Source organism: Amycolatopsis sp. NPDC049691 (genome assembly GCF_040675005.1).
Lineage (GTDB): Bacteria > Actinomycetota > Actinomycetes > Mycobacteriales > Pseudonocardiaceae > Amycolatopsis.
Window position 1 is genome coordinate 110,201 of the sequence record NZ_JBFANX010000018.1, and the last position, 115,343, is coordinate 225,543.

General features: G+C 72.3%; 84 protein-coding genes (1 of these 84 cut by a window edge). 52 read left to right on the forward strand and 32 right to left on the reverse strand.

The window, feature by feature from the left end; all coding sequences use genetic code 11:
- Positions 1–217 precede the first annotated feature (217 nt).
- The 6 genes from AB0J40_RS34180 (at position 218) to AB0J40_RS34205 (ending at position 9,587) form a co-directional block, all read left to right on the forward strand.
- The gene (locus AB0J40_RS34180; protein WP_364461490.1) at positions 218–1,390 is read left to right on the forward strand and encodes a ThuA domain-containing protein; all 1,173 of its coding nucleotides are present in this window, start codon (positions 218–220) and stop codon (positions 1,388–1,390) included.
- Between the two features lie 35 nt (positions 1,391–1,425).
- Complete coding sequence (locus tag AB0J40_RS34185) at positions 1,426–4,293, forward strand: PQQ-dependent sugar dehydrogenase (RefSeq protein WP_364461493.1); 2,868 nt, start codon at positions 1,426–1,428, stop codon at positions 4,291–4,293.
- Positions 4,290–5,609 carry a PHB depolymerase family esterase gene (locus tag AB0J40_RS34190; protein ID WP_364461496.1) on the forward strand — a complete coding sequence of 440 codons (1,320 nt, stop codon included), beginning with the start codon at positions 4,290–4,292 and terminating at the stop codon, positions 5,607–5,609. Before AB0J40_RS34185 ends, AB0J40_RS34190 begins: the two co-directional genes overlap by 4 nt.
- Before the next feature lie 21 nt (positions 5,610–5,630).
- Positions 5,631–6,983 (forward strand): RICIN domain-containing protein, encoded by a 1,353-nt coding sequence (locus AB0J40_RS34195; RefSeq protein ID WP_364461499.1) that lies wholly within the window; start codon positions 5,631–5,633, stop codon positions 6,981–6,983.
- 56 nt (positions 6,984–7,039) lie between these two features.
- Positions 7,040–8,065: a LacI family DNA-binding transcriptional regulator gene (locus AB0J40_RS34200; protein WP_364461502.1), complete on the forward strand. Its 1,026-nt coding sequence runs from the start codon at positions 7,040–7,042 to the stop codon at positions 8,063–8,065.
- 85 nt (positions 8,066–8,150) lie between these two features.
- Entirely contained in the window at positions 8,151–9,587 is a 1,437-nt protein-coding gene (locus AB0J40_RS34205; protein WP_364461715.1) for an arabinofuranosidase catalytic domain-containing protein, read from the forward strand.
- Positions 9,588–9,860: 273 nt separating this feature from the next.
- Here the strand turns inward: AB0J40_RS34205 and AB0J40_RS34210 are convergent, their stop codons facing one another.
- Positions 9,861–11,486 (reverse strand): ricin-type beta-trefoil lectin domain protein, encoded by a 1,626-nt coding sequence (locus tag AB0J40_RS34210; protein ID WP_364461505.1) that lies wholly within the window; start codon positions 11,484–11,486, stop codon positions 9,861–9,863.
- 22 nt (positions 11,487–11,508) lie between these two features.
- Positions 11,509–12,897, reverse strand: coding sequence for a glycoside hydrolase family 43 protein (locus AB0J40_RS34215; RefSeq protein WP_364461508.1), 1,389 nt, complete (start codon positions 12,895–12,897; stop codon positions 11,509–11,511).
- A 254-nt stretch (positions 12,898–13,151) separates the two neighbouring features.
- On the opposite strand from AB0J40_RS34215, the gene AB0J40_RS34220 reads away from it, so the two are divergent.
- Genes AB0J40_RS34220 through AB0J40_RS34235 form a run of 4 tightly spaced genes read left to right on the forward strand, consistent with a single transcriptional unit; the run spans position 13,152 to position 20,457 of the window.
- Positions 13,152–15,122, forward strand: coding sequence for an alpha-L-fucosidase (locus AB0J40_RS34220; RefSeq protein ID WP_364461511.1), 1,971 nt, complete (start codon positions 13,152–13,154; stop codon positions 15,120–15,122).
- Between the two features lie 26 nt (positions 15,123–15,148).
- Complete coding sequence (locus AB0J40_RS34225) at positions 15,149–17,521, forward strand: ricin-type beta-trefoil lectin domain protein (RefSeq protein WP_364461514.1); 2,373 nt, start codon at positions 15,149–15,151, stop codon at positions 17,519–17,521.
- 28 nt (positions 17,522–17,549) lie between these two features.
- Positions 17,550–19,016 (forward strand): arabinofuranosidase catalytic domain-containing protein, encoded by a 1,467-nt coding sequence (locus AB0J40_RS34230; RefSeq protein ID WP_364461517.1) that lies wholly within the window; start codon positions 17,550–17,552, stop codon positions 19,014–19,016.
- Positions 19,017–19,044: 28 nt separating this feature from the next.
- Positions 19,045–20,457 (forward strand): endo-1,4-beta-xylanase, encoded by a 1,413-nt coding sequence (locus AB0J40_RS34235; RefSeq protein WP_364461520.1) that lies wholly within the window; start codon positions 19,045–19,047, stop codon positions 20,455–20,457.
- Positions 20,458–20,520: 63 nt separating this feature from the next.
- Here AB0J40_RS34235 and AB0J40_RS34240 read toward each other — a convergent pair whose 3' ends face one another.
- From AB0J40_RS34240 to AB0J40_RS34260, 5 genes are all read right to left on the reverse strand, one after another.
- Positions 20,521–20,853: a helix-turn-helix domain-containing protein gene (locus AB0J40_RS34240; protein ID WP_364461522.1), complete on the reverse strand. Its 333-nt coding sequence runs from the start codon at positions 20,851–20,853 to the stop codon at positions 20,521–20,523.
- Between the two features lie 730 nt (positions 20,854–21,583).
- On the reverse strand, positions 21,584–22,459 hold the full coding sequence (locus AB0J40_RS34245) for a fumarylacetoacetate hydrolase family protein (protein WP_364461524.1): 876 nt from the start codon (positions 22,457–22,459) through the stop codon (positions 21,584–21,586).
- Between the two features lie 46 nt (positions 22,460–22,505).
- Entirely contained in the window at positions 22,506–22,796 is a 291-nt protein-coding gene (locus tag AB0J40_RS34250; RefSeq protein WP_364461527.1) for a hypothetical protein, read from the reverse strand.
- Between the two features lie 278 nt (positions 22,797–23,074).
- Positions 23,075–23,377, reverse strand: coding sequence for a muconolactone Delta-isomerase family protein (locus tag AB0J40_RS34255; protein WP_364461530.1), 303 nt, complete (start codon positions 23,375–23,377; stop codon positions 23,075–23,077).
- Between the two features lie 153 nt (positions 23,378–23,530).
- Entirely contained in the window at positions 23,531–24,682 is a 1,152-nt protein-coding gene (locus AB0J40_RS34260) for a M48 family metalloprotease (protein ID WP_364461532.1), read from the reverse strand.
- Positions 24,683–24,929: 247 nt separating this feature from the next.
- Between AB0J40_RS34260 and AB0J40_RS34265 the strand changes: the two genes are divergently transcribed.
- The gene (locus tag AB0J40_RS34265) at positions 24,930–26,138 is read left to right on the forward strand and encodes an Ig-like domain-containing protein (RefSeq protein WP_364461718.1); all 1,209 of its coding nucleotides are present in this window, start codon (positions 24,930–24,932) and stop codon (positions 26,136–26,138) included.
- A gap of 33 nt (positions 26,139–26,171) precedes the next feature.
- Here the strand turns inward: AB0J40_RS34265 and AB0J40_RS34270 are convergent, their stop codons facing one another.
- The gene (locus AB0J40_RS34270) at positions 26,172–26,777 is read right to left on the reverse strand and encodes a TetR/AcrR family transcriptional regulator (RefSeq protein WP_364461535.1); all 606 of its coding nucleotides are present in this window, start codon (positions 26,775–26,777) and stop codon (positions 26,172–26,174) included.
- A gap of 80 nt (positions 26,778–26,857) precedes the next feature.
- On the opposite strand from AB0J40_RS34270, the gene AB0J40_RS34275 reads away from it, so the two are divergent.
- The 16 genes from AB0J40_RS34275 (at position 26,858) to AB0J40_RS34350 (ending at position 48,984) form a co-directional block, all read left to right on the forward strand.
- Positions 26,858–27,229, forward strand: coding sequence for a DUF1330 domain-containing protein (locus tag AB0J40_RS34275; protein WP_364461538.1), 372 nt, complete (start codon positions 26,858–26,860; stop codon positions 27,227–27,229).
- Entirely contained in the window at positions 27,226–27,978 is a 753-nt protein-coding gene (locus tag AB0J40_RS34280; RefSeq protein ID WP_364461541.1) for an alpha/beta fold hydrolase, read from the forward strand. Before AB0J40_RS34275 ends, AB0J40_RS34280 begins: the two co-directional genes overlap by 4 nt.
- Positions 27,979–28,106: 128 nt before the next feature.
- Positions 28,107–28,898 carry a DeoR/GlpR family DNA-binding transcription regulator gene (locus AB0J40_RS34285; protein WP_364461544.1) on the forward strand — a complete coding sequence of 264 codons (792 nt, stop codon included), beginning with the start codon at positions 28,107–28,109 and terminating at the stop codon, positions 28,896–28,898.
- A 178-nt stretch (positions 28,899–29,076) separates the two neighbouring features.
- Positions 29,077–30,648, forward strand: a complete 1,572-nt coding sequence (locus AB0J40_RS34290) for an alkaline phosphatase D family protein (protein ID WP_364461721.1) — start codon at positions 29,077–29,079, stop codon at positions 30,646–30,648.
- Positions 30,649–30,691: 43 nt separating this feature from the next.
- On the forward strand, positions 30,692–31,981 hold the full coding sequence (locus tag AB0J40_RS34295) for an MFS transporter (protein ID WP_364461547.1): 1,290 nt from the start codon (positions 30,692–30,694) through the stop codon (positions 31,979–31,981).
- Positions 31,978–35,529, forward strand: coding sequence for a hypothetical protein (locus AB0J40_RS34300; protein ID WP_364461550.1), 3,552 nt, complete (start codon positions 31,978–31,980; stop codon positions 35,527–35,529). The genes AB0J40_RS34295 and AB0J40_RS34300 overlap by 4 nt, the downstream gene beginning before the upstream one ends.
- Positions 35,526–38,237 (forward strand): glycoside hydrolase family 78 protein, encoded by a 2,712-nt coding sequence (locus AB0J40_RS34305; protein ID WP_364461552.1) that lies wholly within the window; start codon positions 35,526–35,528, stop codon positions 38,235–38,237. The genes AB0J40_RS34300 and AB0J40_RS34305 overlap by 4 nt, the downstream gene beginning before the upstream one ends.
- A gap of 26 nt (positions 38,238–38,263) precedes the next feature.
- Positions 38,264–39,049 (forward strand): DeoR/GlpR family DNA-binding transcription regulator, encoded by a 786-nt coding sequence (locus AB0J40_RS34310; RefSeq protein WP_364461555.1) that lies wholly within the window; start codon positions 38,264–38,266, stop codon positions 39,047–39,049.
- A gap of 116 nt (positions 39,050–39,165) precedes the next feature.
- A complete protein-coding gene (locus AB0J40_RS34315) occupies positions 39,166–40,611 on the forward strand; it encodes an FGGY family carbohydrate kinase (RefSeq protein ID WP_364461558.1) in 1,446 nt (481 codons plus the stop codon).
- Positions 40,608–42,047: an FGGY family carbohydrate kinase gene (locus AB0J40_RS34320; protein ID WP_364461560.1), complete on the forward strand. Its 1,440-nt coding sequence runs from the start codon at positions 40,608–40,610 to the stop codon at positions 42,045–42,047. The genes AB0J40_RS34315 and AB0J40_RS34320 overlap by 4 nt, the downstream gene beginning before the upstream one ends.
- Positions 42,048–42,049: 2 nt before the next feature.
- Positions 42,050–43,057, forward strand: coding sequence for a 2-hydroxyacid dehydrogenase (locus AB0J40_RS34325; RefSeq protein ID WP_364461563.1), 1,008 nt, complete (start codon positions 42,050–42,052; stop codon positions 43,055–43,057).
- A complete protein-coding gene (locus tag AB0J40_RS34330; RefSeq protein ID WP_364461566.1) occupies positions 43,054–43,656 on the forward strand; it encodes a histidine phosphatase family protein in 603 nt (200 codons plus the stop codon). Before AB0J40_RS34325 ends, AB0J40_RS34330 begins: the two co-directional genes overlap by 4 nt.
- Before the next feature lie 22 nt (positions 43,657–43,678).
- Positions 43,679–44,725, forward strand: a complete 1,047-nt coding sequence (locus AB0J40_RS34335; protein ID WP_364461568.1) for a sugar ABC transporter substrate-binding protein — start codon at positions 43,679–43,681, stop codon at positions 44,723–44,725.
- On the forward strand, positions 44,725–45,498 hold the full coding sequence (locus tag AB0J40_RS34340; protein WP_364461570.1) for an ATP-binding cassette domain-containing protein: 774 nt from the start codon (positions 44,725–44,727) through the stop codon (positions 45,496–45,498). The genes AB0J40_RS34335 and AB0J40_RS34340 overlap by 1 nt, the downstream gene beginning before the upstream one ends.
- Complete coding sequence (locus tag AB0J40_RS34345; protein WP_364461573.1) at positions 45,495–46,739, forward strand: hypothetical protein; 1,245 nt, start codon at positions 45,495–45,497, stop codon at positions 46,737–46,739. Before AB0J40_RS34340 ends, AB0J40_RS34345 begins: the two co-directional genes overlap by 4 nt.
- Before the next feature lie 97 nt (positions 46,740–46,836).
- Positions 46,837–48,984, forward strand: coding sequence for a DUF6351 family protein (locus tag AB0J40_RS34350; RefSeq protein ID WP_364461576.1), 2,148 nt, complete (start codon positions 46,837–46,839; stop codon positions 48,982–48,984).
- 23 nt (positions 48,985–49,007) lie between these two features.
- Here the strand turns inward: AB0J40_RS34350 and AB0J40_RS34355 are convergent, their stop codons facing one another.
- On the reverse strand, positions 49,008–49,859 hold the full coding sequence (locus AB0J40_RS34355; protein WP_364461579.1) for an SDR family NAD(P)-dependent oxidoreductase: 852 nt from the start codon (positions 49,857–49,859) through the stop codon (positions 49,008–49,010).
- A 56-nt stretch (positions 49,860–49,915) separates the two neighbouring features.
- Here AB0J40_RS34355 and AB0J40_RS34360 point away from each other — a divergent pair, with 56 nt between their 5' ends.
- A complete protein-coding gene (locus AB0J40_RS34360; protein WP_364461582.1) occupies positions 49,916–50,518 on the forward strand; it encodes a TetR/AcrR family transcriptional regulator in 603 nt (200 codons plus the stop codon).
- Here the strand turns inward: AB0J40_RS34360 and AB0J40_RS34365 are convergent.
- A complete protein-coding gene (locus AB0J40_RS34365) occupies positions 50,485–51,441 on the reverse strand; it encodes a DJ-1/PfpI family protein (RefSeq protein WP_364461585.1) in 957 nt (318 codons plus the stop codon). The genes AB0J40_RS34360 and AB0J40_RS34365 overlap by 34 nt on opposite strands.
- Before the next feature lie 94 nt (positions 51,442–51,535).
- On the opposite strand from AB0J40_RS34365, the gene AB0J40_RS34370 reads away from it, so the two are divergent.
- Positions 51,536–52,174, forward strand: a complete 639-nt coding sequence (locus tag AB0J40_RS34370; protein ID WP_364461588.1) for an HD domain-containing protein — start codon at positions 51,536–51,538, stop codon at positions 52,172–52,174.
- Positions 52,175–52,266: 92 nt separating this feature from the next.
- Here the strand turns inward: AB0J40_RS34370 and AB0J40_RS34375 are convergent, their stop codons facing one another.
- On the reverse strand, positions 52,267–53,202 hold the full coding sequence (locus tag AB0J40_RS34375) for a lysyl oxidase family protein (RefSeq protein ID WP_364461591.1): 936 nt from the start codon (positions 53,200–53,202) through the stop codon (positions 52,267–52,269).
- Between the two features lie 118 nt (positions 53,203–53,320).
- On the opposite strand from AB0J40_RS34375, the gene wecB reads away from it, so the two are divergent.
- The gene (gene wecB, locus AB0J40_RS34380) at positions 53,321–54,490 is read left to right on the forward strand and encodes a UDP-N-acetylglucosamine 2-epimerase (non-hydrolyzing) (RefSeq protein WP_364461594.1); all 1,170 of its coding nucleotides are present in this window, start codon (positions 53,321–53,323) and stop codon (positions 54,488–54,490) included.
- On the opposite strand, the gene AB0J40_RS34385 is transcribed toward wecB, so the two are convergent.
- A complete protein-coding gene (locus tag AB0J40_RS34385; RefSeq protein ID WP_364461597.1) occupies positions 54,460–55,788 on the reverse strand; it encodes an NAD(P)/FAD-dependent oxidoreductase in 1,329 nt (442 codons plus the stop codon). The genes wecB and AB0J40_RS34385 overlap by 31 nt on opposite strands.
- Before the next feature lie 8 nt (positions 55,789–55,796).
- Positions 55,797–56,582: a glycosyltransferase gene (locus AB0J40_RS34390; RefSeq protein ID WP_364461600.1), complete on the reverse strand. Its 786-nt coding sequence runs from the start codon at positions 56,580–56,582 to the stop codon at positions 55,797–55,799.
- A gap of 285 nt (positions 56,583–56,867) precedes the next feature.
- On the opposite strand from AB0J40_RS34390, the gene AB0J40_RS34395 reads away from it, so the two are divergent.
- Complete coding sequence (locus AB0J40_RS34395) at positions 56,868–58,313, forward strand: exopolysaccharide biosynthesis polyprenyl glycosylphosphotransferase (RefSeq protein ID WP_364461602.1); 1,446 nt, start codon at positions 56,868–56,870, stop codon at positions 58,311–58,313.
- On the forward strand, positions 58,313–59,611 hold the full coding sequence (locus AB0J40_RS34400) for a putative glycoside hydrolase family 15 protein (protein ID WP_364461605.1): 1,299 nt from the start codon (positions 58,313–58,315) through the stop codon (positions 59,609–59,611). The genes AB0J40_RS34395 and AB0J40_RS34400 overlap by 1 nt, the downstream gene beginning before the upstream one ends.
- A 79-nt stretch (positions 59,612–59,690) precedes the next feature.
- Here AB0J40_RS34400 and AB0J40_RS34405 read toward each other — a convergent pair whose 3' ends face one another.
- The 10 genes from AB0J40_RS34405 to AB0J40_RS34450 all read right to left on the reverse strand — a co-directional run bounded on the left by AB0J40_RS34405 (position 59,691) and on the right by AB0J40_RS34450 (position 70,246).
- Positions 59,691–60,803 carry a glycosyltransferase family 4 protein gene (locus AB0J40_RS34405; RefSeq protein ID WP_364461608.1) on the reverse strand — a complete coding sequence of 371 codons (1,113 nt, stop codon included), beginning with the start codon at positions 60,801–60,803 and terminating at the stop codon, positions 59,691–59,693.
- A complete protein-coding gene (locus AB0J40_RS34410) occupies positions 60,800–61,891 on the reverse strand; it encodes a glycosyltransferase (RefSeq protein ID WP_364461611.1) in 1,092 nt (363 codons plus the stop codon). Before AB0J40_RS34410 ends, AB0J40_RS34405 begins: the two co-directional genes overlap by 4 nt.
- A gap of 5 nt (positions 61,892–61,896) precedes the next feature.
- The gene (locus tag AB0J40_RS34415) at positions 61,897–63,291 is read right to left on the reverse strand and encodes an oligosaccharide flippase family protein (RefSeq protein WP_364461614.1); all 1,395 of its coding nucleotides are present in this window, start codon (positions 63,289–63,291) and stop codon (positions 61,897–61,899) included.
- Positions 63,288–64,508: a glycosyltransferase family 87 protein gene (locus AB0J40_RS34420; RefSeq protein ID WP_364461617.1), complete on the reverse strand. Its 1,221-nt coding sequence runs from the start codon at positions 64,506–64,508 to the stop codon at positions 63,288–63,290. The genes AB0J40_RS34415 and AB0J40_RS34420 overlap by 4 nt, the downstream gene beginning before the upstream one ends.
- The gene (locus AB0J40_RS34425) at positions 64,505–65,359 is read right to left on the reverse strand and encodes a hypothetical protein (RefSeq protein WP_364461619.1); all 855 of its coding nucleotides are present in this window, start codon (positions 65,357–65,359) and stop codon (positions 64,505–64,507) included. The genes AB0J40_RS34420 and AB0J40_RS34425 overlap by 4 nt, the downstream gene beginning before the upstream one ends.
- Positions 65,356–66,402: a glycosyltransferase gene (locus tag AB0J40_RS34430; RefSeq protein WP_364461622.1), complete on the reverse strand. Its 1,047-nt coding sequence runs from the start codon at positions 66,400–66,402 to the stop codon at positions 65,356–65,358. Before AB0J40_RS34430 ends, AB0J40_RS34425 begins: the two co-directional genes overlap by 4 nt.
- Positions 66,377–67,588: an O-antigen ligase family protein gene (locus AB0J40_RS34435; protein WP_364461625.1), complete on the reverse strand. Its 1,212-nt coding sequence runs from the start codon at positions 67,586–67,588 to the stop codon at positions 66,377–66,379. The genes AB0J40_RS34430 and AB0J40_RS34435 overlap by 26 nt, the downstream gene beginning before the upstream one ends.
- Positions 67,585–68,550, reverse strand: a complete 966-nt coding sequence (locus AB0J40_RS34440) for a polysaccharide deacetylase family protein (RefSeq protein WP_364461628.1) — start codon at positions 68,548–68,550, stop codon at positions 67,585–67,587. The genes AB0J40_RS34435 and AB0J40_RS34440 overlap by 4 nt, the downstream gene beginning before the upstream one ends.
- Positions 68,547–69,380 carry a hypothetical protein gene (locus tag AB0J40_RS34445; protein WP_364461630.1) on the reverse strand — a complete coding sequence of 278 codons (834 nt, stop codon included), beginning with the start codon at positions 69,378–69,380 and terminating at the stop codon, positions 68,547–68,549. The genes AB0J40_RS34440 and AB0J40_RS34445 overlap by 4 nt, the downstream gene beginning before the upstream one ends.
- 332 nt (positions 69,381–69,712) lie before the next feature.
- Positions 69,713–70,246 carry a YbhB/YbcL family Raf kinase inhibitor-like protein gene (locus AB0J40_RS34450; protein ID WP_364461633.1) on the reverse strand — a complete coding sequence of 178 codons (534 nt, stop codon included), beginning with the start codon at positions 70,244–70,246 and terminating at the stop codon, positions 69,713–69,715.
- Between the two features lie 89 nt (positions 70,247–70,335).
- Here AB0J40_RS34450 and AB0J40_RS34455 point away from each other — a divergent pair, with 89 nt between their 5' ends.
- From AB0J40_RS34455 to AB0J40_RS34470, 4 genes are all read left to right on the forward strand, one after another.
- Positions 70,336–70,968 (forward strand): GntR family transcriptional regulator, encoded by a 633-nt coding sequence (locus tag AB0J40_RS34455; RefSeq protein WP_364461724.1) that lies wholly within the window; start codon positions 70,336–70,338, stop codon positions 70,966–70,968.
- A 138-nt stretch (positions 70,969–71,106) separates the two neighbouring features.
- A complete protein-coding gene (locus AB0J40_RS34460; protein WP_364461636.1) occupies positions 71,107–74,562 on the forward strand; it encodes a TM0106 family RecB-like putative nuclease in 3,456 nt (1,151 codons plus the stop codon).
- Positions 74,563–74,737: 175 nt separating this feature from the next.
- Positions 74,738–76,063 carry a GH25 family lysozyme gene (locus AB0J40_RS34465; protein ID WP_364461639.1) on the forward strand — a complete coding sequence of 442 codons (1,326 nt, stop codon included), beginning with the start codon at positions 74,738–74,740 and terminating at the stop codon, positions 76,061–76,063.
- 23 nt (positions 76,064–76,086) lie between these two features.
- The gene (locus AB0J40_RS34470) at positions 76,087–76,827 is read left to right on the forward strand and encodes a D-Ala-D-Ala carboxypeptidase family metallohydrolase (RefSeq protein WP_364461642.1); all 741 of its coding nucleotides are present in this window, start codon (positions 76,087–76,089) and stop codon (positions 76,825–76,827) included.
- 142 nt (positions 76,828–76,969) lie between these two features.
- Here the strand turns inward: AB0J40_RS34470 and AB0J40_RS34475 are convergent, their stop codons facing one another.
- The 9 genes from AB0J40_RS34475 to AB0J40_RS34515 all read right to left on the reverse strand — a co-directional run bounded on the left by AB0J40_RS34475 (position 76,970) and on the right by AB0J40_RS34515 (position 87,769).
- Complete coding sequence (locus AB0J40_RS34475; protein WP_364461645.1) at positions 76,970–77,920, reverse strand: helix-turn-helix domain-containing protein; 951 nt, start codon at positions 77,918–77,920, stop codon at positions 76,970–76,972.
- Between the two features lie 114 nt (positions 77,921–78,034).
- Positions 78,035–79,750, reverse strand: coding sequence for a cobalamin-dependent protein (locus tag AB0J40_RS34480; protein ID WP_364461648.1), 1,716 nt, complete (start codon positions 79,748–79,750; stop codon positions 78,035–78,037).
- Positions 79,751–79,789: 39 nt separating this feature from the next.
- On the reverse strand, positions 79,790–80,803 hold the full coding sequence (locus AB0J40_RS34485) for a fatty acid desaturase (RefSeq protein WP_364461651.1): 1,014 nt from the start codon (positions 80,801–80,803) through the stop codon (positions 79,790–79,792).
- A gap of 21 nt (positions 80,804–80,824) precedes the next feature.
- Positions 80,825–82,222, reverse strand: coding sequence for a metallopeptidase TldD-related protein (locus AB0J40_RS34490; RefSeq protein WP_364461654.1), 1,398 nt, complete (start codon positions 82,220–82,222; stop codon positions 80,825–80,827).
- A 1-nt stretch (position 82,223) separates the two neighbouring features.
- The gene (locus AB0J40_RS34495; RefSeq protein ID WP_364461657.1) at positions 82,224–83,723 is read right to left on the reverse strand and encodes a TldD/PmbA family protein; all 1,500 of its coding nucleotides are present in this window, start codon (positions 83,721–83,723) and stop codon (positions 82,224–82,226) included.
- Positions 83,720–84,478: an alpha/beta fold hydrolase gene (locus AB0J40_RS34500; protein ID WP_364461659.1), complete on the reverse strand. Its 759-nt coding sequence runs from the start codon at positions 84,476–84,478 to the stop codon at positions 83,720–83,722. Before AB0J40_RS34500 ends, AB0J40_RS34495 begins: the two co-directional genes overlap by 4 nt.
- Positions 84,479–84,488: 10 nt before the next feature.
- Complete coding sequence (locus AB0J40_RS34505; RefSeq protein WP_364461662.1) at positions 84,489–85,622, reverse strand: aminotransferase class I/II-fold pyridoxal phosphate-dependent enzyme; 1,134 nt, start codon at positions 85,620–85,622, stop codon at positions 84,489–84,491.
- Positions 85,619–87,160, reverse strand: a complete 1,542-nt coding sequence (locus AB0J40_RS34510; protein ID WP_364461664.1) for an amino acid adenylation domain-containing protein — start codon at positions 87,158–87,160, stop codon at positions 85,619–85,621. The genes AB0J40_RS34505 and AB0J40_RS34510 overlap by 4 nt, the downstream gene beginning before the upstream one ends.
- Before the next feature lie 327 nt (positions 87,161–87,487).
- The gene (locus AB0J40_RS34515; protein ID WP_364461667.1) at positions 87,488–87,769 is read right to left on the reverse strand and encodes an acyl carrier protein; all 282 of its coding nucleotides are present in this window, start codon (positions 87,767–87,769) and stop codon (positions 87,488–87,490) included.
- Positions 87,770–88,024: 255 nt separating this feature from the next.
- Between AB0J40_RS34515 and AB0J40_RS34520 the strand changes: the two genes are divergently transcribed.
- The 16 genes from AB0J40_RS34520 to AB0J40_RS34595 all read left to right on the forward strand — a co-directional run.
- Positions 88,025–88,285 (forward strand): acyl carrier protein, encoded by a 261-nt coding sequence (locus tag AB0J40_RS34520; RefSeq protein ID WP_364461670.1) that lies wholly within the window; start codon positions 88,025–88,027, stop codon positions 88,283–88,285.
- Positions 88,282–89,664 (forward strand): TrpB-like pyridoxal phosphate-dependent enzyme, encoded by a 1,383-nt coding sequence (locus AB0J40_RS34525; protein WP_364461672.1) that lies wholly within the window; start codon positions 88,282–88,284, stop codon positions 89,662–89,664. Before AB0J40_RS34520 ends, AB0J40_RS34525 begins: the two co-directional genes overlap by 4 nt.
- On the forward strand, positions 89,661–91,478 hold the full coding sequence (locus AB0J40_RS34530) for a non-ribosomal peptide synthetase (RefSeq protein WP_364461675.1): 1,818 nt from the start codon (positions 89,661–89,663) through the stop codon (positions 91,476–91,478). Before AB0J40_RS34525 ends, AB0J40_RS34530 begins: the two co-directional genes overlap by 4 nt.
- A 59-nt stretch (positions 91,479–91,537) precedes the next feature.
- The gene (locus tag AB0J40_RS34535; RefSeq protein ID WP_364461678.1) at positions 91,538–92,605 is read left to right on the forward strand and encodes a ketoacyl-ACP synthase III family protein; all 1,068 of its coding nucleotides are present in this window, start codon (positions 91,538–91,540) and stop codon (positions 92,603–92,605) included.
- A gap of 12 nt (positions 92,606–92,617) precedes the next feature.
- The gene (locus tag AB0J40_RS34540) at positions 92,618–93,748 is read left to right on the forward strand and encodes an acyl-CoA dehydrogenase family protein (protein ID WP_364461681.1); all 1,131 of its coding nucleotides are present in this window, start codon (positions 92,618–92,620) and stop codon (positions 93,746–93,748) included.
- A gap of 1 nt (position 93,749) precedes the next feature.
- Positions 93,750–95,246, forward strand: coding sequence for an amino acid adenylation domain-containing protein (locus tag AB0J40_RS34545; protein ID WP_364461684.1), 1,497 nt, complete (start codon positions 93,750–93,752; stop codon positions 95,244–95,246).
- Positions 95,230–95,514, forward strand: coding sequence for an acyl carrier protein (locus AB0J40_RS34550; protein ID WP_364461686.1), 285 nt, complete (start codon positions 95,230–95,232; stop codon positions 95,512–95,514). The genes AB0J40_RS34545 and AB0J40_RS34550 overlap by 17 nt, the downstream gene beginning before the upstream one ends.
- Positions 95,515–95,528: 14 nt before the next feature.
- Positions 95,529–104,399, forward strand: a complete 8,871-nt coding sequence (locus AB0J40_RS34555; RefSeq protein WP_364461688.1) for a condensation domain-containing protein — start codon at positions 95,529–95,531, stop codon at positions 104,397–104,399.
- The gene (locus tag AB0J40_RS34560) at positions 104,396–106,102 is read left to right on the forward strand and encodes an ABC transporter ATP-binding protein (RefSeq protein ID WP_364461691.1); all 1,707 of its coding nucleotides are present in this window, start codon (positions 104,396–104,398) and stop codon (positions 106,100–106,102) included. The genes AB0J40_RS34555 and AB0J40_RS34560 overlap by 4 nt, the downstream gene beginning before the upstream one ends.
- A 6-nt stretch (positions 106,103–106,108) precedes the next feature.
- Positions 106,109–107,947: an ABC transporter ATP-binding protein gene (locus tag AB0J40_RS34565; protein WP_364461694.1), complete on the forward strand. Its 1,839-nt coding sequence runs from the start codon at positions 106,109–106,111 to the stop codon at positions 107,945–107,947.
- A 10-nt stretch (positions 107,948–107,957) separates the two neighbouring features.
- The gene (locus AB0J40_RS34570; protein ID WP_364461696.1) at positions 107,958–109,127 is read left to right on the forward strand and encodes an ATP-grasp domain-containing protein; all 1,170 of its coding nucleotides are present in this window, start codon (positions 107,958–107,960) and stop codon (positions 109,125–109,127) included.
- Between the two features lie 45 nt (positions 109,128–109,172).
- Positions 109,173–110,774 (forward strand): PhpK family radical SAM P-methyltransferase, encoded by a 1,602-nt coding sequence (locus AB0J40_RS34575; RefSeq protein ID WP_364461699.1) that lies wholly within the window; start codon positions 109,173–109,175, stop codon positions 110,772–110,774.
- Positions 110,775–110,836: 62 nt separating this feature from the next.
- Complete coding sequence (locus AB0J40_RS34580; RefSeq protein ID WP_364461701.1) at positions 110,837–111,037, forward strand: MbtH family NRPS accessory protein; 201 nt, start codon at positions 110,837–110,839, stop codon at positions 111,035–111,037.
- 41 nt (positions 111,038–111,078) lie between these two features.
- The gene (locus AB0J40_RS34585) at positions 111,079–112,167 is read left to right on the forward strand and encodes an amidinotransferase (protein WP_364461704.1); all 1,089 of its coding nucleotides are present in this window, start codon (positions 111,079–111,081) and stop codon (positions 112,165–112,167) included.
- A gap of 16 nt (positions 112,168–112,183) precedes the next feature.
- Entirely contained in the window at positions 112,184–113,137 is a 954-nt protein-coding gene (locus AB0J40_RS34590) for a fatty acid desaturase (protein ID WP_364461707.1), read from the forward strand.
- On the forward strand, positions 113,134–115,343 hold the 5' portion of the coding sequence (locus AB0J40_RS34595) for an amino acid adenylation domain-containing protein (RefSeq protein WP_364461710.1). 928 nt of this gene lie beyond the right edge of the window; only the first 2,210 of its 3,138 coding nucleotides appear in the window; it begins with the start codon at positions 113,134–113,136; its stop codon lies beyond the right edge, outside the window. Before AB0J40_RS34590 ends, AB0J40_RS34595 begins: the two co-directional genes overlap by 4 nt.

A 115,343-nucleotide genomic window follows, 5' to 3' on the forward strand; every position in this document is an offset into this window, starting at 1 on the left:
CCGGAAACGACCCGGGGGAGCACGCGGTGAGTTCAGTCCTTTGTGGACTCAGGGACGCCGTCGGCGGGCGAGATCCGGTGCGCGTGGGTAATTTTCACGATGGATTGACCTTTGCCGCCGGCGGCTCCTATCTTGGCTCTTGTCCGTTCGGTCGGTAACCGGGCGGTTTCGCAGCGCGCACCCCGCGCGCTCCTTGCGCTCCTGAAGAGGAGTACCTGTGACGACGCTGTCTCGTACTCTGCGCGCGGCCCTCCTGCTCGCCGTCCTGCTCGTGGGGATCGCGGCGCCGGTGTCGGCCGCGCCCACGGCGGCCTTCTCGATCCTGGTGTTCTCCAAGACCACCGGTTTCCGGCACGACTCCATCCCGGCCGGGATCGCCGCGATCCGGCAACTGGGGCAGCAGAACGGCTTCGCGGTCGAAGCCACCGAGGACGACTCGGTGTTCACCGACGCCGGCCTGGCCCCGTACGCCGCCGTCGTCTTCCTGTCCACGACCGGCGACCCGGTCGGCACGCAGGCCGGGAAGGACGCCTTCCGGCGCTACATCGAGCGCGGTGGCGGGTTCGCCGGCATCCACGCGGCTTCCGACAGCGGGTACGACTGGGCCTGGTACGGCCAGCTGGTCGGCGCCTACTTCAAGCAGCACCCGGCGCAGCAGAACGCGCTCGTGAAGGTCGAGGACGCGAACCACCCGTCGACGCAGGGGCTGCCGGCGCAGTACACCCGGTTCGACGAGTGGTACGACTTCCGGACGAACCCGCGCCCCGCCGTGCACGTGCTGACCACTGTGGACGAATCCAGCTACTCGGGCGCCACGATGGGCGCGGACCACCCCACGACGTGGTGCCACGACTTCGACGGCGGCCGCGCCTGGTACACCGGCATGGGCCACACCGTCGAGAGCTTCAGTGAACCGAACTTCCTGCACCTGCTGCTGGGCGGGATCCGCACGGCGGCCGGGGCGGTGCCCGCGAACTGCTCGGTCACCACGACACCGCCGCCGGCGGGCAAGCAGATCGTGGGCGCGCAGTCGGGCCGGTGCGTGGAGGTGCCGAACGCCTCGACGGCGAACGGGACCCAGGTGCAGCTGCGGGACTGCGTGGCGGGCCAGGCGAACCAGACGTGGACCTACACCGCGGCCAAGCAGCTGACGGTGTACGGGAGCAAGTGCCTGGACGCGTCCGGCCGCGGCACGGCCAACGGCACGCCGGTGATCATCTGGGACTGCACCGGGCAGCCCAATCAGCAGTGGAATGTTAGCGCGAACACGATCACCGGCGTCCAGTCGAACCTCTGCCTGGACGCTTCCGGCCGGGGTACGGCCAACGGCACGAAGATCATCCTGTGGTCGTGCGCCGGGCAGACCAACCAGCAGTGGTCCCTGCGCTGAACCGTCCCCGCCACCCCTTCGCCCCGAGGAGAGCCATGTCCGGATTTCCCGCGCTGCGCCGCGGCGCACTGGCGGTGGCCGCGGTACTGGCCGCCGCCCTGGCACCGGTGCTCACCACACCGGCGGGCCCGGCCGCCGCGGCGGCGCTGCCGCCGGACTCGAAGTTCCAGAAGGTCACGCTGCACACCGAGACCGGCAACCCGATGGCGCTGGACGTGGCCCCGGACGGGCGGGTCTTCTACATCGACCGGCTCGGTGACGTGAAAGTCGTCAAGCCCGACGGCACCACCGTTCTCTCGACGCACCTGAACGTCTTCACGGCCAACGAATCCGGCGGCCTCAACATCGCGCTCGACCCGGGCTTCGCCACCAACCAGTGGGTTTACGTCTACTACTCGCCGAACAACGCCGGCAACGTCGACCGGCTGAGCCGGTTCACCGTCGGCGGCGACACCATCGACCAGTCGACCGAGAAGGTCGTGCTCGACGTGCCGGTGCAGCGCGCGGAATGCTGCCACCACGGCGCGGGCCTGGTCATCGACAAGAAGAACGGGAACCTGTGGTTGTCGCTGGGGGACAACACGAACCCGTTCGCCTCGGACGGCTACAGCCCGCTCGACCGGCGGTCCGGCCGCGCGTACTGGGACGCCGAACGCACCGCGGGCAACACCAACAGCCTGTCCGGCAAGGTCCTGCGGATCCACCCGGAAGCCAACGGGACGTACACGATCCCTTCGGGCAACCTGTTCGCGCCCGGCACGGCCGGCACCCGCCCGGAGATCTACACGATGGGTGAGCGCAACCCGTTCCGGATGGGCCTCGACCCGAAGACCGGCTACCCCCTGGTCGCCAACTACGGCCCGGACGCGCCGAACGCCAGCTCGACCCGCGGCCCGCAGAACACCGTGGAATGGGACGTCCTCAGCAAGCCGGGCAACGCCGGGTGGCCGTTCTGCGTCGGCCCGAACCTGGCCTACAACCAGTACGACTTCGCCACCGGCACGTCCGGCGCGCCGTTCGACTGTGCCGGCGGCCCCACCAACAGCTCGCCCAACAACACCGGGCTGACGAAGCTGCCCCCGGCCGTCCCGGCCCAGGTGTACTACCACTACCAGGCCGACCCGGCGCACTTCCCGCAGCTGTCCGGCGGCGCGCCGATGGCAGGCCCCGTCTACCGGTTCGACCCGAACCTCGCCTCCACCCGCAAGTGGCCGGCGGACTTCGACGGCCGCGCGGTCTTCGCCGAGTGGAACACCAGCTCGATGTACACCTTCCAGCTCGACAGCGGCGGCACCACCGTCACCTCGATCGATCCGCTGCTGCCGTCGGTGAAGTTCAACCGGCCGATGGACTTCGAGTTCGGCCCGGACGGCGCGCTCTACGTCATCGAATGGGGCACCGGGTACGGCGGCGGCAACAGCGACGCGGCCATCGTCCGGGTCGACTACCTCGGTGGCGGCTCCGCCGCGCCGGTCGCGAAGGCCGCCGCGGACCGCACCAGCGGGCCCGCCCCGCTGACCGTGAACTTCTCCAGCGCCGGCTCGGCCGACCCGGGCGGCTCGACGTTGCGCTACAGCTGGAACTTCGGGGACGGCACCACGTCCACCGCGGCGAACCCGAGCCACACCTACGCCGCCGGGAACTACACGGCCGTGCTCACCGTGACCAACTCGGCCGGGGCCACCGGCACCGCGAGCGTCGCCGTCACCGCGGGCAACACGGCACCGGCGGTCACCATCACCACCCCGCCGGCGGGCGGGCTGTTCGAGTGGGGCGACAAGGTGCACTTCGCCGTCACGGTCACCGATCCCGAAGACGGCGCGATCGACTGCGCGCAGGTGACCATCCAGGCCTACCTCGGCCACGACGAGCACGGGCACCCGCTCGACCAGTACCACGGGTGCACCGCCGATGTGCAGACCACGCTTTCCTCGGGACACAGCGAAAACGACAACATCTTCTACGTCGTCGAAGCGTCCTACACGGACAAGGGCGGCGCCGGGGGAGCGGGCCCGATCACCACTCGCGCCCAGGCGATCCTGCAACCCGAGATGAAGCAGGCCGAGTTCTTCACCGCCACCGGCCGCACCGCGGACGGGAAGGGCACCGACACCCCGGGCGTCACCGTGGAGGCCGCCACCGACCCGATGGGCGGCGGCAGCAGCGCGGCGTTCGTCCAGGACGGCGACTGGTGGTCGGTCGACCCGATCGCACTGGACAACATCACCGGTCTCCACGTCCGCGCGTCTTCGGGCGGCTCCGGCGGCACGCTCGAGGTACGCCGCAACGCGCCGGACGGCGCACTCGTCGCCTCGGTGCCGGTCACCGGCACCGGCGGCTGGCAGAACTGGCAGGACTTCGCGGTCAGCCTGACGAACCCGCCCACCGGCACCGGCAAGCTCTACTTCGTGGCCCGCAACCCCGCCGGCCAGAGCGGCGCCGCCTACCTGTTCAACGTCAACTGGGTGCACTTCACCGGCGCCGGGGTCGGCCAGCCCGGCACCCCGCCGCCGCCGGGCAAGCAGATCGTGGGGACGCAGTCCGGCCGGTGCGTCGAGGTGCCGAACTCCTCGACGGCCAACGGGACCCAGGTGCAGCTGCGCGACTGCGGCAGCCAGGCCGCCAACCAGCAGTGGACCTACACCAGCGGCAAGCAGCTGGTGGTCTACGGGAACAAGTGCCTGGACGCGTCCGGTCAGGGCACGGCCAACGGCACGGCGGTCATCATCTGGGACTGCCACAACCAGGCGAACCAGCAGTGGAACGTCAACGCGAACGGCACGATCACCGGCGTCCAGTCCGGGCTGTGCGTCGACGCGAACGCCCAAGGCACCGCCAACGGTACGAAAGTCATCCTCTGGTCCTGTGGTGGCCAGGCCAACCAGCAATGGAGCCTGCGGTGAAACGTCTGCTCGCCTTCCTCCTCCTCTTGCCGCTCGCGGCGCTGTTCGCGACCGCCGCGCCGGCCGAGGCCGCCACGCTGACCCGCGTCACCGGGTTCGGCGCCAACCCGACCAACCTCGGCATGTACCTGTACGTGCCGGACAACGTGGCGCCCAAACCGGCCCTGCTCGTGCTGGTGCACTACTGCGGGGGTTCGGCGAGCGCGATCTTCAACGGCAACGGGCACGACTACGCCACGGCGGCCGACCGCTACGGCTACCTCGTCGTCGTGCCCGAGGCGACCCGGGACGGGCACTGCTTCGACGTGTCGACGAAAGCGGGCCTGACGCGCGACGGCGGCAGCGACTCCACCGGCATCATGGCGATGGTGGCCTGGACCCGCCAGCACTACAACGTCGATCCCGGCCGGATCGTCGTCAGCGGCTTCTCCTCGGGCGCCATGATGACCAACGTCCTCGCCGCCGAGTACCCGGACGTCTTCTCCGCCGGCGCCGCGTTCTCCGGCGTGCCCGCCGGGTGCTTCGCGACCACCGACGGCTCGCTCTGGAACAGTCAGTGCGCGGGCGGGAACGTCGTCAAGTCCGCGCAGCAGTGGGCCGACCAGGCCCACGCCATGTACCCCGGTTACTCGGGCAGCTACCCGCGGATGCAGCTGTGGCACGGCAACCAGGACACCACCCTGGCCTACCCGAACTACGGCGAAGAGATCAAACAGTGGACCGCGCTGCGCGGGCTGGGCCAGACGCCGTCGTACACCGACCACCCGCAGTCGTCGTGGACGCGGAACCGCTACGGCGGCACCGGCACCCAGGCACCCGTCGAGGGCATCACGATCGCCGGTACCGGCCACACCCTGCCCCAGGCCGGGATGCTCGCGTACGCCATCTCGTTCCTCGGCCTCGACGCCGGTGGGAGCGCGACGACCGGCGCGCCGGTGCGGTCGGTGGCCGCGGGCCGGTGCCTGGACGTGCCGGGCCAGTCGACCACCCAGGGCACGCGCCTGCAGGTCTGGGACTGCCACGGCGGCGCGAACCAGACGTGGACGGCCACGGCGACCGGGGAGCTGACCGTCTACTCCGGCGGCTCGCTGCGCTGCCTGGACGCCGAAGGCGCCGGGACCACGCCCGGCACGGCCGCGATCATCTGGGCGTGCCACGGCGGCGCCAACCAGAAGTGGCAGGTCAATTCCGACGGCGCGATCACCGCGACGCAGTCGGGGCTCTGCCTCGAACTCGCGGGCGCGACCGCGAACGGCACCGCCGTCCGGCTCGGGACCTGCACCCACGCCACCACCCAGCAATGGACCCGGAACTGACCGGGGAAAGGAGCGCACGCGATGAGGTTCAGACGTCTGCTCACGTCGGCCGCGATCGGGGCGCTGCTGATGACGCCCGCGATCGGCACCGCCCAGGCCGCCGTCCCCGGTGCGGCGGCGGCAGGCACCGCGGGCTGCGGGGCCGCTCCCGGCCTGGCCAGCGGTAGCCACACGATCTCGAGCGGCGGCCAGAACCGCAGCTACATCCTGCGGGTGCCGGCGAACTACGACAACTCCCACCCGTACCGGCTGTTCGTCGGGCTGCACTGGCGCGGCGGTACGGCCAACGACGTCGACTCCGGCGGGACCGACGGCTACAACTGGTCCTACTACGGGCTCCGGCGGCTGGCCGACAGCGCGGGCAACAGCACGATCTTCGTGGCGCCCCAAGGCAACGGCAACGGCTGGGCCAACCCGGGCGGCCAGGACGTCACCTTCATCGACGACCTGCTGAGGCAGCTGGAGTCGGCGTTGTGCGTCGACACCTCGCAGGTGTTCGCCGGGGGGTTCAGCTACGGCGGTGCCATGAGCTACGCGCTCGCCTGCGCCCGGCCGACGGTCTTCCGCGCGGTCGCCGTCTACTCCGGGGCGAACCTCAGCGGCTGCAGCGGTGGCACCCAGCCGGTCGCGTACATCGGCATGCACGGCATCGGGGACAACGTCCTGCCCATCGCGTCCGGACGCGCGCTGCGCGACCAGTTCGTCCGGAACAACGGCTGCACCCCGCAGAACCCGCCGGAGCCGGCGAGCGGCAGCCACACCCACATCGTCACGGCCTACTCCGGCTGCCGCGCCGGCTACCCCGTGGTCTGGGCCGCCTTCGACGGCGGCCACGACCCCGGCCCGCGCGACGGGTGCACCTGCAGCGGCTGGCAGACCTGGACCTCGGGTGAGGTGTGGAAGTTCATCACGCAGTTCGACTCGTCGACCCCGCCGTCCGGAGCACCGGTGCAGGTCGGGGTGAACTACACCCTGGTGGCCGAGCACAGCGGCAAGCTCCTGGACATCAGCGGCGTCTCCACCGCCGCCGGCGCCCGGCTGCAGCAGTGGACGGCCACCGGCGGCCAGAACCAGCAGTTCGACTTCCTCGACTCCGGCGACGGCTACTACCGCGTCCGGGCCCGGCACAGCGGCCTGGTGCTCCAGGTGGCCGGCTCCGCCACCGGCGCGGACATCACGCAGCAGCCCGACTCCGGTGCCGCGGCGCAGCAGTGGCGGGTCACCGACCAGGGTGGCGGCGTGGTCAGCCTGGTCAACCGGCTGAGTGGCCTGGCGATGGACGTCTGGGAAGCTTCGAGCGCCGACGGCGCCCGGGTGTCCCAATGGACGTACACCGGTGCGGCCAACCAGCGGTTCCGGCTCCAGCGCGCCTGAGGCGGCCATATCCTCGAGTGAGCCCGTTAAGACAACGACGTCTTGGGAGAGCGAACGTGTCCATCGCCGAGTCACCCGAACTCCGTCCGACCCTGGCCGATGTCGCGCGGGCGGCCGGGGTGTCGACCGCCACCGCGTCCCGCGTGCTCAACGGCTTCGCCCGGGTGCGGCCGAAAACGCGCCAGCAGGTCGAGTCGGCGATGTCGGCGCTGGGGTACGCCCGCCAGCGTGCCGCGCGAGCCGCGGCCGGGCCCACCGGCTCGGTCGCGCTCGTGGTGTGCGAGGAGGTTCCGCGGCTGTTCGCCGATCCCTACTTCGCCCGCGTCGCGGCCGGGGTCGGCAAGGCGCTGAACGGGGTCGGCCTGCAGCTGGTGCTGCTCACCGTGCCCGCGACGGAGAACTACCAGGCCCCGGTGGTCCGGTACCTCGACGGCGGGCACGTCGACGGCGCGCTGGTCATCGGGATGCACGGCCGGCGCCCGCTCGATCTGGGCTGGCTCGGCATCCCGGTGGTGTTCGGCGGCCGGCCGGTCTGCGGCCGGGAGCCCGGCCGGTTCTCCTACGTCGACGTCGACAACCGGGGTGGTGCCCGGCGGGCCACCCAGCGCTTCCTCGACGCGGGACGGCGGACCGTGGCGACCATCGCCGGCCCGCAGGACATGACGGCCGGGGTGGACCGGCTGCTCGGCTACCGGCAGGCGGTGGCGGGCGCCGGCCACGGCGACCGGGGGCTGGTGGTGTTCGGGGACTTCGGGCAGGCGTCCGGTGAGCACGCCACCGCGCGCCTGCTGGACCGGAGACCGAACGTCGACGCCATCTTCGCCGCGTCGGACATGATGGCGGTGGGCGCGATGCGGGCGTTGCGCCGCGCGGGGCGGCGGGTGCCCGGCGACGTGGCGGTGATCGGGTTCGACGACCTGCCGATCGGGCGGCGCACGGATCCGCCGCTGACGACGGTGCGGCAGCCGATCGAGGAGATGGGCGCCCGGATGACGGCCGAGTTGCTGGCGATGCTCGGTGGCTCGGGCGGCCCCCGCTGCGCGGTGCTGGACACCGAGCTGGTCACGCGCATCTCGGGATGACTCCTGTTGTGTTAGCGCTAACAATGGCGCCGCGGCGGGATCCGCGGTGCCCGAAGGAGGATTCGTGACCACTCGAGTCAACCCGGTGCGGGCCGTCCTGGTCCTGGCCGTGCTGGTGGCGGCCGCCCTGGCCGGGGCGATACCGGCGGCCGCGGCGACGACGTCGCTCACGAGCGCGGCGTCCGGGCGGTGCCTGGCCGTGGCGGGCGGCGTCGACACCCCGGGCACGGCGCTGGAGATCCGGGACTGCACCGGCCAGGCGAGCCAGGCGTTCGAATTCACCGGCGCCGGCGAGTTGCGGGCGCTGAACGGGACGCGGTGCGTGGACGCCTACGGCAACCAGACGGCGCCGGGAACGGCGGTGATCATCTGGTCCTGCACCGGTGGGGCGAACCAGCAGTGGCGGCAGAACGCCGACGGAACGATCACCGGCGTCCAGTCCGGGCTGTGCCTCGACGTGAACGGCGCCGGGACGGCCAACGGCACCGCGGTCATCCTGTGGACGTGCCACGGCCAGAGCAACCAGCGGTGGACCACCGGGACCTCGGTGCCCACCGGCGCCGGGCCGTGCGACATCTACGCGTCGGGTGGTACGCCGTGCGTCGCCGCGCACAGCACGGTCCGCGCGCTGTACCGGACCTACACCGGCAAGCTGTACCAGGTCCGGCGCGCGTCCGACAACGGGACCCGCGACATCGGCGTCCTGGCGGCGGGCGGTGCCGCGGACGCCGCGGCCCAGGATTCCTTCTGCGGCGGCACTTCCTGCGTCATCACGGTGGTCTACGACCAGTCCGGGCGGGGGAACGACCTGTGGTACCAGGGGTCGAGCGTCGTTCCGGGCTCCAGCCAGAGCAGCCCGGCGAAGGCGACCACCGAGTCGCTCACGGTCGGCGGCAGCAAGGCCTATTCGCTGTACATCAACCCGGGCAACAGCTACTGGCGCGACGGTCACCTGACCGGCGTGCCCACCGGCAGCGCGCCCGAGGGCATGTACATGGTGACCAGCGGAACCCACGTCAACAGCGGCTGCTGCTTCGACTACGGCAACAGCGAAACGACCCGCAAGGCCGACGCGGCCGGGGCCATGGACGCGCTCAACTTCGGCAAGCAGTGCTGGTTCGGCGGCTGCTCCGGAACCGGTCCGTGGGTGCAGGCCGACCTCGAGTGGGGGCTCTACCCCGGCGGCAGCCAGACGTGGAACCCGAACCAGCGGGCGTTCGGCAGCAAGTTCGTCACGGCGGTGCTGAAGAACAACGGAACGTCCCGGTTCGCCATCAAGGGCAGCGACGCGCAATCGGGCGGCCTCACGACGCTGTGGGACGGCGGGCTCCCGAGCGGGTACAGCCCGATGAAGAAGCAGGGAGCGATCGTGCTGGGCAGCGGCGGCGACTGCTGCAAGCCGGGCGGCGGCGCCAATCTCAGCGCGGGGACGTTCTACGAAGGGGCGATGGTCGCGGGGTACCCGTCCGACGCGACGGAGAACGCGGTGCAGGCGAACATCGTCGCGGCCGGTTATCGCTGAGACCACCTTCCGGGGAGAACCGAACGCCCGAGCCGTGGTGGACGGCTCGGGCGTTCGGCTTTTGTCGCTGTGGCAGCACGGCCTCGATTGGTTGCGGTCGGCCTGCCGGCCCCGCCACGGGAGTCGGTCGCCGGCGGCGGTGGGCAGCACGTGCTCAAATCCACCCGGGGTTGATTCGGGCCCGGTCAGATTGCGTTGTGGCAGGTGATCCCGGAGTTGCCGAACGCCCGAGCCGTCCTGTCGGCTCGGGCGTTCGGCTGGTCTCCGGACGGATCAGACGCGACTCCAGCGCTGGTTCGGCTGGCCGTTGCAACTCCACAGGATCGCGTGGGTCCCGTTGGCCGTCGCCGCCCCTTCGGCGTCCAGGCACAGTCCGGAATGGACGTTGCGGAGCGAACCGTCCGAACCGAACGTCCACTTCTGGTTGTCCTGCCCGCTGCACGGCCAGCTGATCACCCTGGTGCCGTTGACCGTGCCCTGGTGGTCGGCGTCGAGGCACTTGTCGCCGAACACGCGGACCTCGCCGTTCGGCCAGGTGGTCCACAGCTGGTTCGCCGCGGTTTGGCAGTCCCAGATCAGCGTGCCCGCGCCGGCGGCCGTCGAGGCGTTGTCGACGTCGAGGCAGCGGCCGGAACCCGCGCCGCGCAGCCGGGACGTCGTCGCCGCCAGCGGGGAACCGCCGGACACCCGGTACGCCGCGACGCCGTGCGCGGGCACGCTCGCGCTGATCGGGCCGCCGGTCGAGGACGTCGCGCCCGTCCACAGGTCCGTCAAGGTGAACGCCGTGCCGGACAGCCCGATCTGCGCCGCCGTCGTGCTCACCGTGGTCGTTCCGCCGCCGCGGTTGAGCAGCCCGACCGCGACCGAGCCGTCGGCCAGCGGCTTGGCGAAGACCTCGACGTCGCCGTCGTCGCGGACCCGGCGGCCGCCGGCGCCGAGCCGGTCCTGGTCGACCGCCAGCAGCCGCGGGTTCCTCAGCACCGCGCTGATGTCGGCCGACATCGTGCGGATGTCGTTGCCCGCCATCAGCGGCGCGGCCATGAGGGCCCACAGGGCGAAGTGGGCGCGGGACTCGGTCAGCGACAACCCGGGCCGCCCGACCACGAGCATGTCCGGGTCGTTCCAGTGCCCCGGCCCGGCCTGCGCGGCCAGCGGGGCGGTGACGTCGAGGACGTTGCCCACGCCCATCGGGTAGCTGTTGGTGTTGCCGTTCTGCCAGATGTCGAGCAGGTCCTCGGTGGTGCGCCAGAGGTCGGCGACCTGGCCCCAGTCGTACTTGTCGCCGGTGATGGCGTGGTAGCTGTTGGGGTTGATGCTGTAGACGATCGGACGCCCGGTGGCGCGCAACGCGTCGCGCATCACCGTGAACCGGGCGACCTGCTCGTCGCGGGTGCCGGCGGGGGAGCACCAGTCGTACTTGAGGTAGTCCACGCCCCAGGACGCGAACGTGCCGGCGTCCTGGACCTCGTGCCCCGCGCTGCCGGTGGACCCGGGGTAGGTGCCGGTGCGCTGGGCGCACGTGCGGTCGGTCGGCACCTGGTAGATGCCGAACTTCAGGCCCCGGCTGTGGATGTAGTCGCCCAGGGCCTTCATCCCGCTGGGGAACTTCGACGCGTTGGCGCGCAACGCGCCCTGGGAGTCGCGTTGCGGGTCGAACCAGCAGTCGTCGACGACGACGTACTGGTAGCCCGCGTCCTTCATCCCGGACGAAACCATCGCGTCGGCCGCCTGGCGGATCGCGGTTTCGGTGACGCCGCAGCCGAAGCTGTTCCAGCTGTTCCACCCCAGCGGCGGGGTGAGCGCCGGGCTGCCGGGTGCGGCCGCGGCGGCCGCCGGCGCGGTGGTCACGGCCAGTGCCGTGGCCGCGGCGGTGAGCAGGTGACGCAGTCGAACGGGCATCGTCGCCCCTTTCCGGGAGTCGTCAGGCCGCGAACTGCCACCAGTTCACGTTGAACAGGTAGCCGCTGCCGCCGGTGAACCGGAGGTACAGGTCGTGGGTGCCGGTGGCTCCGGTCACCGGGCAGGACACGCTCGTCCAGGTCTGCCAGCCACCCGTGCCGCCGACGGTGCAGGTGCCGGCCAGCGTGCCGCCGGTGCTGTCCAGCCGCAGCTCGATCCGCCCGCCGGCCGCCGCGGAGGCGACCCGCGCGGTGAAGGAGCGCGCACCGGTGCCGAAAGCGGCGCCCTTGACCTTGATCCAGTCCCCGTTCTCGAGGTAGCCGACGTTCATCCCGCCTTCGCTGGACGGCTCGGTCTCCACACCGGACTCCCAGGCGATCGTCTCCGCCTCTTGCCGCGTGTACGGGTTGAGCGTCCCGACCTGCGGCGCGCCGGTCGTGGTCATGTTGATCGTCGGGATGGAGCCGTCGGCGTTGTAGCTGAACTTCTCCACGGCCACCGAGCGCGTGTAGCCACCGCCGCCCGGCAGGGCGCCGTTGTGGTAGAAGAAGTAGGAGTTCCCGTTGAAGTCGATCACGCCCGGGTGGTTGGTGAAGCTGCTGCCCTGGGTGGGCATGACCGTCCCGCGGTAGGTCCACGGCCCGGTGGGGCCGGGCGCGGTCGAGTAGCCGATGAACTCGGAGCAGCACTGCGCCGCGAACACGTTGTAGTACAGGCCGTTGCGCTTGTAGACCCACGGGCCTTCCTCGAACAGCGTCGGCCGGCTGGTGTTGCCCGGGCGCGTGCCGAACCCGGCGGTGGTCAGGGGAATCTGCGTCGGGCTGCCCGAGTAGGAGATCATGTCGGGGTTGAGCCTGACGTACCACAGGTGCGGGTTTCCCCAGTACAGGTAGGCCTGCCCGTCGTCGTCGACGAACACCGTGGGATCGAACTCGCCGTTGGCGACGAGGGGGTGCCCGAGCGCGTCGCTGAACGGCCCGGTCGGGCTGGTCGACACGGCCACGCCGATGCCCATCGCGCCGGTCGCGCGGACCGTCATCGGGACGTACCAGTAGAACTTGCCGTTGCGGTAGATGGTCTGGCCCGCCCAGGCGTTGGCGCTCGCCCAGGTGAAGCTGGCCAGGTTCAACGGCGATCCGTGGTCGGTCCAGTTGACCATGTCCGCCGAGGACCAGACCCGCCACTCCTTCATGGTGAAGTACGTCGAGCCGTCTTCGTCGTGCCCGGTGTAGAGGTAGACGCGGCCGTTGTACACCAGCGGAGCCGGATCGGCGGTGTAGATCGTCTGGATGATGGGGTTGTCCGCGGCGGCGACGGCCGGGAACAGCCCGAGCGCGCACAGCAGCGCGACGACGAGGGTGAACGCCCGCCGGGGCTTGACGATCGCCGATGGCGAGGAAGCGACTTTCACGGGTGCTCCTTCGGTTGTGGTCACCGTTGCTCGCGCTCCGAGGCCAGGCGACGAGCAGTGTGGCACGGTGATGTTCACGCTCACAAGCATCCGCCGCACCGGCTGAAAGTTTCATCCCGCCCGATGCGGTGCACGCTGGGACTTCGCCGCAGTGCGCGGTTCGGCCTCCGATAATGCTTGACCTCCGGCCTCGCCCGAGCTTAGACAGATCGTGTTAGCGCTAACTCAATCCGGCTCCGAGGAGGCTTCCCGCCATGGCCGAGTTCAGCCGCCGCGTCATGCTGGGTCTGATCACCGTGAGCGGCGCGGCGACGGCCGGGCTCCTGCGCGGCGGGATCGCCGCGGCCACCGCCGGGCCGAGCAGCTACACGCCCACCTGGTCGTCGGTCGACCAGCACCCGCCCGCCGCGGAGTGGTTCCAGGACGCCAAGTTCGGCATCTACTTCCACTGGGGCGTCTTCAGCGTCCCCGCGTTCGGCAACGAGTGGTACCCGCGCAACATGTACATCAGCGGGTCCAGCGAGAACAACCACCACAAGGCCGTGTACGGCGATCCGTCGGCGTGGCCCTACCACAACTTCGTCAACGGGGCCCGCGACAAAGCCGGCAACTGGGTGCAGTTCGCGCCGAAGCTCAAGTCGGCGGGCGGGAACTTCGACCCGGCGGAGTGGGCGCAGCTGTTCGCCGACGCCGGCGCCAGGTTCGCCGGACCGGTCGCCGAGCACCACGACGGCTTCTCCATGTGGAACAGCGCCGTCAACGAATGGAACTCCGTCGCCAAGGGGCCGCGGCTGGACCTCGTGCGGCTGCACGCCGACGCGATCCGCGCCCGGGGCCTGAAGTTCATGGTGTCGCTGCACCACGCCTACCACTTCACCGGCTACTACGACCACGTGCCCGCGCAGTCGGACGCCAGTCTGCGCAAGCTCTACGGTCAGCTGGGTTCGGCGGCGGAGAACCAGCTCTGGTACGACAAGCTGGCCGAGGTGATCGACGGCTACCAGCCCGACCTGCTGTGGCAGGACTTCAACCTCTCCCGCGTCGACGAGTCTCGGAGACTCGACTTCCTGGCGTACTACTACAACAAGGCCGTCGCGTGGAACAAGGACGTCGTCGCGACCTACAAGGACGGGTTGGACAACCGCGGTGAGGTCTTCGACTTCGAGCGCGGCGGTCCGGGCGACATCCAGAACCCGTACTGGCTGACCGACGACAGCATCTCCAGCTCCAGCTGGTGCTACACGACCGGCATCGGCTACTACTCGATGAAGGCGATGCTGCATTCGCTCATCGACCGCGTCAGCAAGAACGGCACCATGCTGCTGAACATCGCGCCGATGGCCGACGGCACCATCCCGGCCGGCCAGCGGACGATCCTGCTCGGCATCGGCGACTACCTCGCCCGGTTCGGGGAGTCGGTCTACGCCACCCGCGCCTGGTCGGCCTACGGCGAAGGCCCGACGCAGATGGGCGGCGGCTCGTTCACGACGCCCCGCGAGGGCACCAACCGCGACATCCGGTTCACCCGCAGCAAGGACAACACCGTCCTCTACGCCACGGTCCTGGGCTGGCCGGGCGGCACGCTGGACATCACGACGCTCGGCTCGGGCCGGATCAACCTCGGCTCGCTGAAGTCCGTGCAGCTGCTCGGCGCCACCGCCGGGTCGTACACCGACCTGCCCGACCGCACCCAGGACGGCTCCGGGCTGCACATCCGGCTGCCGTCGACCGCGCCGTTCAGCGCCCCCGCGTACGTGGTGAGGCTGACGTTCTCCGGCCAGATCCCGGCCTTGGGCTCGGGGCCGGTCCCCACGAGCTGGGTCCGGATCGCGAACGTCACGACCGGCCTCGTGCTCGACAGCGGCGGGAACGTCGCGGCCGGATCGGTGCTCAAGCAGTGGTCCTACGACGGCTCGACCAACCTGCACTGGCAGCTGGTCGACCTGGGCACCGGCTACTACCGGATCGTCAACCGCACCAACGGCATGGTCGCCGACAGCGCCGGCCGCACCGGCAACGGCGTCAACGCCGTGCAGTCCGCGTGGACCGGGAGCGACAACCAGCAGTGGCGGCTCGCGGCGCTCGGCAACGGGCGCTACCAGATCGTCAACAAGGCCACCGGCACCGCGCTCGACGGCGCGGGCAGCACGACGGCCGGCTCGGCCGTGGTCCTGTGGGCCCCGAACGGCAGCACCAACAACCAGTGGACCGTCACCGCCGTCTGATCCCTTCGTCGGAAGCGAGAGCTGCCATGTTCCGAACCCTGCTGCGGATGGTGGTCGCCACCGTCGTCCTGGCCGCTGGGGTGGTGGCCGCCGCCGCGCCGGCCGAGGCCGCCACCTCGATCACGATCGACGGCGGGTCGGCCGGGCGCACGTTCGACGGCGTCGGCGCGGTCAGCGGCGGGGGCGGCAACAGCCGCCTGCTGATCGACTACCCCGAGCCCCAGCGCGGCCAGATCCTCGACTACCTCTTCAAGCCCGGCTACGGCGCCGCGCTGCAGATCCTCAAGGTGGAGATGGGCGGCGACACCAACTCGACCAGCGGGGCGGAACCCAGCCACGCGCACTTCCGCGGCGACCTCGACTGCAACCGCGGGTACGAGTGGTGGATCATGGAGCAGGCCAAGGCACGCAACCCCGGCATCAAGCTCGTCGGCCTGCCGTGGGGCGCGCCGGGCTGGATCGGCAACGGCACCTTCTTCTCCAACGACCTGACCGATTACTACCTTTCGTGGCTCGGGTGCGCGAAGCAGCACGGGCTCACCATCGACTACCTCACCAGCGTCCAGAACGAGAAGCAGTGGAGCGCGGACTGGACCGTGACGCTGCGCAACGCGCTCAACGCCAACGGGTACAGCGCGGTCAAGGTCATCTCCGGTGACTCGTGGCCGGGGGACTGGGGGCCCGCGAGCGCGATCTCGACGAACACGGCCTACCGCAACGCGACCGACGTCCTCAGCGCCCACTACACCTGCGGGTACCTCAGCGCGCAGACGTCGTGCAGCGTCCCCTCGAGCGTCACCGGCACCGGCAAGACGCTGTGGTCCAGCGAAAACGGCTCCCAGGACTACAACGACGGCGCCAAGCCGCTGGCCCGCGGCATCAACCGCGTCTACCTCGACGGCAAGATGACCGCCTACCTCAACTGGGACCTCATCGCCGCCACCACGCCGAACATCCCGTGGCCGACCGTGGGGCTGGTGCTGGCCAACCAGCCGTGGTCGGGCTACTACTCGGTCGGCAAGGACGCCTGGGCGCTGGCGCACACGACGCAGTTCACCGCGCCCGGCTGGAAGTACCTCGACACCTCCAGCGGCTACCTCGGCGGCAACCGCGCCAACGGCAGCTACGTCTCGCTGAGGTCACCGAGCACCGGTGACTACAGCACGGTCATCGAGACGATGGACGCGACTTCGGCCCAGACGCTGAACCTGAACGTCACGGGCGGGCTGTCCAACGGTCAGGTGCACGTGTGGGCGACCAACCTCAACTCGACCAACTCCGCGGACTTCTTCAGGCACACGGCCGACATCACGCCGTCCGGGGGAGCGTTCTCCCTGACCGCCCAGCCCGGCTACCTGTACACGATCACGACCACCACCGGACAGGGCAAGGGCACCGCGACCAGCCCGTCGCAGGGCTCGCTGAACCTGCCCTACAGCGACGACTTCGACGGGTACGCGACCGGCAAGGAAGCCAAGTACCTGATGGACATGGAGGGCGCCTTCGAGACGTCCGCCTGCGGCGCCGGCCGCGCGGGTACCTGTCTACGCCAGGCCGCGCCGCAGAAACCGATCCCCTGGAAGAAGTTCGTCGACCCTTACGCGTTGCTGGGCAACGTGGCCTGGAGCAACTACACGGTCAACGCGGACGTGCTGCTGGAGAAGTCCGGGTCGGTCCAGCTGCTCGGCCGGGTCGGCTCGCAGGACACCGGCAACCAGGGCGCGGTGAACGCGTACTACCTGCGGATCAGCGACAGCGGCGCGTGGTCGATCCAGCGCAACAACACCAGCCAGCAGGTCACGACGCTGCGCAGCGGCACGACGACCGCGCTGGGCACGAACCGCTGGCACAAGCTGGCGCTGGGCTTCTCCGGCAGCACCATCACCGCGTCCCTCGACGGTGCCGTGCTCGGCACGGTCACCGACAGCACCTTCCCGGCCGGGCAGGTCGGGATCGGCACGAGCACGGGGGAGACCGCCCAGTTCGACAACCTCGCCGTGACCGGCTCGGGCGGCGGGTCGACGTCGGTGCTGCGCAACACCGGGTCCGGGCGCTGCCTCGACGTCCCGAACGTGTCCCAGACCAACGGCACCCAGGTCGCGCTGTGGGACTGCAACGGCGGCGGCAACCAGCAGTGGACGCTCACCTCCGGGAAGCAGCTGCAGGTGTACGGCGCCAAGTGCCTCGACGCGGAGGGCGCGAGCACGACGGCCGGCACCCGGGCGATCATCTGGGACTGCACGGGCGGCACCAACCAGCAGTGGAACGCGAACGCCGACGGCACGATCACCGGTGTCCAATCAGGACTGTGCCTCGGCCCGAACGGCACCGCGAACAGCGCGCCGGTGACCCTGCAGGCCTGCACGAGCGGAGACGCCCAGAAGTGGGCCCGAAGCTGACAGTGTTCCGTCCGGACAAAGGAGTTCGATGAAAGCACGATGGAGAAGGACGCTGCAGACCACGGGAGCCGCGGTGGTGCTCGCCTCGGGTGTGCTGGCCGGCCCGGCCGCACCGGCGCAGGCCGCCACGCAAGGACCGTGTGACCTCTACGCCGCCGGCGGCACACCGTGCGTGGCCGCGCATTCCACCACGCGGGCGCTGTACGGCGCCTACAACGGCGCGCTCTACCAAGTCCGGCGAGCGTCGGACAACGCGACCCGGGACATCGGCGTCCTGAGCGCGGGCGGCGTCGCGAACGCGGCGACGCAGGATTCCTTCTGCGCCGGGACGACGTGCCTGATCACCGTCATCTACGACCAGTCCGGCCGCGGCAACCACCTCACGCAGGCCCCGCCGGGCGGGTTCTCCGGCCCGGCCGCCGGCGGGTACGACAACCTCGCCAACGCGGCGGCGGCCCCGATCACCGTCGGCGGGCAGAAGGCGTACGGAGTGTTCGTGGCTCCCGGTACCGGGTACCGGAACAACAACGCCACCGGCACGGCGACCGGTGACCAGCCCGAGGGCATGTACGCGATCTTCGACGGCACGCACTACAACGGCGGCTGCTGCTTCGACTACGGCAACGCCGAGCGCAACAGCCGGGACAACGGCAACGGCACGATGGAGGCCATCTACTTCGGCAACATCAAGGTCTGGGGCTACGGCGCCGGGAACGGCCCGTGGATCATGGCCGACCTCGAGAACGGCCTGTTCTCCGGGATCAACCAGCGCTACAACGCCAACGACCCCAGCATCAGCCACCGCTACCTGACCGCGATCATCAAGGGCGGCCCCAACCACTGGGCCATCCGCGGCGGCAACGCGCAGTCCGGCGGCCTGTCGACCTTCTACGACGGCGCTCGCCCCAACGTGTCCGGGTACAACCCGATGCGCAAGGAAGGCGCGATCATCCTCGGCACCGGTGGCGACAACAGCATCGGCTCCGCGGGCACCTTCTACGAAGGCGTGATGACTTCGGGCTATCCGTCCGACGCCACCGAAAACGCCGTGCAGGCCAACATCACCGCGGCCGGCTACGGCACCGGCGGCAGCGGCACCACCACCGGGCCGCTGCACGCGGTCGGCGCCGGCAAGTGCCTCGACGTCCCGGGGTCCACCACCACTCAGGGCACCCAGTTGCAGATCTACAGCTGCTCCGGCCAGGCGAACCAGACCTGGACCCGCACGTCGTCGAACCAGCTGACGGTGTCCGTCGGCGGACAGACGCTCTGCTTGGACGCTTCGGGCAACGGAACCAGTGCCGGGACGAAGGTGGTGACCTGGTCCTGCAACGGCGGGGCCAACCAGCAGTGGACCGTCAACTCCAACGGCACGGTCACCGGCGCGCAGTCCGGGCTGTGCCTGGACGTGACGAGCGCGTCGACCGCCAACGGCGCGCTGGTCGAGCTGTGGACCTGCAACGGCGGCAGCAACCAGCAGTGGACGCTGGGTTGAGCACCGTCGACGAAGGAAGGAGGTTGTGATGACCATCAGCCCGACCCGGCGGCGGGCCGCGCTCGCCGCCGCCGGCCTCACCGTGGCTTCCCTGGTGCTGGTGCCCGGCACCGCCGGCGCGGCGAGCACTCTCGGCGCCGCGGCGGCGCAGAGCGGCCGGTACTTCGGCGCCGCGATCTCCACGAGCCACCTCGGCGAAGCGGCCTACGTGAACACGTGGACGGCCGAGTTCAACGGCGTCACCCCGGAAAACGAGATGAAGTGGGCCACGGTCGAGCCGAACCGGAACCAGTTCAACTTCGGGCCGGGGGAGCAGATCGTCAGCCAGGGCCGGAGCAAGGGCATGAAGATCCGCGGGCACACGCTGGTGTGGCACGGGCAGCTCGCCGGGTGGGTGAGCGGCCTGGACGCGAGCAACCTGCGGTCGGCGATGCAGAACCACATCAGCCAGGTGGCCGGCCACTGGAAGGGCCAGCTCTACGCGTGGGACGTCGTCAACGAGGCGTTCGAGGAGAACGGCACCCGACGGCAGTCGGTGTTCCAGCAGAAGCTCGGGGACGGCTACATCGAGGACGCCTTCCGCGCGGCCCGCACGGCCGACCCGAACGCCAAGCTCTGCTACAACGACTACAACACCGACGGGGTCAACGCGAAGAGCACCGGGATCTACAACATGGTCCGGGACTTCAAGAGCCGCGGCGTGCCGATCGACTGCGTGGGCTTCCAGAGCCACCTGAGTTCGAGTTCGAACCTGAGCAGCTACCAGGCCAACCTGCAGCGCTTCGCCGACCTCGGGGTCGACGTGCAGATCACCGAGCTGGACGTCGGCGGCTCGGGTTCGGGTCAGGCCAACGTGTTCCGGCAGGTCACCCAGGCGTGCCTGGCGGTCTCCCGGTGCACGGGCATCACGGCCTGGGGCGTCACGGACAAGTACTCGTGGCGCTCGGGCGACACGCCGCTGCTGTTCGACGGCAACTACGGCAAGAAGCAGGCCTACACCGCCGTTCTCGACGCGCTCAACGGCGGCGGCGGAGGTGACGCCGCGCTGCGTGCGGTGGCCGCGAACCGCTGCCTGGATGTGCCGGGCTCGTCGACCACCGCCGGCACGGCACTGCAGATCTGGGACTGCAACGGCGGGGCGAACCAGCAGTGGACCCGGACGAGCGCCGGGGCGCTGACCGTCTACTCCGGAGGTACGCAGCGGTGCCTGGACACCGCCGGCGGCGGGACGGCCGCCGGTACCGCGGCGGTGATCGCGAACTGCACCGGCGGGACCGGCCAGAAGTGGACGTTCCCCGGCAACGGCACGATCACGAACGGCCAGTCGGGCCTGTGCCTGGACGTGACGGGTGCCGCGACCGCCAACGGGACCAAGGTGATCGTCTGGACCTGCAACGGCGGGGCGAACCAGCAGTGGACGGGGTCGGCGACCCGGACCTGAGGGAGAGGGGCTTGATCGCCTCGCGCACCACGGTGCGCGAGGCGCCCAGGCGGGCCCGACGGGTCAGTCGCCGGCGCGGAGTTCGGTGTTGAGGCGCTGGGCTTCGTGCAGCTGGTCTTCCAGGCTCACGATGCGGCACGCGGCGTCGATGGCGGTGCCCTCGTCGACCAGTTTTCGCACGCGGGCGGCCAGCCGCAGCTGCTGGCGTGAGTAGCGACGGTGCCCGCCGGCGGAGCGCTGCGGGGTGATCAGCCCGGCTTCGTCGAGGCTGCGCAGAAAACCTTGGGTGGTGCCGAGCATGTCCGCGGCCCGGCCCATGGTGTAAGCGGGGTACTGCTCGTCGTCGAACTTGTCGGCCGCGTCCGACGCGCCCGGTCCTGCTTGGTCAGGAATCATTCCACCTCCACAGCACGAAGGACCCCGGGTGCCGTGCACGGCACCCGGGGTCCTCAAAGGGTTGGGTTTCACCATTGTCAACCGGCGCGACCGCCGGCTTCCTGCACCCGCTTCCGGCCGACGGCCGGGTGTCGCGGGGATCGCTCATTCGTGACCGAGCACCACCTCCGAACTCGATGGGACTACGGCACCCGCGCGGCCCTGCTACCCGGCCGCCGCGGGCGATCCAATGATGCTCCCGTTCCCTTCTTTCCGGTGTTTTCCACTTACGGGGTACTGCAACTTCACTGGGTACTGCTACTTCACTTGCTGCTGCGCACGTCACCGCGGGAACCCTTCCACTGCTCGGTCCCAGCACGCTGACGCCGCTGGTCACTGCCCGGAGCCCCGTTCACTGATCGGCTCCGGGCACCTGACCGGTCCTGCCACTGCACTTGCACACAACAACTACGGGTACTGCTGATCTGCACGGGCGCACGAACTCCGCCCGGTCTTACCTCGCGGGTAGTTACGTCCTCTCCCGCGCCTGCTTGACGTTGTCTCTCTTGCTACGAGAAGAACAATACCCAGACTCGCCCGCGAATGTCTACTCCGGCTGGCATAGATTTTCTCGGGCGTGTCGGAGCGATGCGGACGAAGAGGGGTACGGCCGGCCGCGTCGCTGGTCAACCGGGTGATCGTGGGCGGAGATTCCGCCGCGGGAAGCGCTCGCCGTCGCGGCGAGGTCCTCTCAGCGGGCCGCGAGCACCCGGCGCACCTCGTCCGCGCCCAGCACCACGGGGGAGCGCAGCGAGCCGACCTCGCCGATCTCGATCTCGACCACGTCTCCCGGCCGCAGCCCCTGGTCGAGCCCCGGCACGACGGACGTGCCCGTCGACAGCACGGCGCCGTCGGGGAAGTCGTTGTCCCGCCACAGGTACTCGACCAGCCCGGCCGGTTCGCGGTTCAGCTGCGCGGTACTGGATTCGCCGTCGAACACCTCGTGCCCGTCGCGCAGGATGCGCATGCGGAGACCGAGCGACAGCGGGTCCGGCACCTCCCACGCCGGCCGCACCCGTGCCGACACCGCGCACGAACCGGTGTAGATCTTGGCCTGCGGGAGGTACAGCGGGTTCTCGCCCTCGATGCTGCGGGAGCTGACGTCGTCGACCACCACGTACCCGGCGATCTCCCCGGCCGCGGTCAGCAGCAGGCCGAGTTCCGGCTCCGGCACGTTGTTGGCGGAATCCGCGCGGACGGCGATCGGCTCGCCGTCGGTGACCACGCGCCACGCCGCGGACTTGAAGAACAGCTCCGGCCGCTCGGCGCGGTACACCCGGGCGTAGACGTCCTCGTCGGCGCTCTCCTCGCGGCGGGCCTCCTCGGACCGCAGGTAGGTCACCCCGGCGGCCCACACCTCCATCCGCCCGTCGACCGGTGGCAGCAGGCGCACCCCGGCCGTGGACACGGGCTCCCCGGCCGCCTCGGCCAGGTCGCGGATCTCGGCGACGGAGCGGCGCAGCAGGTCGCTCATCGACGCCACCGCGAGCGGCCGCAGCCGCTCCTCGGTGAGCAGCCCGACCCCGGTGGTGCCGGTTCCGTCGGCGTAGCGAACCAGGTGACTCAACCCGACCTCCTCGTCCGGTGTCGAACCTACCGCGAACCGGCGCCGGTCAGCCGAGCCGTTCGGCGAGCCACCGCGCGATGTCGGTCAGCAGATCCTCCTCGACGGGCCGGCGGAGCAGCTTGCGGTAGCCGAACACGGTGCCGGGGCCGTCGGTGCGCCGGAGGAGGTGGGTCAGGTCGGGAACCCGCCGGGGCTGCGCGCCGGGCACCAGGTTCGCGAGCACGTCGAGGTCCGCGGGATCGACCTGCCGTCCGGACGGCCGTAGTCGAGCGGGACCCGCACCTTCGCGCAGGTGAGCCGTGGATCCCGGGCCGTGCCCGGCGCCGCCGCCGGGCACGGCCCCCAGGTGAGGGCCGATGTCTCTTCGTCGTCCGCGCTGTCGCAGGCGGCCACCCCGAGAAGTGTCAGTGTGGTGCCCGCCGAAGCCGCGCCGAACCGGCGCCCCCGTGTCCTGCTCATGCTGCTCGCCCTCCGAATTTTCCGGCGGTGACAAGCCTTTCCGGCCCGCCCCGCGGTGACGGGCCGAAGTTGTCGGGAGCGGGACGGCGAAACGTCACCCCGGGGCGAGCAGGTGCGGTAGCTCTCCAGGGGGACAACGTGGACTTCCCGCCCGGCTCACAAGCGCGCCCGGTGGGCGGCCTCCGCGGCATCCGGGGGAGTGGTCGGGTAGACGTCGGTGTCGAAGAACCGGGCGAAGGGCAGGGTCGCCAGCGTCTCCGCGACGTGCGCCTCGTCGGCGGCGATGACCTCGAGGAACGTCGCCCGCCGGGCGGGGGAGACGTAGTGGGCGCCGATCCGCCCCTCCGCGCGCAGCACTTCCAGCTGTTTCTGCTCGTCCTCGCGCAACGCGGCGAATTCCGCGAAGTCGGTGTCCTCGCGGAGGGTGGCGAACACCATGAACGTCGGGGTGGGTGCCATGTGCTGTCCTTTCGGGGCCGCTGATGTCAGTCGATGACATCACCGTACCACGCCGATGTCATCGACTGACATCACTGAACGGCGGGTCCGGGTGCACGAAAGGGACCGCCTCCCCCGAGCCGGGGAAGACGGTCCGCTGCCGGGAACCGGAGCTCAGCCGCGCGCGGCGGCCACCGCGGCGACGGCCGGCTGGTCGGCCGGCGGCATCAGCTTCGGGTACTCCTTCTGGAACTTCTCGATCATCGTGGCGGTCGGGAGGATCCGGTTCGGGTTGGCCTGGCTCGTCGCCTGCTTCTCGCCCCAGGCGCCGGCGGCCTTGCGCTGGTCGGGGGTGCCGTGGCTGTGGTAGCAGTCGCCGATGGAGGCGTCCAGGTAGGTGACCTCCTGCTGGGTACGGGCGTTCCACGCGTAACCCTTGGCGTGGGCGACGAAGTAGCCGCCGTAGGCGTCGGGGCCCATCTCGGACGACTCGTTGCGCGGGTAGTTCTCGTGCGCGAAGTCGACCTGGTGGCCGTATTCGTGGCCGATCACGGACTCCACGGAGACGTCGTCGAACCCGAGGACGTTGACCGTGTCGAGCAGGCCGTCACCGAGCGCCACGCGCTTGCCGCCGAGGCTGTCGGCCGGGGCGGAGAACGCGTTGAGGGTGAGCAGCGGGTGGCGGCCGCCCTGCAGCGCGGGCACTTCGTAGAGCACCTTGGTGGCGAGCGCGGCGGCGGCCTTCACCTTCGCCGGCGCGAGGCCGAGGCTGAAGGTCTGCGCCATCTTCGCCTGGCTGCCGAGGTCGGTGCCCTTCCAGGCGACGAGCTGGATGTTCCAGCTCTCGATGTCCCAGAAGCCGCGCAGTCTCTCGATCGTGTCGGTGGCGCGCGGGGTGTACTGGCCGTCGGTGCCGAAGACCTGCGTGGTCTTGTCGGACGCGACGCCCTGGACGTAGAGCTGGCTCAGCCCCGACAGCGCGTTGAACGCCTGGTTCTCGAGCGGGGTGAGCTGGGCCGCGAGCTTGTCGGCGTAGGTCAGCAGCGATCCCTCGGTGCAGCCCGGGATCGGGCCCTGCGCGGCCCGGCGCTGGGGGCCGAAGTGCGGGATGGGCGAGTCGATGAGCCGGTCGACGCCGCGCAGGGCGTCCGCCGGCAGGCCGTTGTAGAGGTCGACGACGTACTGGTACAGCTGCGCGACGTCCTGCTCGACGGTGGTCGGCGCGGCCGCGGCCGCGTTCGCGGGTGCGGCCGTGGCGAGCACGAGCGCCGCCGCGGTACCCGCCGCCGCGAGTGTTCTGCCGAGGAATCCGGTCCGGTTGGTCAAGGCGATCCCCTCTTCGGTTTCGTTTCAAGATCACGAAGCACCGCCACAGTAGGGCGGTGATCGACGGTGGAACCGGCACCGGGACAGGAACCCCGGAATGGCTCACGCCTTTCGAAGGGTTTTCGCCGTGCGGACATCGGCCGAAAGTACTAGGTGTGACCGCGGCGGATGATCTGTCACCGTTTCCCGGAAAGATCGGATCGGCACACAACTTCGGGCCGGGTGGGACGTCTGAGGGGTCGTGAGAGTGATCCGTATCGCCGGGCTCGGGGTGGCAGCCCTGCTGCTGGCCGCCTGCAGTGGACCGACCGAGACCGTGGGGGTGGCGCAAGCGGCCGGAGCCGCCGGGGCGACCGGGACGGCGGCCGCGCCCGGGGTGCCGGCCGCGACGGTGGCGTTCGAGGGCGGGGACCAGCTGAACCCGAAGGACCCGATCGTCGTCAGGGCGTCGGCCGGCACGCTGCAGGCGGTCACGGTCACGAACCCGCAGACCGGCAACGCCGTCAAGGGCGGCCTCTCGCCGGACCGGACGACCTGGACCAGCGACGATCACCTCCGGTACGGCGCCACGTACCAGGTGGTCGCCACCGCGGTGAACCAGGCGGGCGCGGCGACCGAGCAGCGCGGTGAGGTGCACACGCTCAAGCCGGCCGGGGTCGCCACTCCGGCGCTCTTCCAGCCGGCGTCGGGCGATTTCGGCGTCGGCCTGATCATCGGCGTGAAGTTCGACCACGACATCGTCGACCGGGCCGCGGTGGAGAAGTCGTTCAAGGTGACGTCCTCGCCCGTCCAGGACGGCGGCTGGTACTGGGTGGGCAAGCGCGAAGTGCACTTCCGGCCCAAGGACTACTGGCAGGCCGGCTCGACGGTGAAGCTCGAGACCACGACCTTCGGCATGCCGACCGGGGGCGGCGTGTACGGCGGCCAGGACGTCTCGGCGACCTACCAGGTGCACGATTCCTGGGTCGCCAAGGCGGACGGCAAGACGCACCAGATCAAGGCGTTCCACAATGGACAGCTGGTGAAGACCGCGCCGATCAGCATGGGCAAGACCGCCGACACCCCGCCGCGCGGCCCGACGCCGACCTTCACCGGCACGCACACGGTGCTGTCGAAGGAGGACCACAAGATCATGGACTCCTGCAGCTACGGCGTGTGCGAGGGCGACCCGGGCTACTACAAGGCACCGGAGAACTGGAACGTCCGGATCTCCAACGACGGCGAATACCTGCACGAGAACCTGAAAACGGTCGGCGTGCAGGGCCGGGACAACGTCTCCAACGGCTGCCTCAACATGAACACCGAAAACGCCAAGTGGTTCTTCGACACGTTCAACGTCGGCGACGTCGTCGAGATCACGAATTCGGGCGGGCCGCAATTGTCCATCAACAACGGCCACGGCGATTGGGCGATCAGCTGGAGCGCCTGGCAGGCGGGCAGCGCACTGCGCGGCTGACGGGCTGCCGGCGGCGACCTCACCCGCCGGCGGTCACCGAGGACGGCTGAGAGCCCGGCGCCAGGAGTCCGTGACGGTGTGGCGTAGCTGCGCCGTGGCGACGGCCTCCGGGTCGAGCAGCCGTTGCAACGCGATCCCGCGGAGCTGGCCGACGACGGCGACGGCGACTTCGGCCGGGTCGGCGCCGGGGTCGATGGTGCCGTCGGCGATGCCCGCCTCGACATCCTCGCGCAGGTCGGCGCGGAAGGCCGCGTCGCGCTCGCGGAAGATCGACGCCAGCTCCGGCCGGGTGGCCGCTTCCGCCCACAGCAGCAGGAAAGCGCGGTTGAACACGCCGATCCGGCCGAGTTCGCCGACGTAGCCGTCGATCAGGCGCAGCAGGCGGTCGAGGCCGGGCGGGAGGTCCTCGAGGCCGGGGACGAACCCCGCCTGGGTGGCCCGCGCGAGCCGTTCGACCAGTGCCTGCTTGGCGCCGAAGTGATGGGTGACGATGCCCCGGCTGTAGCCGGCGCGTTCCCCGACCCTGGCGAGCGTCAGGGAGCGCACGCCGTGTTCGACGACCAGTTCGGCGGCGGCGGTCAGCAACGCCGCCTCGGCCTGGTCGCGGCGTTCCCGTTGGGTGCGGCGTGGGTTCGGCATGGCCCGAGCCTAGCAAAGAGACTTGCGTGTCGACCAACAAGTATGTGTACGGTGGGGGCACACCGACGTGGAGGCACCCGATGATCGAAATCGAAGACCGCGAACTCGACGCCCTGCTCGCCGACGACCCGGGCGGCCCGGTCGTGATGCTCAACCTGCTGCGGTTCCGGCCGGACGGCGGCCGCGAGAGCTACGGGCGCTACGCGGAAGCCCTCGGCCGCTCGATCAACACCCGCTACGGCCTGACCGTGGAGTACCTGGGCGACGGCGGACGCCCGCTGGTCGCCGAGGCCGGGCAGGCCTGGGACATGGTGGTCCTGGTCCGCTACCCGGACCGGCGGGCGTTCGCCGCCATGCTCCGCGACCCGGAGTACCAGGCGGTCTCGCACCTGCGCAGCGAAGCGCTGGTGGAGTCCGTCCTGCAGCCGACCACGCCGGTCGCGCTCCGATGACCGCGGTCTTCGTCCACGGCAACCCCGAGACGGCGGCGGTGTGGGAGCCGCTGCTGGCCGAGCTGGCCGCCGTCCGGTCCGATGTGGTCTGCCTGTCGCCGCCCGGCTTCGGCGCGCCGCTGCCCGCCGGGTTCGGCGCCACCCACGCGGACTACCGCGACTGGCTCGTCTCGGAGCTGACGGCGTTCGGCGAGCCGGTGGACCTCGTCGGCCACGACCTCGGTGGCGGGCACGTGGTGAACGTGGTGCTGAGCCGGCCGGACCTGGTCCGCAGCTGGGTGAGCGACGTGCTCGGGATCTACGACCCGGGGTACGAGTGGCACGAGCTGGCCCGCCGGTGGCAGACGCCGGGTGCCGGCGAGGCCGACGTCGCGGCGCGGTTCGGCGGAACGGCGGCGCAGCGCACGGCGGTGCTCGTGGAGCGGGGGATGGGCCGTCAGGTGGCCGCTCGCGTCGCGGCGGGCCAGGGCGAGGAGATGGGCCGCGCGGTGCTCACCCTGTACCGGTCGGCCGCCGAGGCGGGCGCGCCCGGTCTGGGGTTCGCGCTCGAGCGCGCGGCGGCCCGGCCGGGGCTGGCGATCCTGGCCACGGCGGACCACGTGGTCGGCACCGAGGAGCAGCGCCGCCGGGCCGCCGCCCGCGCGGGGGCCCGGGTGGCGGTGCTCGAGGGCTTGGGCCACTGGTGGATGACCGAGGACCCGGCGCGCGCCGCCGCCGTGCTGGCCGGCTTCTGGGCGACGGTCGGCTGAGGGCCGCGGTAGCGGGTCTCCGCTCGGTGTCCTTTGTGGACCCGACGCCCGGGTGAGCCCGGCACTTGACCGGGAGGCGTGGTTGTTACAGGCTGTGTGATGTTGACACGGGAAATGTTAAGAGGCGTATGAGCGAGGACCCCAGCACTCGTCGCGGGCCGGACCGGCGGCGGAAGGCCGTCGCCGATCGCGTGCTGTCCGCCGGCTCGGTGAGCGCCGCCGAGCTGGCGGAGCAGTTCGGCGTCAGCCTGATGACCATCCACCGCGACCTCGACGAGCTCGAGCGCCAGGGGATCGTGCGCAAGTACCGCGGCGGGGTCACCGCGCAGCCGTCCGGGGTCTTCGAGAGCAACGTCGCCTACCGCATGAAGTCCATGCGCCACGCCAAGGACGCCATCGCCGAGCGGGCCGCCGCGCTCGTCGAGCCCGGGATGGCGGTCATGCTCGACGACTCCACGACCGCGCTGGCGCTCGCGCGCCGGCTCGTCGGGATCACGCCGCTCACCGTGGTCACCAACTTCCTCGAGGCGATGAACCTGCTGGCCCGCGAGCGCGACATCCGCCTGATGGCCCTCGGCGGCGACTACGACCCGCTCCACGACTCCTTCCTCGGTGTGTCCTGCGTCGACGCGATCGAGTCGTTCCGGGTCGACCTCTGCTTCGTCTCCACCTCGGCGGTCTCGGCCGGGTTCGCCTACCACCAGGAACAGCACATCGTCTCGGTCAAGCGGGCCATGCTCGCCGCGGCCGGCCGGAACGTCCTGCTCCTCGACCACACCAAGCTCGGCCGGGTCGCGCTGCACCGGGTCGCGCCGCTGGAGGTGTTCGAGCGGGTCATCGTCGACGACGGCGCGGACGCGGAGGCGCTGCGCGAGCTGGACGAGCACAAGGTCGCCTACGAGGTCGCCCCCGCTTCTTGACACGTTTCAATACCGCTCTCTACTCTCCACATCACACTCTTCGGTGTGAACTTCACATCCGATCATTGACAGGTGATCGGAGCGGGATGACCGACGACCTCACCACGACGCCGGCCGTCCCTGTAGTCCTCGTGCTCGAGTCCGTCCGCGACCACAGGAGGCTGTCTTGACCACACCCATGTCGCGTCGCCGGGCACTGGGGCTCGGCGGCGCCGGGGCGGCGGCGGTGCTGCTGGGCACCGGTGCCTGGGACGCCGCCGGCGCGTTCGCCGCGCCCAAGGGCGGCGGCCTGTTCCCGCTCGGCGTCGCGTCCGGCGATCCGGCACCGGACGGTGTCGTGCTGTGGACGCGGCTCGCCGCCGACCCGTTCGCGGTGGACGGCAAGGGCGGCATGCCGGCCACCCCGGTGCGGGTCGAGTACGAGGTCGCGCTGGACGACCGCTTCCGGCACGTGGTGCGCCGCGGTTCGGTGGTCGCCACCCCGGAGCTGGGCCACTCGGTGCACCCGGAGATCCACGGCCTGGCCCCGGACCACGAGTACTTCTACCGGTTCCGCACCGGCGGGGAGATCTCGCCGGCCGGCCGCACGCGGACGATGCCGCCGGCGCTGTCCGACCCGCGCGAGCTGAACTTCGCGTTCGCGTCGTGCCAGGCGTGGCAGGACGGCTACTTCACCGCCTACGACCACATCGCGGCCGAGGACGTGGCCTTCGTCGTGCACCTGGGCGACTACATCTACGAGTCCGGGGTGGGCACGAACCGGCGCGGGGTGGTCACCGATCCCCGTTTCCACACCGAGGCGATGGACCTCGCGCGCTACCGGCTGCAGTACTCGCTGTACAAGACCGAGGCGCCGCTGCGGAACGCCCACGCGGCCCACCCGTTCATCACCACCTTCGACGACCACGAGGTGGAGGACAACTGGGCCGGCGACATCTCGAAGGTCGACACCGAACCGGACCAGGACCCGGCGGTCTTCCGGCAACGCCGGGCGGCGGCGTTCCAGGCCATGTACGAAAACCTGCCGCTGCGGCGCGCGCAGACGCCCGACGGCCCGGACATCCACATCTACCGCAGGCTGAACTACGGCCGCCTCGCGGACCTCACGATGGTCGACACCCGCCAGTACCGCGACGACCAGCCCTGCGGCGACGGCAACGGCACGAACTGCACCGAGCGCTTCGACGAGAACCGGACGATCCTCGGCGCGCGGCAGCGGAACTGGCTGTTCGACGGCTTCTCCCGCTCGAAGGCGCGGTGGCAGATCCTGGGCAACCAGGCCCCGATCGGCCAGACGGACCGGGATCCCGGTCCCGCGCTCGACGTCTGGTACGACCCCTGGGACGGCTACGTCGCCGACCGGAACCGGCTCCTGGCGGCGGTCCAGGACCGCGGGGTGCGCAACCTGGTGGTCATCACGGGCGACCGGCACCAGAACTACGCGTGGGACCTGAAGCGCGACTACGCCGACCCGGCGTCCCCGACGGTGGCGTCGGAGTTCGTCGGGACGTCGATCACCAGCGGCGGCGACGGCGCGGACACCACCCCCGAGGCGCAGGGGTTCCTCGCCGCCAACCCGCACCTGAAGTTCATCAACACGCAGCGCGGCTACGTGCGGGTGAACGTGAACCGGCAGCGCTGGCGGAGCGATTTCCGGGTGCTGCCGTACGTGCAGACGCCCGGAGCGCCGGTCTCCACCCGCGCGAGCTTCGTGGTCGAGGACCGGGTCCCCGGCGTGCAGCCTGCTTGATACGTTTCAAAACCACCTGCGTCAACGACGACGAGGAGCTCCCATGACATCCGGTGAAGCGATCGGCACCCGCTCCGTCGAGGACGGCGGCACGATCAGCCGGCAACAGTGGCGGTGGTCCGTGCTCGCGGGCATGGCCTCCTACCTGGACGCCGGATCGATCGTCGCCCTCGGCGCCGGGCTGGCGCTGTTCCAGAGCCACCTGGGCCTGTCGGACGGCGCGGTGGGCGCGCTCGCCGCGATCGGCCCCAACGCGATCGGCTGCGCCATCGGGGCGTTCGCCGGCGGGCGGCTCGGCGACAAGCTGGGCCGGAAACGGATCTACAAGTACGACCTGCTCGTCTACGCGGCCGGCATCCTCTGCATCGCGCTGGCGGTCAACGCGCCGATGCTGTTCATCGGCACCTTCGTCGTGGGCGTCGCGGTGGGCGCGGACGTGCCGACGTCACTGGCGCTGGTCGGCGAGTTCTCGCCGGCCAAGGCACGCGGCAAACTCGTGGGCTTCACGCAGGTCGCGTGGAACCTGGGCCCGGTGGTCGTGCTGCTGCTGTCGCTGGCGCTCACGCCGCTGGACCTGCTGGGCGCGCGGATCGTGTTCCTGCACCTGTTCGTCGTCGCGCTGGTGACGTGGGCGCTGCGGCGCGGGCTGTCCGAGTCGGCGCGGTGGACCTCGGCTTCGTCCACAAAGGACGTGAAGTACCAGCTGAAGGCACTGTTCTCCGGTGCCCACCTCAAAGCCCTGTTGTTCACCGCGATCGTCTACGTGTTCTGGAACATCGCGGCGGGCACCGGCGGCATCTTCACGCCGTACGTCATCAAGACCCTCAACGCGGGCAGCCAGGCGGCCGGCGTCGCCCTGTCCTGCGCCGGGTTCGTGATCGGCATCGGCGTGACGACGCTGGTGTTCATGAAGTTCGCCGACCGCAGCCACCGCACGCGCAAATGGATGTGGGGCGTCGGCGCGGTGATGCAGGTGGTGGCCTACGGCATCTACGTCGTGCTGCCGTTCACCATCCCGGTGATCATCGCGAACATCGTGCTGTTCGGGGTCGGCTGCTCGCTCGCCGGCGAGGCGTTCTACAAGGTGTGGAGCCAGGAGCTGTTCCCGACGATGCTGCGCGGCACGGCGCAGGGCTTCACCTTCGGCGTCGCGCGGACGCTGCTGGGCGTGTGGAGCTTCTTCCTGCCGACGCTGGCCAGCGGCGGGTTCACCCTCGCCGGCGGCCTGCTCACGCTGTTCCTGGTGATCAGCGGCGCGACCGGGTTCTTCTTCATGCCCGACACCTCGGGCAAGTCGCTGGAACAGATCGAAGCCGAGCGCACGTCCGCATGAGCTCCGACGAGCTGCTGACCCGGTTCGCCGAGCCCGGTCCCGAGTTCTCCCCGCTGCCGATCTGGTGGTGGAGCGGCGGCCGGGTCACGGCGGACCGGCTGCGGTGGCAGCTGGAACAGCTGGTGTCCCAGGGCGTCCGGCAGGCCGTGGTGATGTGCCTGGCGCCCACCGGGCCGATGTTCGGCTCGGTGGCCGACGACCCGCCGTTCCTGAGTCCACAGTGGATCGAGCTGCTGGACGGCGCGTGCGCGGACGCCGCCGAGCTGGGCTTCCGGCTGTGGATGTACGACCAGATCGGGTTCTCCGGGGCGAACTTCCAGGGCCGCCTCACCGCGGCCCGCCCGGAGTTCGCCGGGCTGGCCCTGCACCGCGAACCCGACGGCACGGTCGGGTACCGCGTCAGCGGCTTCGACTACTTCGGCGAAGCGGCCTGCGCGGCCCTGCTCGACCAGGTGCACGGTGAGCTGGAACGGCACGTCGGCCGCTGGTTCGGGACCGTGATCCCCGGGTTCTTCCAGGACGAGCTGCCGCCGCTGCCGACGTGGGGGCCCGACTTCGCCGACACCTTCGCCGCGCACTACGGCTATGACCTGACCCCGCGGCTGTCCGCGCTCTACGAGGGTGCCGACGCCGGGTCCGCCCGCGTCCGCCGGGACTACCAGGCCCACCGGGCCCGGCTCGCCCGCCGCGCGTTCTTCGACCCCCTGGCCGGGTGGTTCGCCGAGCGCGGGCTGATCTGCGGGTTCGACCAGGCCAGCCCGGCCCGCGAGGGCGACCCGGTCGGCGGGGTGCGGACCTACGGCGACTACCTCGGCACGCACTCGGGCTACGGCGCGCCGGGCAGCGACCACTGGGGTGACGCGAAGGTGCACAGCTCGCTCGCCCACGCGCACGGGCACCCGCGCACCTGGATCGAGGCGTTCCACTCCTCCGGCTGGGGCGGCACGCTCGAGGAGACCTACGACTGGCTGGCGCCGTTCCTGCGCCGCGGCGCCACGCTCTACGACCCCCACGCGGTCTACTACTCGACCGCGGGCGGGTGGTGGGAGTGGGCGCCGCCGTCGACGTGCTGGCGCCAGCCGTACTGGCCGTCCTACCACCGGTTTTCCGGCGCGGTGAGCCGGTTGTGCTCGGTGCTCGGCACCGGCACGCACGAATGCGACGTCGTGCTGCTGTCGCCGACCAGCACCGCACAGGCCTACCTGACGCCGGACGGTCCCTTGCCCCCGGCCGAGCGCGCGGCCGCCGCCTTCCACGCGCTCAACGGCGTCGGGACGTGGTTCGCCGAGGAACGCGGCGTGCTGGAGCGGGCCGGGATCGACCACGACGCGCTCGACGAGGCCACCGTCGCGTCGGGAACCGTGACCGCCGAGGGACTGCGGATCGGCGCGGAGACCTACCGCGCGGTGGTCCTGCCCGAGGTCGAGGTGCTGCTCCCCGCGGCGGCGGCCCGGCTCGCCGAGTTCGCCGCCGCCGGTGGGACAGTGGTCCGCGTCGGCGGCGCGGCCGTCGAAGGCGCGATCGCGGTCGCGGCGCCGGACGACGTGCCCGCGCTGCTCCCGCGCCCCCGGATCACCGCCGACGTCCCGTTCCTGCTGCGCCGCCACGGCGACCGGCACGTCCTGCTGCTCACCGCGCACGACGAGCGCACCGGCACCCGCGCGCCGATCGTCGACCTCGACCGGGAGGCCTGGACGGACAAGGGATTCCCGTGGGACGAGTACTGGCGGCAGCTGCACGGGACCGGGTACGAGTTCGTGCCGCCCGGCGACCGGGTCGCCCGCGTCCGCGGGGTCACCGGGCGGGCCCAGCGGTGGGACCCGCGCACCGGGGACCGCACGGACGTCCCCGTCGTGGCCGGCGAAGTGGAAGTCGCCTTCACCGACGGTCCCGTCACGCTGCTCGTCTTCGGCGACGACCTGCCCGAGCCCACCCGCACGCCGCCCGGGCCCGTCGTCGGCGAGGTCGCCGTCGACGGCTGGCGCGCGGTCGCCGAGTCCACACTGGACAACCGGCACGGCGACCTCGCCGACCCGGCCCGCACCGGGGTACTGCCGCTCGAAGTCTGGCGGTTCGGGGACGCACTGGCCGGGTACGGCGTGTTCGCGGAGGTCCGGGACGCGACCGGGTGGCGGCCCGCCACCTGGTCGTTGTCCCGCGGCATCCGGGACGACCCGGGCCACGGGGAAACGCTGGGCCCCAAGGGGTACGTGCCCGAGGAGTTCCTCGACTGGCGGCACGTCCGGGCGGGGGAGACGGTCGCGGTCCGGACACACCTGCCGTTGCCCGATCGTGCCGGGTTGTTCCTCGCGGTGGGGGCGAGCGCGGCACGGCGAGTGGTCGTCGACGGCGCGGAACTTCCCGTCGACGGCCCCGGGTACCAGTCGTTCAGCCCGCTCCCGGCCGGCCGGACGGTACGCGTGGAGATCGAGTTCACCGCCGAGCAGGACGGCCCGCTGCGGGCGTCGTTCGCCGTCGTCGCCGACCCGGCGGCCTACCGCCGGCCGGAATGGCTCGCCGGCGGCGAGATCAGCCGCACCTTCGACGTCGGCGAGCTGCCCGGCGAGGCGATCGTGCAGGTCGCCGGCGAGGAGGCCTGCCGGGTGCTGGTGAACGGCACCGAGGTGGGCCGCCAGGGCGACTTCAACCCCTACCCGGGCTTCCGCGAGATCCGCATCCATCCCTATGACCTGCGTGAACACCTTCGGCCGGGCGAGAACACGCTCACGCTCGTCACGTCCGGACCGGTGGCCGTCGACTCGGCCGATCCGCGGCTGGTCAGCGGCCCGGACTGGGGCGAGGTACGCCGTACGCACAAGCGCGACCCGCGCTTCCTGTGCCTGTACCCGCGGCCGCACCCGCTGCCCGGTGCGCACTGGCTCGAACCCGCGGCGGCTCCCGGCGACGTCGTCGTGCCCGTCATCCCCGACGTCGAACCGGCCGGCGAGCGCACGGAGACGCTGACCTTCCCGGCCCCGCTCGGCGCGGTGGCGCTGCGGATCCCGACCGGCCTCGAGGTGGTCGTGCGGGTGGGAGAGAGCGATCTCGAACCGGTCGACCAGCGTGTCCGCTTTCCCGAGCCGCTGCCGGCGGGAACCCCGGTCCGGCTGCGGTTCCGCGCGGTCGACGGCCGCCGCGGCGGCGCCCTGCTCGATGCCGGGATCGAGGTCGAGACCGGCGAAGCGCCGGTCGAACTGCGCAGCTGGGAGGACCTCGGACTGCGCGCGCTGGGCGGCCTGGTCCGGTACCGCACGACGATCGAAGCCCGGCCCGGGCGCGTCGTGCTCGACCTCGGCGAGGTCCGCGGCACCGCGGACGTCGTGGTGAACGGGCACCTGGTGGACCGGCTGGTCTGGGGACCGTGGCGGGCCGAGATCACCGGCGCGCTCCGGCCGGGGGCCAACGAACTGGAGGTCGTCGTCCGCGGCACCCTCGCCGGGTACCTCGACGACGCGTCACCCACGTCGGCCGTGGCCGCCGGACAGGTCCGCACCGGCCTGTTCGGTCCGGTGCGGCTGGTGCAGCACGAGAAGGAGAGCGACCGTTGACCGTCACCGCCGTCCGGTTCGAGCACCTGGAGACCGCACTCGGCATCGGCACCGGCACGCCACGGCTGTCGTGGCAGGTGCGCACCGACGACCCCGCCTGGAGCCAGACCGCCTACGAGGTCGAGCTGGACGGTGCGCGCACGGTCCGTGTCGCCTCGGCCGAGCAGGTGCTGGTGCCGTGGCCGTTCGACCCGCTGCCGTCGCGGACCCGCGCGACCGTGCGGGTGCGCGTCGAGCCGGGCGGCGAGTGGTCGGCGCCCGCGACGGTGGAAACCGGGCTGCTGCGCCCGGAGGACTGGTCCGCGAAGTTCGTCAGCCCGCGCACGATCGGCGGCATCGGGCAGCGCGCGCCGATCCTCACCCGGTCCGTCGCCCTGCGGCCCGGCATCGTCTCGGCCCGGCTGTACGCGACGGCGCACGGCGTCTACACCGCGACGATCAACGGCACCCGCGTCGGCGACGAGGTCCTGGCTCCCGGGTGGACGAGCTATGCGCACCGGCTGCGCTACCGGACCCACGACGTGACGTCGCTGCTGCGCGAGGGGACCAACGACCTGGAAGTGCTGCTCGGCAACGGCTGGTACCGCGGCCGGCTCGGCTGGACCGGCCGGCGCGCGCTCTACGGCGACCGGCTCGCGCTGCTGGCGCAGCTGGAGGTCGCCTACGCCGACGGCTCGACCGAGGTCGTCGGCACCGACGAGCGGTGGTCGGCCCGCGAGAGCCGGATCGTCGCCGACGACCTCTACGACGGGCAGCACACGGATCTGACGGCCGATCCGTCCACTGTGGACGAGGTGGAGGTGGTGGCCGCGGACTTCGGCCGCCTGGTCGCCCCGGAGGGCCCGCCGGTGCGGGTGACCGAGGTGGTGCCGGCGGTGCGGGTCTGGTCGTCGCCGTCGGGCAGGACACTTGCCGACTTCGGGCAGAACGTCGTCGGCTGGGTGCGGCTGCGCGTGCGCGGCGCGCGGGAAGTCACCGTGCGGCACGCCGAAGTGCTGGAGCACGGCGAGCTGGGCGTGCGCCCGCTGCGGTCGGCGAAGGCGACCGACACCTACGTCCTGCCCGGCTCGGGGGAGACCGTGCTGGAGCCGAGCCTGACGTTCCACGGCTTCCGGTACGCCGAAGTGTCCGGAGTGGACGATCTGCGGGCCGCCGACCTCGAGGCCGTGGTGGTGCACAGCGATCTGCGGCGCACCGGCTGGTTCGCCTGCTCGGACCCGGACCTGGAGAAGTTCCACGAGAACGTCGTGTGGGGCATGCGCGGCAACTTCCTCGACGTGCCGACCGACTGCCCGCAGCGCGACGAGCGGCTCGGCTGGACCGGCGACATCCAGGTCTTCTCGCCGACCGCGAGCTTTCTCTACGACAGCGCCGGGTTCCTGCGCTCGTGGCTGGCCGACCTCGCCGCCGACCAGCGCCCGGACGGCGCCGTTCCGTTCGTGGTCCCGGACGTGCTGCCCGGCGACGACCCGGCGGCGACCGCGTGGGGCGACGCGGCGGTCGTCGTGCCGTGGGTGCTCTACCAGCGGTTCGGCGATGCGGAGGTGCTGGACCGGCAGTTCGCCAGCATGCGCGGGTGGGTCGACAAGATCGCTTCGCTGACCACGGACGGCGTCTGGGCCGGCGGGTTCCAGTTCGGCGACTGGCTCGACCCGGCCGCGCCCCCGGACAACCCGTTCGCCGCGAAGGCCGACCCGGACGTGGTCGCGACGGCGTACCTCGCGCGGTCCGCGGAGCTCGTGGCCGCCGCCGCGGACGTGCTGGGCCGGGACGGTTCGGCGTACCGCGAGCTGGCCGAACGGACGCGGGCGGCGTTCGCGCGGGAGTACGTGACGGGCTCGGGCCGGGTGCTCTCGGACGCGCCGACCGGCTACGCGCAGGCCATCGAGTGGGCACTGCTGCCGACGCCGGAGCAGCGGTCCGTGGCCGGCCGGCGGTTGGCCGACCTGGTGCGCGTCAACGGTTTCCGCATCGCCACCGGCTTCGTCGGCACTCCGCTGATCACCGACGCGCTGACGAACGCCGGCTACCCGGAGCTGGCGTACCGGCTGCTGCTGGAGCGTGGGTGCCCGTCGTGGCTGTACCCGGTGACGATGGGGGCGACGACGGTCTGGGAGCGCTGGGACAGCATGCTCCCGGACGGCACGATCAACCCGGGCGAGATGACGTCGTTCAACCACTACGCCCTGGGCGCGGTGGCCGACTGGCTGCACCGCACGGTGGCCGGGCTGGCGCCGTCGGCGCCGGGGTACCGCGAACTGACCGTGCGCCCGATCCCGGACGCCGCGCTCACGCACGCTTCGGCCCGGCACGTGACGCCCTACGGCGAGGCCTCGGTGTCCTGGCGGCGGCACGACGGGCAGTTCACTTTGGACGTCGTGGTCCCGCCCGGGGTGACGGCGAAGGTGCACGTCCAGGGGCAAGCGCTCGTCGAAGTCCGGCACGGCAGGCACAGCTGGACGGTGCCCGACCCGTGTCTCGCCCAGCCGCCCGTGCGGACCGTGCGTGACCTCATCGGCTCCCCGAAGTGGGCGGACGCGGTGGCTTTGCTGGTCTCGCACGGGATCGCCGACGACGCGGCGGACGCCGCCGCGCGGGCCGGGCGCCACCTCGACCGGCCGGCGGCCGAACTGGCCGGTGCGCTGGCCATGAAGACGCTGTCGGCCGCCGCGGCCGCCACGCGGGCGCTGGAAAAACTCCTGGAGTGAGCCAGGGGTGGTGCATGCTGGGCGGTGTGAACATTCCTGATGGCGCACGGCGCAACCCCGAGCTTCGGCGTGGCGCGATGCGGCGGCAGGTCGCCGAGGCCGGGTTCGTGCGGGTCGACACGCTGGCCGAGCACTACGGCGTGAGCATCATGACCGTCCACCGCGACCTCGACGAGCTGGAGCGGCTCGGTTTCCTGCACAAGGTGCGCGGGGGCGCGACCAGCGCGCCGACCACCACGTTCCACGGCGACCTCGAACACCGCATGCAGGCGCAGGTCGAGGCGAAACTGGCCATCGCGCGGGAGGCCGTGCGCACCGAGGTCCGGCCCGGCCAGGTCATCGCCCTCGACGACAGCACGACGTCGCTCGTGCTCGCCCGGCTGCTGCCCGAGAAGGCGCCGCTCACCGTCGTCACGCACTTCCAGCCGGTGATCCGGGCCCTCGCCGCCCAGCCGGGCATCGAGCTGATCGGGCTCGGCGGCCGGTACGACGCCGCCTACGACTCGTTCCTCGGCCAGGCCACCGCGGACGCCGCCGCCGGCCTGCGCTACGACCTGCTGTTCCTCTCGACGACCGCGGTGTCCGACGGCGTCTGCTACATCCAGTCGCTCGACACGGTGATCACCCGCCGGGCGCTGATCGCGTCCGCCGCCCGCAGCGTGGCGCTCATCGACCACACCAAGTTCGACCGGCGCGCGCTGCACCGGCTGGTCCGGCTGGCCGACCTGCACCGGGTGGTCGTGGACGACGCGACCCCGGAGCAGGTGGTCCGGCGGGAGCGGGCGCGGGGCGCCACGATCGACCGCGCTTGAGAACTTGTGTGAAGTTCGGCAGCTCCTGAATCGTTCCGGGCCAGGAAAATGAGCTGCCGAATCAAGATCAATGTTAAGAGTTGCGAAGTTGCGGGCGAGGCGTTTCTAATGTCGCCGTGGCAGCCAACGAAGTCGCTATCTGCGTCGACGCCGGCACGACCGTCATCAAGACCGTGGTGTTCGACATGGACGGCCGCGAACTCGCGGTCACCCGGCGGGACACCACCGTGCGCCACCCGAGCCGGGAACGCTGCGAGCAGGACATGCTCGAGGTGTGGGACGCGGTCGTCGCGACCGTCGGCGAGGCGGTCGCGCGGGTCGCGCGCCCGGTGCGGCTGCTCGCGGTCACCGCGCAGGGCGACGGCGCCTGGCTCGTCGGCCCCGACGGCCGGCCGGCCGGACCCGCGGTCCTGTGGAACGACGGCCGGGCCACCGGCGTCGTCCGGGACTGGCGCGCCGACGGGACCCTCGAGCGCGCGTACCGGATCAACGGCTCGCTCACCAACGCCGGCCTGCCCAACGCGATCCTCCGGTCCCTGAACCACGACGAACCCGGCACCGTCCTGACCTGCGGCGGCTGGCTGTTCTTCAAGCTGACCGGTGTCCTCGGCATCGAGAAGTCCGAGGCGTCCGCGCCCTGGCTCGACATCCACCGGGGCACCTACTCCACCGAGCTCACGGACCTGTACGGCATCGACCCGGCGGTGCTGCCGCCCCTGCTCACCGAGCAGGTCCAGCCGCTCACCGCGACCGAGCTGGGCCTGCCGGCCGGCACGCCGGTCGTCCTCGCCCCGTACGACATCGTGACGACCGCGTTCGGCGCCGGCGCCACGGCCGTCGGCCGGGCGACCTGCATCCTCGGCACGACACTGTGCACGGAAATGCTGGTGGCGGCGCCGGACACGACGGGCGAGCCGTCCGGCCTGACGCTGGACTTCGGCACGCCCGGCCTGCTCATGCGGTCGTTCCCCACGCTCGCCGGCACCGGCGTCGTCGACTGGCTCGTCGACCTGCTGGGGCTCGCCGACCACGACGAGGTGACCACGCTGGCCGCGCAGGCCCCGCCCGGCGCGGACGGGCTGCGCGTCTGGCCGTACCTGTCGCCGGCGGGGGAGCGGGCGCCGTTCCTCGACCCGGCGGCGAGCGGGTTCGTCGGCGGCGTGTTGTTCGGCCACGGCCGCACGCACCTCGCCCGCGCGGTCCTGGAGGGCCTCGCCCACGTCATCCGCGACTGCCTCGACGCGGCGCCGGGCCGGCCGGTCGAGCTGGGACTGTGCGGCGGTGGCGCGGCGAGCCCCCTGTGGTGCCGGTTGATCGCCGACATCACCGGCGTGCCCGCGGTGTCCACAGAGGACTCCCAGGTCGGGGCGAAGGGCGCGCAGGTGTTCGCGCTGACGGCCCTCGGCGACTACCCGGACCTGGCGGCCGCGGCGAGCGCGCTGGTCCGCCCCGCGGCCCGCTACGAACCGGAAGCCGCCACGCGCGAGGTGTACGAGCAGGCGCACGCGGAGTTCCTGGAAACCCGCGCGCTGGCGGCGACCCGATGGGATCGCTGGCGATGAGCGAACCGGTGTGGATCGGCGTCGACCTCGGCACGCAGAGCGTCCGCGCACTGGCGGTCGACAGCGCGGGGGAGACCGTCGCGTCCGCTCGCCGTCCGCTGCGCGGCAGCCGGTCCGGGAACCGGCACGAGCAGGACCCCGGCGACTGGTGGGCCCGGACCGCGGAAGCGCTTTCGGCGCTGGACCTGGGCGGTCGTGAGGTCGGTGCGGTCGCCGTCTGCGCCACCTCGGGCACCGTGCTGCTCACCGGACCCGACGGTGCGCCGCGCACCCCCGGCCTCATGTACGACGACACCCGGGCCGGCGCGTTCGCCGTGGCCGCCCAAGAAGCCGGCGAAGTGCTGTGGAGCAGGCTCGGGTACCGGATGCAGCCGGCGTGGGCACTGCCGAAGCTGTTGTGGTGGCGGCAGGAAGGGCTGCTCGGCCCGGACGTGCGGCTCGCGCACCAGCCGGACGTGGTGGCCGCCGCGCTCGTCGGGCACCCGGTCGCGAGCGACGCCGGCCACGCGCTCAAGACCGGGTACGACCTCATCGGCGACCGGTGGCCGGCGGACATCCTGTCCGCTTTGGACATCCCGGACGAGGTGCTGCCGGCGGTGGTGCGGCCGGGGACGGTGCTCGGCGAGGTGTGCGCGGACGCCGCGTCCTCGACCGGGATCCCGGCGGGCACCCCGGTGGTCGCGGGCATGACCGACGGCTGCGCGGCGCAGCTCGCCGCCGGCGCGCTCGACGTCGGCGAGTGGAACTCGGTGCTCGGCACCACGCTGGCGCTCAAGGGGGTCAGCACGACGCTGCCGCACGACCCGACCGGCGCGGTGTACTCGCACCGCGCGCCGCACGGGGACCTGTGGCTGCCGGGCGGCGCGTCCAGCACGGGCGCGGGCGCGATCAGGGTGCTGTTCCCGGATGCCGACCTCGCCGGGCTGACGGCCGCCGCCGCCCGGGTCCGCGATGTGCCGCTGTGCTACCCCCTGGCCGGGCCCGGTGAGCGCTTCCCTTTCGTGGCGCCGGAAGCGCGCGGCTTTCTCGGCGACGGTCCCTTGGCGGTGTCCGGCGACCCGGCGCGGGTGTTCGCCGCGGTGTGCACCGGCGTCGCACACCTGGAGCGGCTGTCGTTCGAGCTGCTCGCGTCGGCCGGCGCGGACGTCGGCGGCCCGGTGACGTTCACCGGCGGTGGGGCCCGCAACGAATGGTGGAACCAGCTGCGGTGCGACGTGCTCGGCGTGCCCGTGCGGCTGCCGGTGAACCCGGAACCCGCGCTGGGCATGGCCGTGCTGGCGGCGGGCGCGCTGTCCGGCGACATCCCCGCCGCGGCGAAGCGCCTAGTGCGGGTGCGCCGCACACTCGAACCGGACAGGAAGCGGCACGACGAGCTGACGCCCGCTTACCACGCGTTCGTCGCGGCGCTCGCCGACCGCGGCTGGTGGAAGGAATGACTGTGGCGGAACCGATTCTCCTGGCCGGCGACCGGTTCGTGCTGAACCGGCTGCTGGCGGCCGAACTGGCACCCGGCGCGTGGGACGTGCGAACCCTGGAACTCCCGTGGCCGCACGTGCCGTTCGGCAAGGTCGCGGAAGTCGACGAAGCGTCCGATGTGGAGTCCGAGCTGATCGAGGCGCTGCGCGGCGTCCGGGTGTGCCTGACGCAGATGGCGCCGCTGACCCGCCGCGTGCTCGAGGCGTCTCCGGACCTGGAGCTGTTCGCGGTGTCCCGCGGCGGGCCGGTGAACGCGAACCTCGCCGAGGCCACCGCGCACGGGGTGGCGGTGACGTTCGCGCCGGGGCGCAACGCGGAGTCCACCGCCGAACACACGATCGCCGTGATGCTGGCCGCGATGCGCCGGATTCCCTTGGCGCACAACAGTGTCGTGGCGGGCCGGTGGGAGAGCGGCATGTACGCCTACGCGGAGACGGGCCTGGAAATCGCGGGCAGCACCGTCGGCCTGGTCGGCGCGGGCGCGATCGGCAGCCGGGTGGCGGCCGTGCTCGAGGCGATGGGCGCGACCGTCCTGATCTCGGATCCCTACGCGGACGTCGAGTCGGTCCCGCTCGACGAACTGCTGTCCCGGTCCGCGGTCGTTTCGCTCCACGCCCGGCTGACCGCGGACACCCGCGGGATGATCGGCGAGCGCGAGCTGGCGCTGATGCCGCCGGGGTCGGTGCTGGTGAACTGCGCGCGGGGTGGACTGCTGGACTACGACGCCCTGGCGAAAGCGCTGACGGGCGGCCACCTCTTCGCCGCCGCGCTCGACGTCTACGACCAGGAGCCGTTGCCGGCCGACCACCCGCTGCGGAGCGCGCCGAACGTGGTCATGACGCCCCACCTCGCGGGCGCGAGCCGGGCGGTGGCCGCACGCGCGGCCCGGATGGTGGGCGTCGAAGCGGCCCGGTGGCTGGCGGGCGAGCCGCCGCTGCACTGCGCGAACCCGGAGGTGGTGCGGACATGACCCGGCTGCTGCTCGCCCGGCACGGCGAGACGGTGTGGCACGCGGAAAACCGCTACGCCGGCGGGCGCAGCGATCCGGCGCTGACCGATCGCGGGCGGCGGCAGGCCGCGCGGCTCGCCGAGACGACCGTGTCGGTGGGGGTCGACACGGTCGTCAGCTCGCCGCAGCGGCGGGCCGTCGCCACGGCGACGCCCGCCGCCGAAGCGCTGGGCGTGCCGCTGGAACTGCGGGACGGCCTGCGCGAGGTCGATTTCGGCGAGCTGGAGACCCACACGCTCGCCGAGATGGACCCCGAGGCGGTCCGGCGCTTCCGCGACGACCCCGAGGCCAACGCCTTCCCCGGCGCCGAACCACTGGCCGACGCCGCCGCCCGGGGCGCCGCGGCGCTGCGCGAACTCGACGGGCAGCACCGCGGCACCGTGCTCGTCGTCGCCCACAGCACGCTCCTGCGGGTCACGCTCTGCGTGCTCCTCGGCCTGCCGCTCAAGCACTACCGGCGGATCTTCCCGGCGCTGGACAACGTCGCGCTCACCGAGATCCGGTTGCCCGCCGACCCGGCCGGGCCGGCCGCCCTCGTCTCGCTCAACCGTGCGCACTGACGCGTACTCGAAAGGAATCGCCATGCGTCGACTCGCCGTTCTCGTCGCAACTCTCGCGCTGGTCGTGTCCGCGTGCTCGGCCGGCACGGGCGGTGGCGGCACGGGCAACGCCAAGATCGCGTTTCTCATGCCGGACATCGCCTCGACGCGGTACGAGCTGTACGACAGCCCGCTGTTCAAGGCGAAGGTGAAGCAGTTGTGCGCGGACTGCGAGGTGCTCTACCAGAACGCGAACGCCGACGCGTCCCGCCAGCAGCAGCAGGCGAACTCGGCTCTCGCGCAGGGCGTCAAGGCGATCGTGATCGACCCGGTCGACTCGACGGCCGCCGCGAGCATCGTCAACACCGCGCGGTCCCAGGGCGTGCCCGTCATCGCCTACGACCGGCCCATCCCGGGGACCCCGGCCGACTACTACATCTCCTTCGACAACGAGAAGATCGGCAAGTCCATCGGTGAGGACCTGGTCAAGCACCTGAAGGAAACCGGGGCGACGGGCGGCATCCTCGAAGTCAACGGATCGCCGACCGACGCGGCCGCGGGGCTGATCAAGAAGGGCATCCACTCGGCGGTCGACACCAGCGGCTTCGAGCTGCTCGCCGAGTACGACACGCCGGACTGGCAGCCGGCCAAGGCCCAGGACTGGGTGTCCGGCCAGATCACCCGGTTCGGCGGCCGCATCGCGGGTGTGGTGGCCGCCAACGACGGCACCGGCGGTGGCGCGATCGCGGCGTTCAAGGCCGCCGGGGTCACGCCGGTGCCGCCGGTGACCGGCAACGACTTCGAGGTCGCGGCCGCCCAGCGGATCGTGGCCGGCCTGCAGTACAACACGATCTCCAAGCCCATCAAGATCGTCGCGGAGGCCGCGGCCGAGGTCGCCTACCAGTTCGTGAAGGGGGAGAAGCCGGCCGGCAGGACGACGCTGTTCGACACCCCGTCGCAGCTGTTCGACCCGACGGTGGTGACGCTGGCCAACCTTCCCGGCGTGCTGGCCAAGTCCGACCAGATCAAGCCGTCCGAGGTGTGCACCGGCGAGTACGCGGCGGCGTGCAAGCAGCACGGGATCGCGTGATGAAGACCGATACCGCGGTCCTGTCGCTGCGCGGGATCAGCAAGAACTTCGGCGCGGTCGCCGCGCTGACCGACGTCGACCTCGACGTGTCCGCCGGTCAGGTGGTCGCGATCGTGGGCGACAACGGCGCCGGCAAGTCCACTTTGGTCAAGGTGCTGGCCGGCGTGCACCGCCCGGACACGGGCACGATCACCTTCGCCGGCCGCGCGGCGACGATCGACAGCCCGGCGGCCGCGCACGCGCTCGGCATCGCCACGGTGTTCCAGGACCTCGCGCTGTGCGAGAACCTCAACGTGGTCGAGAACCTGTTCCTCGGCCGGGAGATCCGCCGGAGCCGGCTGGACGAGGTCGCCATGGAGACCCGGTCGTGGGAGCTGCTGCGGCAGCTGTCGGCGAAGATCCCGACGGTGCGGATCCCGGTCGCGTCCCTGTCCGGCGGGCAGCGCCAGACGGTCGCGATCGCCCGTTCGCTGCTGGGCGACCCGAAGATCATCATCCTGGACGAGCCGACGGCCGCACTCGGCGTCGAGCAGACGGCCGAGGTGCTGAACCTGATCGAGCGGCTGCGGGAACGCGGCCTCGGCGTGCTCATGATCAGCCACAACATGGAGGACGTCCGCGCGGTCGCCGATCGCGTCGTGGTCCTGCGCCTCGGCCGCAACAACGGCGTCTTCGACGCGGCCGAAGTGTCCACAGAGGACCTGGTGGCCGCGATCACGGGCGCGGCGGACAACGTCGCGACGCGCCGGGAACGCGAAAGGAACAACCGATGACGCGGACGAAGGCCGCCCCCGCGCTGGACCTCCTCGACGAGCGGCTGCGCCACGGTGAAGGGCTCAAGCCCGCGCTCGGCGCCATCGCCGACCGGATCCGGTCCGGGGACCTCGGCGCGCTGCCGATCGTCGTCGGGCTGGTGGTGATCTGGACCGTCTTCCAGCTCCTCAACCCGGTCTTCCTGTCGAGCGCCAACCTGGTGAACCTGCTGATGGAGAGCGTCTCGGTCGGCATCATCGCGCTCGGCATCGTCTGCGTGCTGCTCGTCGGGCAGATCGATCTCTCGGTCGGTTCGGTCAGCGGGCTGTCCGCCGCGCTCACCGCGGTCACGTTCGTGAGCGGCGGGTGGCCCGGCTGGCTGTCGATCCTGGCCGCGATCGCGGCCGGCGCGCTGATCGGCTGGGTCTACGCACAGCTGGTCACCCGGCTCGGGGTGCCCAGCTTCGTCGCGACCCTCGCCGGGCTGCTCGGGTTCCTCGGGCTGCAGCTGTGGCTGCTCGGCAGCAAGGGCGCCATCAACCTGCCGTTCGACTCCGGGCTGGTGCACTTCGCCCAGCTCGACTTCGTGCCGGCGTGGCTGTCGTACGTGCTGGTCGCCGTCGCCGCGGCGGCGATGTTCCTCACCGGGTACTCGCTGGCCCGGGCCCGCCGCGCGGCCGGGCTGTCCGGGCGGTCGACGCCCTTGCTGCTGGCCCGGAGCGTGGCCGTGTTGCTGGGGCTCGGCTTCGCGGTGTGGTACCTGAACCAGGCGCGCGGCGTGGGCTGGCTGTTCGTCTGCTTCGTGGGACTGGTGCTGGTCCTGCACTACGTGCTGACCCGCACGGCGTGGGGCCGGGCGGTGTTCGCGATCGGCGGCAACGTCGAGGCCGCCCGCCGGGCCGGCATCAACGTGAAACGCAGGTACGTCAGCGTGTTCATGCTGTGCAGTTCACTGGCGGCGCTGGGCGGCCTGATCGCGGCGGCCCGGCTCGCGGCGGCCAACCAGGCGAGCGGCGCGGGCGACGTCAACCTCAACGCGATCGCGGCGGCGGTCATCGGCGGCACCAGCCTGTTCGGCGGCCGGGGCAGCGCTTTCTCGGCCCTGCTGGGCGTCCTGGTGATCCAGTCCATCTCGAGCGGCCTGACCCTGCTCGACCTGGACTCGTCGTTCCGGTTCATGGTGACGGGGCTGGTCCTGGCGTTGGCGGTCGCGCTGGACTCGGTGGCCCGCCGGTCCCGAGCGGCGCACGGTCGCGCCTAGCGGCGCCGGACCTTTGATCCGGCCGGGTCGCAGGTGCTATACCGGCAGCTGCCCGGTGTCGCGAAGACGCGATGCCCCAAAGCGAGCGGAGTGGCTGGTGGCGAACCGTACTTTGCGCTCGGTCGTCGTGGTGGTGGCGATGACCCCGGTCCTGCTGGGGACCGCCACCGCGACGGCCGCTCCCGGCACTCCGCCAGGGCGGCGGCTCACGGTCGAGACCGTGTCGAACCCGCGGCCGGCGCTCGTCAGCGGGGGACAGGTCCTCGTCAGGGTCGTCCCGCCGGCGAAAACGCCGGTCGCCGTCAGCGCCAACGGCCACGATGTGACCTCGAGCTTCCGCGAGCAGCCGGACGGCAGCCTGCTGGGTCTGGTGACCGGCCTGCGGAACGGCGTCAACGACGTGAGTGCCAAGACGAGCGGACGCGGCCCGGACCAGCGGGCGAACCTGCGCGTCACCAACCACCCGATCACCGGGCCCGTCTTCTCCGGCTCGCAGCAGCTTCCGTTCTACTGCGAAACCCAGGCGTTCGGCCTGCCCGCGGCGCAGCAGCCGCTCTGCAGCGCGCCGACGCAGGTCAGCTACCAGTACCGGACCACCGCCGGGGCGTTCGCGCCGCTGGCGGACCCGGCGGCCCGGCCCGCGGACCTCGCGACGGCCACGGTCGGCGGGCGCGCGGTGCCTTACGTGGTCCGCGTCGAGCGCGGCACGATCGACCGCGCCGTCTACGAGCTGGCGGCGCTCTACGACGGCGCGCCGTCGCCCCTGGCGCCGGAGGCAGGGTGGAACGGGAAGCTGGTCTACACCTTCGGCGGCGGCTGCAACGCCGGCTACCACCAGGGCACCTCGACCGGCGGCGTCGTCAACGACCTGTTCCTGTCCCGGGGGTACGCGGTCGCGTCCTCGAGCCTGAACGTGCTCGACACCAACTGCAGCCCGATCATCTCGGCCGAGGCGGCGATGATGGTCAAGGAGCACTTCGTCGAGACCTACGGCCCGGTGACCCACACCATCGGCTGGGGTGGCTCGGGCGGGGCGATCCAGCAGTACGACATCGCGGAGAACTACCCCGGCATCGTCGACGGCATCATCCCCGGCGTCTCGTTCCCGGACCCGCTGAGCACGGGCGGCCCGGTGTCGGACTGCCGCTTGCTGGAGCGGTACTTCGCCGGACTGGGTGCGTCGTTCACCGCGGCGCAGAAGCAGGCCGTCGCGGGCTTCGGCAGCTACGACACCTGCGTCTCCTGGGACAAGACCTTCGCCAGCCGGGCCACCGCGACCGGCAGCTGCAACGCGGCCATCCCGGTCGCGGCGCGGTGGGACCCGGTCACCAACCCGCGCGGGGTGAAGTGCAACTCCAACGAGCAGCTGGTCAACCAGCTCGGCCGGGACCCCAGGACCGGGTTCGTGCGCAGTCCGCTGGACACCACGGGCGTGCAGTACGGCCTGGCCGCGCTGAAGGCCGGGACGATCACCGCGGCGCAGTTCGCGGACCTCAACGCCGCCATCGGCGGCCTCGACTACACCGGAACACCCGTGCCGCAACGGATCGAGGCCGATCCGAAGGCGCTGGAGACGGTGTACGCCGAGGACATCGTGAACTCCGCGTCGCAGGGGTTGCGGGAAACGCCGATCATCGACCAGCGGACCGACCTCGACTTCGCCGGGTTCGGCAACGACATCCACACCACCGAGTGGTCCTACGTGATGCGGCAACGGCTGCTGCGGGCCAACGGCACCGCGGCCAACCAGGTCATCATCGAAAACCACCCCACCGCGGCCGAAGCGGCGGCGGCCAGTGCCTACGAGCTCGACGCGATGGACCGCTGGCTGACCGCGATCGAGGCCGACGGCTCGCCCCGCAGCCACCGGCAGAAGGTGCTGGCGAACCGGCCGGCCGACCTCGGCGACGGGTGCTACCTCTCGGCGGCGTCCCGGATCACCGAGAAGCTGACGTACCCGGCGAGCGGCCAGTGCGGCGCGCAGTACCCGGTGGCGGCCGACACCCGGCTGGTCGCGGGGGAGGACCTGGCCCTCGACGTGCTGAAGTGCCGGTTGAAGCCGCTGGACTTCCGCGACTACCCGGTCACCTTCACCGCGGCGGACCGGAAGCGGCTGCGGGAGACGTTCCCCGGCGGCGTGTGCGACTACCGCCGTCCCGGCGTCGGGCAGCGCGCCCCGATCGGAACGTGGCTGAGCTACGGCGACGAACGGACCGGCACCACCCCGCCGACGAAGCCGCGGTGACGCGCTGGCGCTGAACGCGGCGGTCAGATGCTCCGGTGGGTGCTGACCGCCGCTCGGAGTTCGGCCAGCTTCGGGGCGAGTGCGGCGTCGACCGCGAGCGGGTCGCGGGCGTTCAGCTCCTGCATCGCGCGGCGGTCGGCGTGCTGGGTGTCGATGTCGATCCGGCGTTCCTCGAGCGCGGCCACGATCTCCGCGACCACTTCGCCGACGGGCCGCAGCCCGTACCCCAGGTCCGCGCCCGCCCGGGTCGTCGTCATCATCGGCGTGTCGACCGGGCCGGGGTAGACCGAGGCGACGTGGATGCCACTGCCGTGCAGCTCGCGTCGCAGGGCTTCGCCGAAGCGCATGAGACCGGCCTTGGTGGCCGCGTACGTCGCGTAGAACGGCGTGCCGACCAGGCCCGCGGCCGAGGAGATCCCGACCAGGGCGGCGTTTCCGTGCGCCGCGCCCGCGGCACGGAGGTGCGGCAGTGCCGCCCGGGTCGTGAGGACGGGGGCCAGCAGGTTCAGGGCGACCATGGCCCGGATGTCCGCCACGTCGATGTCCTCGAGGGGCGCCGCCCGGACGTTGCCCGCGTTGTTGATCAGGACGTCGAGCCCGCCAAGCGCTTCGGCCGCTTCCGCGACCACGCGGTCCGGCTCGCCGTCGGCGGTGAGGTCGGCGGTGATCGGGTGCGCGGTGCCGCCGCGCTCGGCGACCAGCGCCGCCGTTTCGGCCAGCGGCCCGGCCCGGCGTCCGGCGAGTGCCAGCGCGCCCCGCCGGGACGCCAGTTCCAGGGCCAGGGCGCGGCCGATGCCGCTGCCGGCCCCGGTGATCAGGGTGCGGCGTTCCCGCAGGTCGAGCGGGGGAGGGCTCATCTTTGACACAGCTGTCATGAATGGAACGTAACTCATCTTTGATGACCCTGTCAAAGATGGGCTATGCTGGGACCGTGGCGGGCAAGCGGCAGTTCGACGAGCGGCGCACCCTCGAGCTGGCGAGGGACATCTTCTGGGCGAAGGGGTACGGCGCGACGTCCATCCAGGACATCGCGAACGCCTCGGGCGTCCTGCGCGGTTCGCTCTACAACGCCTACCAGGACAAGGAAACCCTGTTCCTGCAGGTGTTCGAGGACTACGCCCGCGACTTCCTCGCCGAGGCGGCCCGCGTGCTCGCCCATCCCGGCGTCGACCGCGCCCTGCGGGACTTCTTCGGCTTCACCATCACGTCCATGACCACCGGCGAACCGCACCGCGGGTGCCTGACGACCAAGACGGCGATCGACTCCCGGGCCGAGGGCGAGCGGATCCAGGCCGCGTTGCGGGGCCTGCTCGACGGTCTGGAGGGGCTCGTCCGGGACCGGCTCGAGTCCGAAGAGGACCGGCTCGCCCTCCCCGCGGCCGAGGCGGCGCGGGTGCTGGTCACCATGACCCGGGGCATCGTCGTGATGGAACGCGTTTACCAGGACCCGGAGCGGCTCAGGGCCACCGCCGACTCGCTGGTCGACGTGGTGCTCGCCGGTCAGCGGCGGGCCGTGCCGAACCGGCGCCGGTAGGCGGCGGGGCTGATCGACAGCTTCCGGGCGAAGACCCGGCGCAGGCTTTCGTAGCCGGGGAACCCGGCGAGGGCCGCGGCCTGCGTCGCGGTGTGCCCCTGGTCGAGCAGCGCCCTGGCCAGGTCGAACCGGATGCTCTCGACGTAGCGGGCCGGTGTCGTGGACAGCTCGTCGTGGAAGAGCCGGGTGAGGTGCCGCGTGCTCACGTTGAGGTGCTTGGCGAGCTCGCCGGGTGAGTGGTCCCCGCCCGGGTCCGCCGTCACCCGGTCGGTGATCGTGCGCAGCGCCGGCGAGCGGGGCGCGGATCCCCGCAGCGGCGCCGAAAACTGCGACTGCCCGCCCGCCCGCTGCATGTACACCACCAGGGCGCGGGCGACGTCGCGCGCCAGGTCGGGCCCGTGGTCCTCTTCGACCAGCGCGAGCGCGAGGTCGATGCCGGCCGTCACTCCCGCCGAGGTGTAGGTGGTGCCGTCGCGGACGTAGATCGCGTCGGGCTCGACGCGGCAGGTCGGGCACCGGGCGGCGAGCTCGTGCGCCACCTGCCAGTGCGTGGTCGCGCGCTTGCCGTCGAGCAGCCCCGCGGCGGCCAGGACGAACGCCCCGGTGCAGATCGACGCGACCCGGCCGGCCGCCGCGGCCGGGATCCGCGCGGCGTCCGCCAGGTCACCGGGAACGCGCGTGCGCGGGTAGATGTCGGATCCGGCCACCAGGAACGTGTCGTGCGCGGGCCGCGCGGCGACGGCACCGTCGACCGCGATCCGGACGCCGAGGCTCGACGTGACGTCCGCACCGGTCGGCGACAGCAGCGCGATCCGGTAGCCGGCACCGAACCGGTTGGCCTCCTTGAACACCTCCGCGGGTCCCGCGAGGTCCAGCAACGTCACCCCGTCGTAGACGAGGAACGCGACGCGATGAGCAGGCATCGTTCATTGTTAGCACGCCGTCCTGTCCGGATTTAAGGGGTTCCTGTCCGGACGGAGGCGGCGCCGGCCGCCGCCGCGCGAGCAGCATGGAAGCATGTCCGAAGTCATTGCGGGGCTGGAGATCCCCGGCACCGCCGCGGTCGCCGAGGCGACCCGGCACATCCGGGAGACGACCAGTCCGCTCCTCTACCACCACTCCCGGCGGGTCTTCCTGTTCGGCCTGATGCACGCGCGCAGGCTCGGCGTGGAACCCGACCCGGAGCTGCTGTACGTCGCCGCGATGTTCCACGACGCCGGCCTCCTGACGCCGTTTTCCGACGCCGAGCAGCGCTTCGAAGTCGACGGCGCCGACCACGCGCGCGCGTTCCTCCTCGACCGCGGTTTCCCCGCCGCCGCGGCCGAGACCGTCTGGACGGCGATCGCGCTGCACACCACACCCGGCATCCCGCAGCGGATGGCGCCGGAGATCGCGACCACGTACTTGGGTGTCCTGACCGACGTGCTCGGGTTCGGCCTGGACGACCTGGACCGCGACCAGCTGGCCGAGATCGTCGCCGCCCACCCGCGGGGGAACTTCAAGGACGACTTCCTGCGCACCACGGTCGACGGCCTGAAGAACCGGCCCGACACCACGAACGGCACCGTGAACTCCGACTACCTCGAACACTTCGTCCCGGGCTTCCGGCGCACGACGACGGTCGAGCGCATCACCGGATCGCCGTGGCCGAGCTGAGATCGCGAAAGCTCGTTCACCCACGTGACGGCGCGGCGGAGCGGAGCCACCCAGGTAGACCGGCGAGCGGCCCTGGCCCGGAGCCGTGACCCTCACGCGCACTGGCTCCGGCCGGGACAGCTGCGCAGGAACCGGACCACCGGCGCTTCCGGGATGACCTGGTCCACGCCCGGCAAGCCCTTCGGCCAGTCGATCGAGACGGCGACCGACGAGGAGTTGTCGCGGTAGTTCGTCTCCGCCAGCGTCCGGTCGCTGTTGACCGTGTTGACCAGGTCGTACTTCCCTGCGGGCACGTGGGTGATGTCCAGCCACTGGAAGTCGACGTCGAACTTGTAGTCGTCGCCGGAGCCGACCGAAATGCCCTCGACCACGTCGAGCGCCGCCGGCTCGTGGTGGCGGCAGTTGTTGGCGCGCAGGCGATCCGCGAGCTCGGCGTCGGCTCCGGTGTCCCCCGGCACGTGGGCCAGCCCGCCGGCGTCGGCCACGGGGTAGCGGTCGCCGAGGCAGAAGCCGTTCTTCCGGTCGGTGACGACCGTCCTGCCCTGCGGGGAAACCAGCGCGAACTTCTCGAAGTTCATCAGGTGCCAGTGCTGGTGGGCGAGTGCGGGCTCGTAGTAGGTGTACGCGCGGGTGGCGCGTTGCGCGGAAGCGTAGTCACCCGGGATCGAGTCGCCGGCGCGCAATGCCTGGCGCACGGTCATCTTCTCCTGCTTCGCGTCGTCGCGGCGCCCGTACAGCAGCAGCGGTCCGTCGCCGACGTTCTCCTCGGAACTGGTGAAGCGCAACCGGACCGCTTTCGCCACGGCGGCCGGGACGCAGCGGCCGTTGGGGGCTGCGGGGTCGATCACCGGGCAGACGTCCCACGCCCCGCACTGCGCGAGGTCGGCGGAAAAGCCGCCGGTGCAGCCCGGCGGGACCTGGCGCAAGTTCGGGAGCAGCAGGTCGGGGGCCGCGTCGGCGCGCGGTGCCGACGCGGGAGCCGCGGCGAGGATCGCCGCCAGCACCAGGGCCGCGTACTTCTTGGACAAGGGGTCACCTTCCTCGGGGTTCCGGCTCGCGTGCGTCACACGATGGGCTGAGCCGGGTCGCTTGCGGACGTCGAATCAGTAGCGTGCGGGCGAACTGCCGCCGTCGAAAAGGAAAAGCATGCCGACCACCGCCGGTTTCCGGGCCACCGCCGAGAGTTCTCCCGAGGTCGTGCTCGCGGCCGTCGGGGGCGCGACCCTGGTCTGCGGGACCCGCCCCGAACTCATCAAGCTGGCGCCGCTGATGCGCTTGTTCGGCGACGAGTGCTCGATCGTCTACACCGGACAGCACTACGACGGGCCGCTCTACTCGCGCATCCGCGCGGATCTCCCGCCGTCGGACCGCTTTCTCGAGCTCGGTGTCGGCGGCGGCCGCCGCGGCGACCAGCTGGGCCGGACGATCAGCGCGGTCGACGAAATCCTCGCGACCCACCCGGGCCGGGTGGTGCTCGTGCAGGGCGACACGACGTCCGCGCTCGCCGGCGCGCTGGCGGCCAACGCGCACGGGCTCCCGCTGGTGCACGTCGAAGCCGGGCTGCGCAGCCACGACCGGGCGATGCCCGAAGAGCACAACCGGGTCCTGATCGACCACCTGGCCGACCTCTGCTGCGCGCCGACCGACCTCAACCGCCGCAACCTGCTCGCCGAAAACGTGCCCGCCGAACGGATCGCCGTCACCGGCAACACCGTCGTCGAAGCACTGGAGGCCGCCCTCCCGCCGGCCGGCGAGCGCGCGGACGTCCTCGCCGCGCACGGGCTGACGCGCGACCGGTACGTCCTGGCCACGATCCACCGGCCGGAGAACGTCGACGACCGGGCGCGGCTCGCGGTGATCCTCGGCGAGCTGGGCCGCCTGCCGCTGCCGGTCGTGTTCCCGCTGCACCCCCGCACGGCCAAGAACGTCGAGCGGTTCGGGCTGGGCGGGCTCCTGGCGCCGCTCGCCGTGCTGGAACCCCAGGCGTACCCGGCGTTCCTCGCGCTCGCCGCGGAAGCCGCCGTGCTCGTGTCCGATTCCGGGGGCATCCAGGAGGAAGCGAGTGTCCTCAAGCGACCGGTGGTCGTCGTGCGGCGCAGCACCGAGCGGCCCGAGATCGCGGGGACCTTCGGCGTGCGGGTGCCCGCCGGGCCGCGGATCGGCGAGGAAACCGCGCGGTGGCTGGACGACGTGGCCGGCCACCGCGAGCGGCTCCGGTACCTGGAGTCGCCCTACGGTGACGGGTCCGCCTCGGCGCGGATCGTGGCCGCGCTCGGCTCGCTCGTTCACCGGGCGGGCTCCGCGATCGCGGGTTGATCCCGGCCGGCGGGGATGCGGTCGGTGACGTCGTTCGCGAGCGCGACGCTCGAGTTCCAGCTCGTCACTTCCGGGTACACGTGCGCGGTCGTCGCCAGCAGCAGGTTCGTGCCCTCGACGACCACGCCCGGACGCTGCGCGAGGTAGCCCAGCGGGTACACGGGTTCGACGAACGGCGCCTTGAACACCCGCACCGCCGCGATGTCGTCCGGGTCCAGCTCCGGGTACAGCTCCCGCAGCTGGGCCGACCACCGCGCCGCGATCGCGGCGTCGTCGTCGAGGTACAGCTGCGAGTCGCGGTCGGTGTAGCGCATCACGTAGGCGAGGTGGTGGCCGCCGTTGGCTTCGGTGCCGGCCAGCTCGGACATCGCGACCACGCCGTCGAACTCGGTGCCCGAGTGCAGCACCGGCGTCCAGTAGTGCTCGGTGAGCGCCCGGTGCAGGAAGAACACGCCGGTCACCACGCCCTGGTAGGGCAGGTCGGTCCGGGGGAGCCGGGCGGCGAGGGCGTCGTCGGAAACGCGCCGCAGCAAGGGAAGCGGCACGGTCGACACGACGTGGTCCGCGCCGAGCACCTCGCCGCCGGTCAGGGTGAGGATCGCGCTCTCGCCCGCGCTGTGCAGCCGCCGGACCGGCGCCGACGTGCGCACGGTTCCCCCGGCCCGCTCGATCGACGCCCGCAGCGCGTCGATGACGGTCTTGTAGCCGCCCGCCGGGTAGCCGCGGGTGGCCACGTTGCGCTCCCGGCCGAGGCGCTGCCACAGGTAGAGGGCGGGCACGTCGCCGAAGGACGGACCGAACTTCGAGCCGAACATCGGCGCGAAGAGCCGCTCCCACACGACGTCGCCGTAGAGCCCGCGCAGCCAGTCTTCGGTGCGCAGGTTGTCGAGGTCGCGTCCCCGGCCCAACCGCCGCAGCAGCACCGAAACCACGCCGAAGCGCACCCGGTCGCGCGGCCGCAGAGCCGAAAACCGCAGCAGGTCGAGCGCGGAGTTGAACGGGTGCCTGCGGCCGTCGACGACCATGCCCATCGTGGTTTCCCGCCACCGCACGGCATCCCGCAGGCCCAGTTCGCCGAGCAGGCCGAGCAGGGCGTCGTCGGTGGGCATGACGCAGTGGTAGAACCGCTCCACCCAATGGTCGCCGTGGCGGAAGAACGTGCCGAGGCCGCCGAGCTGGTCGCCGGCTTCGAGCAAGGTCACCTGCGCGCCGCGGCGGGCGAGGCGGTGGGCGGCGGCGAGGCCGCAGATGCCGCCGCCGATCACGGCGACGTGCGGGGCGGTGGTCGTGTCGGACACCGGGGGCATCACAGCTTCCGGAAGGGCGCCGGGCTCAGCCGGTCGCGGGCGAGGAGTTTCAGGTACTGCGCCATGGTGCGGCGCAGCTTCAGTTTGCTCGGCCCTCGCTTGCGGTCGTACTGCAGGGCCAGTGGAACCTCGGCGATCACCGGGCGGCAATGGCGGAGCTTGAGCAGCAGCTCCACCATGCAGGCGAAACCCTGCTCCTCGATGAGCCGCTCGCCCCAGTGCGTCCAGGCCCGGGTCAGCAGGGAGGCCCGGTAGGCGCGGTAGCCGCTGGTGAAGTCCCGGACCCCCTCGACGTCGAGCGCGCGGTGGAACAGCTTGGCCGCGCCGCGCGAGAGCAGCCGGCGCCCGAGCGGGGCGGTCCGGTCGTCGCCCCCGGGGACGAACCGCGAGCAGATGGCGACGTCCGCGCCGCCGGCGATTTCCGCTTGCAGCGCCCGGATCAGCACCGGGTCGTGCGTGTCGTCGGCGTCCATCACGACGACGGCGTCGTCGGGCCCGGCTTCCTCCAGCGCCGCACGGAGGCCGGACAGCACGGCCCGGCCGAGCCCGAGGTTCACCGCGTGGCGCACGACGCGCACGTCGAGCCCGCCGCACCCCGACTCGGCCACCGCCGCCGTGGCGTCGGCGGACCCGTCGTCGACGACCCAGACGGTGATCCGCTCGGTGCGGGCCACTTCGGCCAGCCGCCGCAGCAACGGCGGCAACGACGCTTCTTCGTTGAACGCGGGCAGCACGACGTGCGCCCGTCCGCCGTTCGCCTTCGCGGCGGGTTCCGGTTCCGCCAAGGTGGCCAGAGTCGATTCTTCGCGCACCACGTTCCCTTTGTTCGATCCGGTTGTCACTCGACCGGCATCGCTCCCCGAGCGGTCGACGGGACGTATTCGGCTATGTTGTTGGGTTTCTTTAGCGGCCTGAAAAGTCCCCCGAAAGGATGGGCGTCATCGGAACTACACACTGTTTCCGTCAATCACCGGTTCGGGGTTTCCGCACTGCCCGAACGGGTGGGTATCCGGGTGGGAACATGAGGGAATGGCCGGCACCGACCACCGTTTCGACCGAGGCAGACACCAGTGACTGAACTGAGAGACGCGGTCTTCGCCGAAGCGCTGCCGCTGCAACGCCGCGTCCGGCCGCGCACCCGGCCGCGCATCCGCCCGAAAAAGGTGCGGGCGCGGTCCCGTCCGTTGCTGACCCGGGTCAACGCCGTGGCGTCGCTGCTGGTCGCCGTCGACGTCGCCGCCTGGACCACCGCGGTGCTGCGGACCGGGCCCGGCCCGGCGGGCGCGGCGGTGACCGCCGTCGCGCTGCTGCTGGCCCGCACGGCCGGGCGGGTGCACCGCCGCCGGCTGTGGCTTTCGTGGCTGCAGGACCTCCCGCGCTCGGTCACCGCCACCGCGCTGGCGTTCGCGCTCGTCACCGGGGCCGGACTGGTGTCCGGGATGGACGGTGCGGCCACCGCGCGGCTGCAGGAGGTCGTCCTGGTCTTCGCGGTGCTCGGCGAGGCGGTCCGCCCGCTGGTCTTCGCCTTCGGCCGGTGGGGCCGCCGCCGGCTGCGCCGGTGCGATCGCGCGGTCGTCGTCGGCTCCGGCCGGATCGGTGCCGAACTGGTCCGCACCATGCTCGAACACCCCGAGTTCGGGCTGCTGCCGGTCGGTCTCGCGGCGTCCGGGCCGGCACCGGCCGGCCTGCCGGTCGAGCCGATCGGCGACGACCTCGCCGAGGCCATCACCCGGCTGCGCGCGGGCACGGTGGTCCTGGCGCCCGCCGGCGACGGCGAGGGGGACGGCGCGATCGTCGACGCCGCCATCGGCGCCCACCGGCTCGGGTGCGTGACACTGGTGCTGCCGCACCTGTTCGAGCTCTGCTCCGACGGGCCGGGCGTCGACCGGCTCCGCAGCTACCCGCTGGTGTGGCTGGGCGGCGCGCCGACCCGGCGGCCGGGCTGGTGGGTCAAGCGCGTCGTCGAGACGGCGCTGGCCGCGGTCGCGCTGGTGGTCCTCGCGCCGGTGATCGCCTGCTGCGCGCTGGCCGTCGCGCTGGAAAGCGGCTTCCCGGTGTTCTTCCGCCAGGTGCGGGTCGGCATGGACGGGCGGACTTTCCTGCTCTACAAGCTCCGCAGCGTCCGGCCGTCCGAAGTGGACGATTCACAGGTGCGCTGGTCGGTGGCGGGCGACAGCCGGGTCGGCCCGGTCGGGCGGTTCCTGCGCCGCAGCTCCCTGGACGAGCTCCCGCAGCTGTGGAACGTCGTGCGCGGCGACATGGCGCTGGTCGGCCCGCGCCCGGAGCGGCCGGTGTTCGTGCACGAGTTCTCCGCCGTGCACGACCTCTACTGGGCGCGGCACCGGGTACCGACCGGGCTGACCGGCCTGGCCCAGGTGCACGGCCTGCGCGGGGACACCTCCATCGCGGACCGGGCGCGCTACGACAACTACTACATCGCGAACTGGTCGCTGTGGCTGGACGTGAAGATCGTCATCCTGACCGTGGGAGAGCTGCTGTGCCGAAGGCAACGCTGATGCGCCGATTCCGGGCCGCCGCGGCCCTGCTGGTCCTGGTGGCGGGCAGCCTCCCCGGGTGCGCGGCGAGCTCGGCGCAGGAGACGTCGGTGCCGCCGCCGAAACCGCTGGCGCCGTGCGCGTGGTGGTACGGGATCGGCCAGCCGCCGACGGCCAAGGAGATCGAGCTGGCCGCCAAGCGCTACCAGGTCGTCGTGCTCAACGCCGACCAGGGCGCGGCGATGCGCCGGCTGCACGAGCTGAACCCGCGGGTGAAGGTGCTGGTGTACAAGGACTTGTCGAGCACCCGCAACTACCCGGGCGCGGTCGACGGCGGCCGGGACGCGCCCTTCCTGCCCAGCGGCATCGGGTACGTCGCCGCGCAGGACAACCACCCGGACTGGTTCGCGCTGGACGACCGCGGCCGCCGCATCGAGTGGCAGGGTTACCCGAAGCACTGGCAGATGACGGTCTGGGACCCCGCCTACCAGCAGGCCTGGACGGACGCCGTCGTCGCGGAGACGACCCGCGAGGGCTGGGACGGCGTGCTGGCGGACAACGACTTCAACTCGCTGAGCCACTATTCGCCCGCGGTGCTCGCCGGAACGGCGAACGTGGCGGAGACCGATCGCAAGCTGCGCGACGGCCTCGACGCGTTCCTGTCCAAAGTGGGCGATGCCTTCACCAAGGCGGGAAAACTGCTGGTGCCCAACGTGTCCGAGACGCACCTGGTGCCGGGGCGGTGGACCGCGCACTCGCGCTTCGGCGGCGCGATGGAGGAGAACTTCGGCTTCCGCGAGGACGGCGGCACCGGCGGCCTGCTGACGTTCCGCGGCAACGAGTTCCAGGAGCTGCGCGCCCAGGCGGCGCTGGGGGAGTCGTTGCTGCTGCTGGTGACCCGGACGAGGAACGCGCAGCAGGAGCGGGCCGGCTACGCGAGCGCCGCCCTGCTGGCCGGGCCCCGCACGTGCTGGACCCGCGCGACCACCGACGACTACCGCGACCCGGAGTGGTCGTCGTTGCAGGACAGCGGGCTGGGCGAAGCGGTGGACGCGGCAGGACGGCTGCCGAACGGCGTGTGGACCCGGACGTACACGAACGGCTGGGTCGCGGTCAACACGACGGCGCAGACGCAGACGGTGACGCCGCCGGAGGGGTTGGCCGAGCCGGGCACCCCGGCGGCATCGGTCGCCGAGCCGCCGGAGCCGATTTCGCTGGAGGCCGCGGACGGGCTGGTGCTGGTCCGGCCGGCGAAGCCCGCGCGGGCGGTGGGGTGTGCGGGGGTGGGTTCGGGGCCGTTGATGCGGGCTTGCCGGTAGGCCGCTCACTCCGCGCTCTCCGCCAGGGTCCGCACGGGCTTCGGCAGATGGCGCGGCAGACCCGCTTCCCGCCGGCAGATCACGCCCGATCGGCCGCCGGCGTCCTCGTCCTGGCCCGGACCAGCCGTTCATACAGAGCCAGATGCCGCCGTGCACAAGCTTCCGGGTGGTAGAGCGTCCGGGCGCGCTCGGCCAGGCGCCGCCCGATCCGGCCCGGGTCCGGCTCGGCGAACAACGCCCGGAGCCCGTCGGCGAGCGCCGCGATGTCGCCCGGCGGTACCAGGAACGCGCGGTCACCCACCATCTCGGGGACCCCGCCGACCGCCGTGGCCAGCACCGGCTTCCCGGCGGCCATCGCCTCGGCCACCACGAGCGGCTGCTGCTCCATCGACGACGGCAGCACGAGCGCGTCCGCGGCGGCCAGCAGCGCGGGGACGTCCGGCCGGAAACCGAGGAACTCCACGCGCCCGGCGAGGGACTGCGCGGCCCGTTCCGCCTTGGCGCGCTGCGGGCCGTCGCCGACGACGGTCAGCCGGGCGTCCGGCGGCAGCACGCCGGGGCGGGCCAACGCCGCCAGCAGGTCGAGGATTCCCTTGCGCTCCACCAGAAGCCCGGCGAAGACGAGGTGCCGCACCGGCCCGTGCGGCGGGACGGGCCGGGCCGGCTCGACGCAGTTGCCGACCTGCACCACCCGCGTCGCCGGCACTTTCAGGCGGTGCCGCAGGAACTCGCCCATCGCCTCGGCGGGCACGATCGTCCGGTCGAGCACCCGCGCGACGACGGCGTCGGCCGCGAGCACGGTCCGCGTGTACGGCGACGGCCCGGCCGCGCGGGAGTCGCCGCGGAACCACGGTTCGCCGACGTCGTCGGGTACGCCGTGGTAGGTCTGCACAAGCGCACCACCGCCGCGAAGACCGGCGATCACCAGCCCGGCGCGCCGGTCCTGGGCGTGCACGACGTCGGGCCGCCACGCCCGGATCGCCGCGCGCGCCCGTCTCGCCGCGCCGAGGTCTTCCTTGCCCGCCACCCGAAGGCAGTGGTGGAGACCGTCGATCAGGTCGGCACCACGGGCCGGCGGCGGCCCGAAGACGCGCACTTCGGTGCCTCCGCGAGCGAGGGTGGCGGCCAGCCGGACGGTGACGTCGACCGGGCCGCCCCGGTCTTGGGTGAGCAGGTACGCGATCCGGGTCACGAGGCACGCTCCGCTGCGGTGAGTTTCTCCACGAGGACGGCGATCTGGTCGGTCATGCGGCCGCGGTCGAAGGACAGCTCCACCCGGCGGCGCCCGCGTTCCCCTTCGCGGGCCGCCGACGCCGGGTCCGCCAAGCGAGCGGCGACGGCGTCGGCGAGGCCGCCGAGGTCCCCCGGCGGCAGCACCGCGCCCGCGTCGGCGACGCTCTGGCGCACGCCGCCGACGTCGAAGGCCACCACCGGCCGCGCGCACGCCATCGCCTCCAGCGGCACCAGGGCCATCCCTTCCGCGCGGGACGGCAGGACCACCACGTCCGCGGCGGTGTACCAGGCCGCGGGCTCGTCGGTGTGCCCTGCCCACCGCACCGACGAGTACGGGTACCGAGGCCGCCACGAGGCGCCCATCGGCCCCTCGCCGGCGAGCACGAGGTGGGCGTCCGGGACGCGCCGCAGCACCGCGGACCACGCCGCCAGCAGCTGGTCCTGGCCCTTGAGTTCGGCGAGCCGTCCCACGCAGACGGCCAGCGGGACGTGCTCCGCCACGCCGAGCCGGCGTCGCGCCGCGGCGCGGTCGGCGGGGAAGAACCGGGTCGTGTCGACGCCGTTGCAGACGACTTCCGCCGGGGCCGTCACCCCGGCGGCCCGGCCGGCGGCGAGCTCGTCGTCGCTCACGCACACGACGAGGTCGGTCCACCGCGAGGCGAAGCGCTCCCACGCCGTGGTCGCGGGCCGCAACGAGCCGTTCGCGGTCTCGAAGGACCACAGGTGCGGCTGGAAGACCGTCGGACGGGTACCCCGCAGGGCCAGCCGCCCGGCCAGGCCGGCCTTCGAGCTGTGCAGGTGCACGACGTCCGGCGCCAGTTCGGTCAGGAGCCGGCGAAGCCGGAGCGTCTCGGTGCTCGTGGCCGGACCGGGGGACCGGCCCGCGGGCCAGCCGCGGACGTCGACACCGTGGTCCCGCGCGCGTTCGGGCAGCTCGCCGGACGGCGGGCAGACCACCGTCACCGCCCAGCCGCGATCCCGTTGCGCCACCGCGAGGTCCAGCACGACCGCGGCGACCCCGGCCGTCACCGGCTGGGAGACGTGCACGACCCTCACCGGAGGCGCAGTTCCGCGATGGCGGTGCGCTGCAAGAGAAGCGTCGCGCCGACATAGCCGGCGACGAAGACGACGGCTTGCGTGACGGCACCCGGCCAGGAGGCCGCGTAGGGAAGCACGAGCGCGGGGAGAGCCGCGGCGACGCAGGCGAGCAGGACGCGCACGCCCATCCCGGCCAGTGGCAGCCGTACCCCGGCCCCGGCCAGCACGCGCCAGGCGATCGGCACCACCAGCCACGCTGCGGCGAGCTGGACGGCGGCGACGGCTTCGATCCCGGCGCGGGTGCACAGCGCGAGCCCGGCCGCCAGCAGCACGAGGTGCGCCGTCTCGAGCGCCAGGTACCGCCGGACGTGCCCGGTCGCCTTCACCGCCTGGTACCAGATCTGCAGAAGACAGATACCCACGCCGTAACCGGACAGCAGCACGAGCGGGCCGGTCGCGGCGGCCCACCGGTCGCCCAGCAGCACGACGCGGTCGGCGAGGACGGCGAGCCCCGCGTACAGCCCGCCGGTGACCACGAGCACCGCCCGGGTGAACCGGACGACGGCCGGGGTCAGCGGCCGGCCTTCGCGCCGCAAGCGCGTGAACACCGGGAACGCGACGGCGCCGAGCACCACCGCCACCATGATGTAGGGCACCCAGGCCAGCCGGTAGGCCAGCGAGTAGACGCCCACCGCGGCCGGCCCGAGGGCGTGGCCCACCGCCAGGTAGTCGAGGTTGACCAGCAACGCGCCCACGACCGCTGCCGGGCCCACCACCGCCACCCAGCGCAGGGCTTCCCGGGCCGCGCCCGCGTCCCAGCACGGGCGCACCCCGCCGCGTACCAGCACGCCCAGCACCGGCTGCGCTACGGCCGTGGCCAGCAGGCCGAGCACCAGGGAGACCGGACCGGTGCCGCAGACGGCGAGCACGACCGTCAGCGCGGCGCCGAGCACCGCGCCGCCGCCGTCGGGCAGCAGCCGGCGGCGGAAGTCGAGTTCCCGGTGCATCAGGCCCAGCTGGACGCCACCCGCGGCCGAGAACGGCAGGCCGAGCGCGGCCAGCCGGACGAGGCCGGCGGCGTCCGGGGTGCCGAGCAGGGCGGTGAGCGGGCCGGCGGCGGCCACCAGCCCGACGGTCAGGAACAGCCCGGCGCCGACGCTCAGCGTCAGCACCGTGCCGGCCATCCGGCGCGGGTCCCGCGCGGTGCGGCCGATGACGTCGTAGACGCCGATCGACTGCACCACCTGGCCGAGGTTGACCAGCGCCACGGCCAGGGCCACGGCGCCGAGCTGGCCCTCGGTCAGCACGGCGGCCAGCACCAGCGTGACCAGCATCTGGCCGCTCTTGCTGACGAGGTTGACCGCGCCGAGCCACAGCGATCCCCGGACCGCGCGGGTCCCGAGCGTCATCCGGCCACCACCGGCCGGGCGGCCCGCGTCCGCGTGGACCGGAAGACCAGCAGGCACCACGCGACGACGACCGCCACACCGTCCACGGTGACCGCCGCCCGCGGCCCGAACGCCGAGACCACCGCGGAGTCCACTGTGTACAGATGGGCGAAGGGCACGGCCAGCGCGAGCGCCGCGGCCACCACGAGTTTCTCGCGTTGCCAACAGAGCGCGACCAGCGCGGGTACGGCGAGCAGGACGTCGCCGGGCTGGTGCACCACGCAGACCACGACGGCCAGGCACGTCAGCAGGTCGGCGACCGGCGACTCGCCCTCCCGGTCGAGCCGCCGGACCAGCCGGATGCTCGTCGCCAGCACCACGGCCAGCACCACCAGCTCGATGCCGGCGGGGGCCCAGCCGGTGACGCGGAACAGCACCGCGGCGACGTCGATCCGTTGCGCGGTGGGGGAATCCACCGCGCCGTAGTCGGTGGCGCGGGCGTGGGCGAGGTTCGCGGCGACGACGTCGAGGAACGGTCCGACCCCGCCGCCGCGCACCACGAGCAGCAGCACGACCGGCAGGCTCGCGGCGGCCGCGATGGCGGTGCCGGTGAGCGCCACCCGCCGCGAACCGCGGGCGAACAGCAGGACGGCCAACGGAAACCCGTACTGCGGCTTCAGCCACGCGATCGCCAGCGCGACCGCGGCCCACCCCGGCCGGTCGCGCCGGGCCAGCAGAGCGCCCGCCGCGCCGAGCGCGATCAGCGGGTTGACCTGGCCGACGTAGAGCTGGGCCTTACCGACCTGGCTGGTCACCAGCAGCGCCGCGACCACGGCCGTGGTGACCGCGAAGGGCGCGAACCGCCGGACCGCGTGGGCCGCCAGCGCCGCGAGCGCGACGAGCAGCAGCAGCGAGCACACCGAGAACGCGATCGCGCCGGCCCGGTAGCCCAGGAGCGCGAACGGCGCGTGCAGCAGCAGGTGGTAGGGCTGGTAGAGGTTGAAGTCCTGGCGCACCGGCCAGTGCGCGAACATCGCGGCCGGGTCGTAGGGGTTGCCGCCGCCGAGGAACTCGCGGATCGGGAAGTACAGGGCATCGCGGAAGTCCTGGAGCCGTTCTTCGGGCCGGTTGCCCCACGTCGGCAGCGGGACCTCCCACGAGGGCGTGAGCGCGTGCCAAGCGCTCACCCCGCCGGCGAGCACCGCGACGACGAACACCGTGCGCTGCCGCGGGGTCATGCCAGGACCACCGCCACGAGCACGGCGTCCGCGGGCAGCACGCTCACGGCGGCGGTCAGCTCTTCCTGGCGGCGGCCGGCGGTCACGGCCACCACGGACACGCCGTCGTTTTCGCCCTCCGGCAGGCCGGCCGCCAGTTTCGCCGCGGTCTCGGCGAGTTCGGGGCGCACGGGCAGCACCCGGACGGGACGGCCGCCCGCGTCGCCGAGCACGGCCAGCCGGTCGGCGACCGCGGGGTCGTCCGCGCGCAGGACGGCGACCGGGCGGTGGATCCCCGCCGCGGCCAGCGCCCGGCGCACGGGACGCGGGCCGCCGCCCGGGGCCAGCCTGCGGAGCGCCGCGGTCGCGAGCCCGGCCGCGACCGCGCCGACCAGCGCCAGCCCGAGCACCAGCGGCGTGTCCGGCGCCACCGCGACGACCTCGGGCCGCGGGTCCAGCGTCCGCAGCTTCCCGGCCGGGGCCAGCAGGTCCGCGTCGATCATCGCCTTGCCCAGCGCGGTGGCCGCGGCGCCGGCCCGCTCCGCCGTGGCCGCCCGCACCGACAGGCGCGCGAGCCCGGACGCCGGGACCAGCTCGACGGACACGTGCCCGCCGAGTTCGTCGGGGGAGTAGCCCGACACCGGGGCCGCCGCCTTCAGCACCGACGGGCTGCGGGCCAGCTCGACCAAGGCGGGCAAGGTCAGCGAGACGACTTCGCCGTACTGCGCGGCGTCGGCCGCCGGGGTGGCCAGCAGGCTCACGCGGCCCTGGTACTCCTCGCCGCGCGCCAGCCCGATGACGAGCACGAGCGCCCCGGCCAGCAGGGCGACGGCCACGCTCAGCGCGGCCGTGCGGGGCACGAAATCCTTCACCGGACACCTCGGAGCAGTTCGTCGTAGGACTTCATCAACGGGTGCGGGTCGTACTCCCGCCGGATGGTGCGCAGGCCCGCGGCGGCCGCGGATTCGCGCGCGGCTGCGTCGAAGAGCAACGTGGTCAGTGCGGCGGCCGTCGCGGCCGGATCGCCCGGCGGCACCACCAGCCCGCCGCCGTCCGCCAGGACTTCGCCGACCCCGCCCACGTCCGTCGCGACCACCGGGCGACCGGCCGCCAAGGACTCCAGCACCGCCAGCGGCAGGCCTTCCCAGTCGCTGGTGAGGACGGTGACGTCGGCGGCCGCGAGCAGGTCGGCGACGTCGGTGCGGGTGCCGAGGAACTCGACCCGGCGCCCCAGCGCTTCGGCCCGGCCGGCGAGCTCGCCGCGCAGGCTGCCGTCGCCGGCCAGCCACAGCACCGCGTCGCCGTCGACCGCCGCCCAGGCGTCGAGGAGGACGTCGTGGCGCTTCTGCGGTTCGAGACGGGCGAGGCAGAGCGCGACCGGCGTCCGCGCCGGGACGCCGAGCGACGCGCGCACCTCGGCGCGGCCGAACACCGGCGGCCGCGCGAACACGGCGTTGCGGATCACCACGGGATCGGGAAGACCGGCGCCGGTCAGCTGGCCGGCCGTCGCCGGAGACACCGCGACGACGTGACGGGACGTGCGCCGCAGGATCCGGGCGGCGGCCGGGACGTCCTCGTCGGCGACGCCGTGGAAGACGGTCACCACCGGCCGCCGGGTGGCGAGCCGGGCGACCAGGCTCGCGCCGACGTTGTGCGCGAGCACGACGTCGGGCCGGAACCGCGTCACCGCGCGGCGGACCGCCCACGCCGCCTTCAGCACGCCCGTCTTGCTGCGGCGCGCGAGCGGGACACCGAATACCGGCGTGCCCGCCGCCGCGAGTTCGCGGGCGCGAAAGCCGCCGCCACCGGCGACCGCGGACTCCCAGCCGTAGTCCCCGCCGTGGGCCACCATCCCGGCCACGAGCGTCTCGGCCCCGCCGGCGCCCAGCTCACTGATGACGTGCAGCACCCGCATCGGTGCTCCCCCTTCCTTCCCGGCGAAGCCGGAGTTCGGCCGCGACGGCGAACGCGGCCATCGACCACAGCGGCAGGTAGTACTGCTCGGACAGGAACGTCGAGGTGACCAGCACCGCGAGCAGGGCCGCCTGGATCGCGACGGCTTCCGTCCGCCGCGGGCCCGGGCCCGCCCGCCGGACGGTGCGCTCGCTCGCCACCGCGGCGACGCCGATGACCCCGGCGAACAGCGCGAACCCGGGCAGGCCGAGTTCGGCGGCGACTTCGAGGTACATGTTGTGCGCCACCGGGGTCTGCTCGTCGACCTCGGCGTTGTGCGACTCGGCGGCGTAGTGCTCGCGGAAGCCGCCCGGACCGACGCCGAGCACCGGGTGCGCGGTCACCATCCGGGCCGCCGCCTGCCAGCGCAGCTCCCGGGTGTCCACATTGGACGCGGCGATGAAGCTCTTCTCCTGCGCCGCGCGGGCCAGGTGCGGACCGGCGACCAGGAGCGTCCCCAGGCCCAGCGCGACGACCGCGGCGGCCGTCGCGGCGACCAGCCGCCACGGCAGCACCCGGCGGGCGAGCAGCCAGCCGGCCGCGGCGGCCAGACCGAGCGCGCCGCCGCGCGAGAACGTCGCCGCGGCGCCCGCCACCAGGATCACGCCCGCGGTCGCCGTCGCGAAGGTCCGGGTGCGGACGGCCACGAGCAGGGGAACGGCCGCGACGAGGAAGTACGCCAGGTCGTTGGGATCCGGCTGGGGTCCGCTCGCCCGGGCCTGCCCGTCGGCGACCAGGCTGACCAGCGCACCGGCACCGGCGACGGTGGCCCCCGCGGCCGCGGCCAGCAGCAGCCACCGGAGCGGCACCTCCCGGCCCGCGACGTCCGCGAGCACGGCGGTGACCACCAGGAACGGCAGCCAGCGCACGGTGTACTCGGCGGTGAACGGGCCCGCGGAGTGCCACGCCGCCGTCGCGGCCAGCACCACGGCGAGCAGCGCGAGCACGGCGTGCAGCGGTGCCGGCCGGGGGAACCTCCGCTGCCGGGCGCGCACCGCGAGCCAGACCGCCGTCAGCAAGGCCGGGGCGAGCTTGCCGAGCTGGGGCTGCACGGCCGTCAGGTAGCCCTCGACCGGGGCCAGCGCGACGGTCGCGCAGGCGAGCACCGGCAGCAGCACCGGTGCCCGGGTGCCGGCGAACGTGGTCATCTGCCGGCGTCCAGCCGCGTGACCGGGCGGGTACGCCGCACCTCGGACCGCCGGACGTACTCGCCGGTGCCGACGACGTCGAAGTGCTCGCGCAGCGCGGCGAGCACCCAGCCGAGCCAGGCCACCTTCCGCGGCCCCGGGGTCGCCATGCCGGGGAAGAACTCCATGCCGGGCGCCTCGGTGCCGCCGAGGACGTCCGTGGGGTGGAGCAGGAGGGAGGGCGCGACCCCGCGGGCTAGGCAGAGCCGCAGCGCCGTCCGGAAGTACGCGCGGGCCAGCCGCGGCGACACCTCGTGCAGCTGCAGCAGGTACGAGCCGTGGATGGGCGTGCGCAGCAGCGGCATCGTCGTCACCGGCAGCTCCACCAGCGCGCTGCTCCCGCACGTCCGCCAGCGGTAGGCGTGCACCGGCGCCAGCACGCGCGAGAAGCCGCCGAAGAGCTCGCCGAGGCCCTCGCCGCCGGCGCCCGCACGCACGGTCCGGTTGTGGTAGGCGCGGGCCAGCGGGCCGATCCAGGTGGGCAGCGTGCTGGCGTCGTAGGCGTAACCGCGTTCGGCGAGCAGCTCGACCAGGTCCCGCGTGACGCTGTAGCCGGGGCCGCGGAACCCGGTGGGCCGGGGCACGCCGGCGGCGACGATCGCCTCCTCGGTCCGGCTCAGCTCGTCTTCGAGCCGGTCGCGGGAGTACCGGTGCAGCCAGGGTTCGTGGCCGAAGGAGTGGTTCGCCACCTCGTGCCCCGCGGCGGCGATCGCGGCGACCGCCTTGGCGCCGTCTTCGCGGACCGCGTCCGCGCCGACCACGAAGAACGTGAGCCGCTGCCCCCCCAGGACGTCGAGCAGCCGGGGGACCGCGGTACCGAGGTAACTCGGGTGGTCCCGCCAGGCGGGGTCGCCGTGGGTCTTGAGGTAGGCCCAGAGGTTGTCGAGGTCGATCGACACGCTGGCGAGGGGCCGCGTGGTCACGCGGCCTCCCGGACGACGGCGGTGGCGGCGGTCCGGGACCGCGCGCCGAGCAGCAGCACGCCGGTCACGACCACGGCGAGGCCCGCGGCGATCCACGGCCCGTGCCCGTCGGCGACGCGGTCGCCGAGGACGGTGAGGCCGGAGACCGAAGCGAGCACGATCGTGGTGGCGTCCGCCGTCGCCACGACGAGGGGCGCCCGGCCGCGCTGGAGGGCCACCGCCATCGACGCCTGCCCGAGCACCGCGGCGACCAGCATCAGCCAGGTCAGCGGGTGGCCCGGCAGCGCGGAAAGGTCGAGGTGGGCCAGCGCGCGGCTGGCGACCGCCACGACGGCGAACGCGACGCCGGACAGCACCGCGGCGGGCCGGAACGTGGCCGCCCAGCCCGCGAAGACCATGGCGAGCCCGATCCCGGCCACCACGGCGGCGAGCGTGGCCACGCCCGCCGCCGGGAGGTCCGCGGCGACGGAGGCCGACGACGAGCCGGCGAGGACGACGAGCCCCGCGGCCAGCAGCAGGAGCGTCAGTGCTTCCCCCGCGCGGATCTCCCAGCCCAGCACGACCACGCCGAACACCGTGGCCAGGCCGATCGCCGACGACGAAGCCGTCTGGACGAGGTACAGCGGCAGCGACGCACGGGCGGCGAACGCGAGCGCGAAACCGCCGGCCTGACCGGCGAAACCGAGCAGGTACAGCGGGTCGGCGGTCAGCCGGGCCAGCAGTCCCAGCCCGGCCCCGCGCCGGTCGCCCGCCCTCCGGGCGGCGACGCTCTGCGCGACGATGCCCACCGCGTAGAGCACCGCCGACGCGGCGAGCACTGCGTAATCCATCGCGCACTGAGTCCTTCGGTCGGGAGCAACGCGAAGCTTAGGAAAAGCACCGGCGTTTCCCGTTCGGAGGACTGAATTGCCGAGTGGGTGACGGAATGGCGTGTGATCGGCTTTCGGAGTTACCCGGGAGCGTGATGCGTTCGAAGAATTCCGTCGCGATGGCACGGTGCGTGACGGAATTCCGGGAAACCGGCGCGGGGAAACGGGTTCCGCCTCCGGAAAACGCGCATTCGCGGTCCGGCAGGTGCACCTTTTCGGGTTAGGGGAATGGCGGTCGGCCGTTCGCGCGTGTCACCCGATCGGAGGTCCGGCTGGACACGGCCGATCGCGGTTCACGCGGGGGTTTCGGCGGTGGCGGTCAAGACCGCGCGGCCGAGGGTGTGGCCCGCCATCGTGAAGCCGAGCACCGCCGGCGTGGCGTCGGCCGGGACGCCGATCGAGCCGACGTCCAGCGCGTGCACCACGACGAAGTAGCGGTGCGGTCCGTGCCCGGCGGGCGGCGCCGCGCCGAGGTAGCGGGCCACGCGCGCGTCGTTGGGCAGCTGGAACGCGCCCTCGGGGAGGCCGGCGCCGGTGTCGTCGCCGGCGCCCTCGGGGACTTCGGTGACCGTGCCCGGGATGTCGGCGACCGCCCAGTGCCAGAACCCGGAGCCGGTGGGGGCGTCGGGGTCGTAGACGGTGACGGCGTAGCTCCTGGTGCCGTCCGGCGCGCCGCTCCAGGACAGCTGCGGGGAGAGGTCCTTGCCGCCCGGGACTCCCGAAGACCACTGCTCGAGCGACCAGGCGCCGCCGTCGGCGACCGAGGTGCTGGTGAGGGTGAAAGCGGCTGCTTCGGGGAGGCGGGCGAACGGGTCGTTGCGGGTCATCTGTGGTTCCTTCCGGTCGAGCCTTCATCGATGATCGTACAGATAATCGATTATCTTCCGCAACATCTACACTGCCGGTCATGGCCCAGATGCTGTCGGAGCAGGTCTACGCCCACCTGCGGGACGCGATCATGCGCGGGGACTACGCCCCGGGCGAGGCGCTCAAGCCCCAGGACCTCGCCCGGGAGCAGGGCGTGAGCCTGGCCGTCGTGCGCGAGGCGCTCGTGCGGGTGGTCGGCGAAGGCCTGGCCGACCGGCTGCCCAACCGCGGCTTCGCCGTTCCGGCGTTCTCCGACCGGCGCTGGCAGGAGATCACCGAGGCGCGCCGGACCGTCGAGCCCGTCGTGCTGCGCCTTTCCGTCGAACGCGGCGACGTCGACTGGGAAGCCCGCGTCCGCGCCGCGCACCACCGCCTGGCCCGCACGGAGCCGTACGCGCCCGGCGAAGGCGAGTACTACAGCGCCGCGTGGTCCGAAGCGCACCGCGCCTTCCACCGCACCCTGCTGGAGGGGTGCGGCAACGCCGTCCTACTCGACACCTTCGACCGGATGTGGGCCGCGAGCGAGCTGGCCCGCCGGTGGTCCTCGCGGCGCACGCCCGGGCGGGACGCCGTCGCCGAGCACCGCGGCCTGGAGGAGGCGGCCCTGAACCGCGACGCCGACACCGCGGCGGAGCGGCTCGTCCGGCACCTCACCCTGACCGCGGCCGCCCTCGAGGGCTGAGGCGGGAACCCGGTTCGCCGCGGTGTTTCCCGCCGGCCGGAACCAGGTCTCGCGCCCGGCGGCCGAGCGGTCCTCGTTCTGGCGTGTCCGGCCCCGGCTGCTCCGACCAGGGGTACGGCCGTGTCAGACTGCCGGGCGATGCTCACCCCAGCCGATCTCGCCGACCTGCTCGAATGCGAACACCGCAGCGTCCTGAACCAGGCGTCGGCCGCGGGCCTGCCGGGTGCGCCGCGGCCCGTCGCCGACCCCGCCGCCGGCCGGCGCGGGCGTGCCGCCGCCCACGCGATGCTCGCCCGCCTGCGCGGGGAAGGCCACGACGTCTTCGAGATCGACACCACCGACCGCGTCGCCGCCGCCGAGACCACCGCGGCGGCCTTGTGGTCGGGCGCGGCGGTGATCCACCGGGCCGTCCTCCACGACGAGGACTTCTCCGGCGTGGCGGACTTCCTGATCCAGGACGGCGAAGGCCGCTACGAGGTCTACGACGCCGAACCGGCCCGGCAGGCGAAGCCCGCCGCGGTGGTCCGGCTGGTCGCGTTCGCCGACGCGTTGCGCCGGGCCGGGTGGCCGACCGGTCCGCACGTGCACCTGCGCCTGGGCGACGGCGGCACGCGGACGCTCCGGGTCGACGACTTCCGGCCCCTGGTGGACCGCCTGCGAACCCGGTTGCGCGGCCGCGCGCCGGAGTTGCCGACGCCGTTGTGGGCCGACGAACGCCCGGCCTGCGCGGGCTGCGGGTACGCCCGCCACTGCGCGTCGGCCCGCGAAGCCGACCGTGACCTGCTGCTCGTGGCCGGGATGCGCGGTGACCAGCGCCGCAAGCTGGCCGCCGCCGGGCTGGGGTCGATCGACGCGCTGGCGGCCGCGACGCCGGCCGACCGGCCGCGGGACCTGTCCGCGACGGCGTTCACCGCCCTGCGCGCGCAGGCCGCGCTCCAGGTGCGGCAGGACGCCACCGGTGCGGTCAGCTACGAGGTCGTCGACCCCGACGCCCTGGCCGCGCTGCCGGTACCCGCACCGGGCGACGTCTTCGCCGATCTCGCGGGCGACCCGCACGCGCTGGCCGGCGAAGGGCTGGAATTCCTCTTCGGTGCGCTCACCCCGGGCGGCGAGCAGCGGTTCACGCCGTTCTGGGCGCATAGCCGCGCCCAGGAGAAGCGCGCCTTCGAGGAGTTCGTGGACTTCGCCGCCGCGCGGGTCGCCGAGCACCCCGGCTCGCACGTCTACCACTACGGGCCGTACGAGGTGACCGCGATCAAGCGGCTCGCCGCCGTGCACGGGACCCGCGAGGAGACCGTCGACCAGCTGCTGCGCGGCGGCGCGCTGGTGGACCTGCACACCGTGGTCCGCAAGGCGCTGCGGGTCTCGCAGCGGTCGTACTCGATCCGGCACCTCGAGCCGCTCTACCGGCCCGGGACGCGCGAGGGCGACGTGAAGACCGCGCTGTCGGACGTCGAGGCCTACGAGGAGTACCTGCTGCTCGCCCGGTCCGCCGAGCCGGGCCGCGCGGAGGAGATCCTGCGCGGCATCGCCGGGGACAGCGAAGAGGACTGCGTCTCGGCGCTGCGGTTGTTCGAGTTCCTGCACCAGGTTCGGGCCGAGTCCGGCATCGAGCTCGCGGCCGCGGCGGAGGAGTCGCCCGAGGACGCCTTGCTGCGCCAGGCCGAGGAGGACGTCGCCGCCGAGCGCCGGGCCGAACGCGCCGCGCGGCTGGCCGCGCTGGTCGACCCGCTGCTCGACGGGCTGCCGGACGACCCGGGCGAGTTCACCGGCGACGAGCGGGCCCGGGCGCTGCTGGCGGCCGCCGTCGGCTACCACCGCCGTGAGACGAACCCCGCGTGGTGGGAGTACTTCCGCCAGCTCGCCGCCCCGCTCGGCGACCTCGAAGTCGACACCTCGTGCACCGTCCCGGTGTCCCTGGAAGCGGGGGAGTGGGTCCCGCCCGCCGGGCGCGTCCGCACCGCGAAGCGGACCCTGGTCGTGGCGTGCGACCCGGACCGGCCGCACCCGTTCGCACCCGGCGACGAGGTGCGGCTGCGCTACGCCGGGATCACCCGCGACGCCAAGGTCGCGGCCGCGTCGGCGGTGGAGCTGACGCTGGAGGAGAGCTGCCCGCCGGACGCCACCACCGCCGACCGGCCGTCCGCGGTGCTGCCGGGCAGCCCGGTGCGGCCCTCGCCCAAGGACGAGGCGGTCGCCGACCTCGCGCAGCTGGTCGTCGACGCCCTCCCGGCGCTGCCGCGGCACCCCGGCGTCGACCTGCTCCGGCGGACCCCGCCGCGGCTGCGTGGCGGAGCTTTGCCCGAGCCCGGCGCGGATCTGGTCGCCACCGTGATCGAGGCGGTCGAAGCCCTCGACGGCTCGACGCTCGCGGTCCAGGGGCCGCCCGGAGCGGGCAAGACGTATCTGGCCGGGAAGCTGATCGCGCGGCTCGTGCGGGCCGGGCGGACCGTCGCCGTCACCTCGACCAGCCACAAGGCCGTGGAGAACGTGCTGAGCGCGGCGAAGAAGAGCGCGCCGGAGCTGCCGTGCGCCAAGCGCGCGAAGCGGACGCCGGACCCGGCCGCGCCGTGGGAGCAGCCGAAGAGCAACCCCGCGCTGGTGAAGTGGCGGGAGGAGCACGGCACCGGGCACCTGGTCGGCGGCACGGCGTGGACGTTCGCCAACGCCGCGATCCGCGAAGAGCCGTTCGACCTGCTGATCATCGACGAGGCGGGCCAGTTCGCACTGGCCGACGCGCTGGCGGTGTCGATGTGCGCGAAGAACCTGCTGCTGCTGGGCGACCCGCAGCAGCTCCCGCAGGTGGTGCAGGGGACGCACCCGGCGGGCGCGGAGGCGTCGGCGCTGGGCCACCTGATCGGCGAGGCCGACATCATGCCGGCGGAGCTGGGCTACTTCCTCGACGAGACGCGCCGCATGCACCCGGCGGTGTGCGAGCCGGTGTCGAAGCTGTCGTACGCCGGCCGCCTGCGCGCCCACCCGTCGGCGGCCGAGCGCGCCCTCGCGGACGTCCCGGCCGGACTGTACGTGGCCGAGGTCGACCACCACGGCAACACGACCCGTTCGGTGGAGGAAGCCGCGGCGGTGGTCGACATCGTGGCTTCGCTGACCGGTCGCGTGTGGACGGACCACGGCGCCGGCCGGCCGCTGGCCGACACGGACATCGTCGTGGTGGCCCCGTACAACCTGCAGGCGCGCACGGTGACGCGAGCGCTGGCGGACGCCGGGTTCCCGGGTGTGCGGGTCGGCACGGTGGATCGCTTCCAGGGCCAGGAGGCCCCGGTGGTGATCACGACGATGACGTCGTCCTCGGCGGTCGACCTGCCCCGCGGGCTGGACTTCCTGTTGTCCCGCAACCGGTTGAACGTCGCGTTGTCGCGGGCGCAGGTGCTGGCGGTGCTGGTGTGCTCGGCCAAGCTGGTGGAGGCGGACATCCGCACGGTGGAGCAGATGCGGCTGGTGGCGGGCATGATCGGCTTGCTGGGCGAAGCCCGGCCCTGGCCGCCGGTCACGGCCACAGCTCGGCCGCTGGCCGGCGAGGGCGGAACCGCCGGAGGTACTCGGTCGGGAAGCCCTCAACCGCCCGGTTGCTGATTCGCGAGATCCGGACATACCGCGGAAACCGCCGGGCAGCCCGGCACCCCGGCGTCCCAGCGGCGTCCCACGGGGTGGCCGTTCCCGCTGGTCCGCCGGGGTGGGACTGTCCCACCGTCCCGTTCTCGCCGGTGACCGGCGACCGGCGGGGTGAACTGCTGCCAGCCTCCTCGCCATGCAAAGACTCGCTCTGGCCGTCGCGGCGCTGCTGGTGCTCCCCGCCGCCGCCGCGACCGCGGCCGAACCCGCCGCCGAACCCGTTGCCGTGTGCGGGCACACCAGCTCCCAGCCCACCCTGGCCCAAGGGGCCACCGGCGCCGCCGTCGCCGAAGCCCAGTGCGAACTCAACCTCGCCACCAAGGCCGGCCGGTACTCGCCCATCGGCGCGGACGGCTCCTTCGGGCCCGCGACCGACGCCCGCGTGCGCGTGTTCCAGAAGTGCGCCGCCCTGAGCGTCGACGGCCGGATCGGGCCCAACACCTGGGCCGCGCTGAACTCGTGGGCCGCGCGGCCGCGCAAGTGTGCCACGCAGGGCACCGCCGGCACCGCGCAGAGCGTCGTGTGCGGCCACTCCACCGCTCGCCCGACCCTGCAGAGCGGTTCCACCGGCACCGACGTCAAGGAACTCCAGTGCCGGCTGAACCTCGCGATGGAGCCGGGCCACTACCCGCCGCTGACGATCGACGGGCAGTTCGGGGACGGCACCCGCACCCGGGTGATCCAGTTCCAGCACTGCGTCAACGCCAGTGCCGACGGCGTCGCCGGGCCCACCACGTGGGCGAAGGTCAGCGACTGGTCGAGCCGCAACACCTACTGCGTGCCGCCGAAGCCCGCCGGGCACCCGATCGACGGCGTCGACACCGCGAAGTACCAGCACCCCGGCGGCGCGCCGATCGACTGGGGCGCGGTGAAGGCGTCCGGCGTCGAGTTCGCGACCGTCAAGGCGACCCGCGGCCTCAACGTCACCGACGACTACCTCGCCACGGACCTGCCCGCCGCCCGCAACGCGGGCCTGGCGGTGGGGCCGTACCACTTCTACACGGGCACGGCGGCCGGTACCGGCGGCGCGCAGGCGGACCGGTTCATCGCCGCCGTCAAGGCCACCGGGTACACCGGCAAGCGCGCCGGCGACCTGCCGCCCGTGTTCGACCTGGAGTGGAAGGACGACGGCTCCGGCGGCTGTCCGCCCTACGTCACCGTCGCCGACGCCAAGGCGTGGCTGGACAAGGTCCAGACGGCGTTCGGCCGGACCCCGATCATCTACACCCAGAAGTCGTTCCTGGACGCGTGCCTGGGCGGCACCACGGCGCTGTCCGCCTACCCGATGCAGCTCGCGGACTACCGGCAGTCCGTCACGCAGCCGGCGCTGCCCACCGGGTCGAAGACCTGGCTGATGTGGCAGTACACCGACGCCGCCGTCCCCGACGGCATCCCCGCGCCGGCCACCGGCGACGTCTTCAACGGCACGCAGGCCGACCTCGACCAGCTCGCCAACCGCTGAATCCCCGCTAGGAAAGGACGAGAATGACCCTCCCCCTCAGCCGCCGCACGGTGCTCCGCGGCGCGGTGGTGCTCGGCGCGACCGCGGCGGTCAGCCCGCTGCTGCTGACCGGCACCGCCCAGGCGTACCCGTGGTCGCGCACCCTCGTGCAGGGCAACACGGGCGCCGACGTCACCGAACTCCAGATCCGCGTCGCCGGGTGGGCGGCCGACCGGGCCAGCCAGACCCGGGTCTCGATCGACGGCGAATTCGGCCCCGGCACGGCGGCGGCGGTCCGCAGATTCCAGACCGCCTACGGCCTCGGCGCGGACGCCCAGGTCGGCCCGGCCACGCAGGCCGCGCTCAACGCGCTGGAGCAGAGCGACGGGTCCACCGCGCACTTCAACTTCAGCGAGTTCACCGACCGCGAAAGCGGCACGTTCAACGGCGGCAAGGTCAGCGCGGCCACCGCCAAGGAGAACGCCCGGCGCTGCATGTACAAGCTGGAGGCGCTGCGCAAGAAGCTCGGGAACACGCCGATCACGGTGAACTCCGGGTTCCGCAGCATCGCGCACAACGCCGAGATCGGCGGCGCCAGCGACAGCATGCACCTGTACGGCACCGCCGCCGACCTGAACGTGCCGGGCGTGTCGAACAAGACCGTCTACCAGAAGGCCGAGACCTGCGGGTTCTCCGGCCTGGAGACCTACAACACCGACCACCAGCACGTCGACAGCCGAGCCGACCTCGGCCGCTCGTGGTGGTGGGAGAACGGCACGGTCTGATCCGGCGGCTGGGGGTCTGACGCCGGAAACCCCGCTGTGCCGGGGGTTTCCGGCGTCAGCGTGCCGCGAAGCCCGCGCCGTCCGGGCCCGCTCCCAGGGGGCCGCCCCTCGCGGAGGGCGCGGGCTTCGCCCTTTCCGGTGCTCAGTGCGGCGGCGGTTGCAGGGCCGCCGAGCAGGACGGCCAGTCGTGGAAGTCCCGGCGCGCGCTCCACAGGCGGTGTGCCGCGTCGATGTTCCAGGCCGGGTCGAAGGCCTGGCGCGGCGTCCCGCCCAGGTCCAGCAGGCGGGCGTCGGAAATCTGGAAGATCCCCCAGTTCCGGCTGCCGTTGGTGTTCGGCAGCACCCACAGCGGGTCGAGGAACGAGGCGCAGCGGGCGATCGCGACGGCGGTGTCCGGCGCCTCGGTGAACACGGCCCGGATCCGCTGTTCCACCATGGCGGGCGACCAGCCCGCCAGGCTGGTCCGGTGGTCGTAGAGCGCGGTCTTGGTGGCGTCGTCGACCACGCCGCGGGCGGGCAGGCCGGCCAGCACCTGGAACGCGGTGACCCGGCGCAGCGTCTCCGGGCCGAACGAGCCGTCGACCGACAGCCTGCCCTGGGCCGAGACCAGCAGGTTCTGCACCTCGGTGACGCACTCGTCGTGCTGGCCCATGCTCACCGGCGGCCGGCAGGCGGCGGAGAACAGCACCCGGTCGGCGTACCGGCCGGGCGGCGACCCGGACCCGTCGGCGGTGAACCAGAACAGCCCGCCCGCCAGCAGGACGACGGCCGCGATGGCCACCGGGACGTACCAGCGCCGGCGTGGCCGCGGCGACCGGTCCGCCGCGGGTTCCACCGGCACCTCCTCGACTCGGCCGGCGTCGGCGAGGGCCCAGAGCTGGTGCAGCTCACGCAGTTCGTCGGCGGACGCGCCGCAGACCTTGGCGAACGAATGGACGACGCGGTAGTCGGCGGGGACGCTCTTGCCGGAGCAGTACCGGTGCAGGCTGGAGCCGCTGGCGCCGGCCAGCCTGCCGAGCCGTTCGTAGCCCTGGCCGCTGCGGTCCTTCAACATGCGCAGGTAGGCGGCGAACTTGTCCGTGTGCACTGTCACGGTGACGGGAACACCTCGCTCGGGCCAGCGGATGACGGACGGAAGTTAACACCGTCCCGCCGGTTGCCGGGCGGAAACTGGCGGATTGCTCCACTCGGCGCACCGGGCCGCCGGTCACGACCGGGCGGGGACGGACAGTTCGCGGATCAGTTCCGCCGGCACCGTGACGTCGTCGAACCACCGGCCGCCGAACGGGCGGGGGATCGGCAGGATCTGGTCGCTGGAATAGGCGAGGATCTTCCGGTTGTAAGCGCGCATTTCCGCGCGCAGTTCCGGTGGGAACCGGCCGTCCAGCGAAAAGGCGTGGTCCATCTCCGCCAGCAGCCGCTTGGTCTGGTCGATGGTCTTCAGCACCGCTTCGCAGAACACCCGGGACAACACGCCGTGCTCGCCCTTGATCGTCACCAGCCGCTCGATCGCCTCGTACGAAACGTCCTGGATGTCCCGACGGCTCAGCCATTCGGTCTCGTAGTTCAGCCGGCGGTACCAGAGCGGTTCGACCATCGCCCGCCGGTGCTGTTCCAGGGTGCGGTGGTGGATGCGGTAACCGTGCTTTTCCGGCTGCTCGAAGAACCGGCAGCCGGGGTCCAGGAACGGCACCATGGGACAGATCAGCGGCAGCACGGCCGACCCCGCCGTCCCGGCGAACCTGCGGATCAGGCGCTCCGAGTAGGCGACCGTGTCGCGCACGGACCGGGCGTCCTGGTAGGGCATGCCGATGAAGAACCAGATCATCACGCCCTTGATGCCGGCGTCCAGCGCGCGGGGGATCCAGTCCTCCATCTCGGCCATCGTGTAGGTGCCGCGGCCGGCCGCCTTGCTGATCTTCGGGTCGTGCGATTCCGGCGAGAGCATGATGTACGAGTCCGTCGACGCGCCCATCTTCGCCAGCGTGTCCGCGGGCGTCAGGGTGAACTGCTCGAAGGACACGCTCTGGTACCCGACCTCGCGGACGGCGTCGAGGTAGCTGTGCATCCTCGTCTTGCCTTCCGAATAGCACTGGAGGGCGTAGATGGAGGTGTACTTGGCCGCCTCGCCCATCGTCTTGAGCTCTTCGACGATGAGGTCGTGGTCCTTGCGCACCAGGGTCTTGTCGACCTCCATGATGTTGCGGTAGGCGAAGCGGGAGCCGCCGCACCAGCCGCAGTCGTGGGCGCACCCCGTGTTCGGCAGCGTCATGATCAGCTTGCTGGACAACGGGGTCACCGGCGTCGACTGGTAGTACGACCAGTCGTTCCGGACGTTGTTGTAGTCCGTGGCGGGTTTGTGGCTGAACCCCGTGGCGGCGACCCGGTCGCGTTCCTTGTAGAGGAGGTTGGGGATCGACGCGAAGTCCCGGTCGCCGCGGACGACGGCCTCGACCAGCCGCGTGACCGGCTCGAGGGTGTCATAGCCCTGGACGACGACGTCGACCTGCGGGTACTCGACGAGCTCCCGCGCGAAGTAGGTCGCCGAGATGCCCCCGAAGACGATCAGCGCCTCCGGGTGGATCCGCTTCACCACCGCGGCCAGCTCGATCGCGCCGTGGCACTGGGTCATCCAGTGCAGGTCGAACCCGATGACCGGCGCTTCCAGCCGCCCGATGAGCCGCTCGACGTCGAGGTCCGGGTACCGCAGCATCAGCGAGGCGATGTTGACTATCCGGCAGTCGAGGTCGTGGTCGGCCAGCCGCTGCTTGATCGAAAACCAGCCGATGGGGTACATCTCGTAGACGGACGTGACGTTGACGCTGTCGCTGTCGCTCAGGTAGGCGAACAGCATGTCGTCGCGGTCCCGGAAGTCGTAGACGCTGGGCGCGTGCAGCAGGAACATGTCCGCGGTGAGCTTCAAGGGGGCATCCAGACTCTTCGTGGGCGGGTACGGCAACGGTCAGGCCGCCGGCATCGGTTTCGCTTCGCCGCCGACCGCGGCGGGCGGCAGCAACCGGTAGATCTGCCCCATCCCGCCGATCACCCCGTCCAGGCGGGCCAGCGCCGCGTACTGCGGGTCGCGCCGCAGGATCGCGTCGACCTCCCGGAGCCGCCACATCGGCGTGCGGGGGAAGAGGTGGTGGACGAGGTGGAAGCCCTCGCCGTCCTTCTCCCCGAGCAGGAAGCGGCTCACCAGGCCGTAAACCCGGTTCCAGGTCATGAAGATGTCGACCTTCCGCGCGGTCTCGATCAGCGGGTAGTGCTCCATGAGCTCGGCCACGGCGCCGATCCAGACCTGCGTCGTGATCAGCGGCACGATCCAGAGCACCAGCAGCCACGGCCACCAGCCGCCGAGCACCGCCCACGCCAGCACCGCGGCGAGGACGACGATCCGCAGCCGCAGTTCCGCCGCCTGCTCGCCCTTCGTGACGATCCGGTGCCGCAGCAGGTAGAGCACGTAGGAGGCGGTGGCCTGCGGGCTCAGCATCGTCCACAGGTACCGGCGCAGCGCGGGCTGGCTGAGGTTGTCGCCGCACAGCCCGTTGTCCTGGTACTGCCGGTAGTCGGGATCGCGGTCCGGGTCGCCGAGACTGCCGTGGTGCTCGCCGAGGTGCGAGGCGCGGTAGCCGGTGAAGCTCTGCAGGACCGGGTAGCCGCCGAACACCGCCCCGACGACGTCGCCGACGCGGTGGTTCGCCATGAACGCGCGGTGGGTGGCCATGTGCAGGACCCCGGCGAGGGCCCGCTGCCGGCCGCCGATGAAGAAGACGGCGACGACATAGACGGGAATCGACGCCCACAGCGGCCAGTGCTCGTACGCGAGCACCGACGCCGCGCACCACGCCGCGATCCACGCCCAGTGCTCGATCACCTCGAGCGGCCCGTGCCAGTTGTCCAGCCGCGCCGCCACGCGCACCGCCGCGACGATGTCCGGCGAAAACTTGTACCGTTCAATGCGAAAAGTACTGGACACAGTCGTTTCCCTCCATACTCGTCACTTCGCCCGGCTCACCGACGACATGGTGAATCCCCCGACCCGCAGCGGTGGCATCGCGCAGCGCGTGAAGTCGTCGCTCCATTCGCGGGGCAGCGTCCGGTCCTCGGTCGCGCCGACTTCGAGCAGGCGGTCGAGCATGCCGACCGGCGATTCGTTGAACCGGAAGTTGTTCACCGCCCCGGCGACCTCGCCGTTTTCGACGAGGTACACGCCGTCCCGGGTCAAGCCGGTCAGCAGCAGCGTCCGTGGGTCGACCTTGCGGATGTACCACAGGCAGGTCAGCAGCAGCCCGCGTTTCGTGGCCGCGATCATGGCGTCCAGCGACGGCGGCGAGTCGCCGTCGCCGGTCAGCACCAGGTTGTCCACGGCCGGGGTCACCGGCAGCCCCGCGAGCGCGGCCGAATACCGGCTGGACCGCAGCGCGGACAGGACACCCGCCGAGATCCACGGGACGCGCCCGGCAGGCAGCCCGTTGTCGAACACCGAGGAGTCCGGCTCGGAGCCGTGGCCCACCACGAACGGCCGGCACTCGAGGCCCGGGTGCCCGGGGTCGCTGAACAGCGTGATCGGCAGGGCCGCGAGCCGCTCGCCGATCCGCGTCCCGCCACCGGGCCTGCCGAACACCGTCCGGCCTTCCGCGGCCGCCCGCAGCCCGGCCGACCAGTACAGGTGGACCATCAGATCGGCGACGGCCGTCGGCGGCAGCACCGTCTCGTACCGCCCGGCGGGCAGCTCGAGCTGCCGCGACTGCCACGACAGCCGCCGCGCGAGCGAGGCGTCCAGCGACGCGATGTCCACGTCCGAGAAGTCCCGGGTCGTCGCCCCGGCCCACGCCGAGCGGGTCAGGTCCGGTGACTTCGCGTTCAGCTCCAGCCGTCCGGTTGGCTGGTCGTGGCGCACCCGCAGCCCGGCCGACGTCCCCAGGAACGTCGAAGTGACCTGGTGCTCGGCGAACCCGTACAAGGTGCGGCCGGCTGCGGCGGCCGCGCTCAGCGTGGCGCCCAGCTCGGCCGCGAACCGCCGCAGCACGCCCACTTCGGTGCCGGCCGGCGGATCGTCCCAGGACGCCGGAGCCGGGCCCGCCGGCAGCTCACCGGCGTCTTCGGCGGCCGGCGCGGCCGAAGCGGTCTTGACCGCCTCGCGGACGACGTCCCCGACCTCGGCCGGGTGGACGTCCGACCGCGTGACCGTCCCGACCCCGCACGTGCCGTCCGGACGCCGGTCGAGCGCGATCACCTTGAGGCCGCGGGAGGTGGTGACGCCGTTGGTCGTCAACGTGTTCCCCGCCCAGCGCAGGTTCGCCGCGGAGTGCTCCTCGGCGATGGCGACGAGGTCGCCGCCGCGCGGTCCGGCCGCGAGCGCCAGCTCGACGGTGTCCTGCGGGGAAGCCGGCATCTCAGTCCTGCCCTTCCCGCGCGGTGTTCAGGACCCGCACCCCGGCGAAGCACGCGGCCGGCGTGCCGTGGCTGACCGGGGCGAGCTGCCCCGGCTGTCCCTTGCCGCAGTTGAACTCCCCGGCCAGGACGTGGGTCCGCGGACCGCCGAGGGCCGCCAGCGAGTTCCAGAAGTCCGTCGTCGTCGCCTGGTAGGCCACGTCCTTGAGCTGACCGGCCAGCCGCCCGTGGCGGATCCGGTGGAACCGCTGGCCGGTGAACTGGAAGTTGTACCGCTGCATGTCGATGGACCAGGACCGGTCGCCGACGACGTAGATGCCGTCCTCGACCCCGGCGATCAGCCCGGCGACGTCCGGGCCGTCCGGCGCGGGCCGCAGCGACACGTTGGGCATCCGCGCCAGCGGCATGTGGCCGGGGGAGCAGGCGAACGCGCACCCGGTGGACCGGCCGAACCCGCCGAGCCGGGCCGTCCGGCGGTCGAGCTGGTAGCCGGTGAACACGCCGTCGACGATCAGGTCCCACGACTGGGCGGCCACGCCCTCGTCGTCCCAGCCGACGGTGGCCAGGCCGTGCGCCACCGTCCGGTCCGCGGTGACCTGCATGAGCTCCGAGCCGTAGCGCAGGGAGCCGAGCTTGTCGGGCGTGGCGAAGCTGGTGCCCGCGTAGGCGGCCTCGTAGCCGAGCGCGCGGTCGAGCTCGGTGGCGTGGCCGACCGACTCGTGGATGGTCAGCCACAGGTTGGTCGCGTCGATGACGAGGTCGTAGTCGCCGGCCGTCACCGACGGCGCGTGCACCCGCTCGGCGAGCAGGTCCGGGAGCTCGGCGAGCTCGCCTGGGAAGTCCCAGCCGGTGCCGGTCAGGTACTCCCAGCCCCGGCCGGCCGGCGGGGCCAGCGTGCTCAGGTCGTCGAACCCCGCCGCCGTGACGGCGACCGCGGTGAGCTGCGGGAAGAGGCGAACCCGTTGCTGGGTCGCGGAAGTCGCCCCGTCGCTGTAGAACGTGCACTCCTTGACCTGGTGCAGGCCGGCGTTCACGTGCGAGACGACGGACCGGCCCAGCAGGCCGGCACTCCACTGCGCGAGCAGGTCGATCTTGTCCTTCGCGGGGACCGTGAACGGGTCGACGTCGTAGGCCGAAACCCAGGTCACGTCGCCGTGGGCGGGCTCGGGAGCGAGCTCGATGCGCTCGGTGTTCATCGCGGCGGCGACCCGGGCGAGCTCGACGGCCTTGCGCGCCGTTTCCCGCGCGGCCGCCGGGGTCAGGTCCACCGTCCCGGCGAAGCCCCACGTCCCGTCGACGACCACCCGCACGGCGAGGCCGGCGTCGTCGGTGTCCGAAAAGGACTGAAGCCGGGCGTCCGACAGCCGCAGCCGCTGGCCGCGCGTGCGGGCCACCCGGAAATCGGCGTGCCCGGCGCCGGCCGCGCGGGCCTCGGCCAGTGCCGCGTCCGCGAGGTCGTGCAGCGGCAGCGCGGCGAACCCGGGGTCGACGGCGTGCGTCATCGCACGCCCGTCGTCCGGGCGAGGCCGGCGCACACCGCGGCGAGGACGTCCTGGCGGGCGGTGTTCACGAAGAAGTGGCCGCCGGGGAAGCCGGACACGTCGACCGGGCCCGAAACCACCTCAGCCCACGTCCGCCGCAACCGGTCCGGGTCGGGCACTTCGTCGGTTCCGTAGTACAGGTGCAGCGGGCAGTCCAGCGGCGGGGCCGCCGGATCCACGCGGTAGCTGTCCTGGACGTCGAGATCCGCGCGCAGCACCGGCAGCAGCAGATCCATCAGCTGGTCGTTGTCCAGTGCTTCCGGCGGGATCAAGCCGAACTCGGCGATTTCGGCCCGCAACGCGGTGTCGCCGAGGTCCCGGGTCTTCGGCGCGGACGAGATCACCCGCGGCGCGGCGCACCCGGAGACGATGAGGAGCGCCGGCCGGTGTCCCCGGGCCGCGAGACTCCGGCCCACCTCGAACGCCAGCAGACCGCCGAGGCTGTGGCCGAACAACGCGATCTCGGCGTCGAGCAACGGTTCCATCGCCTGGACGAGCTCGCCGAGCAAGGTGGTGAAGTCGGTCTCGGCCGGTTCCGTGAAGCGGCTGCCCCGGCCCGCGAGGCGGGGCGCGACGACGTCGGTCCCGGGAATCCGGCCCGCCCAGTCGCGGTAGAGGTTTTCGCCGCCCCCGGCGTAGGGGAAGCAGAAGAGGCGACGCGGTTGCGTGAGCGGCCGGCGGAACGTGGTGTACGTCAGCCGAGCCGAGCCGGTCACCTTTTCCCCGCTACGCAAGCGAATCCACTCGATGTCCGACGAACTCGCCGATGCGGTCCAGTGCCCGGGGGAGCGAGGTGCGGCCGAGGCCGAGGCGGAACCGGTTGTCCGCCATGTCGAAAACGCTGTCCGGCAGGAGGAGCACGCTCCGCTCGCGGGCCAGGTCGCGCACGAAGTCCTCGACGGGGACCGGCAGCAGCAGCCGCGGGAAGGCGAGCATGCCGGCGCGGGGCGGTTCCCACGCGAAGGCGGCACTGTGCTGCCCGAAGAACGAGTCCGCGTGCGCGAGGTTCTCGCGGATGATCCGCCTGCTGCGGGCGACCAGGTGGTCGCGGGCCCGCAGCGCGATGAGGGACAGGATTTCCGACGGCGCGGAGGCGCACACCGTCGTGTAGTCCTTGACGGCCCGGGTGGCCGCCAGCAGGGCCTGGTTGCGGGTGGCCAGCCAGCCGATCCGCAGGCCCGCCAGGCCGTAGGCCTTCGACATCACGCCCACGCTGACGGCGCGCTCGTCCAGGTCGCACGCCGCCGGGAGCGTCGCACCGGGGTCGAACTCCAGATGGCGGTACACCTCGTCGGAAACGACGACGGCACCGGCTTCGGCGCAAAGGGCGAGCAGGGCCTCGAACTCCGCGCGGGCCGGCAGCGCGCCCGTCGGGTTGTGCGGGAAGTTGACGAACACCGCGCGGGTGGCCGGCCGCAGCGCGCGGCGGACGGCGTCGAGGTCGAGGTGCCAGCCCCGGCCGGGGTCCAGCGGCACCGGCGTGACCGAGGCGCCGAGTGCGGGCGCGATGCGGTGCACGGACTCGAAGGCGGGCGCGACGACGACCGCGTGGTCGCCCGGGCCCAGGAGGGCGTTCGTGAGGAGGAACAACGCCTCGGCCGCGCCGCCGCCGCAGACCGTGACGCCGCCGGGACCGGTTTCGGTGTATTCACCCGCGATCGCCTCCCGCAGCAACGGGTGCCCGGTGGTTTCGGTGTAGCCGAGTTCGAGTCCTTCCCACAGGGCAAGGGATTCGGCGTCGGCGAGGTCGAGCAGCTCGCGCAGGGTACAGCCGTCGACGTCCGAGGCGCAGGCCACGTAGTCGACGTCGAACTCGTGCTGCCCGAAGAAGTTCTCGATCTTGGAGCGGTCGGGGATCACCGGGTGCCTGCCTCCTCGCGGACCGCCGAAGCCGGCTCGGCGCGGTCGTCTTCGGGGGCCCGCAGGGCCCGGTGGTCGGTTTTCCCGCTGCTGGTGGTCGGAATCGCCGTCACGCGGTGGATGCGCGTGGGCACCATGTAGGCCGGCAGCCGGCCGGCCAGCCGGCGGCGCAGGTCGAGGACGTCGCAGTGCGGATCGGCGACGAAGGCCGCGAGGTGCGTGCCCACGACGTCGTGCGTGTCCAGCCGGACCGCCACGCGGCCGTGGCCGGCCAGCTCGGCGAGGACGCACTCCACTTCGTCCAGTTCCACCCGGTTGCCGCGGATCTTCACCTGGCGGTCCAGGCGACCGGCGTGGACCAGCAGGCCGTCGGCCCGGCGCCGGACCACGTCACCGGTGGCGTAGCGCGATCCCCGGTCGAGGAAGCGTTCGGCCGTGAGGTCCGGCCGGCCCAGGTAGCCCAGGGCGACGCCCGGCCCGCCGATGACCAGTTCGCCGGATTCGCCGTGCTCGCCCGGCAGTGGCCGCAGTTCCAGCACGGCCCCGTTGACCGCGGTCCCGATCGGCAGGTCGGCTTCGGGGTCGTCGGGCGGCAGCGGCAGGCACGCGTGCGCGGTCGCGTAGATCGTGGTTTCGGTGGGGCCGTACAGGTTCCACACCTGCTCGACGTGCGCGACCCGGGCGACGAGCGAGCGGCGCAAGCGCTCTCCGGCGAGCAGCAGGACGGTGTCCGGCGGCAGGTCAAGGCCGTTGCGGAGGAGGTGTTCCAGTACGGTCGGCGTGGTCTGCAGGAAGGTGCGTGTTTTCAGCAGTGTTCCCAGTTCGTTCGCCAGTATCTGCAGTTCGGTGGCGACGACCAGCTTCCCGCCGGTCGACCAGGGCGCGAAGATCTCGAAGACCGACACGTCGAAGGCGAACGAGGACAAGGCGACGAACACCGAGTCCCGGGTCATGCCGATCAGCGGGACGACGGAGGCGACCAGCCCGGCCGCGGCCGCGGACCGGACCTCGACGCCCTTGGGCGCACCGGTCGAGCCGGAGGTGAAGATGACGTAGGCGGCGCCGGGCCACGGGCGGGGACGCGGGGCATCCGGCGTGGCGCTGCGGGCCCCGAGCAGTTCCGGCGTGGTGAGGTCGACGCACGGGACGCCGTCCGGCGTGCCGGCCTCGGTGTCCACCGCCAGCACCGCCCTGACCTGCGCATCTTTCAGTACGGTGGCCCGCCGCGGCGCGGGCCAGCCGGGGTCGACCGGGACGTAGGTGGCCCCGCTCCACAGGACGGCCAGGATCGCCACCGGCCCACCGGCCCGCCTGCTCGCCAGCACCCCGACCCGATCGCCGGGCGCGACACCCAGTGCCCCGAGCCGCCGGGCCAGCGCCGACGCCGCGGCGACGACCTCGGCGTAGGTCCACACCCCGCCGCTGTCCTGGACGGCGACGCGTTCGGGCGCTTCGCGGGCGCGCTCCAGCACCATAGTCGCGAGTGGGTCGGGGCTCGGGAGCCCGGTGGTGGCGTGGTCGTGCTCGCCGTCCGGCACTGAGGGCTCCTTCCGCGGCGCATCGAGTGGGTGCGCCTGTGACCTGCGGCCGGCAGCTGGGCGGGCTGTGCGGTGATCTCGGCGATTCCGGCTTTTGTCGCGGGCTTCGGTCGTCCCGGGCTGGTCGGGGCTCGGGAGCCCGGTGGTGGCGTGGTCGTGCTCGCCGTCCGGCACTGAGGTCTCCTTTCCGCGACGCCTCGAGCGGATGCGCCGGCGACCTCGGCGAGCGCACCGCCGGCGCGGTCGACGATTCCGGCTTTTCCCGCCTAGTCCCGCAGGAAAACCGCTATTCGGACATTTCGCCGGGCGTGGCGAATTCCTTTGCTATCAGTGGTTTTCGACGGCGGGGGATTGCCGCGAATTCCAGTGCGCGGTGAACTTCGCAATCGTCGGGTGTTCCAGCAGCGTGCGGACATCGGTCTTGATGGCCAGCTTCTGGTCCAGCAGCCGGGCGAGGTCCATGAGCAGCAGCGAATGGCCGCCGAGGTCGAAGAAGTCCGTGTCGACGTCCGCTTCGGGGATCCCCAGCAATTCCGCCCAGATCCGGGAGATCTCCTGCTCGCGCACCAGCACCGTTGGTGCCCCCCAACGTGTTCCCCAGTTGATCATTCCGTTTCAGCGTACGCGTGATCCGCCGCGTGACGCAAGGCACTCGATCGGCGCAATCGCACTCTCGTGTGGTAGCACCGGAAATCGGCCGGATCGATCTCTTCCCCTCGGCCGTGGGGGTCGGTTACGCTGCGATCAGATTGGCCTGGTTGCGCAGCGTCACTGCCCACGCCGATCAACTGGGAGCCGGCGGAATACGCCTGGGAGGTAGTGCTTGTGGAACCCGATTCGGAAACGGACTCGGTTGCGACCAGCGTGAAACAGGTCATCATCTCGGTGCTCGACCTGCCGATGGACGTGGCCGAACTCGGCGACGACCTTTCGCTGTATTCGAACTCGATCGGCCTGGATTCCCTGACGCTGCTGCACATAATCACCAAGCTCGAAGAGCGGATCCCCTGCAAAATCGACGACCAGGCGATGATGTTCGCGCAGCTGGTCGACGTCGGCAGCCTGGTGCGGCTGGTGAGCACGCACGTCGACGCCGGGACGGCCGCGCGGGGGGCGGAAAAGTGACCGTACAGCCCGAAACGAGCACCGAAGCGGACCCGGAACTCCGGCCCGGGGAGGTGCCTTCACACTGGTACAACGTCATCGCCGACCTGGTCGGGTACGTGCCGGAGGAGCGTGCGCCCGCCCGGCAGCACAGCGGCCCGGCCCTGCGCCCGCAGCTCCCGCTGTCGATCTACCGGCAGAGCGTCAGCCGCGAGCCGTTCGTGGCGATCCCGGCCGAAGTGCGCGCCCAGTACGAAAGGTGGCGGCCGACGCCGCTGATCCGCGCTCGGGGGCTCGAACAGCAGCTGCGCACCCCGGCGCGCATCTACTACAAGTACGAGGGCGCCAGCCTTTCGGGCAGCCACAAGCTCAACACGGCGGTGGCGCAGGCCTACTACTACAAGCAAGCCGGCGTCGAGGAGCTCGTCACCGCGACCGGCGCGGGCCAATGGGGCACGGCCCTTTCCATGGCCTGCACCATGTTCGGTCTCAAGTGCACCGCGTTCATGGTGCGGTGCAGCCACGACCAGAAGCCCCAGCGCCGCCGGCTCGTCGAGCTCAACGGCGGCCGGGTGATCCCCAGTCCCAGCACGGCCACCAAGGCGGGCGCGGCGATCCTCGCCGCCGATCCCGACTGCCCGGGCAGCCTGTCGATCGCGAGTTCCGAAGCCCACGAGTACGCGACGGAGTCCGAGAACGCCCGCTATTGCGCGGGCAGCGGGGACAACCACGTGCTGCTCCACCAGACCGTGATCGGCCAGGAGGCGCTGGCGCAGCTGCGGGACGTCGGCGACCACCCGGACGTGGTCGTCGGCGCCCTGGGCGCGGGCAGCAACTTCGCCGGGATCGCGATGCCGTTCTTCCGCCACTCGAAGCTCACCGGGCGCGCGACGGAACTGGTCGCGGTCGAGCCGAAGGCGTGTCCCAAGCTGACGCGCGGCATCTACACGTGGGACCACCACGACGCGCTGGGCAACACCCCGATGTCCAAAATGTACACTCTCGGCCACACGTTCGTCCCGTCCGCCATCCACGCCGGCGGCCTGCGCTACCACGGCGCGGCCCCGGTGGTGAGCTGGATGTACCACGAGCGGCTGATCTCCGCTGTCGCGTATGGACAGAAGTCGGTCTTCGACGCGGCCGCCGAGTTCGTCCGCGCGGAGCAGGTGATCCCCGCGCCGGAGTCGGCGCACGCGATCCGGTACGTGATCGACCGCGCCGTCGAGGCGCGCGAGACCGGCACGCCGGAGACGATCCTGTTCAACCTCAGCGGGCACGGCCTGCTGGACCTGAGCGCCTACGAGCAGTGGGCGGACGGGCTGCTCGACGACGACCCGGCCGCGGAGGCCGACATCGTCCGGGCGCAGGCCGAACTGTCCGCGCGAGCGGTGGAGCGGTGACGTCCGCGCTGAGCGTCGCCCGTGGCGAGCCGGCGCCGGCCGTGGAGCACGTCCTGCACCGGTACGAGCACTGGGTGGCCGGGACTCCCGAGGCCCGCTGCGTGGTGGACGGACCGCGGTCGTGGAGCTATGCCGAACTCGACGGCTTGGCGCGCCGGATCGAAGGCGTGCTCTCCGCCGGGTTGCGGCCCGGCGACACCGTCGCGGTCTGCCTCGACCGGTCCGCCACGCTCGTCGCGATCGCCGTCGCCGTGGCGCGGCTCGGCGCGGTGTACCTGCCCCTCGGGCCACGCGTGGGCGCCGGACGCCTCGACGACCTGCTCGGCCGGGTGCGCACCGCCGTCGTCATCGGCCCGCCGGAGCTCGTCGCGGGCCGAGGCCGCGCACGGCGGCTGGAGGTGCCAGCCGACGGCGCCAACGCCGTGGCCGAAGTGACCGCGGCCTTCCTCGACCCGCCGCCCGGCGCGGTGGCGGCTCCGGCCGGGACGTTCTACAGCGTGCTCACGTCGGGTTCCTCGGGAACGCCGAAGGCCGTGGCCGTGGGCGGTGCGGCGCTCGCCAACGCCGTGAGCTACTACAACGAGACCGCGGACGTGGTCCCCGGTGACCTGCTGAGCCTGCTCGTCGCCGCGCAGTTCGACCCGCACATCTCGGAGCTGTGGTGCGGGCTGAGCTCCGGCGCGGCGCTCGCGGTCGCCCCGGACGAGGTCCGGTACGACCCGGAAGCGCTCATGCGGTGGCTGCGGCAGGCGGAGGTCGAGGTGGCCCACGTCGCCACCCCGGTCGCCGAGCGGGTGCTGTCCCGGCCGTGGCCGCCGGGTCTGCGGTTGCGCTGCCTGTACATCGGCGGGGAACGCCTGCGCCGGCGGCCGTCGCCGGAGGTCACCGCGAAGGTCTGCAACGTCTACGGGCCGGCGGAGGCGATCATCACCACCGGAGCCGTCATCGAACCCAGGGCCGACGGCAGCGCTCCGCCCATCGGCAGGCCGGTTCCCGGCGTGGACGTGTGCGTCGTCGGCCAGGACGGCCGGTTGGTGGCCCGCGGCGAGGCGGGCGAGCTCCTCATCGGCGGCGCGTGCCTGTCGGAGGGCTACCTCGACGAGGAACTGACCCGCGAACGGTTCGTCGCCGGGCCGGCGGGTTCGGGGCTCGGGCGGGTCTACCGCAGCGGCGACAAGGTCCGCATGCGCACCGACGACGTCCTGGAGTACCTGGGGCGCCTCGACTCCCAGGTCAAGATCAGCGGCGTCCGGATCGAGCCCGCCGAGGTCGAGGCCGTGCTCGAAAAGGATCCCGGGGTGAACCGCGCGGTCGTGGTGGTCCGGGAGCACGCCGGCGGGGCGCCGACCCTCGCCGCGTTCGTCCGGGCTTCGGGCAGCCGGCTGGACGTCGACGCTCTGCTGGCCGCGGCGCGGTCGCACCTGCCGGAGCAGGCGATCCCGGGTGAGGTGCACCTGGTCGCCAAGTTTCCCTTGAACGCCAACGGAAAAGTCGACACCGCCGCGCTGTTCGCCGGTGCCGAGGCGGCCGAGCCGGCGGAGGCGCCGGCCGGGATCGCCGAGCGGCTCGCGGCGATCTGGCGGGAACTCCTCGACGTCGACGAGGTCGACAGCGGCTCCAACCTGTTCGAGCTGGGCGGGAACAGCATGGACGCGTTCAAGCTGGCCACCCTCGTCAAGGAGACCTTCGGGGTGCACATCCCGATGAAATCCGTCATGACGCTGAGAACGCTGGGGCGCCTGGCGGCGGCGATCGACGCGGAGCAGGCGGCCGCCCGCCTGCCGGCTTCCGGGGAGCACCACGGGACCTGGTAGCGGACAACGAGTTCGGAAACGGCGCGGCTGCGCGTGGACACTGGGGAGTCCGACAGCGGATGACGGAGACGACAGGCACGAGTACCCGGGTGGACGGCATCCACCTGGCGGGAATCGGCACGTTCGTGCCGGACGCGGTGAGCGTCCGGTCGGCCGCGCGGCGCGGGCTCGTGGACGAGGAGACCTCGGCCCGGTCCGGCATCAGCGGCGTCGCGGTCGCCGGTGACCTGCCGGCGACGGAGATGGCCGTGCGGGCGGGCGCGGAGGCGATCAAGAACAGCGGCCTCGCCGGTGCCGACATCCGCCTGCTGCTCTACGCGGGCGTCTGGCACCAGGGCCCGGACGGCTGGGGCCCGCAGTACTTCGTGCAGCGGGAACTGCTGGGCGACGACGTGCTCGCGGTCGAGGTCCGGCAGGGCTGCAACGGGTTCTTCACCGCGCTGGAGCTCGCGGTGCCGTACCTGGCGGCCGCGCCGGAGGGCACGGCCGCGCTGATCGTGGCGAGCGACAACTTCGGCACCCCGCTGATCGACCGGTGGCAGCTCGGCGACGGCCTGGCCTACCTCGGCGACGGTGCGAGCGCGGTCACCGTCAGCCGCGCCCCGGGCCCGGTGCAGCTGCGGTCGCTCTGCTCGGCGAGCTATTCCGAAATGGAGGGTGCGCACCGGTCCGGGCTGCCGTTGTTCCCGCCCGGTGTCACGGTCGGCACCTCGGTCGACTTCCGGTCGCGCGCCGAGAGCTTCCGCGACGCGGCGATCTCCGGTGGCTGGTGGATGCGCTTCCTCGCGGGTCACAACGCACGCATCACGCAGTGCGCGAACCGCGCGCTCGAGGAAGCGGGCGTGGCGCGCGCGGACGTCAAGTACGTGCTGACCCACGGAATGCCGCGCCAGTCGGCCATCTCGTACCTGCGGTTGCTCGGCTTCCCCTTCGAACGGTCCACTTGGGACTTCGCCCGCACGATCGGGCACCTCGGTGCCAGCGACCACTTCGTCGCGCTGCACCACCTGCTGACCGAGGGGGCGCTCGGCGCGGGCGATCACGTGCTGCTGAGCGGGTATTCCCCCGGGCTGACCTACAAGTCGGCGGTGCTGCGGATCACCGCCGACGCGCCGGCGACGGCGTGAGGGGGTGACGCGGTGCACTTCGAGCTCACCGGCGAGCAGCGGGACCTCGTCGCCAGGCTGCGGGACAGCGGCCCCCTGCTGTCCACTCCGGACCGGGAGGCCGGCGGCCGGAGCGCGTGGGAGACGGCGGCGAAGCTGGGCGTGACCGGGCTGTGCCTGCCGGAAGAACACGGTGGCGGCGGCCTGGGCGCGCTCGACACCGCCTTGTCCTTCGAAGCGCTGGCTCAGGGAGGGGCGGATCCCGGTCTGCTGTTCGGACTGGCCGCGCACCTGCTGGCCTGCGGCATCGTGCTCGCCGAGCACGCACACGGCGACGTGCGGGCCGACCTGGTCGCCGGGCTGTGCAGCGGCGCGGTGGTCGCCGGCAACGCGATGACCGAGGCGCAGGCCGGCTCGGACACCAGCCGGATCGCCACCACCGCCGTGGCGGACGGCGACTCGTACCTGATCGACGGCACGAAGTCCTTCGTGAGCAACGCCGGTCTCGCGGACGTCTACGTGACGTACGCGATGACGACCCCCGGTGGAGGGCACCTCGGCATGTCGGCGTTCGCGGTACCCGCGAACCTGCCCGGCGTCCGGGTCGCGGAGCCGCTGGAGAAGCTGGGCCTCACGGGGTGCGCGGCCGCCGTCGTCGAGTTCACCGGCTGCCGGGTTCCCCGCGACCACCTGCTCGGCGCGGAGAACGCGGGCAGCGGCGTGTTCGCGAAGTCGATGGTCTGGGAACGGGCGTGCCTGCCGGCGATCTTCGTCGGGGTCATGGACCACCAGTTGCGACGCTGCGTCGACCACGTGCGCGGCCGGCGGCAGTTCGGCCGGCGGCTCGGCGACTTCCAGGCGGTGTCGCACCGCATCGCCGTGATGAAACAGCGGCTGGAGAGCAGCCGGCTGCTGATGTACCGCGCCTGCTGGCTCATCGACCGGGACGACCCGGGTGCCGGAGCCGCCGCGGCGCTCGCGAAGGCCGCCGTGGCGGAGGCGGCCGTCGACAACGGTGTGGACGCGGTGAAGGTCTTCGGCGCCCGCGGCTACCTGGCCGCGGACGGTATCGGGCAGCAGCTGCTGGACGCCCTGCCGTTGCACATCTTCTCGGGCACCACCGACATCCAGCGCGAGCTCGTCGTGAAGGGCCTCGGGATCTGACATGACCGACAACCTGCAGGACCTGCTGGTGGCCGCCGCCGCGCGGTGGCCCGACGCCGTGGCGGTCAAGACGCCGGAGGAGAAGGTGACGTACGGCGAGCTCGACCGGCGAGCCGATCTCTTCGCGGGCGCGCTGAGCGCCGCCGGCGTGCGTCGCGGCGACCGGGTGGTGCTCTGGAGGCCGAAGTCCGCGGACGTGATCGCGGTGATGCAGGCCGCCCTGCGGATCGGAGCCGCGTACGTCCCGGTCGATCCGCTCGCGCCCCCGGACCGCGTCCGCCGGATCGTCGACGACGCCGGGGCCCGGGTGCTGTGCGCGCCGCGTGCGGTCGCGGCCGGTGAACCGGCGTTCCACGGCGTGGCGTGCGTCGACCTGGATTCGCGGTCGGTGGGCGCCCCGACTCCGCCGGCGCCGGTGCGCTCGGCCTCCGGAGACCTCGCGTACCTGCTCTACACGTCAGGTTCGCGCGGTGTCCCCAAGGGCGTGTGCATCAGCCACGGCAACGCGCTGGCGTTCATCAGGTGGTTCGCCGGGGAGCTCCGGGCGGATCGGCAGGATGTCTTCGCCAACCACGCGCCGTTCTCGTTCGACCTGTCCGTATTGGACATCTACGTGGCGATGGCGGCCGGCGCGACCGTCGCCATCGTGCCGCCCGACGCGGCGTACACGCCGAAGCGCCTGGTCGACTTCCTCCACCAGGAGAACATCACCGTCTGGTACTCCGTGCCGTCCGTGCTCATGCTGATGCAGGGCGACGGCGAGCTGGCGAGCGGGCCGGCCCCGAAAGCCCTGCGGGCCGTGCTGTTCGCCGGCGAGCCGTTCCCCATCGCGTACGTGCGCGAACTGGCCGGGTGGACCACGGCTCGGCTGCTCAACCTGTACGGCCCGACCGAGACGAACGTGTGCACCTACCGGCAGGTCCGGGCGGCGGACCTGGAGCGCGAGGTGCCCGTGCCGATCGGCGAGGCGTGCTGCGGCAACCGCGTCTGGGCCCGGCGTCCGGACGGGACGGTGGCCCGCCCCGGCGAGGAGGGCGAGCTGGTGGTCGACGGGCCGACCGTCTTCCAGGGTTATTGGGGCCGGGCGAAGCAAGAAGGCCCGTACGCCACCGGCGATCGCGTCCGCGTGTGCGATGACGGCTCCTTCGACTACCTCGGCCGCGGCGACGACGTCGTGAAGATCCGCGGCAACCGCATCGACCTCGGGGACGTCGCCACCGCGCTGCACAGCCACCCCGGCGTGGCGGACGTCGCCGTGGTCGCGGTGGGAGACGGGCTGGAGCGGCGGCTCGTGGCGTTCGTCGTCCGGCGCCCGGAGACGGCCTTCGGCCAGATTTCCCTGCGGCGCCACCTGGCCGGCCGCGTTCCGCCGTACCTGATCCCGCAGGACCTCCGGTTCGTGCCGGAGCTGCCGCGGACCGCCCGAGGAAAGATCGCCACCGGCACGCTGCGAGCGCGGGCCGCCGAGAAGGAAGGCACCCATGGATACGCCCCGTGAGCCCGACCAGGTCGCGACCCGGCTGCTGTCCTTCATCCGCACCAGTTTCCTGGCGGGCGACCCCGAAGGCGAGCTGGGCGTCGACACGCCGCTGCTGGAGTTCGGCATCCTGAATTCGCTCAACACCGCCGAGATGATCGCCTTCATCCACGAGGAGTTCGGCGTCAGCCTGGCGTTCGACGAAGTCACCGCCACCACGTTCAAGACCGTCGCGAGTCTGAGTTCCCTGGTGAGCGCGCGGACGACGGTGGACTCGACGCGCCGGTGACGGGGGAGCAGCAGATGGCGATGGTGCCCGATGGCGCAGGCCAGGACGTCCTGTCCTTCGTCCAGGAGCTGGGCCGCCGCGGGGTGCGGTTCCGCCTGGAAGGCGGCCGGCTCACCTCGGCCGGTCCCGGCCGGCCGACGCCGGCCGAAGCCGCGTTCGTCCGGCGGAACAAGGCCGAGATCATCGCGCACCTGCTGGCCCAGTCGCCGGGGATCGGCACGGCCGATGCCGAAAGCGGTGCGCCGGCGCCGTTGAGCTACCAGCAGGAGCGGCTGTGGCTGCTCGACGAGATCGCCGAACGGTCCGAGGAGTACAACTCGGTCACGGTGGTGCGCATCCGCGGGGACGTGGACTCCGGACGGCTCTGTGCGGCGCTGCGTCGCGTGGTCGCCGAGAACGACGTCCTGCGCACGGTCTACCGGATGGCGGGGGACGCGACCGGCCAGCTCGTCCTGGACACCGAGCTGGCGATCGGCCACGAGGAAGCGGACACGGCCGAGGACGCACTGGCGAGGGCGCGGGCGGCCCAGCTGGCCGAGGCGGGCCACCGCTTCGACCTCGGCGGGGAGATCCCGGTGCGGTGCCGGCTGATCACCGGCCCCGGTGTGTCCTATGTGGTCCTGAACATCCACCACATCGCGTGCGACGGCTGGTCGATGCCGCTGGTCTGGCGGCAGCTCCGCCGGTTCTACGAAACGCCGGACGCGAGTCCCGCGGACGCCGGCTGTTCCTATGTGGACTACGCGCGCTGGCAGCGCCGGGTGCTGACCGGGGACGTCCTGGACACGCTGGCGGATCGCTGGCGGGAGCGCCTGGACGGCGCGCCGCTGGTGCACGGCCTGCCGGTGGACGGCAGCCGCGACGCGCCGAGCCAGGTCGCCGGCGTCCTCGTCCGGCGGCCCGTCGCCGGGGACACCTACGACAGTTTCGTGAAGAACTGCGTGGCCGCCGGGGCGAACGAGTTCGCCGGGCTGCACACCGCCCTCGCGATCCTCGTCGCGATCGTCAGCGGCCGGGAAGAGACGATCATCGGCAGCCCGATCGCGAACCGCGAGCTGCCGGACATCCAGGACACCATCGGCTTCTTCGTCAACATGATCGCGGTGCGGTCCGCGGTCCGGCCGGAGCGGACGTTCGGCGAGGTGCTCGCCGCCGAGCTGGCCGAGATCGAATTCGGCTACGCCTTCCAGCAGGTGCCCTTCGAACGGGTCGTGGAAGCGGTGGCCGGGGAGCGCACCGACCGGTCGCCCCTCTTCCAGATCGTCCTGGCCCTGCAGAACTTCGGCGCGGCCGGGCCGAGCCTGCCCGGGGTGGCGGTCGACGTCCTGCCGGACGTCCAGCAGCGCAGCCGGTTCGACCTGGAGGTCTTCGTCTCGGGCGAGGCGGGCCGGGACCGGGAGATCCTCTGGGTCTACGACGGCAGCCTCTTCGAACAGGAGACCGTCGAGCGGTGGGCGGGCTGGCTCGCGCGGATCATCGAGGTCGTCTCCGGCGGCATCGGCGTTTCCGTCGCGGACCTGAGGACGTCGCTGACCGGCGGGGCGGTCCACACCGAAAACCCCGGGACGGCCGACGAGATCGACGTCCTCGAACGGATCCAGGCGGTCGCGGCCGAGGAGCCGGGCCGGATCGCCGTGAGCGACGGTACCCGGCACCTGAGCTACGGCGAACTCGCGCGACGGGCCGGTGAGCTCGGCGCGGCGCTCGCTGGGAAGTACGGGCCGGGCGGCGTGTTCGCCCTCGAACTGCCGCGGTCGGTCGAGCTGGTGCAGGCGATCGCGGCCGTCATGGCGATCGGTGGCTCGTACCTCGTCGTCGACCCCGAGGACGGCGCGGCCCGGCGGGCCGCGGTGCTCGAGGCCGCCAAGCCGCACTGCCTGCTGACCGTGCTCGACGTGCGGACCCTGGCCGCGGACGACGCCGGCCCGCGGGTGCCGGCGGCCGGGGACGCCGATCTCTACTACGTGTTCACGTCGGGCTCGACCGGGCGGCCCAAAGGCGTGCGGGTCACCTACGGGAACCTGCGCGCGTACCTGGGCGGGGTGATCGGCAGGCTGGGGCTGCCCGCGGGCGCGCGGTACTGCTGGCAGTCGAGCGTGACGACCGACTTCGGCAACACGGTCCTGTTCGGCGCGCTCGCCACCGGCGGGCGGCTGGACATCGCGGCCCGGGACGACGTCCTCGACGGCGCCGCCCTGCGCGGCTTCCTGCGCCGGCACGGCACCGACGTCCTGAAGATCACCCCGACCCACCTGGAGGCCCTGCTCGAGACGCACCCCGTCACCGAGCTGCTGCCCGGCAAGGTCCTGGTGCTCGGGGGAGAGGCGGCCTCGCCCGCGGTGATCCGGGCGCTGCGGGACGTACCGGCCTCGGTCGCGGTGTACAACCACTACGGGCCGTCGGAGACCACGGTCGGGGTCTTCGTCGCGGACGTGCACGACCCGCCGGACACCCGCGCGCTGCCGATCGGGCGGCCGCTGCCGGCGGTCGGCTACGCGATCGAGACGGCGGACGGTGCCCCGGCGCCCTTCGGTACGGCGGGCGAACTGGTGATCCGGGGCGCCCAGGTCGCCGCCGGTTACCTCGGCGAGGCGGCGGGCGGATTCTTCACCGGGCCGGACGGACGCGGTTACCGGACGGGGGACTGGGTCCGGCAGCGCAACGACGGCGGGCTGGTGTTCCTCGGCAGGCGGGACAGCCAGGTGAAGGTCCGCGGGTACCGCGTCGAACTCGGCGAGGTGAAGGCCGCGCTGGAGGCCGCGGAGGGCGTGGGCCGGGCCGAGGTCCTGCTCACCGGCGACCGGATGGTGGCGTTCGTCCAGCCGGACGACTCGGCGCGGGCGACCCCGGAGATCGACGCCGCCGCGATCGTCGAGCAGTGGCGGGAGGTCTACGACTTCGCCTACGCCGAGCGCGTGACCGGGGACATCGAGTTCAACGTGTCCGGCTGGGTCAGCTCCTACACCGGCGAAAAGCTGCCCGAAGACCAGATGCGCCACTGGCTTTCCAACGTGCTGGAACGGATTTCCGCCCTCGAACCGAAGAGCGTCCTGGAGATCGGCTGCGGACTCGGCATCATCGCCTACCCGCTGAGCCGCCGCGTCGACAGCTACCTTGCCTGCGACTTCTCCCCGCAGATCATCGCGAGGAACACCGAGAACGCCCGGAAGATCGAGACCGGTCCGCTGTCGTTCTTCACCTGCGAGGCGATCGACATCGACCGGCACGTCGACCGCATCCGCGCGGCCGGCGTCGACACCGTGGTCGTCAACTCGGTCGTCCAGTACTTCCCGGACCTGGACTACCTGGAAGCCGTGCTGGACAAGGTGCTCGCCGTCGAAAGCGTGCGTCACGTCTTCGTCGGGGACGTCCGCAACTACGACCTGCTGGACGAGTTCAGCTTGTCCATAGTGGACTCGCGGGATCCGCGAAGCGATGCCCTCGAACGGCTGCAGGCCGCGCAGGCCCACGCCGGGCAGGTCGGCGAACTCCTGATCTCCGACGGGTACTGGAGCGGCTTCGCCGCGCGGCGCGACAGCGTGGCCGGCGTGAGCGTCCTGCCCCGGGTCGGTCCCGTGGCCAACGAACTGTTCGATTTCCGCTACGACGTCGTCCTGACCAAGGAGCCCGGCCGGCTGCACCGGCCGGAGGTCGTCGAGGAGCGCCACGGCGACCTCGGCGAGTCCGACGGGCTGTGGCAGGCGCTCGCCGGCGGCGAGGTCGACACGGTCGTCGTCCGGGGCGTCCGCAACCCGCGGACCGCGGGCCACTGCGACCGGCTCCGCAAGGCGAAGGCGGGCCTGGTGGCACCGGGACCGGCCGAGCCGGACCAGGCCTTCGACCGGCTCCGGACGACCGCGGCCGCGTACGGGCTGCGGACCAGCGCGCACTACGCGCGGGACGACAGCGGGTCGGTCAGCGAGCTCGACGTCGTGCTCTTCCGGCCCGGCGCCGCGGAGTACGCCGACAGCGCGGCCGTCGCCAGCCGGTCCGAGCGGCGGAGCACGCCCCTGAGCAGCACCCCCACCGCGAGCGAGCCGGACGGCGGGCCGGCCTCCCGCGCCGCCGCGGCAGCGGTCGAACCGCTCCCCGCGCACCTGCGCCCGGACCGGATCGTCGTGGTGCCGGCGTTCCCCCTTTCCCGGACCGGGAAGCTCGACCACCACGCCCTGCGCTCGCTCGCGGCCCGGCAGGAGACGGCCGGTGCGCTCGGCGAACTCGTCGGCGAGACGGAGGCCACGCTGGCGGGGATCCTGCGGGAACTGCTCGGCACGACCGCGCGGATCGACCGCGAGAGCGACTTCTTCGCGATCGGCGGGCACTCCCTGCTGGCGGCCCGCTACGTGCACGCCGTCAACCGGGCGTTCGGCCGGGAGCTGCGCGCGAAGTCCGTTTTCGACCGGCCGCGGCTGCGCGACTTCGCCGAGCTCGTCGAGTCGAGCCGGGACGAGACCGGCCGTCCCGTCGCGCCCGGCGGTGCGTTCGCCGGTGAACTGCCGATTTCCCCGCTGCAGCAACGGTTCTGGACGATCGCGAAGGCGTCGGGCCCGTCGACGCTCTACAACACGACGCTGCTGCTCGAGCTGACGGGTCCGCTGGTCGTCACCGCGCTCCGGACGGCGTTCGAACAGGTCGTCGCGCACCACGGGGTGCTGCGGAGCCATTTCCGCGAAGAGGACGGCACGGTCTTCCTCCGGCTGCGCGACAGCATGGACTTCACGCTGTCGCAGATGGAGATCCCCGGTCTGACCCGGGAGCGCGCCGAGCGCATCCTCATGGAGCGGATCAACCGCCCCTTCGAGCTCGAAACCGGGCCGCTCGTCGAGGCCGCCCTCGTCACCGCGTCGCCCGGCACCCACTACCTGATGGTGTGCATCCACCACATCATCACCGACGGCGCGTCCGAAGCCGTCCTCATCGAAGACCTGCGGAACTGCTACGAGGCCGTCCTGCGGGGCCGCGCGCCGCGCTGGCGCGACGACGGCGCCACCTTCTTCAGGTACCTGGCCGGGACCGAGTGGCCCGGGCCCGAAAGCCTGGAGTTCTGGGCGAGGCAGCTGGTGGGCGCGCCCGTGCGGCACTCGCTGCCGCTGGACGGCGAGCGCTCGGCTCGCACCGCCCACGACGGCGAATCCCTGCGCTCGGAGCTGTCCGCGGCGACCACGGACGCCCTCACCGAACTCGCGCGGCGGCACGGGACCACCGTGTTCGTGGTGTTCAACGCCCTCGCCGGCCTGTTCTTCTCGTTCCTGTCCGGTGAGGACGACGTCGTCATCGGGGCCCCCTTCGACTGCCGGGAGACCGAGGCCGACAGCGCGGCGATGGGCATGTACGTCAACACGGTGCCGATCCGGCACCGCATCGACTGGACGAAGTCCTTCGACTCCCTCGTCGCCGCGGAGTGGGCGTTCTTCCGGGACGCGTTCGCGCACCGGCACGTCCCGTTCGACCGGCTCGTCGAGCACGTCAACCCGGAACGCGTCTCGGGCATGAACCCGATCTTCCAGATCATGCTGGCCCTCCAGCCGGAAGGGCCGAGCGAGTTCGCGTTCCACGACTGCCGGGCCCGGCCGATCAAGGCGGCGACGGTCGAGTCGAAGTTCGACCTGCTGCTCAACTCGCGGGTGACCGACGGCAGGCTGGTGATCTTCTGGGAGTACCACAAGAACCTGTTCTCGGCGCACCGCATCGAAGGCATGGCGAAGCTCTTCGCGTCCTTCGTCGAGACCGCGGTGGGCAACCCCGCGGTGCCGCTGGAGCGGCTCGAATTCGGCACCGACGCCGGCGGCGCGGTGCTGAGCGGCCCGGAGGTACCCCTGACGGACCGCAGCTACCTCGACGCCTTCGCGCGCAGGGCGGCCGCTCGGCCGGACCACCCCGCGGTCCGCGGCGCCGACGACTACCGCGGACTGGACGCACGATCGGCCGCACTGGCCGCCCTCCTCCGGGAAAAGGGCGTCGGCAAGGGCGACCTGGTGGCCGTCTGCCTCACGCGGTCCGCCGAGTTCCTCGTGACGATGCTGGCCGTCAACAAGCTCGGCGCGGCGTACGTGCCGATGGATTCGGAGTACCTGCGGCTGAACGCCCCGGCGCTCCTGCGCGAACACCACATCGGCTTCGCCGTCACCGAAGACGGCGGGCTGCCCGCCGATCCGGGTGACGTCGTCGTCGTGCGCCGGCGCGAGATCCCGGCAACCGGCACGCCGTCGGCCGGGCCACGGGTGGCGGTCGGGCACGACGACCCGTGCTACGTGATCTTCACCTCCGGCTCGACGGGCCGGCCGAAGGGCGTGGCCGTCAGCCACGGGGCGGTGCTGAACTACCTGGCGCACTGCACCGCGACCTACCTCGGGCCGCGGCCACAGGTCGCGGTGGTGGCCAGTCCGCAGTCCTTCGACGCGACCGTCACCACGACGCTCTTCGCGCTGACCGCCGGCCTGACCCTGGAACTGGTGGACGAAGGCCGGGAAATCGGTGGTCTCCAGCGGGTGCTCGGGCGGCAGCGCGGCGCCCGGCTGCTGCTGAAGCTGACGCCGTCGCACCTGGTCGCGCTGGCGAACGTCGGGGCCACCCGGCAGCCCTCGGACGCCCGGCACGTCTTCGTCATCGGGGGCGAGGACCTGAGCGCCGCCGTCGTCGCGCCCTGGTTCACGGCGTTCGGGGAAAGCAGCTTCTTCAACGAGTACGGCCCGACGGAGGCGACCGTCGGGTGCGTCGTGCACCAGGTGGCGGAGCGCGACACCCGGCGAGGCTCGGTGCCGATCGGCACCCCGATCTGCAACACCACGGTAGCCGTGCTGCACCGGGGGATGGTCTGCGTGCCGCACCAGCGCGGCGAAATCGTCGTCACCGGTGCCTCGCTCGCGTCCGGCTACCTCGGCAGCCAAGGCGAGAGCGGGTTCCGGGCGGTACCGGCGCTGGGCGGTGCACCGGGTTACTACACCGGCGATGTCGCCTCGTTCGCCGGGACCGGGTTCCGCTACCACGGCCGCCGCGACGACGACATCAAGATCCGGGGGTTCCGGATCAGCCTGGCCGAGGTCGAGGCGGCGATCGCCGGCGTCGACGAGGTCCTCGCCTGTGCCTGCGCGGTGTCCGAGGACGGCAGGCGGCTGTGCGCGTACATCGTGCCCGCCACGCCGATGCCGCGGACCCCGGAGCGCGAGGCGGAGCTGCGCACCACCCTGCGGCGCACCCTGCCGAGCTACATGGTGCCGGACGTCATCACCCTGCTCGACGAGCTGCCGCTGACCGCCAACGGCAAGGTCGACGTGCGGAAGCTGACGACCCCGCCGGAGCCGGCGGCCGAGCCGGGCACCGGTACCGGGCCGAGCGACGTCCTGGGCCGGCTGTCCGCGATCTGGCAGCAGGTCCTCGGCGCGGCCCGCGAGCTGCCGACGGATGCCTCGTTCTTCTCCCTCGGCGGGAATTCGCTGCTGGTGACGCTGCTGCTGATGCGCGTGAACGAGGAGTTCGAGGCCGGCGTCACGCTCGACATGCTCTACCGCCACGTGACGCTCGACGAGCAGTGCGCGCTGATCACGCCCGATTCGGCCGCGGTGCCCGCACCGGACGTCGTCCCGGCGGCGAACGAGCGCGGCGAGGTCAAGCTGACCGACGCGCAACGGCGGTTCCTCTTCCTGGAAAAGCTGGGCACCGGGGCGGACCACGCGATTTCGCTCTGCTTCCACATCGAGGCGGGCATCGATGTCGGCCACCTCCGCTCCGCCGTCATCGCGGTGCTGGACCGGCACCCGATTCTCAAGTCCCAGATCTCGGAATCGTCCGGGTTCCCGGTGCTCGTGCCGGGCGAGGCGATCGCGAGCGGCGACTGCGTGGAAATCGTCCGGTGCCACGACCGCGACGATTCGCTCGCGCGGATCCTGGCGCGGCGGGACAGCGCGGTCAACGTCTTCCGCGGGCCGCTGAGCCGGACGTTCATCCACCGCCTGCCGGACGGTTCCGCCGACCTGCAGATCGCCGTGCACCACATCGTCTTCGACGGCTGGTCGGAGAAGGTGGTCCTGACGGACCTGACCCGGTGCTACGCGGAGATCGTGGCCACCGGGACGGCCGAACCCGGCCCGGCTGTCCCGTTCGGACAGTACGCGGCCGGGATGTCCAGTGAGAGCGCGAAGGCCAACACGGAGTGGTGGATCGAAACCCTGGCGGGAATCCCGGGCGGGCACGGTCTGCCCCGAGCCGGGGCCGAGAGCCCCGCCGGTGAACCGGCCGGTGTCGTCCACCGCGTGCTCGAAGGCGAACTCCTCGACCGGCTGGGCGAAACGTGCCGCCGGTTCGGGGTCACGCAGTTCAACGTCGTCCACAGTGCACTCGCCCTCGCCGTCTGCGCGATGAGCTCCGAACCGGAGGTCGTCGTCGGGGTTCCCGTCACCAACCGGCTCGACGCGACCTACCGCGAGACCGTCGGCCTGTTCATGGAAACCCTGCCGATGCGGACGACCGCGGGCGGCGGCGCCTCGACGTTCGCCGAAATCGTGCGCGACAACCACCTGCGGATCTCCGACGCCCTCACCCGGACCGACTTCCGGGTGGAAGAAGTGGTGAACGCCCGCGCTTCCCACCGGGACGGCCGGGGCCGTGCTCTCTATGAGATCATGCTTTCCTACCACGACGAAGGCGGCAGTGTCCTCGACTTCGCCGGTGTGCCGGCGAAGCGGATCCTGCTCCCGACCCGGGAGCCGAAACTCGACCTGATCGTCGATGTCAAAATGGTGGAGGGGCGGCTGCACACCTACTGGGAATACGACAAGTCGGCGTTGTCGCCCGCCACCGTGCACGATCTCGTCGACGATTTCGGCCGGTGGCTCGCGTGGGGTCTGACGCGACCGGACCAGCCCGTCCGAGCAATGAGGGAAGCGTGAAGAAATATCCGGTGCCCGATCCGGGCATTCCCGACAACCGTTCCGCGGCGCGGTACCTGCTGTGGCTGTGCCGCCGGCAATGGCAGTCGGTGGCGTCGGGTGCGTGGTGGGGCGTGCTGTGGATGGTTTCGCTCTCCCTGATGCCCGCCGTGTTGGGCCAGGCCATCGGATCCGGTATCGCGCACAAGGACGCCGGCGAACTGCTCCGCTGGACCATGCTGGCGCTGCTGCTGACGGCGTTCACCATCGGCGCCGGGCTGTGCCGGCACCGCAGCGCGATGGCCAACGTCTACGCCGCCGAATACCGGACGGTCCAGGTGGTGACCCGGCACGTCGTCAAGCTCGGCGCGACGCTGCCGAAGGTGGTGGCCGGCGGTGAGGTCGCGACCATCGGCAGTTCCGACATCATGTCGATCAGCGGCGGCTTCCAGAACCTCTCGATCACCGTCGGCGCGGTGGGGGCCATCTGCGTGGTGGGCGTGATCATGTTCAGCGTTTCCCTTCCGCTGGGCCTGACCGTCTTCCTCGGCACCGCGGTCCTGATGGCCACGACCGCCTACCTCACGAAGGTCCTGCACCGGCGGCAATCCGGCTACCGGAGCACGCAGTCCCAGCTGACGGCGATGGCCGTCGACATCACCGCGGGCCTGCGGGTGCTGCGCGGCATCGGCGGCGAACGGTCCTTCGGGCGGCGCTACCGCGAGAAGTCGCAGAGCCTGCGCACGGCCGGGGAGCAGGTGGCCCGCGTCCAGTCGTGGTTCGACTCCATGCAGGTGCTCGCGCCCAAGGTGTTCGCGACCGTGGTCACCTGGCTCGCGGCGACGTTCGTGATCAAGGACGAGCTGTCCGTCGGCGACATGATCACCTTCTACGGCTACGCCACCTTCCTCACCCTCCCGCTTTCGGTGCTGGGGCAGGCGGCGAACGCGATGACGGGCGCGTACGTGGCGGCCGGGAAGGTCGCCGGTTTCCTGCGGCTGGCACCCGAGTTCCCCATGGTGCCCGCCGATCCGCCACCCGCGGCGACGGCCGCCACCGCGCGGCTCACCGACGGCCGGTCGAAGCTGAGCGTGCCGCGGACCGGCCTGCTCGGGGTCGTCTGCGCGGACGCGGCCGACGCGGACGGCCTCGCGCGGCGGCTGACCCGGTTCACCGACTCGGGCAGCCCGGCGCTCGGGGGCGTGCCCTTGGCGGAGCTGCCGCTGCCGTGGCTGCGCAAGCGCATCGTGCTCGCGCGCAACGAGGACACGCTCTTCGGCGGCCCGCTCGCCCGCGAGCTCACCCCGCCCGGCCGCGAGGCCGATCTGGCCAAGGCCATCCACGCCAGCGCCGCCGTCGACATCATCAGCGGTCTGGACGACGGCCTGGAGACCGTGCTCGAGAACGGGGCGAAGAACCTCTCGACCGGCCAGCAGCAGCGGCTCCGGCTCGCCCGCGTCCTGGCCGCCGACCCGGAGACGCTGGTCGTGGTGGAACCGACGAGCGCCGTGGACGCCTTGACCGAGGCGCGGATCGCCGAGCGGCTCGCCGAGCACCGCCGGGGCCGCTCCACGGTGGTCTTCACCTCGAGCGCTTTGGTGCTGGACCACACCGACCGGGTCTGCATGGTGGAGGACGGCGTGGTCACCGCCGTGGGCACCCACCGCGAACTGCTCGCCGGCTGCCCGGCCTACCGGTCCGTCGTCGACCGCGGCGGGGAGTGAGCCACGGTGTCCGTCAAGATCCTCCCCATCGCCGACCCGAAGTCGGCCCGCCGGTACGCGCTGAAGGCGCTGCGGAGCCACCCGCGGCTGCTCGCCGGCGCGATCGGGATGAACGCGGCCGCGGCCGCGACCGCGCTGGTCGGCCCCCGTCTGCTCGGCGACCTCGTGCAGACGGTGGTGGCCGGGACGACCGTCGCGCACGTGACCGGGATCGCCTTGGCGCTGCTGGCTTTCGTCGTGCTGGAGGCCCTGCTCATCCGCGGCGCGACCGTGCAGGGCGGCAAGCTCAGCCAGGCCGTGCTGGCCGAGGTGCGCGAAGAGTTCGTCGAGCGCGTCCTCGCCGTGCCGCTGTCGACCGCCGAAGCCGCCGGGTCGGGTGACCTCATTTCCCGGGCCTCCCGCGACATCGACTCGATGGGACGAGCGGCGCAGTACGCGCTGCCGGCGATCGTGACCGCCGTCCTCACGGTCTCGCTGACCGTCGTCGGCATGCTCGTGGCCTCGCCGGGGCTGGCGCTGGTCATGCTTGTCGCGGTGCCCCCGGTCGTGCTGGCCACCCGCTGGTACGTGCGCCGCTCGACCGCCGCCTACCTCGCCTACAACGCGGCCGCGGCCGACGTGACCGAGCAGCTGGCGGCGTCGACGGCCGGCGCGGCGACGATCGAGGCGCTGGGCCTGCAGGACCGGCGGATCGAGGCGGGCGACGCGTCCGTCAAGGGCACGTACGACGCCGACATCGGGACGCTGCGGCTGCGCACGGTCTTCCTGCCGTCCGTCGAGTTCGGCTACCGGCTGCCGACCATCGCCGCGCTGCTGCTGGGCAGCTACTTCTACGTCAACGACTGGGCCGACCTGGGGGTCGTGACCGCGGTCGTGCTGTACACGCAGCAGATCGCCCAGCCCCTCGCCCAGGCGCGGGACTGGCTCTACACGGTGCAGACGAGCCTGGTGTCGCTGGCGCGGCTGATCGGCGTGGCGGAGGTGCCGCCGGACCGCGAGGTCCGGGCGCACGCGGCCGACGAGCGAACGCCGGACGGCGAACGGAACCTCGTCGTCGACAAGGTGACCTTCGCCTACGACGACGGCCCGGACGTGCTGCACGGCGTCGACCTCACCGTCAGGCAGGGGGAACGCCTGGCGATCGTCGGCTCGTCCGGGGCGGGCAAGTCCACCCTCGGCAGGCTGATGGCGGGGATCCACCGCCCCGGCTCCGGCTCGGTGCGGCTCGGCGGTACATCGCTGATCGAGCTGCCCCTCGACGAGCTGCGCGGCCGGGTGGCCCTGGTGAGCCACGAGCAGTACGTCCTGGGCGGCACGCTGCGGGAGAACCTGGAACTGGCGGCGAGACCCGGCAGCGCTCCCGACGACGAGGCGATCTGGGCGGCGCTCGACGCCGTCGACGCGAAGGAGTGGGTGAAGGCGCTGCCGGAGGGGCTGGACACCGTCGTGGGCGCCGGCGGCACCGGCCTGAGCCCGGCGCAGTCGCAGCAGCTGGCCATCGCCCGGCTCGTCATCGCGGACCCGGAGGTCCTCGTCCTGGACGAGGCGACGTCGGTGCTCGACCCGACGTCGGCGCGGCACCTGGAGCGGTCGCTCAACGCACTGGTGGCCGGCCGGACGGTGATCGCGATCGCGCACCGGCTGCACACCGCCTTCGACGCCGACCGCGTCGCCGTCGTCGAGGACGGCCGGGTGGTGGAGCTCGGCTCGCACGCCGAGCTGATCGAAACGGGGGGTGCCTACGCACGGCTCTGGTCGTCCTGGCACGGCGCGCCCGCCGACGGGCAAGAACTAGCAGGGAAGGCACGCGATGCTGATAGTTCCCTATACCCGGGGAGCCGCTAGCCCGGTCCGGGTGGCGGCGGCTTGCGAGGGGCGGACCGGCTTCGCCTTCCTCGTCGACGAGCGGGACGGGCGGATCGCGCCCGCCGTGCCGATGCTGCGCGAGCTGGCGCCGGTCGTGGCGCACCACGGGGACCTGCCGCGGGTGCTGGAGCAGCTCGCACCGCTCGAGCCGCACGGTGTCGTCACGTTCTCCGACTCGACGATGGAGTTCGCGGCGGCCATCGCCGAAGCCCTCGGTCTTCCCTACAACAGCCGGGAAACGTGCGCGGTGCTCCGGAGCAAGCTGAAGCAGCGCCGGTGCCTGAACGCCGCCGACGTCGGCAACGTCCGCACCTTCGGCTTCGCCCTCGAGCGGCGGGAAACCGTTGCGCTGCCGGCCGATGTCCCGTTTCCCGCCGTGGTCAAGCCGGACGTGGGTGCCGCCAGCAAGGACGCCGTGTTCGTCGCGTCGAGGGACGAGCTGACCGCACGGCTGGCCGAGCTCACGCCCGGCGTCGCCTACGTGGCGGAGGAATACCTCCCCGGCGCCCCACTGTACGAAGTGGACTGGCTGGCCGACTACCTCTCGGTGGAAAGCGTCGTTTCCGGCGGCGCGATCCGGCACCTCGGGATGAGCGCGCGGCTGCCGCCGGCACCGCCGTTCCGGGAAGGCGGGGTCGTCTTCCCGGTGCTCCCCGGCGGCGAGACCGCGGCCGCGGTCACGGACCTGGCGGAACGCGCCGTCAAGGCGGTCGGGATCACGATCGGCCTGGTGCACACCGAGATCAAGATGACGCCCGGTGGGCCGCAGGTCATCGAGGTGAACGGACGGCTGGGCGGTGCGCTGGAGCGGCTGGTCCCGCGGGCGACGGGTGCCGACCCGGTCCGCCTCGCCGTGGACACCGCGCTGGGCGACCCGCTGTCCGGCGGGTTCGGCGCGCCGGGCCGGCTGGCCATGGTGGTCTGGGTGCAGCCGCCGGTGGGCGCCACCGCCGTGGCCGAAGCGCCGCCGATCCGCGAACTGCGTGCCCTTCCCGGGGTGTTCGGCGTGGACCGCGTGCGCAAGGACGAGCTCGATTGGCGGACCGGCTCACTGGGGCGGGTCTTCGACATCTGGCTCGACGGCGCGTCCCTGGCGGAGCTCGGGGAGCGCTACCGCACCGTCGCCGGCGTTCTCGACGACGGCATCAAGTGGAGGTAGGAACCAGCAACCGGACGGCGGAACAAGGAAAGTGAGGAGCGCACCATGGTGGACTGCCTGATAGTCGGGCACAACGACGGCCATTTCCCGACCCACGTCGAAATGGTGGAACGCATGGGCACGGACTCGGGTGCCTTCCGGGACCTCGCCCTGAGCTACGTGCAGTGGGACGGCACGCCCATGCGGGCGCTCGACATCTTCAACCGGCTGGAGGTGCCGGACGCCCGCGGCGACACGCGGCGCTACCACAACTTCGAGTTCCTCTGGCCGACGATCACCTACCTCGGCTCGTTCCTGAGCCGGCACGGCCTGTCGTTCGACTACGTCAACCTCTTCCAGGAGGAGAAAGAGGAGTTCAAGCAGAAACTCGCCGAGAAGCCGCTCGCCGTGGCGGTGACGACGACGCTGTACGTCACCCCGACCCCGGTCATGGAGGTCGTGCGGTTCGTCCGCGAGCACTCGCCGGAGACGACCGTCGTCGTCGGCGGGCCGTTCGTCCAGAACTACGGCAAGCAGCTGTCCAAGAAGGACCTCAACGCGCTGTTCACGCTGCTCGGCGCGGACGTCTACGTGGACAGCAACGAAGGCGAGCTGGCGCTGGGCCGGGTGCTGACGGCCCTGCGCGAGGGCAGGCAGCCGCGCGGGGTGCCGAACGTGATCTACCGGGACGGCGGCGAATTCGTCTTCAACCCCAAGGAGTTCGAGTCGAACCCGCTCGACGAGAACATGGTCGACTACGGCCGGTTCTCCTCGCTCGGCAACTTCGTCTCGCTGCGCATCTCGAAGTCGTGCCCGTACTCCTGCGCGTTCTGCGGGTTCCCCGCGCGCGCCGGCAAGTACGTGTACCTCTCGCCGAAACAGGTCGAAGCCGAGCTGGACCGGATCCGGGAGCACGAGTCGGTGACGAACCTGACCTTCATCGACGACACCTGCAACGTCCCGAAAGGACGTTTCAAGAAGATCCTGCGCATGATGATCGACAAGAAGTACGACTTCCGGTGGAACTGCTTCTACCGCAGCGACCACGGCGACCAGGAGGTCATCGATCTGATGGCGGAAGCCGGCTGCGAAGGGGTTTTCCTCGGCGTCGAGTCCGGTTCGGACCGGATGCTGGAGGCGATGAACAAGACCGCGCGGCGGGCCGACTACCTCCGGGCCATCCCGGCGCTGAAGAAGAACGGGATCGTCACCCACGCGAACCTGATCGTCGGCTTCCCCGGCGAGACCGAGGAGACCGTGGCCGAAACGCGTGGCCTGCTGGAGGAAGCCCGGCCGGACTTCTTCCGCGCGCAGCTGTGGTACGCGGACCCGATCACGCCGGTCTGGGAGCGCCGCGAGGAGCTGGGCATCGAAGGGTCGATGTTCACCTGGTCGCACAAGACGATGGACGCCGACACGGCGATCGGCATCGTGGACGACCTCTTCGCGACGGTGCGGGACCCGCACTGGTTGCCGCAGACGGGTTTCGAGCTGTGGAGCGTCTTCTACCTGATGCGCCGCGGGATGAACCTGGAGCAGGTCAAGCGCGTGGTCGGCTCGTTCAACGACGCCGTGGCCGAGAACATCGGGCGCAGCAAGCCCGCCGAGATCAGCGAGGGCGCGCTGGCGAAGCTGCGCGAGGCCTACCGGTTCACGCCGGCGGCGTGAGCCGGCCCCTTGACAACGGCGGCACCGCTCGCCGAACATCGATCTTCTGGGGGTAGTTCACGATGGACACTGGGGAAAGCTGGTTCGTCGTCCGCAACGACGAAGACCAGTACTCGATCTGGCCCGCGGACCGGGAACCGCCCGCGGGGTGGGAGCGGGTCGGCGAGCCCGCGCCGCGATCCGCCTGCCTGGACCGGATCGGCCTGCTGTGGACGGACATGCGGCCGGTGAGCCTGCGCACCGCCATGGCGCACGGCGCCTGAACCGCCCCGCGTCGCGGACATCAGACCACGAAGGAGCCGCTATGCCCGGACCGAAGGTCTCGGTCGATTCCGAATGCCCGGTCAGCGCCTACAACGAATGGGACCCGCTGGAAGAGGTGATCGTCGGCATCGTCGACGGCGCGCGCTTCCCGCCGTGGCACGTCGAAGTCGGCGCGCCGCTGTCCCCGCAGCAGCGGGCGGTGTTCCGGGAACGCGCCGGACAGCCGTTCCCCGCCGGGGAAATCGCGGCCGCGCGCGACGAGCTCGACCAGCTCGTCGCCATCCTGGAAGGCGAAGGGGTCACCGTCCGCAGACCCGAACCCCGCGACCACAGCCGGAGTTACGGGGCGCCGGGCTGGACGAGCACCGGCCTGTACGACGCGATGCCGCGGGACCTGCTGCTGGTGGTCGGCGACGACGTCATCGAGGCGCCGATGGCCTGGCGGTCGCGCCACCACGCGGCGTCGGCGTACCGGCCGCTGCTCAAGGAGTACTTCCGGCGCGGTGCCCGGTGGAGTTCGCCGCCCAAGCCCGAGCTGTCCGACGAGCTGTACGTCGACGGCTGGACCGACCAGCCCGAAGGCGAGCCGTTCCGCTCGGTGATCACCGAATTCGAGCCCACGTTCGACGCGGCCGACTTCATCCGGTGCGGCCGCGACATCTTCGCCCAGCGCAGCCACGTCACCAACGCGATGGGCATCGAGTGGGTGCGTCGGCACCTGGGGGACGCCTACCAGGTCCACGAGCTCGAACTGGCCGACGACCACCCGATGCACATCGACGCGAGCGTGATGCCGCTGGCGCCGGGCAAGCTGCTGATCCACCCCGACCGGGTGCCGGAGGTGCCGAAGATCTTCAAGGACTGGGAAGTGCGCACGGCGCCGCGACCGGTGATCCCGGACGGGCACCCGCTGTACATGACCAGCAAGTGGATCAACATGAACGTGCTCATGATCGACGAGGACCGCATGCTGGTGGAGGCGCAGGACGAGCCGATGCGCCGCTTCGCCGAGGACTGGGGGATGACCGCGATCCCGTGCCCCTTCCGGTCTTTCAACAGCTTCGGCGGGTCCTTCCACTGCGCGACCGTGGACGTGCGGCGGCGCGGCAGCCTGTGTTCCTATTTCTGAGCGGAGAGGGTGACTGGTGAAGATCTGGAGAAACACCCCGAAGGACTCGATCCTCGTCGGAATAAGCCTGACGCAGTTCGCGGTGACGTTCGCGCTGGCGAGCACCTGGAACGCGGCCCCGCTCCCGGTCGAGGTCGGGGGCGGGGTGCTGCTCACCTTGATGATGACCTACAACATCATCGTCGTGTCGCACCTCTTCACGCACGTCCCGTGGTTCCGCAGCGACCGGCTCAACGCCGTGGTGTCGCTGGTCAACTCCGTCAACATCGGCCAGTCCGTGCAGGCCTACCAGCTGAGCCACGTCCGCAACCACCACCGCTTCAACAACGACCGGCAGGACGCCGACGGCCGCACCCGCGACACGTCGTCCACCTACCGCCGCGGCAAGAACGGGCAGCACGAGCCGCTGCTGCCGTACGCACTCGGCGGAGCGGTGGACTCGGTCGTCGGCCGGGCCAAGGACGTGGCTTCCACGGTCCGGTTCTGGAAGGTCGGTCCCCGCGAGGAGTCGCTGCTGTCACTGGCTTCGCGCCGGGAGCAGCGGCGGACCCGGGAGCTGCGCCAGGTCCGGGCCGACCGCGCCGCGCACTGCCTGTCCCTGGCCGCGTTCGCCGTCATCTCCTGGCAGTGGACGCTCCTGTGCTATCTGCCCGCGTTCTTCTTGGCGCTGGCTCTGGTCAACGTGCAGAACTACTACCGGCACTACGGCGCGAACCCCGAGGACCGCGCGTCCGACTCGGTGAGCTACTACAACCGCTTCTACAACTTCATCGCGTTCAACGACGGGTACCACCAGGAACACCACCTCAGCCCCGGTACGCACTGGTCGCAGATGCCGAAGGTCAACGAACGGAACCGGGAGAAGCTGGCCGCGCGGCCCCGCGTCGTCAGCCCGGTTCCCGCGATCCTCGGGTTCCTCGACCGCAAGCGCCCGCTGCTGCACGAATCCGAAGTGGAGCGCGCCGGATGACGCCCGCCCCCGGCGTGCACCGCCTGATCGAAGCCCAGGCCGCGGCGACCCCGGACGCCGTCGCGGTGGTCTGGGACGGCGGCACGCTCACCTTCCGCGAACTCGACGTGCGGGCCAACCGGCTCGCCCACCTGCTCGCGGCCGGCGGGGTGGGGCCGGAGCGGCTGGTCGGGGTGGCCATGGAGCCGTCGGCGGAGGTGCTGGTCGCGATGCTGGCGGTGTGGAAGGCCGGCGGTGTCTACGTGCCCATCGACCAGTCACTGCCCCGCGCCGCCGCCGAGGCGATGATCGCCGATGCCGGGATCACCCTGCTGGTCCGGAATGAACGGTCCACAGTAGACCCCGATGGGCTGCCGGTCGTCGACCTGGCCGGGACCGATCCGGCCGACGGGCCCACCACCGCCCCGGCGGTCGCGGTCCACCCGGCCAACCTCGCCTACTGCATCTTCACCTCCGGCTCCACCGGCAAGCCCAAACCGGTCGCCGTCGCGCACGCCAGCTTCGCCAACCACGGCGCGTCCCTGCGCGACCAGCTGAAGCTCGGGCCCGAGGACCGGGTGCTCCAGTCGACCGCGATCGCCTTCGACGCCGCACTGGAGGAGATCCTGCCCGCGTGGCTCGCCGGCGCCGCGGTCGTCATGCCCGACCGGAGCCGGTTCACCAGCATCGAGTTCACCGAGCTGATCGAGCGGCTCGGCGTGACGATGGTCAGCCTCCCCAGCGCCTACTGGCACCAGTGGGTGGACGACCTGACCGCCGGGCTGGTCCGCCTGCCGGCTTCCCTGCGCGTGGTGTTCATCGGCGGGGACAAGATCCTGGTCGAGAAGCTGGCCGCCTGGTTCCGGCTGCCCGGTGCGGAGCGGATCGACTGGGTCTCCGACTACGGGCCGACCGAGACCACCATCAGCGTGGCACTGCACCGCCCCGGGGCCGAGGTGGCGGACCCGGACCTCGACGGCTACGCGCTGGTGCCGATCGGCCGCCCGTTCGCCGGCGCGGTGTTCCACATCCTCGACGACGACCTGCGGCCGGTGCCGGACGGCCTGCCGGGCGACATCTGGATCGGCGGGCCGGTGCTGTCCCGCGGCTACCACGCTTCCCCCGCGGTCACCGCCGAGCGGTTCCGGCCCGATCCGTTCGGCGATCCCGGTGCGCGCATGTACCGCACCGGCGACCGCGGCAGCAGGCTGGCCGACGGCACCCTGGTGTTCCTCGGCCGGTCCGACCGCCAGGTCAAGGTCCGCGGGCACCGCGTCGAGCCGGGCCAGGTGGAAAGCGCCATCCACCACTGCGCCGGCGTCAAGGACGCGGTGGTCGTCGCCGTCGAGGACCCGCCCTTCGGCTCGCGGCTCGTCGCCTACGTCGAGGCCGGGGACGCGGTGTCGGAAGCGGCGATCCGGGCCGACCTCGCGGGGCGGCTGCCCGAGGCCATGGTGCCGCAGGCGATCGTGCTGCTGGACCGCATCCCCCGGTCGCCGTTGAACGGCAAGGTGGCGCGCGCCCAGCTCCCGCCGGTCGCGGCGACCCGCGCCCGCGGCACCGGCACCGCCGGGATGACGACGCTGGAGCGGGTCCTGGTGTCCCTCGCCGGTGACGTGTTCGACGGCGCGCCCACCCGCCGTGACGAGGACTTCTTCGCGGCCGGCGGCGACTCGCTGCGCGCGTTGCAGCTGCTCAGCCGGGTCGCCGAGGTGACCGGCGTGGCGCTGACGTTCGCGCAGCTGCGGGCGGCGCCGACCGTCGCCGGGCTCGCGGAACTGGTGAAGCGGGAGCACGGCCGCGCCGCGTCGGCGGGCGCGGTCGGGCCGTCGGGTGCCCGCGGCGACCGGCGTCCCGCGTCGCGGGGCCAGCGGGCGCTGTGGTTCCTGGACCAGGTGCACCGCGGTGCGCCGCTCTACGCGATCCCGGTCGGCTACCGCGTCCGTGGCCCGTTCGACCTCGACCGCGTGGACGCGGCGCTGACCGCGATCGCCGGCCGCCACGAGGCGCTGCGCACGGTGTTCGAAACCCAGGACGGCGAGCTGTGGCAGCGCGTCCGGCCGGCGGGCCCGGTCCGGACCACGGTGACCGACGTCGCCGACCTCGCCGAGGCGGCCCGCCTGGCCGGGGAGGACGCGGCGCGGCCGTTCGACCTGGCGGCCGGCCCGCTGCTGCGGTCGGCCTGTTTCCGCGTCGGAGCGGACGAGTGCCTGTGGCTGCTCAACGT

Coding starts and splice junctions, on each gene's coding strand:
- AB0J40_RS34195 (WP_364461499.1), top strand. CDS start 5,631: ATGAGGTTCAGACGTCTGCTCACGTCGGCCGCGATCGGGGCGCTGCTG.
- AB0J40_RS34515 (WP_364461667.1), bottom strand. CDS start 87,769: ATGATCAACTGGGGAACACGTTGGGGGGCACCAACGGTGCTGGTGCGC.
- AB0J40_RS34445 (WP_364461630.1), bottom strand. CDS start 69,380: ATGGATTACGCAGTGCTCGCCGCGTCGGCGGTGCTCTACGCGGTGGGC.
- AB0J40_RS34450 (WP_364461633.1), bottom strand. CDS start 70,246: ATGACCCGCAACGACCCGTTCGCCCGCCTCCCCGAAGCAGCCGCTTTC.
- wecB (WP_364461594.1), top strand. CDS start 53,321: ATGCCGACCACCGCCGGTTTCCGGGCCACCGCCGAGAGTTCTCCCGAG.
- AB0J40_RS34335 (WP_364461568.1), top strand. CDS start 43,679: ATGCGTCGACTCGCCGTTCTCGTCGCAACTCTCGCGCTGGTCGTGTCC.
- AB0J40_RS34460 (WP_364461636.1), top strand. CDS start 71,107: ATGCTCACCCCAGCCGATCTCGCCGACCTGCTCGAATGCGAACACCGC.
- AB0J40_RS34225 (WP_364461514.1), top strand. CDS start 15,149: ATGTTCCGAACCCTGCTGCGGATGGTGGTCGCCACCGTCGTCCTGGCC.
- AB0J40_RS34235 (WP_364461520.1), top strand. CDS start 19,045: ATGACCATCAGCCCGACCCGGCGGCGGGCCGCGCTCGCCGCCGCCGGC.
- AB0J40_RS34455 (WP_364461724.1), top strand. CDS start 70,336: ATGCTGTCGGAGCAGGTCTACGCCCACCTGCGGGACGCGATCATGCGC.
- AB0J40_RS34365 (WP_364461585.1), bottom strand. CDS start 51,441: ATGCCTGCTCATCGCGTCGCGTTCCTCGTCTACGACGGGGTGACGTTG.
- AB0J40_RS34550 (WP_364461686.1), top strand. CDS start 95,230: ATGGATACGCCCCGTGAGCCCGACCAGGTCGCGACCCGGCTGCTGTCC.
- AB0J40_RS34580 (WP_364461701.1), top strand. CDS start 110,837: ATGGACACTGGGGAAAGCTGGTTCGTCGTCCGCAACGACGAAGACCAG.
- AB0J40_RS34345 (WP_364461573.1), top strand. CDS start 45,495: ATGACGCGGACGAAGGCCGCCCCCGCGCTGGACCTCCTCGACGAGCGG.
- AB0J40_RS34355 (WP_364461579.1), bottom strand. CDS start 49,859: ATGACAGCTGTGTCAAAGATGAGCCCTCCCCCGCTCGACCTGCGGGAA.
- AB0J40_RS34470 (WP_364461642.1), top strand. CDS start 76,087: ATGACCCTCCCCCTCAGCCGCCGCACGGTGCTCCGCGGCGCGGTGGTG.
- AB0J40_RS34270 (WP_364461535.1), bottom strand. CDS start 26,777: ATGCCGAACCCACGCCGCACCCAACGGGAACGCCGCGACCAGGCCGAG.
- AB0J40_RS34240 (WP_364461522.1), bottom strand. CDS start 20,853: ATGATTCCTGACCAAGCAGGACCGGGCGCGTCGGACGCGGCCGACAAG.
- AB0J40_RS34545 (WP_364461684.1), top strand. CDS start 93,750: ATGACCGACAACCTGCAGGACCTGCTGGTGGCCGCCGCCGCGCGGTGG.
- AB0J40_RS34230 (WP_364461517.1), top strand. CDS start 17,550: ATGAAAGCACGATGGAGAAGGACGCTGCAGACCACGGGAGCCGCGGTG.
- AB0J40_RS34370 (WP_364461588.1), top strand. CDS start 51,536: ATGTCCGAAGTCATTGCGGGGCTGGAGATCCCCGGCACCGCCGCGGTC.
- AB0J40_RS34430 (WP_364461622.1), bottom strand. CDS start 66,402: ATGCGGGTGCTGCACGTCATCAGTGAGCTGGGCGCCGGCGGGGCCGAG.
- AB0J40_RS34400 (WP_364461605.1), top strand. CDS start 58,313: ATGCGCCGATTCCGGGCCGCCGCGGCCCTGCTGGTCCTGGTGGCGGGC.
- AB0J40_RS34275 (WP_364461538.1), top strand. CDS start 26,858: ATGATCGAAATCGAAGACCGCGAACTCGACGCCCTGCTCGCCGACGAC.
- AB0J40_RS34300 (WP_364461550.1), top strand. CDS start 31,978: ATGAGCTCCGACGAGCTGCTGACCCGGTTCGCCGAGCCCGGTCCCGAG.
- AB0J40_RS34585 (WP_364461704.1), top strand. CDS start 111,079: ATGCCCGGACCGAAGGTCTCGGTCGATTCCGAATGCCCGGTCAGCGCC.
- AB0J40_RS34330 (WP_364461566.1), top strand. CDS start 43,054: ATGACCCGGCTGCTGCTCGCCCGGCACGGCGAGACGGTGTGGCACGCG.
- AB0J40_RS34435 (WP_364461625.1), bottom strand. CDS start 67,588: ATGACCACGTTCGCCGGCACCCGGGCACCGGTGCTGCTGCCGGTGCTC.
- AB0J40_RS34490 (WP_364461654.1), bottom strand. CDS start 82,222: ATGCCGGCTTCCCCGCAGGACACCGTCGAGCTGGCGCTCGCGGCCGGA.
- AB0J40_RS34220 (WP_364461511.1), top strand. CDS start 13,152: ATGGCCGAGTTCAGCCGCCGCGTCATGCTGGGTCTGATCACCGTGAGC.
- AB0J40_RS34420 (WP_364461617.1), bottom strand. CDS start 64,508: ATGACCCCGCGGCAGCGCACGGTGTTCGTCGTCGCGGTGCTCGCCGGC.
- AB0J40_RS34340 (WP_364461570.1), top strand. CDS start 44,725: ATGAAGACCGATACCGCGGTCCTGTCGCTGCGCGGGATCAGCAAGAAC.
- AB0J40_RS34320 (WP_364461560.1), top strand. CDS start 40,608: ATGAGCGAACCGGTGTGGATCGGCGTCGACCTCGGCACGCAGAGCGTC.
- AB0J40_RS34290 (WP_364461721.1), top strand. CDS start 29,077: ATGTCGCGTCGCCGGGCACTGGGGCTCGGCGGCGCCGGGGCGGCGGCG.
- AB0J40_RS34210 (WP_364461505.1), bottom strand. CDS start 11,486: ATGCCCGTTCGACTGCGTCACCTGCTCACCGCCGCGGCCACGGCACTG.
- AB0J40_RS34185 (WP_364461493.1), top strand. CDS start 1,426: ATGTCCGGATTTCCCGCGCTGCGCCGCGGCGCACTGGCGGTGGCCGCG.
- AB0J40_RS34415 (WP_364461614.1), bottom strand. CDS start 63,291: ATGACGCTCGGGACCCGCGCGGTCCGGGGATCGCTGTGGCTCGGCGCG.
- AB0J40_RS34495 (WP_364461657.1), bottom strand. CDS start 83,723: ATGACGCACGCCGTCGACCCCGGGTTCGCCGCGCTGCCGCTGCACGAC.
- AB0J40_RS34465 (WP_364461639.1), top strand. CDS start 74,738: ATGCAAAGACTCGCTCTGGCCGTCGCGGCGCTGCTGGTGCTCCCCGCC.
- AB0J40_RS34255 (WP_364461530.1), bottom strand. CDS start 23,377: ATGGCACCCACCCCGACGTTCATGGTGTTCGCCACCCTCCGCGAGGAC.
- AB0J40_RS34535 (WP_364461678.1), top strand. CDS start 91,538: ATGACGGAGACGACAGGCACGAGTACCCGGGTGGACGGCATCCACCTG.
- AB0J40_RS34555 (WP_364461688.1), top strand. CDS start 95,529: ATGGCGATGGTGCCCGATGGCGCAGGCCAGGACGTCCTGTCCTTCGTC.
- AB0J40_RS34280 (WP_364461541.1), top strand. CDS start 27,226: ATGACCGCGGTCTTCGTCCACGGCAACCCCGAGACGGCGGCGGTGTGG.
- AB0J40_RS34575 (WP_364461699.1), top strand. CDS start 109,173: ATGGTGGACTGCCTGATAGTCGGGCACAACGACGGCCATTTCCCGACC.
- AB0J40_RS34285 (WP_364461544.1), top strand. CDS start 28,107: ATGAGCGAGGACCCCAGCACTCGTCGCGGGCCGGACCGGCGGCGGAAG.
- AB0J40_RS34295 (WP_364461547.1), top strand. CDS start 30,692: ATGACATCCGGTGAAGCGATCGGCACCCGCTCCGTCGAGGACGGCGGC.